At 72.3% G+C, this 114,197-nt stretch carries 105 protein-coding genes and 1 tRNA gene (2 of these 106 only partly in view); 63 read left to right on the forward strand and 43 right to left on the reverse strand.

Annotated features, from left to right (window positions below):
• Positions 1–315, reverse strand: the start of a protein-coding gene (locus tag FBY23_RS11175; RefSeq protein ID WP_141798212.1) for a TetR/AcrR family transcriptional regulator. The gene continues 357 nt to the left of window position 1, outside the view; 315 of the gene's 672 nt are visible here — the first part of the coding sequence; its start codon is at positions 313–315; the stop codon falls past the left edge of the window.
• An 81-nt stretch (positions 316–396) separates the two neighbouring features.
• On the opposite strand from FBY23_RS11175, the gene FBY23_RS11180 reads away from it, so the two are divergent.
• On the forward strand, positions 397–2,502 hold the full coding sequence (locus FBY23_RS11180) for an MMPL family transporter (protein WP_141798213.1): 2,106 nt from the start codon (positions 397–399) through the stop codon (positions 2,500–2,502).
• A gap of 98 nt (positions 2,503–2,600) precedes the next feature.
• Here the strand turns inward: FBY23_RS11180 and FBY23_RS26195 are convergent, their stop codons facing one another.
• The 4 genes from FBY23_RS26195 to FBY23_RS11195 all read right to left on the reverse strand — a co-directional run bounded on the left by FBY23_RS26195 (position 2,601) and on the right by FBY23_RS11195 (position 7,272).
• Positions 2,601–2,777: a DUF6104 family protein gene (locus FBY23_RS26195; protein WP_164483660.1), complete on the reverse strand. Its 177-nt coding sequence runs from the start codon at positions 2,775–2,777 to the stop codon at positions 2,601–2,603.
• A complete protein-coding gene (locus FBY23_RS11185; protein ID WP_396954513.1) occupies positions 2,777–6,457 on the reverse strand; it encodes a multifunctional oxoglutarate decarboxylase/oxoglutarate dehydrogenase thiamine pyrophosphate-binding subunit/dihydrolipoyllysine-residue succinyltransferase subunit in 3,681 nt (1,226 codons plus the stop codon). Before FBY23_RS11185 ends, FBY23_RS26195 begins: the two co-directional genes overlap by 1 nt.
• A 276-nt stretch (positions 6,458–6,733) precedes the next feature.
• Positions 6,734–7,195, reverse strand: a complete 462-nt coding sequence (gene rnhA, locus FBY23_RS11190) for a ribonuclease HI (protein ID WP_141798215.1) — start codon at positions 7,193–7,195, stop codon at positions 6,734–6,736.
• 4 nt (positions 7,196–7,199) lie between these two features.
• Positions 7,200–7,272 (reverse strand) — tRNA-Arg (locus tag FBY23_RS11195).
• Positions 7,273–7,366: 94 nt separating this feature from the next.
• Between FBY23_RS11195 and argS the strand changes: the two genes are divergently transcribed.
• Both argS and lysA read left to right on the forward strand, forming a co-directional pair.
• Positions 7,367–9,043, forward strand: coding sequence for an arginine--tRNA ligase (argS, locus tag FBY23_RS11200; RefSeq protein ID WP_141798216.1), 1,677 nt, complete (start codon positions 7,367–7,369; stop codon positions 9,041–9,043).
• Positions 9,043–10,425 carry a diaminopimelate decarboxylase gene (gene lysA, locus FBY23_RS11205; RefSeq protein WP_141798217.1) on the forward strand — a complete coding sequence of 461 codons (1,383 nt, stop codon included), beginning with the start codon at positions 9,043–9,045 and terminating at the stop codon, positions 10,423–10,425. Before argS ends, lysA begins: the two co-directional genes overlap by 1 nt.
• Here the strand turns inward: lysA and soxR are convergent, their stop codons facing one another.
• A complete protein-coding gene (soxR, locus tag FBY23_RS11210; RefSeq protein WP_141798218.1) occupies positions 10,426–10,890 on the reverse strand; it encodes a redox-sensitive transcriptional activator SoxR in 465 nt (154 codons plus the stop codon). It lies immediately after the preceding gene.
• A gap of 36 nt (positions 10,891–10,926) precedes the next feature.
• On the opposite strand from soxR, the gene FBY23_RS11215 reads away from it, so the two are divergent.
• Both FBY23_RS11215 and FBY23_RS11220 read left to right on the forward strand, forming a co-directional pair.
• Positions 10,927–11,886, forward strand: coding sequence for an alcohol dehydrogenase catalytic domain-containing protein (locus FBY23_RS11215; protein WP_141798219.1), 960 nt, complete (start codon positions 10,927–10,929; stop codon positions 11,884–11,886).
• Positions 11,883–13,232 carry an MFS transporter gene (locus tag FBY23_RS11220; RefSeq protein WP_141798220.1) on the forward strand — a complete coding sequence of 450 codons (1,350 nt, stop codon included), beginning with the start codon at positions 11,883–11,885 and terminating at the stop codon, positions 13,230–13,232. The genes FBY23_RS11215 and FBY23_RS11220 overlap by 4 nt, the downstream gene beginning before the upstream one ends.
• Here the strand turns inward: FBY23_RS11220 and FBY23_RS11225 are convergent.
• Positions 13,229–14,179, reverse strand: coding sequence for a GlxA family transcriptional regulator (locus FBY23_RS11225; protein WP_141798221.1), 951 nt, complete (start codon positions 14,177–14,179; stop codon positions 13,229–13,231). The genes FBY23_RS11220 and FBY23_RS11225 overlap by 4 nt on opposite strands.
• A 102-nt stretch (positions 14,180–14,281) precedes the next feature.
• Between FBY23_RS11225 and FBY23_RS11230 the strand changes: the two genes are divergently transcribed.
• The 22 genes from FBY23_RS11230 to FBY23_RS11335 all read left to right on the forward strand — a co-directional run bounded on the left by FBY23_RS11230 (position 14,282) and on the right by FBY23_RS11335 (position 34,948).
• Entirely contained in the window at positions 14,282–15,223 is a 942-nt protein-coding gene (locus FBY23_RS11230) for an NADP-dependent oxidoreductase (RefSeq protein ID WP_160158221.1), read from the forward strand.
• A gap of 103 nt (positions 15,224–15,326) precedes the next feature.
• The gene (locus FBY23_RS11235; RefSeq protein WP_141798223.1) at positions 15,327–16,631 is read left to right on the forward strand and encodes a homoserine dehydrogenase; all 1,305 of its coding nucleotides are present in this window, start codon (positions 15,327–15,329) and stop codon (positions 16,629–16,631) included.
• A gap of 2 nt (positions 16,632–16,633) precedes the next feature.
• Positions 16,634–17,725, forward strand: coding sequence for a threonine synthase (gene thrC, locus FBY23_RS11240; RefSeq protein WP_141798224.1), 1,092 nt, complete (start codon positions 16,634–16,636; stop codon positions 17,723–17,725).
• On the forward strand, positions 17,722–18,645 hold the full coding sequence (gene thrB, locus FBY23_RS11245; protein ID WP_141798225.1) for a homoserine kinase: 924 nt from the start codon (positions 17,722–17,724) through the stop codon (positions 18,643–18,645). Before thrC ends, thrB begins: the two co-directional genes overlap by 4 nt.
• Positions 18,646–18,827: 182 nt before the next feature.
• Positions 18,828–20,702 carry a transcription termination factor Rho gene (rho, locus tag FBY23_RS11250; protein WP_186348226.1) on the forward strand — a complete coding sequence of 625 codons (1,875 nt, stop codon included), beginning with the start codon at positions 18,828–18,830 and terminating at the stop codon, positions 20,700–20,702.
• Between the two features lie 123 nt (positions 20,703–20,825).
• Positions 20,826–21,041, forward strand: coding sequence for a 50S ribosomal protein L31 (rpmE, locus tag FBY23_RS11255; RefSeq protein WP_141798226.1), 216 nt, complete (start codon positions 20,826–20,828; stop codon positions 21,039–21,041).
• 157 nt (positions 21,042–21,198) lie between these two features.
• Positions 21,199–22,272 carry a peptide chain release factor 1 gene (prfA, locus tag FBY23_RS11260; RefSeq protein ID WP_141798227.1) on the forward strand — a complete coding sequence of 358 codons (1,074 nt, stop codon included), beginning with the start codon at positions 21,199–21,201 and terminating at the stop codon, positions 22,270–22,272.
• A complete protein-coding gene (gene prmC / locus FBY23_RS11265; protein WP_141798228.1) occupies positions 22,272–23,159 on the forward strand; it encodes a peptide chain release factor N(5)-glutamine methyltransferase in 888 nt (295 codons plus the stop codon). The genes prfA and prmC overlap by 1 nt, the downstream gene beginning before the upstream one ends.
• A complete protein-coding gene (locus FBY23_RS11270; protein ID WP_260805906.1) occupies positions 23,156–23,860 on the forward strand; it encodes an L-threonylcarbamoyladenylate synthase in 705 nt (234 codons plus the stop codon). Before prmC ends, FBY23_RS11270 begins: the two co-directional genes overlap by 4 nt.
• A complete protein-coding gene (locus tag FBY23_RS11275; protein WP_141798230.1) occupies positions 23,853–25,022 on the forward strand; it encodes a glycosyltransferase family 4 protein in 1,170 nt (389 codons plus the stop codon). Before FBY23_RS11270 ends, FBY23_RS11275 begins: the two co-directional genes overlap by 8 nt.
• A 70-nt stretch (positions 25,023–25,092) precedes the next feature.
• Positions 25,093–25,539 (forward strand): hypothetical protein, encoded by a 447-nt coding sequence (locus tag FBY23_RS11280; RefSeq protein WP_141798231.1) that lies wholly within the window; start codon positions 25,093–25,095, stop codon positions 25,537–25,539.
• Between the two features lie 30 nt (positions 25,540–25,569).
• Positions 25,570–25,833, forward strand: a complete 264-nt coding sequence (locus FBY23_RS11285) for an AtpZ/AtpI family protein (RefSeq protein WP_141798232.1) — start codon at positions 25,570–25,572, stop codon at positions 25,831–25,833.
• A 16-nt stretch (positions 25,834–25,849) separates the two neighbouring features.
• Positions 25,850–26,647: a F0F1 ATP synthase subunit A gene (gene atpB, locus FBY23_RS11290; protein ID WP_260805907.1), complete on the forward strand. Its 798-nt coding sequence runs from the start codon at positions 25,850–25,852 to the stop codon at positions 26,645–26,647.
• Positions 26,648–26,712: 65 nt separating this feature from the next.
• Positions 26,713–26,931 (forward strand): ATP synthase F0 subunit C, encoded by a 219-nt coding sequence (gene atpE, locus FBY23_RS11295; RefSeq protein WP_036542107.1) that lies wholly within the window; start codon positions 26,713–26,715, stop codon positions 26,929–26,931.
• Positions 26,932–26,976: 45 nt separating this feature from the next.
• Entirely contained in the window at positions 26,977–27,540 is a 564-nt protein-coding gene (locus FBY23_RS11300) for a F0F1 ATP synthase subunit B (protein WP_141798233.1), read from the forward strand.
• Complete coding sequence (locus FBY23_RS11305; RefSeq protein WP_260805908.1) at positions 27,540–28,346, forward strand: F0F1 ATP synthase subunit delta; 807 nt, start codon at positions 27,540–27,542, stop codon at positions 28,344–28,346. The genes FBY23_RS11300 and FBY23_RS11305 overlap by 1 nt, the downstream gene beginning before the upstream one ends.
• A gap of 62 nt (positions 28,347–28,408) precedes the next feature.
• On the forward strand, positions 28,409–30,046 hold the full coding sequence (atpA, locus tag FBY23_RS11310; RefSeq protein WP_141798234.1) for a F0F1 ATP synthase subunit alpha: 1,638 nt from the start codon (positions 28,409–28,411) through the stop codon (positions 30,044–30,046).
• Between the two features lie 3 nt (positions 30,047–30,049).
• Positions 30,050–30,964 carry a F0F1 ATP synthase subunit gamma gene (locus tag FBY23_RS11315; RefSeq protein WP_141798235.1) on the forward strand — a complete coding sequence of 305 codons (915 nt, stop codon included), beginning with the start codon at positions 30,050–30,052 and terminating at the stop codon, positions 30,962–30,964.
• 32 nt (positions 30,965–30,996) lie between these two features.
• Positions 30,997–32,451: a F0F1 ATP synthase subunit beta gene (gene atpD, locus FBY23_RS11320; protein WP_141798236.1), complete on the forward strand. Its 1,455-nt coding sequence runs from the start codon at positions 30,997–30,999 to the stop codon at positions 32,449–32,451.
• Between the two features lie 2 nt (positions 32,452–32,453).
• Entirely contained in the window at positions 32,454–32,861 is a 408-nt protein-coding gene (locus tag FBY23_RS11325) for a F0F1 ATP synthase subunit epsilon (RefSeq protein WP_141798237.1), read from the forward strand.
• Positions 32,862–32,879: 18 nt separating this feature from the next.
• The gene (locus tag FBY23_RS11330; protein ID WP_141798238.1) at positions 32,880–33,329 is read left to right on the forward strand and encodes a DUF2550 domain-containing protein; all 450 of its coding nucleotides are present in this window, start codon (positions 32,880–32,882) and stop codon (positions 33,327–33,329) included.
• Positions 33,326–34,948, forward strand: a complete 1,623-nt coding sequence (locus tag FBY23_RS11335; RefSeq protein ID WP_141798239.1) for a serine/threonine-protein kinase — start codon at positions 33,326–33,328, stop codon at positions 34,946–34,948. The genes FBY23_RS11330 and FBY23_RS11335 overlap by 4 nt, the downstream gene beginning before the upstream one ends.
• Before the next feature lie 24 nt (positions 34,949–34,972).
• Here the strand turns inward: FBY23_RS11335 and FBY23_RS11340 are convergent, their stop codons facing one another.
• The 9 genes from FBY23_RS11340 to FBY23_RS11380 all read right to left on the reverse strand — a co-directional run bounded on the left by FBY23_RS11340 (position 34,973) and on the right by FBY23_RS11380 (position 49,671).
• Positions 34,973–37,060 (reverse strand): transglutaminaseTgpA domain-containing protein, encoded by a 2,088-nt coding sequence (locus FBY23_RS11340; RefSeq protein ID WP_141798240.1) that lies wholly within the window; start codon positions 37,058–37,060, stop codon positions 34,973–34,975.
• Positions 37,057–38,241, reverse strand: coding sequence for a DUF58 domain-containing protein (locus FBY23_RS11345; protein WP_141798241.1), 1,185 nt, complete (start codon positions 38,239–38,241; stop codon positions 37,057–37,059). Before FBY23_RS11345 ends, FBY23_RS11340 begins: the two co-directional genes overlap by 4 nt.
• A 17-nt stretch (positions 38,242–38,258) precedes the next feature.
• Positions 38,259–39,245: a MoxR family ATPase gene (locus FBY23_RS11350; RefSeq protein WP_141798242.1), complete on the reverse strand. Its 987-nt coding sequence runs from the start codon at positions 39,243–39,245 to the stop codon at positions 38,259–38,261.
• A gap of 51 nt (positions 39,246–39,296) precedes the next feature.
• Complete coding sequence (locus tag FBY23_RS26835) at positions 39,297–41,864, reverse strand: fibronectin type III domain-containing protein (RefSeq protein ID WP_141798243.1); 2,568 nt, start codon at positions 41,862–41,864, stop codon at positions 39,297–39,299.
• A gap of 136 nt (positions 41,865–42,000) precedes the next feature.
• Positions 42,001–46,263, reverse strand: a complete 4,263-nt coding sequence (locus FBY23_RS11360) for an FtsK/SpoIIIE domain-containing protein (RefSeq protein ID WP_141798244.1) — start codon at positions 46,261–46,263, stop codon at positions 42,001–42,003.
• A 98-nt stretch (positions 46,264–46,361) separates the two neighbouring features.
• Positions 46,362–46,625: a hypothetical protein gene (locus FBY23_RS11365; RefSeq protein ID WP_141798245.1), complete on the reverse strand. Its 264-nt coding sequence runs from the start codon at positions 46,623–46,625 to the stop codon at positions 46,362–46,364.
• Positions 46,626–46,695: 70 nt separating this feature from the next.
• A complete protein-coding gene (locus FBY23_RS11370; protein ID WP_141798246.1) occupies positions 46,696–48,288 on the reverse strand; it encodes a peptidoglycan-binding protein in 1,593 nt (530 codons plus the stop codon).
• Positions 48,289–48,481: 193 nt separating this feature from the next.
• Positions 48,482–48,751, reverse strand: a complete 270-nt coding sequence (locus FBY23_RS11375; RefSeq protein WP_141798247.1) for a hypothetical protein — start codon at positions 48,749–48,751, stop codon at positions 48,482–48,484.
• An 80-nt stretch (positions 48,752–48,831) separates the two neighbouring features.
• The gene (locus FBY23_RS11380; protein WP_141798248.1) at positions 48,832–49,671 is read right to left on the reverse strand and encodes a hypothetical protein; all 840 of its coding nucleotides are present in this window, start codon (positions 49,669–49,671) and stop codon (positions 48,832–48,834) included.
• Positions 49,672–49,726: 55 nt separating this feature from the next.
• Here FBY23_RS11380 and FBY23_RS11385 point away from each other — a divergent pair, with 55 nt between their 5' ends.
• Entirely contained in the window at positions 49,727–51,142 is a 1,416-nt protein-coding gene (locus FBY23_RS11385; protein WP_260805909.1) for an MFS transporter, read from the forward strand.
• Between the two features lie 12 nt (positions 51,143–51,154).
• Here FBY23_RS11385 and FBY23_RS11390 read toward each other — a convergent pair whose 3' ends face one another.
• The 3 genes from FBY23_RS11390 to FBY23_RS11400 are packed head-to-tail and all read right to left on the reverse strand — an operon-like array spanning position 51,155 to position 55,585.
• On the reverse strand, positions 51,155–54,337 hold the full coding sequence (locus FBY23_RS11390; protein ID WP_141798250.1) for a DEAD/DEAH box helicase: 3,183 nt from the start codon (positions 54,335–54,337) through the stop codon (positions 51,155–51,157).
• Positions 54,338–54,394: 57 nt separating this feature from the next.
• Positions 54,395–54,928, reverse strand: a complete 534-nt coding sequence (locus FBY23_RS11395; protein WP_222117797.1) for a hypothetical protein — start codon at positions 54,926–54,928, stop codon at positions 54,395–54,397.
• 54 nt (positions 54,929–54,982) lie between these two features.
• A complete protein-coding gene (locus FBY23_RS11400) occupies positions 54,983–55,585 on the reverse strand; it encodes a cob(I)yrinic acid a,c-diamide adenosyltransferase (protein ID WP_141798251.1) in 603 nt (200 codons plus the stop codon).
• Positions 55,586–55,748: 163 nt separating this feature from the next.
• Here FBY23_RS11400 and FBY23_RS11405 point away from each other — a divergent pair, with 163 nt between their 5' ends.
• Complete coding sequence (locus FBY23_RS11405) at positions 55,749–56,081, forward strand: STAS domain-containing protein (protein WP_260805910.1); 333 nt, start codon at positions 55,749–55,751, stop codon at positions 56,079–56,081.
• 109 nt (positions 56,082–56,190) lie between these two features.
• The gene (locus FBY23_RS11410; RefSeq protein ID WP_141798253.1) at positions 56,191–58,230 is read left to right on the forward strand and encodes a protein meaA; all 2,040 of its coding nucleotides are present in this window, start codon (positions 56,191–56,193) and stop codon (positions 58,228–58,230) included.
• A gap of 104 nt (positions 58,231–58,334) precedes the next feature.
• Here FBY23_RS11410 and FBY23_RS11415 read toward each other — a convergent pair whose 3' ends face one another.
• The gene (locus FBY23_RS11415; RefSeq protein ID WP_260805911.1) at positions 58,335–58,694 is read right to left on the reverse strand and encodes an ArsC/Spx/MgsR family protein; all 360 of its coding nucleotides are present in this window, start codon (positions 58,692–58,694) and stop codon (positions 58,335–58,337) included.
• Positions 58,695–58,779: 85 nt separating this feature from the next.
• Here FBY23_RS11415 and FBY23_RS11420 point away from each other — a divergent pair, with 85 nt between their 5' ends.
• Together FBY23_RS11420 and FBY23_RS11425 are read left to right on the forward strand one after the other, a co-directional pair.
• Positions 58,780–58,986 (forward strand): hypothetical protein, encoded by a 207-nt coding sequence (locus tag FBY23_RS11420; protein ID WP_174245202.1) that lies wholly within the window; start codon positions 58,780–58,782, stop codon positions 58,984–58,986.
• Positions 58,987–59,019: 33 nt separating this feature from the next.
• Positions 59,020–59,544: a ferritin gene (locus FBY23_RS11425; RefSeq protein ID WP_141798255.1), complete on the forward strand. Its 525-nt coding sequence runs from the start codon at positions 59,020–59,022 to the stop codon at positions 59,542–59,544.
• A gap of 3 nt (positions 59,545–59,547) precedes the next feature.
• Here the strand turns inward: FBY23_RS11425 and FBY23_RS26415 are convergent, their stop codons facing one another.
• Positions 59,548–60,171: a DUF952 domain-containing protein gene (locus FBY23_RS26415; protein WP_222117798.1), complete on the reverse strand. Its 624-nt coding sequence runs from the start codon at positions 60,169–60,171 to the stop codon at positions 59,548–59,550.
• 11 nt (positions 60,172–60,182) lie between these two features.
• Positions 60,183–60,881: an endonuclease NucS gene (gene nucS, locus FBY23_RS11435; protein ID WP_141798256.1), complete on the reverse strand. Its 699-nt coding sequence runs from the start codon at positions 60,879–60,881 to the stop codon at positions 60,183–60,185.
• Between the two features lie 25 nt (positions 60,882–60,906).
• On the opposite strand from nucS, the gene FBY23_RS11440 reads away from it, so the two are divergent.
• From FBY23_RS11440 to FBY23_RS11450, 3 genes are all read left to right on the forward strand, one after another.
• Positions 60,907–61,218 carry a DUF167 domain-containing protein gene (locus FBY23_RS11440; RefSeq protein WP_222117799.1) on the forward strand — a complete coding sequence of 104 codons (312 nt, stop codon included), beginning with the start codon at positions 60,907–60,909 and terminating at the stop codon, positions 61,216–61,218.
• A gap of 68 nt (positions 61,219–61,286) precedes the next feature.
• A complete protein-coding gene (locus FBY23_RS11445; RefSeq protein WP_141798257.1) occupies positions 61,287–62,456 on the forward strand; it encodes a 3-hydroxyacyl-CoA dehydrogenase NAD-binding domain-containing protein in 1,170 nt (389 codons plus the stop codon).
• A 54-nt stretch (positions 62,457–62,510) separates the two neighbouring features.
• The gene (locus tag FBY23_RS11450; protein WP_260805913.1) at positions 62,511–63,254 is read left to right on the forward strand and encodes an alpha/beta fold hydrolase; all 744 of its coding nucleotides are present in this window, start codon (positions 62,511–62,513) and stop codon (positions 63,252–63,254) included.
• On the opposite strand, the gene FBY23_RS11455 is transcribed toward FBY23_RS11450, so the two are convergent.
• Both FBY23_RS11455 and FBY23_RS11460 read right to left on the reverse strand, forming a co-directional pair.
• Positions 63,255–64,424, reverse strand: coding sequence for an endonuclease (locus tag FBY23_RS11455; protein WP_141798259.1), 1,170 nt, complete (start codon positions 64,422–64,424; stop codon positions 63,255–63,257).
• A 63-nt stretch (positions 64,425–64,487) separates the two neighbouring features.
• Positions 64,488–65,027, reverse strand: coding sequence for a CGNR zinc finger domain-containing protein (locus FBY23_RS11460; RefSeq protein WP_141798260.1), 540 nt, complete (start codon positions 65,025–65,027; stop codon positions 64,488–64,490).
• A gap of 39 nt (positions 65,028–65,066) precedes the next feature.
• Between FBY23_RS11460 and FBY23_RS11465 the strand changes: the two genes are divergently transcribed.
• Positions 65,067–66,080 (forward strand): DMT family transporter, encoded by a 1,014-nt coding sequence (locus FBY23_RS11465; RefSeq protein ID WP_260805914.1) that lies wholly within the window; start codon positions 65,067–65,069, stop codon positions 66,078–66,080.
• On the opposite strand, the gene FBY23_RS11470 is transcribed toward FBY23_RS11465, so the two are convergent.
• The 3 genes from FBY23_RS11470 to ccrA form a co-directional block, all read right to left on the reverse strand.
• On the reverse strand, positions 66,058–67,200 hold the full coding sequence (locus tag FBY23_RS11470) for an AI-2E family transporter (protein WP_141798261.1): 1,143 nt from the start codon (positions 67,198–67,200) through the stop codon (positions 66,058–66,060). The two genes, FBY23_RS11465 and FBY23_RS11470, sit on opposite strands and share 23 nt — an antisense overlap.
• Positions 67,197–68,435: a hypothetical protein gene (locus FBY23_RS11475; protein ID WP_141798262.1), complete on the reverse strand. Its 1,239-nt coding sequence runs from the start codon at positions 68,433–68,435 to the stop codon at positions 67,197–67,199. The genes FBY23_RS11470 and FBY23_RS11475 overlap by 4 nt, the downstream gene beginning before the upstream one ends.
• Before the next feature lie 202 nt (positions 68,436–68,637).
• The gene (ccrA, locus tag FBY23_RS11480) at positions 68,638–69,975 is read right to left on the reverse strand and encodes a crotonyl-CoA carboxylase/reductase (protein WP_141798263.1); all 1,338 of its coding nucleotides are present in this window, start codon (positions 69,973–69,975) and stop codon (positions 68,638–68,640) included.
• Positions 69,976–70,209: 234 nt separating this feature from the next.
• Here ccrA and FBY23_RS11485 point away from each other — a divergent pair, with 234 nt between their 5' ends.
• Positions 70,210–70,935: a 5-oxoprolinase subunit PxpA gene (locus tag FBY23_RS11485; protein WP_222117992.1), complete on the forward strand. Its 726-nt coding sequence runs from the start codon at positions 70,210–70,212 to the stop codon at positions 70,933–70,935.
• 134 nt (positions 70,936–71,069) lie between these two features.
• Here the strand turns inward: FBY23_RS11485 and mce are convergent, their stop codons facing one another.
• Positions 71,070–71,519 carry a methylmalonyl-CoA epimerase gene (gene mce / locus FBY23_RS11490; RefSeq protein ID WP_141798265.1) on the reverse strand — a complete coding sequence of 150 codons (450 nt, stop codon included), beginning with the start codon at positions 71,517–71,519 and terminating at the stop codon, positions 71,070–71,072.
• Positions 71,520–71,658: 139 nt separating this feature from the next.
• Between mce and FBY23_RS11495 the strand changes: the two genes are divergently transcribed.
• Both FBY23_RS11495 and meaB read left to right on the forward strand, forming a co-directional pair.
• The gene (locus FBY23_RS11495; protein WP_141798266.1) at positions 71,659–72,858 is read left to right on the forward strand and encodes an acetyl-CoA C-acetyltransferase; all 1,200 of its coding nucleotides are present in this window, start codon (positions 71,659–71,661) and stop codon (positions 72,856–72,858) included.
• A gap of 57 nt (positions 72,859–72,915) precedes the next feature.
• The gene (gene meaB / locus FBY23_RS11500) at positions 72,916–73,863 is read left to right on the forward strand and encodes a methylmalonyl Co-A mutase-associated GTPase MeaB (RefSeq protein ID WP_141800998.1); all 948 of its coding nucleotides are present in this window, start codon (positions 72,916–72,918) and stop codon (positions 73,861–73,863) included.
• Positions 73,864–73,948: 85 nt separating this feature from the next.
• Here the strand turns inward: meaB and FBY23_RS11505 are convergent, their stop codons facing one another.
• Entirely contained in the window at positions 73,949–75,016 is a 1,068-nt protein-coding gene (locus FBY23_RS11505; protein ID WP_160158222.1) for a polysaccharide deacetylase family protein, read from the reverse strand.
• Between the two features lie 85 nt (positions 75,017–75,101).
• Here FBY23_RS11505 and dxr point away from each other — a divergent pair, with 85 nt between their 5' ends.
• From dxr to FBY23_RS11525, 4 genes are read left to right on the forward strand one after another with little or no spacing between them, the layout of a single operon-like run.
• On the forward strand, positions 75,102–76,205 hold the full coding sequence (dxr, locus tag FBY23_RS11510; protein ID WP_141798268.1) for a 1-deoxy-D-xylulose-5-phosphate reductoisomerase: 1,104 nt from the start codon (positions 75,102–75,104) through the stop codon (positions 76,203–76,205).
• Positions 76,202–77,557: an RIP metalloprotease gene (locus FBY23_RS11515; RefSeq protein WP_141798269.1), complete on the forward strand. Its 1,356-nt coding sequence runs from the start codon at positions 76,202–76,204 to the stop codon at positions 77,555–77,557. Before dxr ends, FBY23_RS11515 begins: the two co-directional genes overlap by 4 nt.
• A gap of 31 nt (positions 77,558–77,588) precedes the next feature.
• Positions 77,589–78,740, forward strand: a complete 1,152-nt coding sequence (gene ispG, locus FBY23_RS11520; RefSeq protein WP_141798270.1) for a flavodoxin-dependent (E)-4-hydroxy-3-methylbut-2-enyl-diphosphate synthase — start codon at positions 77,589–77,591, stop codon at positions 78,738–78,740.
• A 35-nt stretch (positions 78,741–78,775) separates the two neighbouring features.
• Entirely contained in the window at positions 78,776–79,621 is an 846-nt protein-coding gene (locus tag FBY23_RS11525; protein ID WP_141798271.1) for a GNAT family N-acetyltransferase, read from the forward strand.
• On the opposite strand, the gene FBY23_RS11530 is transcribed toward FBY23_RS11525, so the two are convergent.
• On the reverse strand, positions 79,611–80,237 hold the full coding sequence (locus FBY23_RS11530) for a TetR/AcrR family transcriptional regulator (RefSeq protein ID WP_141798272.1): 627 nt from the start codon (positions 80,235–80,237) through the stop codon (positions 79,611–79,613). The genes FBY23_RS11525 and FBY23_RS11530 overlap by 11 nt on opposite strands.
• A gap of 144 nt (positions 80,238–80,381) precedes the next feature.
• On the opposite strand from FBY23_RS11530, the gene FBY23_RS11535 reads away from it, so the two are divergent.
• Genes FBY23_RS11535 through FBY23_RS11550 form a run of 4 tightly spaced genes read left to right on the forward strand, consistent with a single transcriptional unit; the run spans position 80,382 to position 85,066 of the window.
• The gene (locus FBY23_RS11535) at positions 80,382–82,130 is read left to right on the forward strand and encodes an FAD-dependent oxidoreductase (protein ID WP_141798273.1); all 1,749 of its coding nucleotides are present in this window, start codon (positions 80,382–80,384) and stop codon (positions 82,128–82,130) included.
• 24 nt (positions 82,131–82,154) lie between these two features.
• Positions 82,155–82,523 (forward strand): DoxX family protein, encoded by a 369-nt coding sequence (locus tag FBY23_RS11540; RefSeq protein WP_141798274.1) that lies wholly within the window; start codon positions 82,155–82,157, stop codon positions 82,521–82,523.
• Positions 82,524–82,571: 48 nt separating this feature from the next.
• Positions 82,572–84,350: a proline--tRNA ligase gene (locus tag FBY23_RS11545; protein WP_141798275.1), complete on the forward strand. Its 1,779-nt coding sequence runs from the start codon at positions 82,572–82,574 to the stop codon at positions 84,348–84,350.
• Between the two features lie 5 nt (positions 84,351–84,355).
• A complete protein-coding gene (locus FBY23_RS11550) occupies positions 84,356–85,066 on the forward strand; it encodes an HAD family hydrolase (RefSeq protein WP_141798276.1) in 711 nt (236 codons plus the stop codon).
• 248 nt (positions 85,067–85,314) lie between these two features.
• On the opposite strand, the gene FBY23_RS11555 is transcribed toward FBY23_RS11550, so the two are convergent.
• The gene (locus tag FBY23_RS11555; RefSeq protein ID WP_141798277.1) at positions 85,315–86,271 is read right to left on the reverse strand and encodes a ferritin-like domain-containing protein; all 957 of its coding nucleotides are present in this window, start codon (positions 86,269–86,271) and stop codon (positions 85,315–85,317) included.
• A gap of 78 nt (positions 86,272–86,349) precedes the next feature.
• Between FBY23_RS11555 and rimP the strand changes: the two genes are divergently transcribed.
• The 10 genes from rimP to FBY23_RS11605 all read left to right on the forward strand — a co-directional run bounded on the left by rimP (position 86,350) and on the right by FBY23_RS11605 (position 96,751).
• Positions 86,350–86,886, forward strand: coding sequence for a ribosome maturation factor RimP (gene rimP, locus FBY23_RS11560; RefSeq protein WP_141798278.1), 537 nt, complete (start codon positions 86,350–86,352; stop codon positions 86,884–86,886).
• On the forward strand, positions 86,886–87,866 hold the full coding sequence (gene nusA, locus FBY23_RS11565; RefSeq protein ID WP_141798279.1) for a transcription termination factor NusA: 981 nt from the start codon (positions 86,886–86,888) through the stop codon (positions 87,864–87,866). Before rimP ends, nusA begins: the two co-directional genes overlap by 1 nt.
• A 137-nt stretch (positions 87,867–88,003) precedes the next feature.
• Positions 88,004–88,372 (forward strand): YlxR family protein, encoded by a 369-nt coding sequence (locus tag FBY23_RS11570; RefSeq protein WP_260805915.1) that lies wholly within the window; start codon positions 88,004–88,006, stop codon positions 88,370–88,372.
• A gap of 95 nt (positions 88,373–88,467) precedes the next feature.
• Positions 88,468–91,362, forward strand: coding sequence for a translation initiation factor IF-2 (gene infB, locus FBY23_RS11575; RefSeq protein WP_141798280.1), 2,895 nt, complete (start codon positions 88,468–88,470; stop codon positions 91,360–91,362).
• 83 nt (positions 91,363–91,445) lie between these two features.
• On the forward strand, positions 91,446–91,892 hold the full coding sequence (rbfA, locus tag FBY23_RS11580) for a 30S ribosome-binding factor RbfA (protein WP_141798281.1): 447 nt from the start codon (positions 91,446–91,448) through the stop codon (positions 91,890–91,892).
• Positions 91,892–92,764 carry a tRNA pseudouridine(55) synthase TruB gene (truB, locus tag FBY23_RS11585; RefSeq protein WP_222117801.1) on the forward strand — a complete coding sequence of 291 codons (873 nt, stop codon included), beginning with the start codon at positions 91,892–91,894 and terminating at the stop codon, positions 92,762–92,764. The genes rbfA and truB overlap by 1 nt, the downstream gene beginning before the upstream one ends.
• Positions 92,765–92,789: 25 nt before the next feature.
• Positions 92,790–93,737, forward strand: coding sequence for a bifunctional riboflavin kinase/FAD synthetase (locus tag FBY23_RS11590; RefSeq protein WP_141798282.1), 948 nt, complete (start codon positions 92,790–92,792; stop codon positions 93,735–93,737).
• A 10-nt stretch (positions 93,738–93,747) separates the two neighbouring features.
• Positions 93,748–94,755, forward strand: a complete 1,008-nt coding sequence (locus FBY23_RS11595; RefSeq protein ID WP_141798283.1) for a hypothetical protein — start codon at positions 93,748–93,750, stop codon at positions 94,753–94,755.
• Positions 94,752–95,534: a nucleoside hydrolase gene (locus tag FBY23_RS11600; RefSeq protein WP_141798284.1), complete on the forward strand. Its 783-nt coding sequence runs from the start codon at positions 94,752–94,754 to the stop codon at positions 95,532–95,534. The genes FBY23_RS11595 and FBY23_RS11600 overlap by 4 nt, the downstream gene beginning before the upstream one ends.
• 32 nt (positions 95,535–95,566) lie before the next feature.
• Positions 95,567–96,751 carry a molybdopterin-dependent oxidoreductase gene (locus tag FBY23_RS11605; RefSeq protein WP_141798285.1) on the forward strand — a complete coding sequence of 395 codons (1,185 nt, stop codon included), beginning with the start codon at positions 95,567–95,569 and terminating at the stop codon, positions 96,749–96,751.
• Here the strand turns inward: FBY23_RS11605 and arfB are convergent.
• Both arfB and FBY23_RS11615 read right to left on the reverse strand, forming a co-directional pair.
• Positions 96,748–97,179: an alternative ribosome rescue aminoacyl-tRNA hydrolase ArfB gene (gene arfB / locus FBY23_RS11610; protein ID WP_222117802.1), complete on the reverse strand. Its 432-nt coding sequence runs from the start codon at positions 97,177–97,179 to the stop codon at positions 96,748–96,750. The genes FBY23_RS11605 and arfB overlap by 4 nt on opposite strands.
• Before the next feature lie 21 nt (positions 97,180–97,200).
• Positions 97,201–99,309, reverse strand: coding sequence for a molybdopterin-dependent oxidoreductase (locus tag FBY23_RS11615; protein ID WP_141798286.1), 2,109 nt, complete (start codon positions 99,307–99,309; stop codon positions 97,201–97,203).
• Positions 99,310–99,450: 141 nt separating this feature from the next.
• Between FBY23_RS11615 and rpsO the strand changes: the two genes are divergently transcribed.
• The 3 genes from rpsO to FBY23_RS11630 all read left to right on the forward strand — a co-directional run bounded on the left by rpsO (position 99,451) and on the right by FBY23_RS11630 (position 103,480).
• Positions 99,451–99,726 carry a 30S ribosomal protein S15 gene (rpsO, locus tag FBY23_RS11620; protein WP_036542197.1) on the forward strand — a complete coding sequence of 92 codons (276 nt, stop codon included), beginning with the start codon at positions 99,451–99,453 and terminating at the stop codon, positions 99,724–99,726.
• A gap of 149 nt (positions 99,727–99,875) precedes the next feature.
• Positions 99,876–102,104, forward strand: coding sequence for a polyribonucleotide nucleotidyltransferase (locus tag FBY23_RS11625; protein ID WP_141798287.1), 2,229 nt, complete (start codon positions 99,876–99,878; stop codon positions 102,102–102,104).
• Entirely contained in the window at positions 102,101–103,480 is a 1,380-nt protein-coding gene (locus tag FBY23_RS11630) for a pitrilysin family protein (protein ID WP_141798288.1), read from the forward strand. The genes FBY23_RS11625 and FBY23_RS11630 overlap by 4 nt, the downstream gene beginning before the upstream one ends.
• Positions 103,481–103,611: 131 nt before the next feature.
• On the opposite strand, the gene FBY23_RS11635 is transcribed toward FBY23_RS11630, so the two are convergent.
• Together FBY23_RS11635 and FBY23_RS11640 are read right to left on the reverse strand one after the other, a co-directional pair.
• Positions 103,612–105,378, reverse strand: coding sequence for a BCCT family transporter (locus FBY23_RS11635; protein WP_141798289.1), 1,767 nt, complete (start codon positions 105,376–105,378; stop codon positions 103,612–103,614).
• A 170-nt stretch (positions 105,379–105,548) separates the two neighbouring features.
• Complete coding sequence (locus FBY23_RS11640; protein WP_141798290.1) at positions 105,549–106,064, reverse strand: trans-aconitate 2-methyltransferase; 516 nt, start codon at positions 106,062–106,064, stop codon at positions 105,549–105,551.
• 51 nt (positions 106,065–106,115) lie between these two features.
• On the opposite strand from FBY23_RS11640, the gene dapB reads away from it, so the two are divergent.
• Complete coding sequence (gene dapB / locus FBY23_RS11645) at positions 106,116–106,898, forward strand: 4-hydroxy-tetrahydrodipicolinate reductase (RefSeq protein ID WP_141798291.1); 783 nt, start codon at positions 106,116–106,118, stop codon at positions 106,896–106,898.
• Positions 106,899–106,910: 12 nt separating this feature from the next.
• Here the strand turns inward: dapB and FBY23_RS11650 are convergent, their stop codons facing one another.
• The 3 genes from FBY23_RS11650 to FBY23_RS11660 are packed head-to-tail and all read right to left on the reverse strand — an operon-like array spanning position 106,911 to position 108,397.
• A complete protein-coding gene (locus FBY23_RS11650) occupies positions 106,911–107,213 on the reverse strand; it encodes an AzlD domain-containing protein (protein ID WP_141801002.1) in 303 nt (100 codons plus the stop codon).
• A complete protein-coding gene (locus FBY23_RS11655) occupies positions 107,213–107,875 on the reverse strand; it encodes an AzlC family ABC transporter permease (RefSeq protein WP_141798292.1) in 663 nt (220 codons plus the stop codon). The genes FBY23_RS11650 and FBY23_RS11655 overlap by 1 nt, the downstream gene beginning before the upstream one ends.
• Positions 107,876–107,878: 3 nt before the next feature.
• Positions 107,879–108,397 carry a GNAT family N-acetyltransferase gene (locus tag FBY23_RS11660; protein WP_141798293.1) on the reverse strand — a complete coding sequence of 173 codons (519 nt, stop codon included), beginning with the start codon at positions 108,395–108,397 and terminating at the stop codon, positions 107,879–107,881.
• Between the two features lie 214 nt (positions 108,398–108,611).
• Between FBY23_RS11660 and FBY23_RS11665 the strand changes: the two genes are divergently transcribed.
• Positions 108,612–109,622 (forward strand): aldo/keto reductase family protein, encoded by a 1,011-nt coding sequence (locus FBY23_RS11665; RefSeq protein ID WP_141798294.1) that lies wholly within the window; start codon positions 108,612–108,614, stop codon positions 109,620–109,622.
• A 178-nt stretch (positions 109,623–109,800) separates the two neighbouring features.
• On the opposite strand, the gene FBY23_RS11670 is transcribed toward FBY23_RS11665, so the two are convergent.
• The 4 genes from FBY23_RS11670 to nadA are packed head-to-tail and all read right to left on the reverse strand — an operon-like array spanning position 109,801 to position 112,618.
• A complete protein-coding gene (locus tag FBY23_RS11670; protein WP_141798295.1) occupies positions 109,801–110,457 on the reverse strand; it encodes a hypothetical protein in 657 nt (218 codons plus the stop codon).
• Between the two features lie 28 nt (positions 110,458–110,485).
• Positions 110,486–111,079 carry a DUF3043 domain-containing protein gene (locus FBY23_RS11675; protein WP_141798296.1) on the reverse strand — a complete coding sequence of 198 codons (594 nt, stop codon included), beginning with the start codon at positions 111,077–111,079 and terminating at the stop codon, positions 110,486–110,488.
• Between the two features lie 2 nt (positions 111,080–111,081).
• Positions 111,082–111,450 (reverse strand): zinc ribbon domain-containing protein YjdM, encoded by a 369-nt coding sequence (locus FBY23_RS11680; RefSeq protein WP_141798297.1) that lies wholly within the window; start codon positions 111,448–111,450, stop codon positions 111,082–111,084.
• Entirely contained in the window at positions 111,443–112,618 is a 1,176-nt protein-coding gene (nadA, locus tag FBY23_RS11685; protein WP_141798298.1) for a quinolinate synthase NadA, read from the reverse strand. The genes FBY23_RS11680 and nadA overlap by 8 nt, the downstream gene beginning before the upstream one ends.
• 142 nt (positions 112,619–112,760) lie before the next feature.
• Between nadA and FBY23_RS11690 the strand changes: the two genes are divergently transcribed.
• A complete protein-coding gene (locus FBY23_RS11690; protein WP_141798299.1) occupies positions 112,761–113,969 on the forward strand; it encodes a globin domain-containing protein in 1,209 nt (402 codons plus the stop codon).
• A gap of 12 nt (positions 113,970–113,981) precedes the next feature.
• Here FBY23_RS11690 and FBY23_RS11695 read toward each other — a convergent pair whose 3' ends face one another.
• Positions 113,982–114,197, reverse strand: the final stretch of a protein-coding gene (locus FBY23_RS11695; protein WP_141798300.1) for a helix-turn-helix domain-containing protein. The gene runs 423 nt beyond the window's last position; 216 of the gene's 639 nt are visible here — the last part of the coding sequence; its start codon lies off the right edge, out of view — the gene reads right to left on this strand; it ends in the stop codon at positions 113,982–113,984.

Raw genomic sequence — 114,197 nt, forward strand, 5'->3', positions numbered from 1 at the left:
CCGGATGTAGCCGCGCCCGGTCGAGCGCAGCCGCTCGACGGCCCGCGCGACCGGGTCGCCGTCGGTCGGGACCTGGGCGAGGTAGTCGGCCATCGCGGCGACCATCCCGTCCATCGCGAGCGCGCGGGCGGCCTCGAGCAGGTCGGCCTGGTTCTCGAAGTGCCGGTACGCAGCGGTCGGGGTCACGCCGACCTCGCGGGCGGCGCCGCGGATGGTCACGGCGTCCGGGCCGCCGCTCGCGGCGAGATGGGCCGCCGCCCGGGCGAGGGCGTTGCGCAGGTCGCCGTGGTGGTAGCTCCGCTTCGAGGTCGTCACGGAGAACATGTTGACACCCGTACACATCCATGCCAAGTTAACACCACCAAAGTTTACGGGCGCACACATTGGAGGAGCGCGATGTTCAGCTGGATCGGTGGACTGGTGACGAGGCGGGCCCGCACGGTGCTCGCGCTCGGACTGCTGGGAGTGGTGGTCGCCGCGGTCGTCGGCGTGGGCGCCTTCTCCAAGCTGCAGACGGAGGGCTTCGACGACCCCGAATCCGAGAGCAGCCGCGCCGCGGCCCTGCTCGAGGAGCGGTTCGCCGGAGGCTCCGACTACGTGTTCGTCGTCGAGGCCACCGACGGCGACGTCGACGCCCCGGCGGCGAGCGAAGCCGGCGCCGCGTTGACCGAGCGGCTGCGCTCGGACCCGGCGCTGGCCGACGTGGCGTCGTACTTCGACACCCGGGCCGGCCCGATGCGCTCGACCGACGGCCGCTACGCGCTGGTCACCGCGTCGGTCGCGCCCGGCGAGGAGGCGGACCCGGGTGCCGTGCTCGACGAGTACGGCGGTGCCGCCGGCCCGCTGAAGGTCGACGTCGCGGGCGGCGAGGTCGTCGGTGAGGAGATCGGCGCCCAGATCGGCAAGGACCTCGGCCTGGCCGAGAGCATCGCGATCCCGCTGATCCTGGTCCTGCTCGTGCTGGCGTTCGGCAACGTCGTCGGCGCGCTGGTCACCCTCGGGGTCGGCGTCGCCGCCATCTTCGGCACCTTCGCCGAGCTCTCCATCCTCGGCTCGGCGACCGACGTGTCGATCTACTCGGTCAACCTCACCACCGGCCTCGGGCTCGGCCTCGCCGTCGACTACGGGCTGCTGATGGTGGCCCGGGTGCGCGAGGAGCGGGCCGCGGGACGCGCCCACCAGGACGCCGTACGACGGGCGGTCGAGACCGCGGGCCGGACCATCGCCTTCAGCGCGACCACGGTCGCCGTGGCGCTGGCGGCGCTGCTCGTCTTCCCGATGTACTTCCTGCGCTCCTTCGCCTACGCCGGCATCGGCGTCATGCTGATCACCGCCTTCGCCGCGGTCGTCGTGCTGCCGGCGGGGATCAGCCTGCTCGGCGACCGGATCGACGCCTGGCCGGTGCCGCGGGTGCGCGGCATCCGCGGCGAGGAGGCGCCCGCCTGGGCGCGGCTGGCGCGGTTCGTCGCCCGGCGCCCCCTGCTCAGCGCCCTGCCCGTGCTCGCCGGCCTGCTGGTGATGGCGGTCCCGCTCGCCGGTATCGAGCTCGGCACGCCGGACGACCGGGTGCTGCCCACCAGTGCGTCGAGCCGGCAGGCCGGTGACGTCCTGCGCTCGTCCTTCGCCGGCGACGGCACCCACCCGATCCAGGTGGTCACCACCTCGACGGTGCCCGAGGCCGAGCTGTCGTCGTACGCAACGCGGTTGGGGGAGCTGCCCGGCGTGGTCCGGGTCGACCCGCGGGCCGGTCGCGACGCCGACCTGGTCTCGGTGGTCACCGACCTCGACCCGATGTCCGCCGACGCGCGGGCCCTGGTCGACGACGTCCGCGACATCCCCGCGCCCGCCGGCACCGAGGCCTTGGTGGGCGGAGCGAGCGCGGAGCTGCACGACCAGATGACCGGGATCGGCGACCGGCTGCCGCTGGTCGCCGGCTGGCTGGTGCTCACCACGGCGGTGATCCTGTTCCTGTTCACCGGCAGCGTGGTGCAGCCGCTGCGAGCCCTCGTGCTCAACGCGGTCGGCCTCGGCGCGACCCTCGGCGCGATGGTCTGGGTGTTCCAGGACGGCCACCTGTCCGGGGCATTGGGTTTCACCCCGCAGCCGATGGACAGCTCGATGATGGTGCTGCTGTTCTGCGTCGCCTTCGGCCTGTCGATGGACTACGAGGTCTTCGTGATGAGCCGGATCAAGGAGATGCGCGACCGCGGCATGGCCAACGACGAGGCGATGGTGCACGGCCTGGCCCACACCGGCCGGATCGTCAGCACCGCGGCGGCGCTGATCGCGATCAGCTTCTTCGCCTTCCTGGTGAGCTCGGTGAGCTTCATCCAGTTCTTCGGGCTCGGCACCGGGCTGGCGATCCTGATCGACGCGACCCTGGTTCGCGGCGTACTCCTCCCGGCCAGCATCCGGCTGCTGGGGGAGCGGTCCTGGTGGGCGCCCCGTCCGCTGCGGGCCCTGCACCGCCGGGTCGGGCTCTCCGAGGCCGCGCCCGCCTGACCCGCGACCCGGCAGAAGCTGGCCCGAAAAACGCGCCGACCCGGCAGAAAGTTCTGCCGGGTCGGCGCGATCCTGGCGCTACTTCGCGCCGGGTCGGCCTAGTCCTCGGGGTCGTCGAGCCGGGCCAGCCAGGTGGCGAACCGCTCGACGGCCGTCTCGAACTCGGGATGGGTGTCGACGAACTCCTGCAGCCGCTCGCCGAGCCAGGCCAAGGTGACCTCCTCGTCGCCCCGGCGCTGCTCGAGCTCCTCGATCCCGCGGTCGGTGAAGTACATCAGTCGCCGAACGCCTCGCCGATGAGGACCTTGGCCTCCTCCTGGTGGCGCTTGGCCGTGCCGACCGCCGTGGTCGAGGACGCGGCCCGGGTGACGGGCTGGATCGCCCGGCCCAGCTGCGGGACGACGTTCAGGTAGAACGACGGCCACGGGCCCTGGTTGTAGGGCTCGTCCTGGACCCACTTGACGGTGGCGTTGGGGTACTTGTCGAGCTCGGCCTTCAGCTGCTCGGTCGGCCACGGGTAGAGCTGCTCGACGCGCACGATCGCCACGTCGTCGCGCTCGGCCTTCTGGCGCTCGACCATCAGGTCCCAGGTCAGCCGGCCCGAGACGAGCAGCACGGTCCTCACCTTGGCCGGGTCGGCGCTCGCGTCGCCGATCACCGGGCGGAACTCGCCGGAGGTGAAGTCGGCCGGCATGGAGGCGGCCTCCTTGCGGCGCAGCATCGACTTCGGCGTGAACACGATGAGCGGCTTGTGCTCCTCGCCGAGGGAGTGCCGGCGCAGCAGGTGGAAGTACGACGCGGGCGTGGACGGCTGCGCGACGACCATGGAGTCCTCGGCGCACAGGGTCAGGAACCGCTCGATGCGGGCCGAGGAGTGGTCCGCGCCCTGGCCCTCGTAGCCGTGCGGCAGCAGCAGCACGACGCCGGAGTCCTGGCCCCACTTGGTCTTGCCGGCCGAGATGTACTCGTCGATGACCGACTGGGCGCCGTTGACGAAGTCGCCGAACTGGGCCTCCCACAGGACCAGCGCGTCGGGCCGGGCCACCGAGTAGCCGTACTCGAAGCCGAGCGCGGCGTACTCCGACAGCAGGCTGTCGTAGACGAAGAACTTCGCCTGGTCCTCGGTCAGGTTGGCCAGCGGCGTCCACTCGTCGGCGTTGACCCGGTCGATCATCGTCGCGAACCGCTGCACGAAGGTGCCGCGGCGCGAGTCCTGGCCGGCCAGGCGGACCGGACGGCCCTCCATGAGCAGCGAGCCGAACGCGAGCATCTCGCCGGTGCCCCAGTCGATCGGGCCGTCGGCGATCGCGCCGGCGCGGCGCTGGAGCTGGGGCATCACCTTCGGGTGGACGGTGAAGCCGTCGGGCGGGGTGACGTAGGCGTCGGCGATCCGCTTGAGGACCTCCGGCGTCACCGCGGTCTGGGTCTCGCCGACCGACTTGTCCGGGTAGTCCGGCACGGTGGTCCACTCCGACGGCGCGGCGCTGGCCTCGCGCACCTCGGTGAACACGCGCTCCAGCTGCTGCTGGTAGTCGCGCAGCACCTGCTCGGCCTCCTCGATCGTGATGTCGCCACGACCGATGAGGGACTCCGTGTAGAGCTTGCGGACCGAGCGCTTCTGCTCGATGAGGTCGTACATGAGCGGCTGGGTGAACGACGGGTCGTCGCCCTCGTTGTGACCGCGGCGGCGGTAGCAGACGAGGTCGATGACGACGTCGCTGTTGAACGCCTGGCGGTACTCGAACGCGAGCCGCGCGACACGGATGCACGCCTCCGGGTCGTCGCCGTTGACGTGGAAGATCGGCGCCTGCACCATCCGGGCCACGTCGGTGCAGTAGAGCGTCGAGCGCGAGGAGCCGGGCGAGGTGGTGAACCCGACCTGGTTGTTGATGACCACGTGGATCGTGCCGCCGGTGCGGTAGCCGCGCAGCTGCGAGAGGTTGAGCGTCTCAGCCACGACACCCTGGCCGGCGAAGGCCGCGTCGCCGTGGATGAGCATCGGCAGCACCGGGAACTCGGCGCCGCGGTCGAGCACGTCCTGCTTGGCGCGGGCGATGCCCTCGAGGACCGGGTCGACGGTCTCGAGGTGCGAGGGGTTGGCGGCGATCGACACGGCGATGGTCTCGCCGGTGCCGGCCACGAAGGTGCCCTCGGCGCCCAGGTGGTACTTGACGTCGCCGGAGCCCTGGACCGTGCGCGGGTCGATGTTGCCCTCGAACTCGCGGAAGATCTGGTTGTAGGACTTGCCGACGATGTTGGCCAGCATGTTGAGCCGGCCGCGGTGGGCCATGCCGATCGCGACCTCGACCAGGCCGGCCTGCGCGGCCGCCTCCGCGATCTCGTCGACGACGGGGACGGTGGTCTCGCCGCCCTCGAGCGAGAACCTCTTCTGGCCGACGAACTTGGTCTGCAGGAAGGTCTCGAAGGCCTCGGCCTGGTTGAGCTTCAGCAGGATCCGCAGCTGCTCCTCGCGCGGCGGCTTGCTGTGCGGCTGCTCGACGCGCTCCTGGATCCACGCACGCTGCTCGGGATCCATGATGTGCATGTACTCGATGCCGGTGGTGCGGCAGTAGGAGTCACGCAGGATGCCGAGGATGTCGCGCAGCTTCATGAAGCGGCGGTCGCGCCCACCGAACGAGCCGGTCGGGAACTCGCGCTCGAGGTCCCACAGGGTCAGGCCGTGCGACTCGATGCGCAGGTCCGGGTGGCTGCGCTGCTTGTACTCCAGCGGGTCGGTGTCGGCCATCAGGTGGCCGCGCACGCGGTAGGCGTGGATCAGCTCGAGGATCCGGGCCTGCTTGTCGATCTGGTCGTCGTGGGACGTCGCGATGTCGGCGTTCCAGCGGATCGGCTCGTAGGGGATCCGCAGCGCGCGGAAGATCTCGTCGTAGAAGCCGTCCTGGCCGAGCAGGTACTTGTGCACCTGGCCGAGGAACTCTCCCGACTGTGCGCCCTGGATGACGCGGTGGTCGTAGGTCGAGGTCATCGTCATGATCCGCGAGATCGCGTTGCGGGCGATCGTGTCCTCGGAGGCACCCTGGAACTCCGGCGGGTAGTCCATCGAGCCGACGCCGATGATCGCGGCCTGGCCCTGCATCAGGCGCGGCACCGAGTTGTTGGTGCCGAGGCCGCCGACGTTGGTGAGGCTGACCGTCGTACCGGAGTAGTCCTCCATGGTCAGCTTGTTGTCCTTGGCCTTGCGCACGATCTCCTCGTACGCCGTCCAGAACTGCGCGAAGTCCATCGACTCGCACGCCTTGATGCTGGGCGCGACCAGCTGGCGGGTGCCGTCCTTCTTCTGCTGGTCGATCGCCAGGCCCAGGTTGATGTGGGCCGGCGTCACCATGGTCGGCTTGCCGTCGATCTCGTCGTAGGTGTTGTTCATCGCCGGCAGCGCCTTGATCGCCTTGACGATCGCGTAGCCGATGAGGTGGGTGAAGGAGACCTTGCCGCCGCGGGCGCGCTTGAGGTGGCTGTTGATGACGATGCGGTTGTCCCACAGCAGCTTGACCGGGATGTTGCGCACCGAGGTCGCCGTCGGCACGGACAGCGAGATGTCCATGTTCTTGGCGGTCGCGGCCGGGATGCCGCGCAGCACCGTCAGGGTCGGCTCGTCGCTGGCCGTGACCGGCGCCGGGCGCGGGGCGTCCTTCGGGGTCGGGGCGGGGGAGTCGGCCTTCGGCGGCGTCGGCGTCGTCGAGGAGGCGGGGCTCACCTGCGGGGCAGGGGTGGCCTTCGGGGTCGGCGCGGTGGTGGCGGCCGGGGCTGCGGGGGCCGCGGCGGCGGGCGTGGCCGGCGCGGTCGGTGCTGCCGGTGCTGCCGGTGCTGCCGGGGCGGCAGGCGCGGCAGCGGGAGCGGCGACGGCGGTCGTCGTACCGTTGCTGCTGCCGTTCTTGAAGAACGTCGCCCACGCGGGATCGACGCTGCTCGGATCGGCCTCGAACCGTTCCTTCATCTCCTCCACGAGCCACTCGTTGGCCCCGAAGTCCTCAGGAACGGGAGATCCGGTGGACTGGTCTGACGACTGCGTCACGACGTGCTTCGCCTCTTCCGATGAGCTGGACGCACCCGCCGCCGATAGCGGGTGGCTGTCGACCGCCAAGGCTAGTCCCCCGGGGAAGCAAATACCGCCCTGTGGTCACCCAATGCCGCCAGGTGTTGCGCATCAGACACCGAGGCGTCGTTCCCCGCTCGTGGAACGTGTTCTCGTCCTGCGCTGGTCAGGCGGGGGTCAGGCGGGTACGACGCCGTCGCGGGCCTCGCGCGCGCCCCGGCCCGCGAGGGCGTCCGCGCGCTCGTTGCCGGGGTCCCCGGCATGCCCCTTGACCCAGTGCCACTCGATGTCGTGGGCGGTCGCCGCGAGGTCCAGGCGGCGCCACAGGTCGTCGTTCTTGACCGGCGCCTTGGCCGACGTGCGCCAGCCGTTGGCCTTCCACTTCGCGACCCACGACAGGATCCCGTTGCGGACGTAGCTGCTGTCGGTGTAGAGATCGACGGTCGAGGGCCGGTTGAGGAACTCCAGGGCGCGGATGGCCGCCATCAGCTCCATCCGGTTGTTGGTGGTCGCCGGCTCGCCGCCGTACAGCTCCTTCTCGTGCTGTCCGTAGCGCAGCAGCGCACCCCAGCCGCCGGGGCCGGGATTGCCGAGACACGCGCCGTCGGTGTGGATCGTGACGCGCGAGGGTGTGTCCATGGGGCGCCTCCGGCAGGATTCGAACCTGCGACACCTGGTACCGGAAACCAGTGCTCTATCCCCTGAGCTACGGAGGCATGCGCCCGGAGGGTGAGGTCCGTGGCGCGATGAGGAACCCTACCGGGCGATATCCGTGCAAAGGAAACCGGTGCCCCTCGATACGCTGGGCCGGTGACTCCAGCGCAGCTCTCCACCACGATCGTCGACGCCCTCTCGACGCTCGTCGACCAGGGTGATCTCGCCCTGCCCGACGGCGTCCCCAGCGAGGTGACGGTGGAGCGACCGCGGCAGAAGGGGCACGGGGACTACGCGACCAACGTCGCGCTGCAGCTGGCCAAGAAGGCTGGGACCAACCCGCGGGCGCTGGGGGAGCTGCTGGCCGCGCGGCTCAAGGAGGCCGACGGGATCGCGGACGTCGAGCTGGCCGGGCCGGGCTTCCTCAACATCACCGTCGAGGCCGGTGCCCAGGGACAGGTGGCGGCGGAGGTCGTGGCCGCCGGGGCGTCGTACGGACGCAGCGATGTCCTCGCCGGCCAGAAGATCAACGTCGAGTTCATCTCCGCCAACCCGACCGGCCCGCTGCACCTGGGCCACACCCGGTGGGCGGTGCTCGGCGACGCGATCGGGCGAGTGCTGGCGGCGGCGGGCGCCGACGTGACGCGGGAGTTCTACATCAACGACCGTGGCGTGCAGATGAACCACTTCGCCGACTCGATCATCGCCTCGGCGTTGGGCGAGCCCAAGCCCGAGGGCGGGTACGCCGGCGAGTACATCGACGACCTCGCCAAGGCGGTGGAGGCGGCCAGCCCCGGGATCTTCCAGCTGGAGGGCGAGGAGCGGCGCGCCGCCGTACGGGCCAAGGGCTACCAGATCCAGCTCAAGGAGCAGCAGGACCAGCTCGACGGGTTCAACACCCACTTCGACGTCTGGTTCTCCGAGCTCTCGCTCCACGACTCGGGCTCGGTGCCCGAGACGCTCGCGCGGCTCAAGGAGCTCGGCCACGTCTTCGAGCAGGACGGCGCGCTGTGGATGCGCACGACCGACTTCGGCGACGACAAGGACCGGGTGCTCATCAAGTCCGACGGCGAGCTCACCTACTTCGCCTCCGACACTGCCTATTACCTCAACAAGCGGGCGCGCGGGTTCGACCACTGCATCTACCTGCTCGGCGCCGACCACCACGGGTACGTCGGCCGGTTGCGGGCGATGGCGGCCTGCGTCGGCGACGACCCCGACCAGACGCTCGATGTGATGATCGGCCAGCTGGTCAAGATCCTCAAGGACGGCCAGGAGCTCAAGCTCTCGAAGCGGGCCGGCAACATCATCACCCTGGACGACCTCGCGAGCGAGATCGGCGTCGACGCGCTGCGCTACTCGCTGGCGCGCTACCCGGCCGACTCGCCGCTGACCCTCGACGTCGCCGAGATCACCAAGGCGTCCAACGACAACCCGGTCTACTACGTGCAGTACGCCCACGCACGGACCTGCCGGATGCTCGCCAACGCCGCCGACCTCGGCATGACGCTGCCGGACCTCGCGACCGAGTTCGACCCGAGCCTGCTCGCCCACGAGCGCGACGGCGAGCTGCTGCGGGCGCTGGCGGAGTACCCGCGGGTCGTGGCCAGCGCCGCCGAGCTGCGCGAGCCGCACCGGGTCGCGCGCTACCTGGAGGACACCGCGTCGGTGTTCAACAAGTGGTACGACACCAAGGAGTGCCGGATGCTGCCGCAGGGCGACGAGCCCGTTGGCCCGGCCAACCTCGCGCGCCTGGTGCTCGTGGTCGCCACGCAGACCGTGATCGCGGGCGGCCTCGACCTGCTCGGCGTCTCCGCGCCGGAGCGCATGTGATGGGACGCGTCCCGCCCGGCGACTACGCCGGTACGTCGCCCGTGTGGCTGCGCGAGCCCGCCGACGTCAACGCACTGGTCCCCGAGCTGTGGTCCTCGTCGGCCCGCAAGGAGGGCGGCGTGCTGGCGATCGGCGGCCTGCCGGTCCCGGACCTGGTCGCCGACGTGAACACGCCCGCCTACGTCCTCGACGAGGACGACTTCCGCTCGCGGGCGCGCGCCTTCCGGGACGGCTTCGCCGGCTACGACGTCTACTACGCGGGCAAGGCGTTCCTGTGCACCGCCGTCGCCCGGTGGGTGGCGGAGGAGGGGCTGTGCCTCGACGTGTGCAGCGACGGCGAGCTGAGTGTCGCGCTGCGCGCGGGCACCGATCCCGCGCGGATCGGCTACCACGGCAACAACAAGACGGCGATGGAGCTGCGACGCGCGGTCGACGCGGGCGTCGGCCGGATCATCGTCGACTCGTTCCACGAGATCGAGCGGGTCGCCGACGTGGCCCGCCAGCTCGGCGTACGCCAGGGCGTGATGGTGCGGGTGACCGCCGGCGTCGAGGCCCACACCCACGAGTTCATCGCGACCGCGCACGAGGACCAGAAGTTCGGCTTCTCGATCTCCTCGGGCGACGCGTTCGAGGCGGCGTCGCGGGTCGTGGCCTCCGAGGGGCTGGAGCTGCGCGGCCTGCACAGCCACATCGGCTCGCAGATCTTCGACACCTCCGGCTGGGAGGTCGCCGCGCGCCGCGTGCTCGCCCTGCACGCCCGCATCGCCACCGAGCTGGCCCTCGTCATGCCCGAGCTCGACCTCGGCGGCGGCTTCGGCATCGCCTACACGACCCAGGACGACCCTGCCGACCCCGCGGTGCTGGCCGAGCAGATCACGAAGATCGTGACGGGCGAGTGCGCCGCGCTCGGCATCGCCGTACCGCACCTGTCGATCGAGCCCGGCCGCGCCATCGTCGGCCCGGCCATGTGCACCGTCTACACGGTCGGCACCGTCAAGCAGGTCGCCCTCGACGGCGGCGCCACGCGCACCTACGTCTCCGTCGACGGCGGAATGAGCGACAACATCCGCACGGCGCTGTACGACGCCGACTACTCCTGCACGCTCGCCTCCCGTGCCTCGGACGCCACGCCGGTCCTGGCGCGGGTCGTCGGCAAGCACTGCGAGTCCGGCGACATCGTGGTCAAGGACGAGTTCCTGCCCGGCGACATCGCCCCCGGCGACCTGGTCGCCGTCCCCGCGACGGGTGCGTACGGCCGCTCGATGGCGTCCAACTACAACCACGCCCTCCGCCCGCCGGTGGTCGCGGTCAAGGACGGCCGGGCCCGGGTCGTCGTGCGCCGGGAGACGGTCGACGACCTGCTCGCCACCGACCTCGGCTGACTACCGGGAGCGTCCCACCAGCCGCACCGGCCCGTCGCCGTACTCCTGCAGCACGTCGCCGGGGTTGGCCAGCGAGCACGACTTGAGCGACAGGCACCCACACCCGATGCAGTCATCGAGGGTGTCGCGCAGCCGCTCGAGCCGGTCGATCCGCTCGTCGAGCGTGCTGCGCCAGGCGCGAGAGAGCCGCGCCCAGTCGGCCTTGGTGGGCGTGCGGCCCTCGGGCAGGGTGGCGAGCGCGTCGCGGATCTCGGCGAGGGAGACCCCGACGCCCTGCGAGACCCGGATGAACGCGACCCGGCGCAACACGTCGCGGTGGTAGCGGCGCTGGTTGCCGGCCGTGCGGATGCTGGTGATCAGCCCCTCGCGCTCGTAGTAGTGCAGGGCGGAGATGGCGACGCCCGAGCGGTGGGCGACGTCGCCGGGCGTCAGGTCGTGGCTGCGGAGGGCGCGGTTGAGGTCCATTGACCTCAACCTTAGTTCAGGTTGTCGAATGCCGTCATGCACGCGATCCGACACCACGCCTTCGGGCCCGCCGACCTCCTCCGTCTCGAGCAGCTGCCCGACCTCGACCCCGCCCCCGGCCAGCTCCGGATCGCGGTCGAGGTCGCCGGCGTCCACCTGCTCGACACCTCGATCCGGGCCGGCGAGTCCTTCGGCCCGAGCCAGGCGCCGGACCTGCCGGTGGTCCCGGGACGCGAGGTCGCCGGAACCGTCGACCGGGTCGGCGAGGGCGTCGATCCCGCCTGGCTGGGCCGTCGCGTGGTGGCGCACCTGGGCTTCGCCGGTGGCGGGTACGCCGACCAGGCGGTCGTCGACGCGGCCCGGGCCCACGCCCTGCCGGACCACCTCGACGCCGCCACCGCGGTCGCCGCCATCGGCACCGGCCGCACGGCCGCCGCGATCCTCGAGCTCTCCCGCCTCGCCGCCGCCGACGTCGTCGCCGTCACGTCCGCGGCCGGCGGCCTCGGCACCCTGCTGCTGCAGGGCGCGCGCAACCTCGGTGCGACCGCGATCGGCGTCGCGGGCGGGCCCGACAAGGTCGCCGTCGCCGCCAGGCACGGCGCCGACCCGGCCCTGGACCGGCGTACCCCCGGCTGGGCCGACAGCGTCCCGGGCCCGCTCACCCTGGTCCTCGACGGCGTGGGTGGTGTGGTCGGGCAGGCGCTCTACGACCGGCTCGCTCCTGGTGGCCGTCTGGTCCGCTACGGCTGGGCCTCCGGCATCCAGAACGCGTACGACGACCCGGCCCGGCCCGTCGTCGACGTCCTCGGCCCGCCGATCATGAGCCGACTGGCCGAGTTCGAGCGACTGGCCCTCGACGCGGCCGCCGACGGCTCCCGAGTGCCTTACGTCGGTTCCGCCTTCCCGCTCGCCGACGCGGCCGGCGCCCACCGCGCGCTCGAGGCGGGCGCGACCGCAGGCAAGGTCGTCCTCGTGGTCGAGCGGTCGCCGCGGTGACCGCGCTCGTCGAGCCCACGGCGACCTCGCCGTGGCGAGGCAGGCACGGCCGGACCACGGTCGGCGTCTTCTCGTTGGCCTTCCTGTTCGCCTTCGAGGCGCTCGCCGTCGCCACGGTGATGCCCGACGTGGCCGACGACCTCGACGGCCTGCGCTGGTACGCCGTCGCCTTCGCGGCCCCCCTCGCCGCGTCCGTCGTCGCCCTCGCGGCTGCCGGCGCGGAGGTCGACCGCCGCGGCCCCGGTCCGGCGCTGCGCCGGGGACTCCTCATCTTCTGTGCCGGCGTCGTGATCGCCGGTCTCGCGCCCTCGATGCCTGTGTTCCTGCTGGGCCGCCTCGTCCACGGGTACGGCGGCGGCGTGCTCGGCGTCGCGCTCTACGTTGTCATCGCGCAGGCCTACCCGGAGGACCTGCGACCGCGCGTGTTCGCCGTACTGACCACGGCCTGGGTGCTCCCCGCGCTGGTCGGACCGGTACTCGCGGCGCAGGTGGCCGCGGTCCTCGGCTGGCGTTGGGTGTTCCTCGGTGTCCCGGTCGTCGCGGTCGCTGCCTGGCTGCTGGTCGCCGACGCGCCGTCACGACCCGGCGTCGACCGCTCCGAGCCCGGCCGGCTCCCGGTGGCGCTGCTCGCCGCCGGTGGGGTGCTGCTCGTCAGCCTGGCCGGCCAGCGCACCCTCCCCGCCTGGCCCGTCCTCGTGGTCGCCGGCCTGGCCGCCATCGCAGCCGGCGCCCGCCGGCTGCTGCCGCCCGGCACCTGGCGGATGGGTCCCGGACTGCCGGCCGTCCTGGGCTCGCGCGCCGCGATCGGCACCGCCTTCGCCGCAGCCGAGGTCTACGTCCCGCTGCTGCTCACCCTGCAGCGCGACCTCTCCCTGGCCCAGGCCGGCTGGGTGCTCACCACCGGTGCCGTCACCTGGTCCGCCGGTGCCGTCCTCGCCGCCCGCTGGCGGCTGCTCGCCGACCAGCCCACCCGGGTCCGGCTCGGCGCGGTGCTGCTCGGCGGCGGGATCGGAGTGTTCGCGCTGGTCGCCGCGCCCGGGGTGCCGCTCGTCGTACCCGTCCTCGGGTGGGCCGCCGCCGGCCTCGGCATCGGCATGGCCTTCTCGACCCTCTCCGTGCTCGCCCTCGCCACCGCGCGGGCAGGCGAGGAGGGTCGCACCTCCTCGGCGCTGCAGCTCAACGACTACCTCGCCAACAGCGCCGGGCTCGCCCTCGGCGGCGTGGTCTTCGCCGGGTTCGCGGTGACGGCGCCGGTCGCCGCGGCCACCGGGCTGGTGCTCGCCGCCGCTGTCACCGGGGCGCTCGCGCTGGTCCCGGCGACCCGGCTCGGCCGGGCCGGCGGCTAGGACGCGCGCAGCGAGAAGCGGGCGCGGTACTGCTGCGGCGAGAGGCCGACCCGGTCGCGGAAGTGCTTGCGCAACGCCGCGGCGGTGGCGAAGCCGGCCCGCTCCGCCACCACGTCCACGACGGCGTCGCTGGTCTCCAGCAGCTCCTTGGCGCGCTCGACCCGGGCCTGGACCAGCCAGTTGCCCAGGGTGAGGCCGGTCTCGTCACGGAACTTCCTCGTCAGCGTCCGCACGCTCAGCCCGAACGCCGCGGCGACCTCGTCGAGGCTGACCGGACGGTCGAGGCGGTCCAGCAGCCAGGCGCGGACGTCGGCGGTGGTGCCCGGGCCCCCTGCCACGACCGGACGGGCCACGAACTGTGACTGCCCCCCGCCGCGGTGCGGGGGGGCGAGGGTCGCCCGCGACACGTCGCCGGCCACGGCGGCGCCGAGGTCCTTGGCGATGATGTGCAATGTCAGGTCGATCGCGGCCGACGCGCCGGCCGCGGTCAGGACGTCGCCCTCGTCGACGAAGAGAGCGTCCGGCCGGAAGTCGACCTGCGGGAAGGCGATGCGGAACTGCTGGGCCTTGCGCCAGTGGGTCGTCGCGGCCCGGCCGTCCAGCAGGCCGGACGCGGCGACCGTGAAGGCGCCGGTGCAGTACGACACGACGCGCCGCGCGGCATGGTCGGTGAGGCCGATCGGGTCGGTGCCGTCGAGGGCCGTGTCCCACGGGGGTACGACGATCGTGTCGACCTCGTCCAGAACCGAGCGGTCCGCGCCCACCGCGACCGAGAAGTCGGCGGACGTCGCCACCGGCCGACCGTCCAGGCTGCACGTGACGACCTCGTAGGCGGGCCGGCCGTCGACCTCGGCGGCGCCGAAGAACCGCGAGGCGATGCCGAGCTCGTAGGCGTAGACGCCCGGAAGGGCGACGACGCCGATGCGGTGCGGACGTGTCGAGGTCATGGCCAGATCATGACACATGTCGTCTATCTGGCCACTGGTGAGCGCGGGCGGCGGCCGGGAGGCTGGAGGCTCCGCAGGACACACGAACGAGAAGGAGCAGTCATGCGTGCAGTGCGCTACACCGCGGCCGGCGCCGCAGCCGACGTCATCGAGCTGGTGGAGGTCGCCGATCCGGTCCCCGCGGACGACGAGGTGCTCGTCCGGGTCGGGGCCGTCGGGCTGAACCCGGTCGACGTCAAGATCCGCGCGGCGGGCAGCGACTTCGGGCCGATCGAGTACTCGCCGCTCCCCGGCTGGGACGTCGCCGGTGAGGTGGCGGCCGTCGGTGCTGCGGTGACGTCGTTGGAGGTCGGCGACGCCGTGTTCGGCCTGGCCCGCTTCCCGCACGCGGCACACACGCTCGCCGAGCTGGCCGTCGTACCCGCGGCGGACCTCGCGAAGGCACCCACGTCCTGGAAGGTCGAGCAGCAGGGCGCTGCTCCGCTGGCCGTCCTCACCGCGTGGCACGCCTTCGAGGCGGCCGGTCTCGTCGGCGACGCGACCGGCCGGCGGGTGCTGGTCCTCGGAGGCGCCGGCGGCGTGGGCCACCTCGCCATCCAGGTCGCGAAGGCCCGCGGGGCACACGTGATCGCCACGGCCAGCCCCGCCAAGCACGCGGTCCTGGCCGGCCTCGGCGCCGACGAGCTGGTCGACTACCGCGATGCCGAGGCGCTTGCCGCCGTCGAACCCGTCGACGTCGTCCTCTCGACGGTGAGTGACGGCGTCCCGCCGCTGGGCGCGGTCCGGCAGGGCACCGCGGTCGTCACGATCACGGCGTTCCCCGACGGCGCGGTCGAGGCACTGCGTGCGGCCGGGGCGACGGGGCTCGAGCGGATCATGGTCACGGCCGACGGAGCCGCCCTCGCCGAGGTCGCCGCCCTGGCCGACGCCGACCGGCTCACCGTCCTCGTCGACGGAGCCTTCCCGCTCGACCAGGTCGTCGCCGCACAGGAGCGGCTGGAGACCGGGCGGGTGACGGGCAAGGTCGTCGTCACGGTGCCCTGAACCGAGTCCCGACCGGAGTCCCGACCCGGGCCGGAGCACCGCAAGGTGTCCGCGTTCTGCCGTCCCTGACGGGAGGGTCGACTGTCGCCGATACGATCAGCGGGTGAACAGTCCTCTCAAGGTTGCCGTGCTCGGCTGCGGTTCCGTGGGGTCGCAGGTGGTGCGGCTCCTCGGCGAGCAGGCCGACGACCTTGCGGCCCGGGTCGGGGCCCCCGTGGAGCTGGTCGGCGTCGCCGTACGTCGCCTCGACAGCCCGCGCGAGGTCGAGGTGCCGGCCGGGCTGCTCACGACGGACGCCGCGGCGCTGGTCGCCCGCGACGACGTCGACGTGGTGGTCGAGGTGATCGGCGGCATCGAGCCGGCGCGGTCCCTGATCCTGTCGGCGCTCGAGCACGGCGCGTCGGTCGTCACCGCCAACAAGGCGCTGTTGGCCGAGGACGGGGCGACGCTCTTCGAGGCCGCCGAGAAGGCCGGGCGCGACCTCTACTACGAGGCCGCCGTCGCCGGTGCCATCCCGATCCTGCGGCCGCTGCGCGAGTCGCTCGCCGGCGACAAGGTGACCAGGGTGCTCGGCATCGTCAACGGCACCACCAACTTCATCCTCGACAAGATGGACACCTCGGGTGCGGGCTTCGGCGACGCGCTGGAGGAGGCCCAGGCTCTCGGGTACGCCGAGGCGGACCCGACCGCCGACGTCGAGGGCTTCGACGCCGCGGCGAAGGCCGCGATCCTCGCGAGCCTGGCGTTCCACTCGCGGGTTACCGCCAACGACGTGCACCGCGAGGGCATCACCGACGTCAGCGCCGGCGACGTCCGCTCGGCGCGCGACATGGACAGCGTCGTCAAGCTGCTCGCGATCGCCGAGCTGCTCGCCGACGAGAACGGCGAGGAGGCGGTCAGCGTCCGCGTGCACCCGGCGATGATCCCGAGGTCGCACCCGCTGGCCAGTGTCCGCGAGGCCTACAACGCGGTCTTCGTCGAGTCCGAGGCCGCCGGCCAGCTGATGTTCTACGGCCCCGGCGCCGGTGGCTCCCCGACCGCGAGCGCCGTCCTCGGCGACCTCGTCACGGTCGCGCGCAACCACCGCCAGGGCACTCGCGGCGTCGGTGAGTCGGCGTACGCCGACCGGGCGGTGCTGCCGATGGGGGAGACCCGCACGCGCTACCACGTCGCCATCGACGTCGACGACAAGGCGGGCGTGCTGGCGGCGGTCGCCCTGGCGTTCGCCGAGCACGGGGTGTCGATCCAGACCGTTCGTCAGGAGGGGCGGGGCGACGACGCCCAGCTCGTCGTCGTCTCGCACGAGGCCACGGACGCGGCGCTCGCCGCGACCGTCGACCACCTGCGTGACATGGACATCGTGCGCGAGGTCACCTCGGTGATGCGCGTCGAGGGAACCGAAGAGTGAGCATGAGCACGAGGCCTACCGACCGGGCAAGCGGGCAGTGGCGCGGCGTCATCGAGGAGTACCGCGAGCTTCTCGACATCCCCCAGGACACCCCGGCGGTGACGCTGCGTGAGGGCGGCACCCCGCTGGTCCACTCCGAGTGGCTCTCCGGTTTGACCGGTGCCCAGGTCTGGCTCAAGGTCGAGGGCAACAACCCGACCGGCTCGTTCAAGGACCGCGGCATGACCACGGCCCTGTCGGTCGCCGTCCACGAGGGCGCCAAGGCCGTCGTGTGCGCGTCGACCGGCAACACGTCCGCGTCGATGGCCGCGTACGCCGCCAAGGCCCGTGTCACGCCGATCGTGCTGGTGCCCGAGGGCAAGATCGCCGCCGGCAAGATGGCGCAGGCCGTGCTTCACGGCTCGCAGGTCATCCAGGTGCGCGGCAACTTCGACGACTGCCTGCGGATGGCCCGCGAGATGGCGTGGAAGTACCCCGTCGCCCTGGTCAACTCGGTCAACCCGGCCCGCCTCGAGGGCCAGAAGACGGCGGCGTTCGAGATCGTCGACTTCCTCGGCGACGCCCCCGACTACCACCTGCTGCCGGTCGGCAACGCCGGCAACATCTCGGCGTACTGGCTCGGCTACACGCAGTACGCCGGCCTCGGCCGTGCCACCAAGAAGCCCGTCATGCGTGGCTTCCAGGCCGAGGGCGCGGCCCCGCTGGTGACCGGCGAGCCGTTCCCCGACCCCGAGACCCGCGCGACCGCGATCCGGATCGGCAACCCCGCGTCCTGGAAGCTCGCCGAGGCGGCCCGCGACGAGTCCGGCGGCCGGTTCGCCGCCGTCTCCGACGGGCAGATCCTCGCCGCGCAGAAGGCGCTCGCCGCCAACGACGGCGTCTTCGTCGAGCCCGCCTCGGCCGCCGGCATCGCCGGCCTGCTCGCCGAGCTCGAGGCGGGGGAGTCCTACACCGGAACCACCGTCGCGATCACCGTCACCGGCCACGGCCTCAAGGACATCGCCACCGCCCTCGACGGCCTGGTGCTGCCCGACGTCGTGGTCGACGCGGACGTCGACGCCGCCGCAGCGGCCGCGGGCCTCTGGCACCGATGACCTTCGTGGAGGGCCCGGTCCGGGTCCGGGTGCCCGCGACGTCGGCCAACCTCGGCCCCGGCTTCGACACCCTCGGCCTCGCCCTCGACCTGCACGACCGCCTCGAGGCCGAGGTGCTGCCCGGCGGGCTCGTCGTCGAGGTGAGGGGGTACGGCGAGGGCCAGGTCCCGCTCGACGAGAGGCACCTCGTGGTCCGGGCGATGCGCGCGACCTTCGACCGCCTCGGCACGCAGCCCACCGGTCTGCGGCTGTCCTGCACCAACGTCATCCCGCACGCCCGCGGGCTCGGCTCGTCGTCGGCCGCGATCGTCGCCGGCGTGTGGCTGGCCCGCGAGCTGGTCGCCGGCGGACGGCTGCTGCTCGACGACGCCGCGCTGCTCGACCTCGCCGCCCGGCTCGAGGGCCACCCCGACAACGTCGCCCCGGCGTTGCTGGGCGGCTTCGTGATCTCCGGCCAGGACGCCGACGGCTCCTTCTGGGCTGTCCCCGGCAGCGTCGACCCTCGGGTGGGCGCGGTCGTGTTCGTGCCGACCACCCCGGTCGAGACCGAGGCCGCGCGTGGGCTGCTGCCGGCCGCCGTACCCCATGCCGACGCGGCGGCCAACGCCGGTCGTGCCGCCCTCCTCGTCGCCGCCCTGTCGGGACACCCCGAGGAGCTGCTGCGGGCGACCGAGGACCGGCTGCACCAGGAGTACCGACGCCCCGCGATGCCCGAGAGCCTCGCCCTCGTCGAGGCGCTGCGTGCCGACGGCATCCCGGCCGTCATCTCCGGGGCCGGCCCGACCGTGTTGGCCTTCACCGACGGTCCCGGCTCGATTGCCACCGAGGAGCTCCTCGCCCGTTGCCCGCAGGGGTGGGGCGGGCACGCACTGGCCGTGGCCGGCACCGGCGCCGCGCCGGACGAGCCCGGAGCCCGGTGATCTCCGCCACCGTGGTGGTACATTGACGCAGCGCCGCAGTTCTCGGCGCCCCGGCGGGCTCGATCCGCCCCTCTTCCAGGATCGACTGGCCAACGGCCGGACGTTCCTTCGTAGAACCAGACCAGTGCGTGTTCCGCCGTCGTTGGATCGCGGAACCCACGAGATACGTGGGAAGGACTCACGTGACCGAAACTCCCGACTCCACCGCGCCTGCCGCCACCGCGGCCCCGAAGAAGCGCACGGGTGGGCTCAACGCCATGCTCCTCGCCGACCTCAAGGCGATGGCGAGCGGCATGGGCATCCGCGGCGCCGGCTCGATGAAGAAGGCCGCCCTCGTCGAGGCGATCAAGGCCACCCAGGCCGGAGCGGCCACGCAGCGCAGCGCGCCGGCCGAGAAGCCCGAGTCGGCCCCCAAGTCGGAGGCGCCGAAGGCCGAGGCGCCCAAGGCCGAGGCGCCCAGGACCGACGCCCCGAAGGCGGAGGCGCCGCGGGCGGAGAAGACCGAGCCGCGGACGGAGCCCAAGGCCGAGCAGCCGAAGGGCCAGCAGCCGAAGGTTGAGCAGCCCAAGGCCGAGCAGTCCAAGGCCGAGCAGCCCAAGGCCGAGCGGCCCAAGGCCGAGCAGCAGGAGCCCAAGGCCCAGCAGCAGAAGCAGCAGCAGGGCCAGCGCCAGCAGAAGCAGAACCAGCAGGGCGGCCAGAACCAACAGAAGCAGGGCGGCCAGCAGAACAAGCAGGACCAGCCCCAGCAGAACAAGCAGGGCCAGAACCAGCAGCAGGACCAGGCCCGTCCCGCGGCCGCCGCCCCCGGTGGTGACCACGACGACGCCGACGACGACGGTGACGGCGAGGGCGGCAGCCGCCGCAACCGGCGCCGCCGGGGTCGTGACCGCGACCGCACGAACCGTGCCGGTCGCGAGCCCGACACCGAGGTGCGCGAGGACGACGTCCTGGTCCCGGCCGCCGGCATCCTCGACGTCCTCGACAACTACGCGTTCGTGCGCACCGGTGGCTACCTCGCCGGCCCCGACGACGTCTACCTGTCGCTCTCGATGGTCCGCAAGTACGGCCTGCGCCGTGGTGACGCGATCGCCGGCCAGGTCCGCCAGCCGCGCGACGGCGAGCGCCGCGAGAAGTTCAACCCGATGGTCCGCATCGAGTCGGTCAACGGCGTCGACCCCGAGCAGGCGAAGAACCGGGTCGAGTACACCCAGCTCACCCCGGTCTCGCCGACCGAGCGGCTGCGCCTCGAGACCGGCCAGGACGACCTGACCGGCCGGCTCATCGACATGGCGGCGCCGGTCGGCAAGGGCCAGCGCGGCCTGATCGTCTCGCCCGCCCGGGCCGGCAAGACCACGCTGCTGCAGTCGATCGCCAACGCGATCACGGCCAACAACCCCGAGTGCCACCTCATGGTCGTCCTCGTCGACGAGCGTCCCGAGGAGGTCACCGACTTCGAGCGCTCGATCAAGGGCGAGGTCATCGCGAGCACCTTCGACCGCCCGGCGATCGACCACACCACGGTCGCCGAGCTGGCCGTCGAGCGGGCCAAGCGCCTGGTCGAGCTGGGCCACGACGTCGTCATCCTGCTCGACGGGCTGACCCGGCTGGGCCGCGCGTACAACCTGGCGGCCCCCGCCAGCGGCCGGATCCTGTCCGGCGGCGTAGACTCCTCGGCGCTGTTCCCGCCGAAGCGGTTCTTCGGCGCGGCCCGCAACATCGAGAACGGCGGCTCGCTGACCATCCTCGCCACCGTGGTCGTCGACTCCGGCTCCCGCGTCGACGAGGTGATCTTCGAGGAGCTGCGCGGCACCGAGAACCTCGAGCTGCGCCTGCGCAGCGACTTCGCCGAGAAGCGGTTGTTCCCGGCGATCGACGTGGTCGCCTCGGGAACCCGGCGCGAGGAGCTCCTGCTCGGCAAGGAGGAGCTCGAGATCGTCTGGAAGCTGCGCCGCGAGCTGGCCGACGGCGACCGCGCCGAGTCGCACGCCGCCCTCCTGCAGCGGCTGCGGAACTCGCGTACCAACTACGAGTTCCTGCTCCGCGTCCAGCGCGACTGACCTGGGGCCGGGCACGGCCGCCCGGCATTTGGGTGGCGGGGACGTCGCCCGTAGAATCGACTGTTGGCTCCGGTTCACGCTCCACAACCCGTGCTGCGACCCGGACCCCCGTGAGAGGACACCATGAAGAAGGACATCCACCCCGAGTACGTCGTGACCCAGGTGACCTGCACCTGTGGCGCCTCGTTCACCACCCGCAGCACCGCGACGTCCGGCACGATCCACGCCGACGTGTGCTCGCAGTGCCACCCGTTCTACACCGGCAAGCAGAAGATCCTCGACACCGGCGGCCGCGTGGCCCGCTTCGAGGCCCGCTACGCCAACGTCGGCAAGAAGTAGCCGTCTCCGAGCGCCGGTCGTCCGCCCCGTGCGGATGGCCGGCGCTTGTCGTTCCCCGGCACTTGTCGGGGTTCTCATGCACTTGTCAGGCGTTGCAACCCCCAACAAGTGCATGAATCCCCGGCCGGCCGGGGATTCATGCAGCCGAGGAGACCAGGTGTTCGAAGCCGTCGAGGGCATGCTCGCCGAGCACGCCGAGCTCGAGTCGAGGCTGGCGCTGCCCGAGACCCACGCCGACGCCCGGCTGGCCCGCACCCTCAACCGGCGCTACGCCGAGCTCAACGCGGTGATCGCGGCCTGGCGCGAGTGGCAGCGGTACGGCGACGACGCGGACGCCGCGCGTGAGCTGGCCGCCGACGACCCCGCGTTCGCCGAGGAGGTCGAGACCCTCCTCGTCCAGCGCGAGGACGCGGCCGAGCGGCTGCGCCGGCTCCTGGTTCCCCGCGATCCCGCCGACGACAAGGACGTGCTGCTCGAGGTGAAGTCGGGGGAGGGCGGCGAGGAGAGCGCGCTGTTCGCCGGCGACCTGCTTCGCATGTACGCGAGGTACGCCGAGCGCCGCGGCTGGAAGACCGAGGTCCTCGACGCGACCGAGTCCGACCTGGGCGGCTACAAGTCCGTCACCGTGGCGGTCAAGAGCACCGGGAGCGCCGAGCCCGGACAGACGCCGTACGCCCTGCTCAAGTTCGAGGGCGGGGTGCACCGGGTGCAGCGGGTACCCGTCACCGAGTCGCAGGGCCGGATCCACACCAGCGCCGCCGGCGTGCTCGTGATGCCGGAGGCCGAGCAGGTCGACGTCGAGGTCAACGAGAACGACCTGCGCATCGACGTCTTCCGCTCCTCGGGCCCCGGTGGCCAGAGCGTCAACACGACCGACTCGGCGGTGCGGATCACCCACCTCCCGACCGGCATCGTGGTCAGCTGCCAGAACGAGAAGTCGCAGCTGCAGAACAAGGAGCAGGCGATGCGCATCCTGCGGGCCCGGCTGCTCCAGGCCGCGCAGGAGGCCGCCGACGCCGAGGCCAGCGACGCCCGCCGCAGCCAGGTCCGCACCGTCGACCGGTCGGAGCGGATCCGCACCTACAACTTCCCGGAGAACCGGATCTCCGACCACCGCACCGGCTACAAGGCCTACAACCTCGACCAGGTGCTCGACGGCGACCTCCAGCCCGTCCTCGACTCCTGCGTCGAGGCCGACATGGCCGCCCGCCTGGCCGCCCTCGAGGACTGATGGGCACGACCAGGGAGCTGCTCCGCGACGCCGCCGACCGGCTCCGGGCAGCCGGGGTCGCGAGCCCCGAGCACGACGCCGGCGAGCTGCTCGCCCACGTCCTCGGCACCACCCGCGGTCAGCTCCTCCTCGCCCCCGAGCCCAGCTCCGCCCACGCCCAGCGGTACGACGACCTGCTGGCCCGCCGCGCCGCCCGGGAGCCACTGCAGCACCTCCTCGGAGCGGCCTGGTTCCGGCACGTCGAGGTCGCGGTCGGGCCGGGCGTGTTCGTCCCGCGACCCGAGACCGAGCTGCTCGCCGGCTGGGCGATCGAGCACGCCGCCGCCATCGCGGCGACCGGGGTGCAGCCGGTCGTCGTCGACCTGTGCACCGGCTCCGGGGTGATCGCGAAGAGCATCGCTGATGAGGTTCCGTCGGCGCGGGTGCACGCCGTCGAGCTGGACCCGCCCGCCCACGCCTGGGCCGAGCGCAACCTCGCCGGCACCGGCGTCGAGCTGCGCATCGGCGACCTCGCCACCGCCTTCGACGACCTCGCCGGCCGGGTCGACGTCCTGGTCAGCAACCCGCCCTACGTGCCGCTGGAGGCGTGGGAGTCGGTGGCCGTCGAGGCCCGCGACCACGACCCGCACCTCGCGCTGTTCTCCGGTGACGACGGGCTCGACGCGATCCGCGTCATCGCCACCCGCGGCCTGGTGCTGCTCAAGCCCGGCGGGGTCGTCGGCGTGGAGCACGCCGACGTCCAGGGCGAGTCCGCGCCGGCCGTGTTCAGCAGGGGCGCGCGCTGGGAGGAGGTCCGCGACCACCGCGACCTCGCCGGCCGGCCGCGGTTCACCACGGCACGCCGCCCACGCCACGACCACGACGCAGTGGAAGGATGGAGCGCGTGAGTGCCGAGCGGTTCCCGACCGAGACCGACGAGGAGCGCGAGGCGGCGCTGGACGCGGCGAGTCGCGCCGTCCGGCTGGGCCGCCTGGTCGTGCTCCCCACCGACACCGTCTACGGCGTCGGCGCCGACGCCTTCGACCCCGACGCCGTCGCGCGGCTGCTGGCCGCCAAGGGGCGGGGCCGCGAGATGCCGCCGCCGGTCCTGGTCGGCACGAAGGGCACCCTCGAGGCGCTCGCGACCCGGGTGCCGTCGTACGTCGCCCCGCTGGTCGAGCGGTTCTGGCCCGGTGCCCTGACCCTCGTGTGCCACCAGCAGCCGTCGCTGCAGTGGGACCTGGGGGAGACCCGCGGCACGGTCGCGATCCGGATGCCCGACCACGCCGTCGCCCGCGAGCTGCTCGACCGCACCGGTCCGCTCGCGGTGAGCTCGGCCAACCTCTCCGGCAGCCCGGCGGCCCTCGACGCCGACGGCGCGATCGCGATGCTGGGGGAGTCGGTCGCGGTCGTCGTCGACGCGGGCGCCTCGCCCGGCGGCGTGGCATCCACCATCGTCGACGCCACCGGCGAGCGGCCTCGCCTGTTGCGCCTGGGCGCGATCCCCGTCGCCGACCTCGACGCCGCCCTCGCCGACCTCGGCGTCACCGTCCAGGTCGAGCCCGACGACCAGCCGGACGCTCAGGAGGCCGCGCCCACCGATGCGTGAGTACCTCGTCGTCTTCCTCGTCGCCGCGATCGTCACCTACCTGCTGACGGTCGTCGCCCGGGAGATCGCGCTGCGCACGGGTGCGGTCGCGAAGGTGCGCGACCGCGACGTCCACGCCGAGCCGATCCCGTACCTCGGGGGACTGGCGATGCTCGGCGGCCTGTGGGCGGCGTACCTCGTCGCCCAGCAGCTGCCGTTCCTGAGCACCCGCAACCCGTTCTCGGACGACGCGCTCTCGGTGCTGGTGGCCGGCACCCTGGTCTGCGCGGTCGGCGTGGTCGACGACATCTTCGACCTCGACGCGCTCACCAAGTTCGGTGGCCAGGTGCTGGCGGTGGGGGTGCTGGTCTATGCCGGCATCCAGTTCAAGTACTTCTACCAGGCCACCGGCGAGGTCTTCTCCCTCGACCTGGCCCAGGGGGCACTGCTCACCGCCTTCGTCGTCCTGGCCACGGTCAACGCGGTCAACTTCATCGACGGACTCGACGGCCTGGCCGCCGGCGTCATCGGCATCAGCGCGTCGGCCTTCTTCCTGTTCTGCTACGCCCTCTCGGTCCTCAACGACGTCAGCCGGGCGACCACCGGGGCGTTGCTGTCGGCCGCGCTGGCCGGCGCGTGCGTCGGCTTCCTGGTCCACAACTTCCACCCGGCCCGGCTGTTCATGGGCGACAGCGGGTCGATGTTGATCGGCCTGGTCCTCTCGGCCACCGCGATCACGATCACCACCCAGTTCGCGCCCGGCGACCTCGCCCAGGGCGCCGACGGCACCCGGTCGAGCCTGCTGCCGGTGCTGCTGCCGTTCGCGCTGCCGATCCTGATCCTGATCGTGCCGCTGGGCGACCTGGTGCTGGCCGTCGTACGACGCACGCGGGCCGGGCGCTCGCCGTTCGCCCCCGACAAGCAGCACCTCCACCACCGCCTGCTCGAGATCGGCCACTCCCACCGCCGCGCGGTGATCATCATGTGGCTGTGGGCCGGGCTGATCGCCTTCGGCGTGGTCCTGGCCAGCGTCTTCACCGGCCCCGCGGTGTGGGCCGCACTGGGCGTGAGCCTGGTCGTGACCCTCGTCCTCACCTTCGCGCTGCCCCACGTGCACGACCCGGCGGAGGCCGCCAAGGAGCTCGATCCGACCCCCGATTCGGAGCCTTCCGGGACTTTGTGATAACTTTCACGAACTCCCGGAGAGCAATCTCCGAGACCGCCCAGGACGCACCCGAGCAGAACGGCCGCCGATGCTGACGACCGAGACCCGGACACACCGCATGGTGTTGCGTGCGGCCCTGGTGGCCGCCGCGGCCGCGGTGCTCCTCATCGCGGTCGCCGCTCTCGTCGCCGGCTCGTCCGCAGCGCTCGGCGCCGCCGTCGGGGGAGTGATCGCCGTGGGCGTCTTCGCCTTCGGTTCCTTCGCCGTCGAGCTCGTCTCGCGGCTGATGCCGACCGCCTCGCTGCTCTTCGCGATGCTCACCTACACCTTCCAGGTGGTGGCCATGGCGCTGGTGTTCGTCGCGCTCAACGAGTCCGGCCTCCTGGACGACGAGCTCGACAGCACCTGGGTCGGCATCGCCATCATCCTCGGCGCCCTCGTGTGGATGACGGTGCAGATCGTGGTCGCCACGACGGCCCGGATCCCGGCCTTCGAGCCGCGTCCCGGTGCCCCGGTCGAGGGCGGTGCGCGATGACCCGGAGCTGCTGCTATTGTCCGGGGCGCAATGAGTCAGCCCGAGGAGAAGCCCCAGGGCGACCCGTGGCATGCGTTCGGCTACGTCGTGGCCGGGGTCGCGTTCTACGGCTTCCTCGGGTGGCTCGCAGACCGCTGGCTGGGCACCACGTTCCTCGTTGCGGTGGGCATTCTCGCGGGTGCCGCGCTGGGGATCTTCATGACAGCCAGGCGGTTCCGCACGATGCCTCTTGCAGCACCCGAAGCACCGGCTCCACCCGACAGCCCGAAGCCCGACAGTTCCGACGAGCAGTGACCGTAGAGGAGACCTGGTGATCACCGCAGCCAGCGCCACCATCGCCGCCGAGGGTGGAGAGGGCTTCCACGCCCCCGGCCCCAGCCTGTTCGACCTGCCCGGCATCGCCGGCACCGAGGTCACCAAGCCGATGGTCCAGCTGTTCCTCGCCGCGATCCTCGTGTTCGGCTTCTTCTTCCTGGCCGCCCGCAAGCGTGCGCTGGTCCCCGGCAAGCTCCAGTTCGCCGGCGAGGGCGCCTACGGCTTCGTCCGCAACAGCGTCGCCCGCGACATCATCGGCAGCCACGACTTCCAGAAGTTCGTGCCGTACCTCGTCACGGTCTTCTTCTTCATCCTGGTCAACAACCTGTTCGCGACCATCCCGTTCATCCAGTTCCCGACGTTCAGCCGCGCCGGCATGGCCTACGCGCTGGCCGGCCTGTCCTGGGTCGTCTACAACGGCGTCGGCATCGCGAAGCACGGCTTCCTGGGCTACCTCAAGCTGCAGAGCGTGCCGTCGGGCGTCAGCCCCGCGATGTACCCGCTGCTGGTCCCGCTGGAGTTCTTCTCCAACATCCTGGTCCGCCCGGTCACGCTGGCCCTGCGTCTGTTCTGCAACATGTTCGCCGGCCACATCCTGCTGGCGCTGTTCGCGACCGGTGGTCTCTACCTCATCGAGCACGTCGGCGGGATCGGCTACGTCGCCGGCCCCCTGGCCTGGGTGCTCGCGATCCTGGTGAGCTTCCTGGAGATCCTGGTCCAGTTCCTGCAGGCCTACGTGTTCGTCCTGCTGAACGCCATGTACATCCAGGGCGCGCTCGCCGACGAGCACTGACGCTCCGCTCCGACCACAACCCCACAGTTCTCACCAAGAGAAAACAACCCGAAAGGAAAGTAGCCATGGGTGGCTCTCTCAACATGATCGGTTACGGCCTGGCTGCCATCGGCCCGGGTATCGGCATCGGTCTCATCTTCGCCGCGTACATCAACGGCGTTGCCCGCCAGCCCGAGGCGCAGAGCCGCCTCCAGTCGATCGCGATCCTCGGCTTCGCGCTCGCCGAGGCCCTCGCCATCATCGGCATCGCGCTCGCGTTCGTCCTCAAGGCCAGCAACACCTGAGCCGAACCGGCCGCCTCCTGTCAGCTCGAGATCTAGGTCAGGTCCATGAAGTCACTTTTGGTCATCGCCGCCGCTGAGGCCGAGGAGCACAACCCCCTCGTCCCCGAGTGGATCGAGGTCGTGCTCGCCCTCGTCGTGTTCGCGATCCTGTTCTTCGCCATCAAGAAGTTCGTCGTCCCGAACTTCGAGAAGACGTTCGCCGAGCGCTCGCAGGCGATCGAGGGCGGCATCGCCGCGGCTGCGACCAAGCAGGCCGAGGCGGACGCCAAGCTGGCCGAGCTCGAGCAGCAGCTGGCCGACGCCCGTCACGAGGCCGCGCGCATCCGCGAGGAGGCGCGCGAGCAGGGTGCCGCGATCGTGGCCGAGATGCGGGAGCAGGCCCAGGCCGAGTCCACCCGCATCCTCGAGCACGGCAAGGCGCAGATCGAGGCCGAGCGCCAGCAGGCGGTCACCTCGCTCCGTGCCGAGGTGGGCTCTCTCGCCACCGGTCTCGCCGGTCGCATCGTGGGTGAGTCGCTGGAGGACGACGAGCGCCAGGCTCGCGTCGTCGAGCGGTTCCTCGCCGAGCTCGAGACGGCCGAGGCCGCCGACGCGGGCAAGGACGCCTGATGGTGTCCTTCCGCGGCGCCTCGGCAGACGCCATGGCCGCCCTCACCGACCAGGTCGGTGGGGTGGCCGAGGCGTCGGCCTCGACGGTCGCCGGCGACCTGTTCGCCGCGGCCCGCACCGTGCGGGCCGAGGCGGCGCTGCGTCGGGTCGTCACCGACCAGTCGGTCCCGGCCGAGGCCCGTGCGGGTCTGGTCGGCGACCTGTTCGCCGGCAAGGTCGACGCGGCCACGACCGGTCTGCTGCGTGACGCGGCCGCCCGGCGCTGGACCCGCCCCCGCGACCTCGCCGACGCCCTCGAGCAGCTCGGCGTGATCGCCGCCGTCCGGTCCGTCGGCCTCCAGGCCGGCACGCTGGTCGACGAGCTGTTCGCCGTGCGTCAGCTCGTCAACGGGGACCACGGCCTGCGCGACGCGCTGTCCGACCCGGTCCGCTCCGCGGTCGACAAGGGCGCGCTCGTCGAGACCCTGCTCACCGGCAAGGTGCTCCCGACGACCGTGCAGCTGGTCAAGCAGGCCCTGTCCGGCTCCTACCGCACCGTCGTCGCCGCGCTCGAGGACTACGAGCGCACCGCGGCCCAGGTGCAGGGCGAGGGCGTCGCCACGGTGTACGTCGCCCGCCCGCTCACCGAGGCCGACCAGCGGCGCCTCGCCGCCGCACTGACGCGCCAGTACGGCCGTCCGGTGCACCTCAACATCGTCGTCGACGCCGGCGTGCTCGGCGGCATGAAGGTGGAGATCGGGGACGACGTCATCGACGGAACCGTCCTGGCCCGCCTCGACGACGCTCGCCGCAAGATCGCCGGCTGACCCCGCCGATCGCCGTACCACCCACGACTTCACAGCTGTAGACAAGAGAGAAGGCACCAGAGATGACGGAACTCTCCATCCGTCCGGACGAGATCCGCGACGCCCTCGCCAAGTATGTCGCCGACTTCCAGCCCGCGGCCGCGAGCAAGGAAGAGGTCGGCACCGTCGCCTCCGCCGCGGACGGCATCGCCCGCGTGTCGGGCCTCCCGTCGGCGATGGCGAACGAGCTCCTCGAGTTCGAGGACGGCACGCTCGGCCTCGCGCTGAACCTCGAGGACCGCGAGATCGGTGTCGTCATCCTCGGTGACTTCGACAAGATCGAGGAGGGCCAGACGGTCCGCCGCACCGGCGAGATCCTCTCGGTCCCCGTGGGCGAGGGCTACCTCGGCCGCGTGGTCGACCCGCTCGGCAAGCCGATCGACGGCCTCGGCGAGATCGCCACCGAGGGTCGTCGCGCCCTCGAGCTCCAGGCTCCCGGCGTGATGATGCGCAAGTCGGTCCACGAGCCGCTCGCCACCGGCATCAAGGCCATCGACTCGATGACCCCGATCGGCCGCGGCCAGCGCCAGCTGATCATCGGCGACCGCGCCACCGGCAAGACCACGGTCGCGATCGATACGATCATCAACCAGAAGCAGAACTGGGAGTCGGGCGACCCGACCAAGCAGGTCCGCTGCATCTATGTCGCCATCGGCCAGAAGGGCTCGACCATCGCCTCCGTGCGTGGCGCCCTCGAGGAGGCCGGCGCCCTGGAGTACACCACGATCGTGGCGGCTCCGGCGTCCGACAGCGCGGGCTTCAAGTACCTCGCCCCCTACACCGGCTCGGCCATCGGCCAGCACTGGATGTACGACGGCAAGCACGTCCTCATCGTGTTCGACGACCTGACCAAGCAGGCCGAGGCCTACCGCGCCGTGTCGCTGCTGCTGCGCCGCCCGCCGGGCCGTGAGGCCTACCCGGGTGACGTCTTCTACCTGCACTCCCGCCTGCTGGAGCGCTGCGCGAAGCTGTCCGACGAGCTCGGCGCGGGCTCGATGACCGGCCTGCCGATCATCGAGACCAAGGCCAACGACGTCTCGGCGTTCATCCCGACCAACGTCATCTCGATCACCGACGGCCAGATCTTCCTGCAGTCGGACCTGTTCGCGGCCAACCAGCGCCCGGCCATCGACGTCGGCATCTCGGTCTCCCGCGTCGGCGGCGCGGCGATGACCAAGGCGATGAAGGCCGTCACCGGCTCGCTCAAGGTCGACCTCGCGCAGTACCGCGCGATGGAGGCCTTCGCGATGTTCGCCTCGGACCTCGACGCCGCGTCGAAGCAGCAGCTGGCCCGCGGCCAGCGGCTGATGGCGCTGCTCAAGCAGCCGGCCTACTCGCCGTACCCGCTGGCCGACATGACCGTCTCGCTGTGGCTCGGCACCTCGGGTCGCCTCGACGTCGTCGACACCGGCGACGTGCTGCGCTTCGAGCGCGAGTTCCTCGACTACCTGCACCGCTCGCACGACGGCATCCTGGCCGCCATCCGCGAGACGCAGAAGTTCGAGGACGAGGACGGCCTCGCGGCGGCGTACGACTCCTTCCTGACCCAGTTCGAGACCTCCGAGGGCGGCAGCATCAAGGTCGGGCACGAGCCCGAGGCCGAGGCGCTCGCCGACGACGAGCTCGAGCAGGAGCAGATCGTCAAGCAGAAGCGGGGCTGACGCATGGCCGTATCGCTGCGTGAGTACCGCGCGCGGATCAAGTCGACGGAGTCGATGAAGAAGATCACGCGCGCCATGGAGCTCATCGCTGCGTCCCGGATCATCAAGGCGCAGCAGCGGGCGCAGGCGGCAGCGCCGTACGCCCGGGAGCTGACCCGTGCCGTGTCCGCGGTGGCGACGTTCTCGAACGTCGACCACCCGCTGACGCGGGAGGAGGAGAACCCGAAGCGCGCGGCGGTCCTGGTCATCACCAGCGACCGTGGTCTCGCGGGGGCCTACTCCTCGAGCGTCATCAAGGAGACCGAGCGGCTCGCCGAGCGTCTCCGGTCCGAGGGCAAGGAGCTCGACTTCTACCTCGCCGGACGCAAGGCCGAGGCGTACTTCAAGTTCCGCGGTCGTCCCTACATCCAGGCCTGGACCGGCTTCTCCGACCAGCCGACCTACGACAAGGCGGCTGAGATCGGCGCGGCGCTGATCGAGGCCTTCCTCAAGGAGCAGGGCGAGGACGGCGACGTGGACGAGGTCCACGTGGTCTACACCCGGTTCCGCTCGATGCTCACCCAGGAGCCGACCGCGATCCGGCTGCTGCCGCTCGAGGTCGTCGAGGGCGAGGAGGCCCCCGAGGCCGACGAGCTGCTGCCGCTCTACGAGTTCGAGCCGTCGGCGGCCCAGGTGCTCGACGGACTGCTGCCGCAGTACGTCCAGAGCCGGATCTTCTACGCTCTCCTGCAGGCGGCGGCCTCCGAGCTCGCCGCCCGCCAGAAGGCGATGAAGTCGGCGACCGACAACGCCGAGGAGCTGATCAAGAAGCTCACCCGGATCGCCAACCAGGCGCGCCAGGCGGGCATCACCCAGGAGATCAGCGAGATCGTCGGTGGCGTGAACGCGCTCGCCGACGCCCAGGCTGCGAACGACTGACCCACCAGAGAAAACACCAAACGGAGTAAGACATGACTGCAACGGTTGAAGAGACCACCGCCAGCGGTGCGGCCTCGGTGGGTCGGATCGCTCGGGTCATCGGCCCGGTCGTGGACATCGAGTTCCCGACCGACGCGATGCCCGAGATCTACAACAAGCTCGAGGCCGAGATCACCCTCGACGGCGAGACCTCGGTCCTGCCGCTCGAGGTGGCCCAGCACATCGGCGACGGCATGGTCCGCGCCATCTCCCTGAAGCCGACCGACGGCCTGGTCCGCGGCCAGACCGTGACCGACACGGGCAGCCCGATCAGCGTCCCCGTCGGCGACGTCACCCTCGGCAAGGTGTTCAACGCCACCGGCGACTTCCTCAACCTCGAGCCGGGTGAGACCGTCGAGGTGACCGAGCGGTGGGGCATCCACCGCAAGGCGCCGGCCTTCGACCAGCTCGAGTCGAAGACCCAGATGTTCGAGACCGGCATCAAGGTCATCGACCTGCTCGCGCCGTACGTCACCGGTGGAAAGATCGGCCTGTTCGGTGGTGCCGGTGTCGGCAAGACCGTGCTCATCCAGGAGATGATCGCGCGCGTCGCCAAGAACCACGGTGGTGTGTCGGTGTTCGCCGGTGTGGGCGAGCGCACCCGTGAGGGCAACGACCTGATCGTGGAGATGCAGGAGGCCGGCGTCTTCGACAAGGTCGCCCTGGTCTTCGGCCAGATGGACGAGCCGCCGGGCACGCGTCTTCGCGTCGCCCTGTCCGCGCTGACGATGGCGGAGTACTTCCGCGACGTGCAGGGCCAGGACGTGCTGCTGTTCATCGACAACATCTTCCGGTTCACCCAGGCCGGCTCCGAGGTGTCCACCCTGCTCGGCCGCATGCCGTCCGCGGTGGGCTACCAGCCCAACCTGGCCGACGAGATGGGCACGCTGCAGGAGCGGATCACCTCGACCCGCGGTCGCTCGATCACCTCGATGCAGGCGATCTACGTCCCCGCGGACGACTACACCGACCCGGCTCCGGCGGCGACCTTCGCCCACCTCGACGCGACGACCGAGCTCTCCCGTGAGATCGCGTCGCTGGGTATCTACCCGGCCGTCGACCCGCTGACCTCGACCTCGCGGATCCTCGACCCGCAGTACATCGGTCAGGCGCACTACGACTGCGCGATCCGCATCAAGCAGATCCTGCAGCGCAACAAGGAGCTCCAGGACATCATCGCGATCCTCGGTGTCGACGAGCTCTCCGAAGAGGACAAGATCATCGTGTCCCGCGCGCGTCGTATCCAGCGGTTCCTGTCGCAGAACACCTACGTCGCCAAGCAGTTCACCGGCATCGAGGGCTCGACCGTGCCCGTGGCCGAGACCATCGAGGCGTTCAACAAGATCGCCGACGGTGAGTACGACCACGTCGCCGAGCAGGCCTTCTTCATGTGCGGTGGACTCGACGACGTCGAGCGCAACTGGGCCGAGATCCAGAAGAGCCTCTGATCATGGCTGACACGACGGTCGAGCACCTGCACGTCGAGCTCGTCGCTGCGGACCGGACCGTGTGGTCCGGTGACGCGGCGATGATCATTGCGCGCACGCTCGACGGAGACATCGGCGTGCTGCGCGGCCACGCGCCCACGCTGTCGCTGCTCTCCGCCTCGGTGGTGGAGATCCAGGTCGCGAACTCCAACCAGCTCGTGGTCGTCGCCGTGGACGGTGGCTTCCTGTCGGTGGCCAACGACCGCGTGTCGATCCTGGCCGAGCGGGTCGAGCTGGCCGAGGACATCGAGGTGTCCCAGGCGCGCATCGACCTCGAGGAGGCCAAGCGGCTGCTCGACTCGAGCAACGAGGCGGAGCAGCGCGTCCGTCACGCCGAGGCGCGGATCCGCGCCGCGGAGAAGGTCTCGTAGAAGGTCACTGATACGCAGATGGCATGGTGGGAGTGGCTGCTCGACATCTGTGGCGCGCTCCTGCTCCTGTGTGTGCTGTACGGCGCCGGACTCATCGTCCGGCGCCGTACGCTCTCCCGGCACGGTGGCACCTTCGAGTTGAGCCACCGGCTGCGGACCGGGACGTCCGGGCGGGGCTGGGTCCTCGGCCTCGGGCGCTACTCGGGGGAGACCCTGGAGTGGTTCCGCATCTTCACCCTCTCGCCGCGACCGAAGCGGGCCTGGCGCCGTGACGAGCTCGAGTACGACGGACGCCGCGAGCCGGTCGGCACCGAGCAGGCCTCGCTGTACCCCGACCACCTCGTCATCCGCTGCCACTCGTCGCAGGGCGAGGTCGAGCTCGCGATGAGCGTCTCGTCGCTGACCGGGTTCCAGTCCTGGCTCGAGGCGATGCCGCCCGGCACGGACTGGAACCGCGCCCGGTCATGAGCGACGACATCTCGGACAGCGCCTGGCGACCGCCGGACCATCCCGCCGACCCGGTGGAGGCGCTGGACGGCTACACCGGCCTGGTCGCGATCGGCCGGGGCGGCGACTCCGTGGTCTATCGGGCCCGCGAGGCCGCGCTGGGCCGTGACGTCGCGATCAAGGTGCTGCTCGTCGACGACGAGAAGCGGTTCGCCCGGTTCGCCCGCGAGGTCCAGATCAGCGTCGACCTCGGCCGCCAGCACCCCAACATCGTCACGATCCTCGCGACCGGCACCACCGCCTCGGGCCGGCCCGCGATCGTGATGGACCTTGCCGAGGGCGGCACCTTGCACGACCGGCTCGTGTCCCACGGTCCGCTGCCGGCCGAGGAGGTGGGCCGGATCGGCGAGGTGCTCGCCGACGCACTGGCCTTCGCCCACGCCCGGGGCGTCCTGCACCGCGACGTGAAGCCGCAGAACGTGCTCGTGCTGCCGACGTCGTGGGTGCTCACCGACTTCGGCATCGCCCGGCTGGCCGGCTCCGAGCACACCGACTCCGCCGAGCACTTCACCTACCGGCACGCGGCGCCGCAGATCCTCGACGGGCACCCGCCGACCGCCGCCGACGACATCTGGTCGCTCGGCTCCACGCTCTACACGCTGCTCGACGGGCGGCCGCCGTTCGCGAGCGACGACGTCGACGAGGACTCCGCGCTGGCCTACCTGCGCCGCGCCCGCACCGAGCCCTACCGCCCGCTCACCACACCGGGCTCCGAGCGGATCGCGCCGATCATCGACCGCTGCCTGGCCAAGGACGTCGCCGAGCGGTGGTCGTCCGCCGAGGCGCTGCGCGACGCCCTCGCGGGCCTGCGCAGCTCGGCTTGGGCACCCCGGGCGACGACCGCGACCGTGGCGCCCGGAGCGCCGGCCGAGCCCGACCGCACGCCGACCGCACCCCGCTCCGCGACGCCCGCGCCCGCTCCTTCCGCGCCCGCCGTGCCTGCCGCGGTACCGTCGTCGCCGCCCGTCGCGCTCTCGGTCGCCGCGCACGCCCCGGTCGAGCGCGACGACGCCCCCACGGGGGTGGGGCGACCCGACCAGGACGCCACGGGCGCACCCCCGTCCGGTCCGGAGGCGCCCGCGCCCGCCGGTGCCGGGGACACGCGGGGACCCTCGCAGCGTCGCACCGCACTCGTGCTCGGCGGCATCGCCCTGGTCGTGGGCCTGGCCCTCGGCGTGGGCGGCGCGATCCTGCGCAACGACGACCCGGAGACCACGCCGAAGGACACGCCCGCCCCGACCGGCGCCGACATCCCGTCCCTGTCGACCTCGCCGACCTCGGTGCCGACGTTCAGCGGTGACCCGAACCCCGAGCTCGCGGTCGTGCTGACCCGTCTCGATGCCGAGGGCGCTTCGGGTCTCGACCTGGCCTGGACCGACCCCAGCAAGGGGGAGGGCACCTTCGTGCTCCACCAGGTCGCGCCGGACGCGGACCTGGTCGCGACCTTCCCCGCGGGCAGCACCCGGGGCGAGACGGTGCACGCGCTCCCGGCGGGGCGCAGCTGCTACTTCCTCACGGTGCACCTGGTCGACGGCGACTTCGGCGTCTCCAACCGCCGCTGCGTCGACCGCGAGTCCTGACCGGACCCGACTCCGGCGAAGTGATCAGCGGCGCCAGACCCTCGGATCCAGGTGCCACCACCAGCGCCGCCACCGCGGCCGGACCCGTCGTACGGCGCGGCGCACCTCCCGCACCGCTGCCGGGACCTCCGCCGGGACCTCCTTGCGGGCGTCGCCGGCCGGGACCGGCGCGTAGGCGGCCCGCTCCGCGGCGCGCGCCACGACCCGCGTCGTGGTCGTGCCGAGCCGGGTGTCGACGTCGTGGGCGATCTCGCTGGCGGGCTGACCCGCCGGCGGGCGGATCCCGGAGAGCCGCAGCGCATCGGTCACCTCGGTCCATGCGCCGATCGCGCCGCGCCGACGGTGCCGCGCGGAGCGGACCCGCCGGGCGACCAGCAGCAGGAGAGGGACGGCGAGGACGACGCCACCCAGCGTCCCCAGCAACCAGGGCGAGCCGGCACTGACGGCGGGGTCGGTGTGGTCCGGGTCGGGCGCGGCGTCCTTCGGCCCCTTGGGCGCGTCGGCCGGCGGCGTCGGGTCGTCCTCGGGACGGCGCTCCTTGGTCTCGACCGGCTGCGGCGGCGGGTCGTGGCTGAACGTGTCGTCGTCGGGCAGCGGGGAGAACGGCAGCCAGCCGTGGCCCTCGAAGTAGACCTCGGGCCACGCGAACGCGTCCTTGCCGGTGACCAGCCGCGAGCCGTCGGGCTGGTCGGTGCCCGGGCGGAAGCCGACCACGACCCGGGACGGCAGGCCCAGACAGCGGGCGACGACCGCGAACGCGCTGGCGAACTGCTCCGAGGTGCCTTCGCGAGCACCGCTGCGCCCCTCACGGCCGACCAGGAACGCGTCGAGGCGCCACAGCGCCGAGCCCGAGATCGCGTCGTACGACAGCCGGCTGCCGGTGCGGATGGTGTCCTCGATGGTCAGGGCCAGCTGGTAGGGCGTGCTGGCGGTGCCGGCGATCTGGCTGCAGTACTGCCGGATCCCCGCGGGCAGCGGAGGCAGCCGCGTGTAGCGTAGCGCGGCAGCGTCCTGGGGCACCGCGGCCGCGACCAGGACGGCCTCGTCGGGGGCGTCGATGCTCCCGGTGACGGCGTACTCCTTCGCGTCGTGGCCCTCGGGCCGCGCGAGCGTTCCCGTGGGTACGTCGACGAGGATCGCGGGGTCGCTGACCGTCGAGGGCTGTCCGGGCGTGGGGAGCCACGGACCCCGCAGGCCGGTGATGCGCACCTGCTGCGAGGCGGAGCGCTCGACCCGGCCGCGCGGCAACGGTGTCGTGCCGCCCGTGTCGAACGGCTGGTAGCGGGTGGCGGCGGTCCACTGCGTGCCGTCGTAGTCGTCGAGGACGACCAGCCGCAGCGGCACCCGGTCGCCGCGCACCTGCAGCAGCGACTCGTCGGGATGGGCCGCCCAGGCGCCGAGCTGGGTGAGCGGGTTGCTGGCCGCGACCTCGACGATCGGCGGGTCGACCAGGTCGCGCGGCTCGAACGGGTCGTCGACGGCGACCAGGGCCGAGGCGGCGAGCGCGACCACGCCGAGCGCGGCCAACGGGGCACCGACCCGGACCCGGGGGCGGACCGGCTCGCCTTGGTCGTCGACCACGGTCCAGCCGAGCACCGCGGTGACCAGCAGCGCGGCGGCCACGAGCCCCCACCGGTCGGCCGTCCCGCCGGTGAGGAGCAGGCCGGCGAGGTAGAGCACCGCGGCACCGACCAGCGGCTCGACGCGGAGCCGGCTGCGGGCGCGCAGCCCGACCAGCAGGGAGACCAGGCCGGTCAGCAGCATCGGCCCGACGAGCAGGTCGCCGCGCAGGGCGTAGGGGCGCGGCGAGGTCAGCAGCCGCGGCACCAGGTCGCGCAGCATCTCGCGGAACGACAGGTCGGCGCCCGCGGTGAGGACGTAGGCCGCCAGCAGCATGAGGAGCACGAGGACCGTCGCGGCGGCCCACCGCGACACCCCGACGCCGACCACCGCGCGCAGCAATGCGTACGGAAGCACCGCCGCGAGGGCGAGAAGAGGGAAGGCGAGGACCCCCTGCCAGGCGGTGGCGAGGGTGAGCGTGCCCAGCACCAGCAGCACCACGGGCAGCACGCCCTCGACGAGGGGGGTGCGGAAGCCGCGCGGACCGGTCATCGGGCCGCCACCCGGTCCCAGGCGGCCGCCAGGCCGGTGGAGTCGGTGCTGCGCACGACCAGCAGGCCGCCGTACTGCTCCACCGCGACGACCGGGGCAGGGTCGACGGCGGCGACGATGCGGGTGGGGGCGACGCCCAGCGCGAGCGACAGCTCGGCCAGGTCGGACCCGGCGCCGGTCACGACGACGGCGAGGTCGAGGTCGGCGTGCTCGATGTCGACCCGCAGGTCGTCGGCGGTCGTGTCGATCTCCGCGAACAGCAGCTCCAGCTCCTGCCCCTCGGGCCGTGGGTGGCGGGTCGCGGAGCCCGGCACCGTCACCGAGACCCGGCGGCTGGCGACCTGGAACCGGAGCGGGTGCCCGGCTTCGATGGTGAGCCGGCACAGGGCCGCCGCCAGCTCCACCGCGTCCTCGAACGGCTCGCCGGGCCCGGACCCGGGATAGCTCGCGGCGCGGTCGTCGAGGACCACGCACACGTGCGGCTCGGACGGCTCGGCGTCCTCGCGCACCATCAGGGTGCCGGTGCGGGCGCTGGTCGCCCAGTGCAGTCGGCGCAGGTCGTCGCCGATCGTGTACTCGTGCAGGCCGACCAGGTCGGTGCCGCCCAGCTCGGTGCTGTCGTCGCCGCCCGTCACCGCGCGACGGTGCCCGGCCGGCAACGTGGTCACCGGGACCCGGCGGGGGAGCACCCGGACGTGGTCGACGCTGCCGGTGCCGGCCGTGTGGGCCGCCATCCCGGTCAGCCCGACCGCACGCACCCGGACCGGACCGACGGCGACCAGGCCGCGGCGCGGGGTGGGGACCGGGTAGTCGAGGGTCGTGGTCGTGCGTCGCGCCTCCGGCGAGGAGCCCGCATCGGGCAGGTTCACGACCACCGGCTCACCGTCGACCAGGTCCACGGCGTCGACCCGCACCAGGGCGCGGCGCCGGGCGCCGTCGATGTGGAGCCGGGCCCGGCACTCGCCGTGGCGCACGACGACCCGCGGGCTCACCTCCCGGGTGGTGGTCACCGTCGTACGTCCCAGCACGCTGGCGAGCTCGGCGGCGACGAGGCCGAGGAGCAGCGCGCCGAGGACCGCCACCACCGGGTAGCGGCAGCCCAGCCCGGCGCCGAGCAGGACCAGGCCGAGCGCGGCGGTGCCGCGTCCGCGCCCGGTGAGTGTCCGCCACAGCGTCGCCATCGGTCGGTGGGCCAGGCTCAGGCGTCGTCGGGGCGCGGTGCCGGGACGGTGTCGAGCACGTCCTGCACGATCGACGCCGAGGTGTGCCCGGCCAGCAGCGCGTCGCGGGCCAGCACGACGCGGTGCGCGAGCACCGGCTCGGCGAGCCGTTGCACGTCGGCGGGCACGACGTAGTGGCGGCCGCGGGCAGCGGCGTGCACCTGCAGGCAGCGGACCAGCGCACGCAGCCCGCGGGTGCTGGCACCGATCCGGACCCGCTCGTCCTCGCGCAGCGCGACCCCGATCGCCCGCACGTAGCGCAGGATCGGCTCCGCCACGTGGAGATGGCGCAGCTGGGCGGACATCGCCGCGACCCGGTCGGGCGTGGTGACCGGCTTGACGTCCTCGACCCGCCCGGCGCTGCTCCCGGGCCGCAGCACCTCGATCTCGTGCTCCGCACCCGGGTAGCCGATCGCCGTACGCACCAGGAACCGGTCGAGCTGCGCCTCGGGCAGGCGGTAGGTGCCGTCCTGGTCGAGCGGGTTCTGGGTGGCGATGACCACGAACGGGCTCGGTACGTCGTGCGGGGTGCCGTCGACCGTGACGGTGTGCTCCTGCATCACCTCGAGCAGCGCGGACTGGGTCTTCGCGGCCGCCCGGTTGATCTCGTCGGCGAGCAGCACGTGGGTGAACACCGGGCCGCGGCGGAAGCGGATCTGGCCGTCGCGCGGGTCGAACACGGTGGTACCGGTGACGTCGCTGGGCAGCAGGTCGGGCGTGAACTGGATCCGGCTGACCTGGCCGCCGAGGGCGTGCGCGACGGCGCGCGCGAGGGTCGTCTTGCCCGTGCCGGGGACGTCCTCGAGCAGCACGTGTCCCTCGGCGAAGGTCGCGACGAGCACCAGGTCGATGACCGCGCGCTTGCCGTGCACGGCGATCTCGACGGCATCGCCGAGCTGCTCGTGCAGGGAGCGGAAGTCGGCGATGTCCTCCTCGGTGAGGGGACGGGGCGGTGCTGTGGTCACGGGGGCTCGCTTCCGGTGTTCGGGGGTCAGGGAGGCGGTCGGGTGCGGCGGTCAGGGGACCTGGCAGCCCTCGCACAGCGTGTCTTGGCGGGTGGTCCAGGTGTAGCGGGCGCTGTCGACGGTGCCGGACCCGTTGCTGGCCGTGAACGTGATCGAGTGGCCGACGTTGCCGGAGTTCGGCTGCCAGATGTAGCCGTTGTCGATCGGGACGGTCAGCGTGGTCGCGTCGCACGGGAGGGTGCCGGAGCGGTCACCGTTGCGGTTGCCGGAGTGGGTCCAGGTGCAGGTGCCGCCGAAGGTCTTCCAGCTGTCGGGCGGGTTCAGGGTCAGCACCGTGTCGCCGAAGCCCTCGACCCAGATCGGGTCGGTCTTCTCGGCGGTGACGTGCTGCTGGCCGCCGGCCGGCAGCGGCGGAGGGGGCAGCGGCGGTGCGTTCGCCGCGTCGGTCGCCGCCGGGCCGGTGCCGATGGCGTTGGTCGCGGTGATGCGGACGCTGAAGTCGCCGACGATGCCACCGCACTCGGCCCCGCCGTCGGGGTTGTAGCAGGACCAGGTGAAGCTCGCCGAGCGTACGTCGCCCGCCACGTTGCGGACCTGGTCGCCGTCGGGCGAGGACACCGAGACGGTGTAGCCGGTGACCGGCGAGCCGTTGTCGGGTGCCGCGTCCCAGGTGACGGTGCCGACGTACCGCTCGATCTTCCAGTTCCCGCGCCACTCGCCGGTGGCGGTCACGTTGGCCGGGGCGCCGGGGGCGCCGGTCGTGGAGACCGTGTTGGACGCGGCCGAGCGGGCCCGGTCGGAACCGGAGACCGCGCTGACGGTGAACGAGGCGGAGCTGCCGGCGGCGATGGTGACCATGGCCTGGCGGCTGCTGCCGTCGACCGTGGTCAGGTCGCCGCCGCCGACGAGGGAGACGACGAACGACGTCGCGGTCGGCCCGCCGTGGCTCCAGCTGACCGTGACCCGGCCGTCGGCGCCCGCGACCGCGGACACGCCGGTGGGTGCCTGAAGCGGTTCCGCCGGGGTGGTGGGCGTCGTGGGCGTCGTGGGTGTGGTCGGCGGTGGGGTCGGGTTCGTGGGTGTGGTGGATGTCGGGTCGGTGGGCAGGGTGCCCGCGTCGGTGGGGCTGCTGGTGCCCTCGCCGGGGCCGGTCGAGCCGCCCGGGTCCCGGGGCCCGCCGGTCGGGCCGCCGGTCGGGTCGCCCGTCGGGACACCGGTCGGCTTGCCGCCCGGGTGGTCGCTCCGGTCGTCGCTCGGGTCGTCGCTCGGGTCGTCGCTCGGGTCGTCGCTCGGGTCGTCGGTCGGCTTGTCCTCGCCGCGGCCCTGGTTCGGGTTCTTGGCGCCGGGCACCTGCGGCTGCAGGGCGGTGCAGTCCACGACCGGGCACTTGTCGCGCCCGTCGTCGTTGCGGCTGCCGCCGTTGTCGTCCGGCACGAACGGGGCCGTGTCGTTGGCGGTCTTGCTCGGCGTCTCGATCGGCAGCTGGTCGTCGTCGCGCTGGATCGTGTCGAGGCTGCCGTCGGGGTTGACCACGGTCGCGTGAGTGGTGCCGGGGGCGTTGATGATCAGCCGGCCGTCGTCACGCACCAGCTCGGGGGTCTGCGCGCCGGGCGTGGGGATGTCCTCCCCGGCCCGCTTGCCGTCGGCGCGCAGCCGGAGCACCTTGCCGACGCCCTGGCAGGGCACGTAGACGACCGACTCGTACTCCTCGGGCGTGCCCGGCTTCGCGCAGTCGACCTCGGCCACGTTGACCTCGTTGACCTTCTCGGGCGTGACGATCACGACCGTGCCGGTGTCGGGTGCCGAGACCGGCACCAGGTCCTCGGGGGCCGACTCCGGCGCGACCAGCCGGCCGGAGAGCCGCGGCGCGTCGGCGGAGAAGTCCGCGTCGGTGCCCGCGCGTACGACGATGCCGTGGTCCGCGCCGAACACGGTCGCGCCCAGTGCGTGGGTGACCAGCACCGACTGCGGCCCGGACTGGTCGATCGCCTCGGAGGAACGGGTCGTGAACTCCTGCTGCTCGGGCGACCAGGTGAGCTCGTGCAGCGTGCCGTCGTCCTCGAGGGCCCAGACGGTGCCGGCGTCGTCGATGCCCACGTCGGCGAGGCCGGCGGGGGAGGCCCAGATGGTGCCGATCGCCTCCGTCGAGACGGGGTCGATCGCTGCGATGGTGGAGGCCTTGTCGTCGACCAGGAACAGCTGGTCGCCGTGATGCAGGGTGTGGACCACGCCGCCCTGGGTGATGCTGCGCTGCCCGGAGATCAGGATGCTGGTGAGGTCGAAGGCCATCAGCTGGCCGGTCGTGTGGTTGAGGACGTAGAGCTGGCCGTCGTACTGGACGATCTCGAGGTCGTCTCCGGGCGCGCCCACCTTGAGCGCGAGCTCCGGGCGCCCGGTCGACGGGTTCACCTGGATCACCCGGCCGCTGGGATCGTCGGAGAGCCAGGTGAGGCCGTCGGCGACGTTGACCCCGGTGCTGGAGATGCCGTTGCCGACGAAGACACCGGCGACGAGCGAGAAGGAGACCACGACGACCGCGATCTCGGCCGATCCCTTCGTGTTGTGCCGCCGGCCGCGGCGGCGCGCGAAGGCCACCAGCCTGCGCAGGCTCCCGATCACCGTACGTCTCCCTCGTCCCTGCCTCGATCAAGGTGCGGACGGGCATCGTCCGCGGGTCGTGCTCCGGAGTCAAGCAGACCGGGGCCATCCGCAACATGCCCCGCGGGACCAGGACGGAACCTTCCGGCTCGCCGCCTCACCCGGCACCTGCCGCCGCCACGGGGTCGGCGCCGACGAGCTGGGCGACCCACGTGGCCCCGCCGTCGCACCACAGCCCGCGTCCCGGACCGCTGAGCGGCTCGGAGGTCTTGGTCGGCACGGTGACGCCGAGGACGTCGCCGTCGCCCCACTCGGGCTGGAGCAGGAAGCCGCGTCGCTGGGCCCGGGCGAGCTCGACCAGTCCCGGTCCGGTGCCGCGCTGGCGGGCCGCCGCGACGTCGGCGGTCAGCACCAGGGCGACCCGGCCGCGGTGCTCCTCGAGCAGCCCCAGCAGGCGGTCACGGGCCTCGCCGGCGGGCGGCCAGGCGTCCACGTCGTCGGCGAGCAGCAGGCACCAGGACTCCGCGGCGGGTGCGGCGGGCGCGGCGAGCCACCCCTCGACGCCGGCCAGGGCGTCGTCGTACGACCTCGCGCGGACGATCCGGGGCGCGTCCTCGCCCCCACGGACGAGCTGCGCCAGGCCCTCGAGCGCCGACGTACGGCCGCTGCGGGCCCGCCCGGCGACCAGGACCGGTCCGGCGAGCAGGTCGACGTCGAGCACGGACACGGCGTCGGCGTCGACCGCGATGGTCACCCTCGCGCCGGCCGGTGCGGGCAGCGCGGCGGGTTCGAGGCGGGCGGGCATCGGCGGCACGGGGGCCCGGCCGCGGTCGCGGACCCGGTCGGCGAGACGCTCGGCGAGCCGGCGCAGGTGCTCGGCCTGGCGCGGGCTGCCGGCGCCGCCGGTGGTGCCGACCTGCACCTGGCGACCCTCGAGGAGGCCGCTGCCGGCGGGGCTGTCGGCGTCGAGGACGTTGCCGGGTACGCCGAGCAGCAGGTAGTCGTCGGCCGTGGTCATCCGCAGCACCAGCCGGCGCCCGAAGCTCGCCGCGACGGCGGTCGGCACGCCGGTCCGCCCGGGGGCCGTGGCGACGACATGGATGCCGACGCGGCGCCCGACCTGCAGCACCGTGCGCAGCTGCTCGGCGTGGGCCGGCGCCACGCCCCCGCCGCCCTCGAGGCCCTCGACCAGGCTGGGCAGGTTGTCGACGAGGACGTAGACCCGGGGGAGGTGGACGCCGAGGGCGGCCAGGTCGTCGAGGTCGGCGCAGCCGCGGTCGGCGAGCAGCTGGGTCCGCTCCTCCGCCGTACGGCGCAGCAGGCGGATCAGGCGCAGCACCCGCCCGGTCTGGGTACCCGGGATGACCGCCTCCACGGTCGGCAGCTCGGACAGCACCGCCAGCCCGCCACCGGCGTGGTCGATCGCGTAGAGGTACGGCGGCGTTCCCGACTCGCCGGTCGCGTCACCGAGCGAGGCGGCCGCGGCGACCGTGCGCAGCAGCTCGGTCTTGCCCGAGCCGGAGGCACCGTGGACGAGCAGGTGGCCCACCGTGGCGAGGTCGAGGAGCAGCTCGGGTTGGGCCTGCCGGTCCGGCTCGTCGACCCGGCCGACGACCAGGCGGCCGGAGCGTCGCCCGGTCCCGGCCACCGCCAGGTCGTCGAGGACCAGCTCCTCCGGCAGGGTCGGCAGCCAGGGCCGCTTCGGTGTGGCCGCGCCGGACTGCGCGAACGCGCGCCGGATCGTGGCGACGCAGCGCTCGAGGTCGGTCCGCGGGTCGAGGCGCCCCTCCCCGGCGGCGGCCGTGGCGGGCTGGTCCTCCGCGGAGAAGGCGTGCACCAGCACCGGCGGCTCGTCGTCGCGCAACCGGGCGCGGGCACCTGTCCAGGCGCTCTGGACCAGCTCGGCGGTGCCGTGCCCGGTACGCCGGATCCAGGCCCGGCCGGGCGTGCGCCGGGAGATCCGGGCGGCCTCGGGGGTGTCGATGACGTCGCGGGAGTCGTCGGCCGAGGAGACGCGCAGCGAGATCCGCAGGTCGGAGTTGGCGCGGATGTTGCCGGTCACCACGCCGGCCGGTCGTTGGGTGGCGAGCAGCAGGTGCATGCCGAGCGAGCGGCCGCGCTGGGCGATGTTGACCATGCCGTCGACGAACTCGGGCACCTCGGCGGTCAGCGCGGCGAACTCGTCGACGCAGATGAGCAGGCTGGGCGGCGCCACCTCGGGATGCTCGGCCTCGAGCTGCACGAGGTCCTTGACGCCGTACTCCGCCAGCAGGTGCTCACGGGCGGTGATCTCGGCGCCGAGCGAGGTCAGGCCGCGCGCCACGAGGGCGGGGGTGAGGTCGGTGATGTAGCCGACCGTGTGCGGCAGCTCCGCGCACTCACGGAACGCGGCGCCGCCCTTGTAGTCGACGAGCAGGAAGTTGATCCGCGACGGCGCGTTGTTGAGCGCCAGACTGCAGATGAGCGACTGCAGCAGCTCGCTCTTGCCGGAGCCGGTGGTGCCGGCGACCAGGCCGTGCGGGCCGTCGTCGCGCAGGTCGAGGGTGACCACGCCGTCGACGCCGGTGCCGATCTGGGCGCGCAGGCCGCGCGCCTGCTGCCAGCGGCGCAGCACCGCGGTGGTCTCGTCGAGGTCCTCGAAGTCGCTGCTGAGGTCGGGCAGGCGGACCACCGACGGGATGGCGGTGCTGGGAGGCAGCACGGCCGCCTCGTCGACGTACCCGGTCATGGTGCGTGCCGACTGCCAGGCCTGGTGCAGCGAGACGTCGTCGGGTACGTCGAGCCCGGCGACGCCGGTGCGGTCGGCCGAGGCGACCTGCTGTTGGTCGAGGTCGACGAGCAGGCTGGTCGCGGCCGGCACCTCGTCGCGGGTGCGGCCGAGCCAGACCAGGTGCAGCTGCCGGGCGCCCGCCTCGGCCGCCACCGCCTCGACGGTGCGGCGGGGGACACCGGCGTCCTCGTCGACCAGGCAGATCGTGTGGCCGCGCTGGCCGTCCTCGCTGACCAGCCGGTCGAGCAGGGCGGTCGAGGCCTGCGGCCCGATCGCGACCGGGGCCTCGCCGCCGATCCGGGCGGTCACGTGCGGGAGCCAGCGCAGCCATGCCTCGTGGCCGGCCCGGCCGCGACCGAGGCAGGCAGCGACCGACAGGTCGGCCGGGGAGTGGTCGAAGGCGAGGCGGAGCAGGGCGGCGCGGACCAGCGCGTCCACCGGTGCGGGGGCGCCGGTCACCGCGACGAGCGGGTGCGCCGCGAGGTCGGCCACGACGGGCAGGCCGGCGAGGTGGTCGCGCCGTGCCAGCTCGGCGACGACGCCGCGACGTGCCGTGCGATCGCCGCCGTCGCCGATCGATCCGGTCAGCAGCGCCGGCACCGTCCCGGTCCCGAGCCGGGTGGTCAAGAAGCCCTCCCGCTCGGCGGCCCGCGCCCACAGGTACCGGTCGCGGGCGGCCGCCCGCTGCCTGACGACGTCGGTGGCCGGGTAGTCGTCCTCGAGCCGCTGCCGTTGCCGGGCCGCGGCGTCGTCGATCGTGGTGAGCAGGCCGTCGACGTCGGTGCGCCAGTCGGCGAGCTCCTCCTGGAACTGCCGCTCCGCGGCCCGGCGCTGCTGGCGCCAGCCGAGATAGCCCATCAGCGGCCAGGCCAGCATGTAGATCAGCGCGAAGGCCGTGCGGGTGCGGCTGAACAGCGCGAGCCCCATCACCATCGGCAGCGCGAGCATCGCCCAGGGCAGCGGCGTCGGCCGGACCTTCGCCGGCGGCGACGGCAGCTCGAGGACGCCCTCGGCCAGCGGGTCGCCGAACCGGGGCGGACGGAACACCGCCACCGCCGGCTGCTCGGCGGGGGAGTCGCCGCGGTCGACGACCAGCGTGGTGGCGCCGATCCGGACCGGCACACCCCAGTCGAACTCCCGGCCGGCGACCACGCGCTCGCCGGCGACCGTCGTACCGTTGGCCGAGCCCTCGTCGTGCACCGTCGGCCGGACGCCGAGGTCGATCCGGGCGTGCCGCTGGGAGACCAGCGGGTCGGTGAGCCGCACGGTGCAGTGCTGGCCGCGGCCCAGGGTGAGCGAGCTGCCGCGGACATGGGTCCGGTGCCCGCGGTCGGGACCGGCGACCACCCGCACCACCGCCCGCGGCCGGCGCAGCGCGCCGCTGCGCTCGCGCCACGCCGACCCGGCGACCACGACGTCGACGAGGTCGCCGGTGTTGAGGCCGCACTCCGCGAGCGGACGGTCCGGCGGCCAGGGCTGGTCGCCCTCGAGTGGGACCACCTGGAGCTGGTGCTGCTCGGGCGCCAGGTGCCGTCCCAGCTGGTCGGCGAGGTCCGCTACGGTCGCGTCCTCGCGGGCCCGGACCACGACGTCGACCGACGGCAGCCCGCTCTCAGGGGCGGTGCGCAGGGAGAGGGTCCAGGTCGGCATCGGTGGCTCCTTCGTCCGGGCTTGCTGGGAGCTCGTCGAGCAGCCACGGAGCGAGGAACTCGCCAGCGCTCGCGGCTACTCGACGAACTCGGCGGTCGTCAGTGGGAGACCTGCTCCTGCTCCTGGGCCTGGTTGTTGATCAGCGAGCCGAACTCCTGCATGGACTGGCTGACCTTGCCGAGCATGGGGACGTACTCCGACTTCCACGAGTCGCGGGTGCGCTCGGCGTCGGGGCCGACCCACTCGAAGCCGTCGATCACCTGGGTCATCCGCGCGGTGAGCGCGTCCAGCTCCTGCGAGCCCTGCGAGACCTGCTGCGACGCCTGGCGACCGGCCTCGACGTCCATTCCCTTCATGGCCATGGTGGTTCTCCTGTTCTGCAGCGGGTGCTGCGGTTGCTACGGGTGGATGGGGTGGTCCTGAGCCGGTTGCTCAGTGGCCGGTGCCGAGTCGGCTCCGGACGTGTGCGGTGGCCTCCGCGGCCGTGACGACGCCGTTGCGGTCGATGTCGAGCTCGCGGTTCTGGTGGTAGGCCGTGGTGCCCTGGGTGAACAGGGCGTCGTCGCCGGACGCGGGGTGGCCGGCCAGGATCGAGGTGTAGAGGCTGTCCAGGTCGCCCACCCGGCCACGGTGGCCCTCGAAGTAGCGCTCGACGTAGGTCAGCTGCTCGGTGGGCGTCATCCGCGACAGCGCGTCGGTGCTGGTGCCGAGCCCGGTGGCGGTGCGGTCCATGAACTGGATCAGCCCGGTCGCGCCGCTGCGTGGGTTCTCGACGGACGGCGAGAAGGTGCCGCCGGTCTCGAAGCTCATCGCTGCCAGCAGGTGCTCGGGCTGGGCGCCGATGCGCTGCGCCACGCCCTCGACCTCCCGCAGGAACTCCGGCGTCACGTTCGCGTTGCCGCGCAGCCCGGCGATCTGCTCGTAGTCGAAGCCGTCGGGCGAGCTGTAGCCGGAGCCGTGCCGGATCTCGAGCGGGTGCGCGGCCCGGTAGGCGTCGTAGGCACGCTCGGTGTCGCGGCCCCAGACCCCGTCGACGCCCTGGGTGTCGTAGCCCGCGTCGGTCAGCAGCTGCTGGACCCGGCGCACCTCCTCGCCACGCGACCCGCGGCCGTTGCGGGAGCCGAGGTCGTCGATCTCCTTGTTCGTGGACCCGGAGCGCCCGGCCAGCGCCGCGCCGCCCAGGCCGGCCGCGGCCGCCCCGCCGCCGATCGCCGCCGCGGCGCCGTACGACGACTGCTCGCTCGCCCTCGGCTGCGCGGTGCCGCCGAACCCGGCGTCCTTCGCGTCCCTGGTCGCCTCCGCCCCCGGGGTGGCCCCGCCGAGCCCGCCGTCGGCCGGCTGGGTCGCCGTGCCGTGAGGGCTGAGGGGGCCCGTGCCGGTGCCGGTGCCACCGTCGACCGAGCCGGTGCCGAGCCCGGGCGCGCCTGCGCTGCCGGCACCGCCGCCCGCGGGCACACTGCCGGCGCCGCTGCCGGCGCCCCCGTCGATGCCGCCGTCGATGCCGCCGCCGGTCGTGCTCACCAGGACCGGCTCACCCGCCGTACGGGTGGGCACGGGCTGGGCGACGGCGTGCCCCTGGCCGTCGATCCCTCCGCCGACGGGGGCCGACGTGCCGTGGCCCGGGGTGCCGGAGACCGGCATGGTGCCGGGCGCGCCGCCACCGATGATGTCGCCGCCGGCGTACGGCTGCGACGACGGCGGCAGGACCGGCGTCTGGTAGATCGGGAGCGAGCCGAGGTCGACGGTGGCGCCGTTGCTGACCTCGTCCTGGGCGTCGGCGTTGGCCAGCAGCACCTGCGCGAAGGCCTTGAGCGCCATCGAGATCCGCTGGAGCCACGGCAGGACCGTGGTCTCGAGGTACTGCGCGTAGGCCAGGCTCGCGCCACCGCTGAAGAAGGCCGCCGCGCGGAGGACCATGATCAGCGCCCGGACGAACGCGATGATCTGGTCGATCGTCTCCGCGCCCTCCTGGAACTCCTGCCCCACCTCGCGGAGCTCGTCGGTGTCTGCGCCGAGGAACGCCATGGTGATCTCCCTTTCGTCGGAGGGTCTGGTGCCGGTCGCCGGACCGGACGCCGTGGACGCTAGGCAGCCGCATGCCCGCCGGTCGAGGGATCCAGGGGCGGAAGGTTCCGCCTTGTCGCCGCGCTCCTGGGCGGGCCTGGACGCACGAGAGGGCCGCCGGCAGTGCCGGCGGCCCTCTCGGGTGGGGTGCGGGTCAGGCGCTCGCGGCGTCCTGCCGGTCGGCGTGGGCGGCGAGCACCCGCGCCTGGTCGCGCAGCGTCTCGGCGGCGTTGGTCGACTCCGGCACGAAGGACGACGCCATGTCCTCCATCATCCGGTCCATGTCCGGCCCGACCCAGTTGGTCGCGCCCAGGCGGGCGTACAGCCCGCTGCACACGCCCGAGGCCTGGCTGGCGTGGCTGTCCATCCGCGCGGACGTCTCCCGCGCGTGCTCGGTGTCCATGCCCTGCATGCTGCTGCTCATCGTGGTCTCCTTCGCTCGTGACGTGGCCCGATCGGTCGTTGTCGCGAAACGGTAGGGACGCGCCGGGCGCGGCACCAGCGTCAGGCGGGCGGAAGGTTCCGCGCCGTCGCGGCCCTCTCGACCGCGTCGAGGTCGTCGGCGGTGACCAACCGGACCTCCGCGGTACGACGGCCGATCGCGAACCGCACGTTCTGCGCGCGCCCCTTCGTGCGGCACGGGTCGTCCTTGGGCCCGAAGGCGAGCATCGACACAGAGCGGATCGCGTCGTCGACCCGCTGCGCGCGGTCGAGGTTCCACGCGTAGCCGTGCCAGTGCAGCACCCGCTCGTAGATCTCCCGGTTGGACGGGGGGCGCGGGTAGTCGTCGGTGCCGGTGAGCCACGGCTCGGCGAGCGCGAGTGCGACGTACCACTCCCGCGACAGGCGGGGCAGGCTGGGCGCGGGGGCGGTCGCCGTACCGTCGACGTCGGTGTCGGGCGCTTCGGCGACCGGCCGGCGGGGGGCGGCCGGCGCGGAGGCCTGGACATCGACGACGATGGTCAGGTCGTCGTAGGTCCCCGTCGTGGTCTCGCGGCCGCGGAGCACGACCAGCTGGTTCTCGCCCTCGTCGAGCAGGAGCGACATGCCCTCCACCAGCGTGACCCGCCGCGCGCCGCCCGGGGCGTCGAACAGGCTCGCCACCTGGGTCTCACCAGCGCCGTGCCAGCGCAGCCGGGCGATCTCCTCACCCACGACGAGCTCACCGAGCAGGCGGGAGACGTGCGGGGCGCAGCGCGGCAGCGCGATTGCCGTCGTGCGCAGTGCGTCGTCCGGGCTGTCGAGCGGTACGGCGTGGTGCGGCGAGCGCCCGAACAGCAGCGTCTCGCCCGAACCGAGCGTCACGGTCGGCAGGCCGGCACACCTCAGTCCCACCCTCAGCATGGCGGCATCCAATCACAGCCCCCTCACCAACTCCCGTCTCCACTACGCTCGGCAAGTGGATCCGACCTGCGCCGAGGTCACCGTCGGGTCGCGGACCGGTCGCACGGTCCTCGCCGCGGCGATCCTGGGCTCCTCGCTGGCGCTGCTCGACAGCACCGTCGTCAACGTCGCCCTGCACCGGATCGGGGAGGACCTCGAGGCCAGTCTCGGCGAGCTGCAGTGGGTCTCGAACGGCTACCTGCTCAGCCTCGCCTCGCTCACCCTGCTCGGCGGCTCGCTCGGCGACCGGTTCGGGCGACGCCGGATCTTCATGACCGGCGTGCTCGGCTTCGCCCTCACCTCGGTCGCGTGCGGTCTCGCCCCGACTGCGGAGGTCCTGATCCTCGCCCGGATCGCACAGGGCGTCGCCGCCGCATTGCTCGTGCCGGGCAGTCTCGCCATGATCCAGGGCTCGTTCGCGCCCTCCGACCGGTCCCGAGCGATCGGCACCTGGTCCGGGCTCGGCGGCGTCGCTACCGCGATCGGCCCCTTCCTCGGCGGCTGGCTGGTCCAGTCGGTGAGCTGGCGCTGGGTGTTCCTCATCAACCTGCCCGTCGCCCTGTTCACCCTGGCCGTCGCCCGCCGAGTCCCCGAGACCCGCGACCCGTCGGCGGTGCGGGGCTTCGACCTCTCTGGCGCGGCGCTGTGCACCCTCGCGCTGGGCGGTCTCACCTATGCGCTGATCGAGTGGCGGACCGAGCCGACGGTCGCCGTCGTCGCGCTCGTGGTCGGCCTCGTGGCCGGGGTCGCCTTCTGGTTCGACGAGCGCCGCTCGCACGCGCCGCTGCTGCCGCCGGGGTTGTTCGCCTCACGTCAGTTCAGCGCCGCGAACGCGATGACCCTGCTGACCTACGCCGCGCTCGGCGGCGTCCTCTTCTTCCTCGTCCTGCAGCTGCAGACCGTCGCCGGCCTCGGCCCGCTCGAGGCCGGCCTGTCCACGCTGCCGATCACGATCGTCATGCTGCTGCTCGCCGGTCGCGGGGGCGCCCTCGCCGGCCGGATCGGTCCGCGCCTGCCGATGACCGTCGGCCCGCTGCTGTGCGCGGTCGGCGCCCTGCTGCTGAGCCGGATCGACGCCGAGCTCGACTACTGGACCGAGGTCGCCCTGCCGCTGACCGTGTTCGGGCTGGGGCTCGCCTCGCTCGTGGCCCCGTTGACCGCGGCCGTGCTGGCCGCCGTACCCGACGAGCACGCCGGTGTCGCCTCGGGCGTCAACAACGCCGTCGCCCGCGCCGGCTCGCTGCTCGCGGTCGCCGCCCTGCCGCTCGTGGTGGGGCTCGCGGGCGCCGACTACCAGCGCCCGGAGGTCTTCGATGCCGGTTACCGCACGGCGATGCTGTGCTGTGCCGGCCTGCTGGTCGCCGGCGGTGCGCTGTCGTGGCTGCTGATCCGCAACCCGGCGTCCGAGGTCAGCGCCGCTCCGGCGCCCTGACCGGCACCGACGTCACTCCTCGAACAGACCGCGGATGTCCTCGGCCCCGATCGACGTGCTCATCGCTCCGTCGCCGTCGATGACCTGTGCGAACAGCTCGGCCTTGCGGGCCTTGAGCTCCATCACCTTCTCCTCGATGGTGTCGGTCGCGACCAGCCGGTAGACGTGGACGTGGCGCGTCTGGCCGATCCGGTGGGCGCGGTCGACGGCCTGCGCCTCGGCGGCGGGGTTCCACCACGGGTCGAGCACGAAGACGTAGTCGGCCTCGGTGAGGGTCAGGCCGGTGCCGCCGGCCTTGAGGGAGATGAGGAAGACGGGGGAGGCACCGGAGCGGAACCTGTCGATGACGCCCGCGCGGTCGCGGGTCGTGCCGTCGAGGTAGGTCGTCGCGATCCCCACGTCGTCGAGGCGCGAGCGGACCCGGGTGAGGAAGGACGTGAACTGGCTGAACACCAGAGCCCGGTGGCCCTCGGCCGTGATCTCGGCGAGGTGCTCGACGAGCACGTCGAGCTTGGCGGAGCCGACGCTCTCGTGCTCGTCGTCGACGAGCGCGGGGTCGAGGGCGAGCTGTCGCAGCTTGGTCAGCGCGCTGAAGATGGCGACCCGGTTGCGGTCGAAGTCCTCGACCAGGCCGAGGATCCGCTGCCGCTCCTTGGCCAGGTGGGTGTCGTAGATCCTGCGGTGCGCGGCGTCGAGGTCGACCTGGAGGACCTGCTCCTGCTTGGGCGGCAGGTCGTCGGCGACCAGCTCCTTGGTGCGCCGCAGCAGGAACGGCCTGATCCGCGCTCGGAACCGGTCGAGCACGACCTGGTCGCCGTCGCGCTCGACCGGCCGCACGACCTTGTCCTGGAACGTGCGCGGCCAGGGGTACAGGCCGGGCACCGTGATCGAGAGCAGCGACCACAGCTCCATCAGCCGGTTCTCGAACGGCGTGCCGGTGACGGCGAGGCGGAACGGCGCGTCGATGGTGCGGATCGCCTGGTAGGTCTTGCTCTGGTGGTTCTTGGCCTGCTGCGCCTCGTCGAGCACCAGCCCGGACCAGGCCAGGTCGGCGTACTCCTCGTGGGCCAGCCGGAGCAGGGTGTACGTCGTGACGACCACGTCGTGGTCGCGGGCCAGCGCCGCCACGTCGTCGGTACGACGCGAGGCCACCGCGACGCGCAGGCCCGGCGCGTGCCGGGCGGTCTCGGTGGCCCAGGCGGTGACGACGCTGGTCGGGGCGACGACGAGGAAGGGCGCGTCGAGAGGACGTTGGGCGCGGGCGTGGGTGATGAGGGCGAGCACCTGGAGCGTCTTGCCGAGACCCATGTCGTCGGCGAGCACACCGCCGAGGCCGTGCTGCCACAGGAATGCCAGCCACCAGAAGCCCTCGCGCTGGTAGCTGCGCAGGTCGGTGACCAGGCCGCGCGGCTCGGGTCGCGGGATGTCGGTGAGGTCCCGCAGCGCCCGGGCCCGCTCGACCCACGCGGCGACCTGGGCGTCGACGAGACCGGTCTCGGCGAGCTGGGCCCACAGGCCGAGGTCGTGGTGGCCGATGCCGATCCGGTCGCCCTCGCGCTCGCGCAGCTCGGCGGCCGCGGTGACCACCTCGCGCAGCCGGTCGAACTCGGGGCGGTCGGTGGTCACGTAGAGCCCGCTCGGCAGCACGAGGAACTCCAGGTCGAGGGTGAGGGCGGCGAGGACGTCGGGCAGCGGGATCTGCTCGCCGTCGACGCTGACGGTCACGGCCAGGTCGAGCCAGTCGGTCGTGCTGGACGTCGTGCTGGAGTCGGGCTCGACCAGGTCGAACCGGATCTCGGGCGCCACGTCGGCCTCGCGGAAGTCGGGCCGCTCCTCCTCGACGACCCGCACGCCCTCCGTCTCGCGCAGGTGCGGCAGGTCGTGGATGGCCAGGGTGAGGGCGTCGCCGTCGATGAGCGTCGAGACCTGCAGCAGCGCCGGCGGCACGGTCGCGAGCAGTGCCTGCTCCGCGGCACGGTCCCTGACCCCGCCGAGGGAGTCGCTGCTGGTGAGCGGGCGGCTGCGCTCCGGGTCGGCGCCGTACTGCCAGTGCCACGCCAGGCCCGCCTTGGTCGAGGTGTGCCACGAGACGGTCAGCACCAGTGTCGGCGCCAGCGGCTCGGGCAGCTCGACCGACGACGCGTCCGCGCGCACCGGCACCAGCCGCATCAGCCCGGGCAGCGTCTCGCGGAAGTCGGCCAGGTCGGCGGGCGGGACCAGGATCGGCGGGCCGTCGACCAGGTGGCGCAGCGCGGGCGGCACCGGGGTCGTGGTCGCGGCGATGAGGAGGTGGCCGCTGTCGTCGAGCAGGCCGACGACCGACGCGGGGGAGCCGACCAGCACCACGGACTCGTCGCGCCAGGTCCGCTCGGCGAGGGTGACGACCGCGCGCATCGTCGTACCGCCGTCGACGTCGCCGAGCTCGGCGACCACCTCGGCCGGCTCGTCGGCGACCTCGACGGAGACCAGTGGCCGGGCGGCCAGCAGGGTGACGCCGGCGTCGCGGGCGTTGCGCAGGGCGCGGACCACCTGGTCGCCGAACTCGTCGAGCGCGGGGGAGACCCCGGCGGAGTAGTAGCCGCGGTGGCCGGCCCACTGGGTGTGCAGCGCGGCGAGCGCGTCGGCCTGCCGCTGCACGAAGCCGCGCGGGCTGCCGGCGACGTCATTCCACTCGGCGCCGCTCTTGATCCACGGCTTGCTCTTGCCCTGCCGCAGTGGCCGGACCCGCAGCGTCGGGCCGGCGGCGCGGTAGCTGCCGCGACCGCGGTCGAGGGTCACCTCCAGCGCGAGCGGCACCTCCTCGCGCACCGACGGCTGCTGGCGCGCCAGCTCGCCGACCAGCCGCTCCACCGAGCGTCGCCACGCGGCCTCGCCGGCCGGCTGGGTGAAGGTCTGGCGCAGGCTCAGCGCCAGCGCGGCGCCGTGCTTGCACACCGAGCGCACCGGGCAGGTGCACACCGTGAACACCCAGCCGGCGTAGCTCGCGTTGGGTGCCTCGACGTGCAGCTGGACCTGGTACGGCGCCTCCCGGCTCCCGAGGACCTCCGCCGTCGCCGTGACCGACGCCGCCGAGCGCATCCCGATCTCGGGACGCCGGACGCCGCCCGCAGCGACGATCGAGCGGGCACGCTCCAGCGTCCCGGCGTCGAAGTGGCGCGCCAGGAAGTCGTCGGTCAGCTCGGCGAGGACGTCCACGGTTCCCTCATCGTGGCACGCACCTGCGACGAAGGCCGGATCGCGGCGGGACGAGCCTCACCGACCGGTGCGACGGCGCTTCCCGGTGCCCTCGGGGAACGGCCAGGGCAGCGTGATCGAGCCGCCGACCGGCAGCCCCGACCAGCGGGCGGCGAACTCGTCGTACCGCGCGAACAGCCGCTCCAGCAGCGCCGGGTCGACCTCGCTGTCCTCGACCCGCCCCGGCCATGCCGGGTCCGGGCGCCGCCGCCCGCGCCCGACCTCCCACAGCGCCACCGTGAGGGACGCGAGCCGCTCCGAGCGCGCCATGTCGGCCGACTCCTCGGGGGTCGGCTCGCGTCGCCTCCTCGACGAGGCGCGGCGCGCGGCCGGGTCGGCCGGCCAGAACAGCCCGTCGTCGCCGTCGGCCGCCGCGAGCCGGCCGTAGACGCCGCCGCGGATGCCGTCCTCGACCTCCACCAGCAGATGCGCGACGTCGTGGGGCACGGCGTCGCTGTGGCCCGGTCCGTTGCGCGGCGCGAGAGCCGCGCCGACCGAGCGGTCGACGGCGATCTCGTAGCGCCCGGCGAGCTTCGTGAAGGTCACGTCCACCGCTGCATCGTCGGCAGTGCGGACCGCCGGGTGCAACGGGTTATCCGCGGCGCCTCAGCTGGTCTGCTCGCGCTCGTCGGAGTAGCCGCGGTCGCCGCCGGGCACCCACAGCACGTCGCCGACCTCGCGGTTGGCGTGCCGGGCCAGGATGAACAGCAGGTCGCTGAGCCGGTTGAGGTAGGTGATGGCGAGCGGGTTCATCGTCTCGCCGTGCACGGCGTTGGCCGCCCACGCGGCCCGCTCGGCACGTCGTACGACGGTGCGCGCGACGTGCAGCTGCGCCGCCGCCGGGGTGCCGCCGTTGAGGATGAAGGACCGCAGCTTCTCGAGGTCCTCGTTGAAGTGGTCGCACCACCTCTCGAGCCGGTCGATCGAGGGCTGCTCGATCCGCAGCGGCGGGTACTCCGGGTCGGCCACCACCGGGTTGCACAGGTCGGCGCCCACGTCGAACATCTCGTTCTGGACGTGCGTGAGCACGGCGACGACGTGGTCGCTGAGCCCGCCGGTCGCCACGGCCACCGCGATCTGGGCGTTGGCCTCGTCGACGGTCGCGTAGGCCTCGAGCCGCAGGTCGGTCTTCGACGTCACGCTCATGTCGCCCAGGCGGGTCTCACCGGCGTCGCCGGTGCGCGTGTAGATGCGGGTGAGGTTGACCATGGCTCGCAGGGTAGCCGGGGCTGCGGCACGAAAAAGTTCGGCCCGGCATGCAACCGATCGGACTGCCGGAGCGTCATGGTGGGTAACAGGCGTGTGGGGCGCCTGCCCAGGACGATCTCGGGAGGGAACCATGGCAGCACGACAGCTCACGCACCCTTCCGTCGTGCGCAGTTCCGTCGAGCATGTCCTCGGCGAGCCCGTCCTGGTCCTGGCCGGCGACCTCGACGTCCGCAGCACGGGCGAGCTGCGCGCCGCCGTCCACGACCACATCCACGCCTGCGGCACCGACCTGATCAGCCCGGTCGTCATCGACATCAGCGCTGTCCGCTCGGTCGACGCGACCGCGCTCAAGGTGATCGCCGCCGCGAGCCGACAGGCCCAGCGCTACGGCGTGCGCGTGGTCCTGCGCGGCGCCCGGCCTGCTGTCCGGCGGATGCTCCACCTCACCCACCTGATCCGGCTGATCGAGCTCGAGCGGGAGCCGATCCCCGCCTGAGCGCGGGCCCGGTCGCCGTGTCAACGCCGCCTGCTCGGGGGCGGCGTTGTGGAGAACCCCACACGGACGGCGGTTACCAACAGGTAGGGATCGGCCTACGCTTCGGCGTATGAGCACCTCGCCCGACGCAGCCGGCCCCGCCGGGAAGGCATCGCACGCCAAGGACCGCCCCTGGGTGATGCGGACCTACGCCGGTCACTCGACCGCCGAGGCGTCCAACGCCCTGTACCGGACCAACCTGGCCAAGGGCCAGACCGGCCTGTCGGTGGCCTTCGACCTGCCCACCCAGACCGGCTACGACCCCGACAGCCCACTGTCGCGCGGTGAGGTCGGCAAGGTCGGCGTACCGGTGCCGCACCTGGGCGAGATGCGCAAGCTCTTCGACCAGATCCCCCTCACCGAGATGAACACCTCGATGACGATCAATGCGACCGCCATGTGGCTGCTCGCGATGTACCAGGTCGCTGCGGAGGAGCAGAACCCCGACTCCTCGCCGTCCGAGGTCGCCCACCAGCTCGCGGGCACGACGCAGAACGACATCATCAAGGAGTACCTCTCGCGCGGGACCTACGTGTTCCCGCCCGAGCACTCCCTGCGCCTGATCGGCGACATGATCGCCTACACGGTCCACGAGATCCCGAAGTGGAACCCGATCAACATCTGCAGCTACCACCTGCAGGAGGCCGGCGCGACGCCGGTGCAGGAGATCGCGTACGCCATGTGCACCGCGATCGCCGTCCTCGACCAGGTGAAGAACTCCGGACAGGTCTCCGACGACGACTTCGAGAAGGTCGTCGGCCGGATCTCCTTCTTCGTCAACGCGGGCGTGCGCTTCGTCGAGGAGATGTGCAAGATGCGCGCCTTCGTCGACCTGTGGGACGAGATCACCCGGGAGCGCTACGGCGTCACCGACGAGAAGATGCGCCGCTTCCGCTACGGCGTCCAGGTCAACAGCCTGGGCCTCACGGAGGCGCAGCCCGAGAACAACGTCCAGCGCATCGTGCTCGAGATGCTCGCCGTGACGCTGTCGAAGAAGGCCCGCGCCCGCGCCGTCCAGCTCCCCGCGTGGAACGAGGCCCTCGGCCTCCCGCGCCCCTGGGACCAGCAGTGGTCGCTGCGCCTGCAGCAGGTCCTCGCCTTCGAGTCCGACCTGCTGGAGTACGACGACATCTTCGACGGCTCGCCCGTCGTCGAGGCCAAGGTGCAGGAGCTGATCGCCGGCGCCAAGGCCGAGATCGACCGGGTCCAGGCGATGGGCGGCGCGATCGCCGCCGTCGACTCCGGCTACATGAAGCAGGAGCTGGTCTCCTCCCACGCCCGCCGCCGGGCGGCCATCGAGGCCGGCGAGGAGATCATCGTCGGCGTCAACAAGTTCGACACCACCGAGCAGAGCCCGCTCACCGCGGACCTCGACGGCGCGATCATGGTCGCCGACCCGGAGGCCGAGAAGTCGGCCCTCGCCTCGGTCGAGGCGTGGAAGGCCCAGCGCGACGCCGGCGAGGTCGAGGCCGCTCTCGCCCGGCTCGCCGAGGACGCCAAGTCCGGCACCAACCTGATGGCCGCCACCCTCGCCGCCGCCCGTGCGGGCGCGACCACGGGGGAGTGGGCCGGCGTCCTGCGTGAGGTCTTCGGCGAGTTCCGCGCCCCCACCGGCGTCGCCGGTGCGGTCGGCGTCGCCGAGGCCGGTGCCGAGCTGACCGCCGTCCGCGAGGCCGTGCGCGCCACGGGCGAGGAGCTCGGGGGCCGCCTGCGCCTGCTGGTCGGCAAGCCGGGCCTCGACGGCCACTCGAACGGCGCCGAGCAGGTCGCCGTACGCGCCCGCGACGCGGGCTTCGAGGTGATCTACCAGGGCATCCGGCTGACCCCGGAGCAGATCGTCGCCGCCGCGGTCGCCGAGGACGTCCACTGCGTCGGCCTCTCGATCCTGTCCGGCTCCCACATGGAGCTGGTGCCCGCCGTCCTCGATGGTCTGCGCGCGGCCGGGATGGGCGAGGTCCCCGTCATCGTCGGCGGGATCATCCCCGAGTCCGACGGGAAGGCGCTGATCGAGCAGGGCGTCGCCGCGGTCTACACGCCCAAGGACTTCGGGCTGACCGAGATCATGGGCGGCATCGTCAACGTTATCCGCAGGGCCAACGGCCTGGGGTGAGACCGCCGCTCACTTGTAACTAAGTGTTACAGCACTGATTTGGTGCCTGTGGGGCCAGAGTGGTGGATATCTGTGCTGTAACACTTAGTTACATGACCCGTCGGTCACTCGGCCGCGATCACCCGGGACAACGACTCGGGGTCGCGACCGACGACCGTCGTACCGTCCGAGGCGGTGAGGATCGGGCGCTGGATGAGGCGCGGGTGCGCGGCCATCAGGTCGAGCCATGCCGCGCGCTGCTCGGCCGCCCGGGCGGGCAGCGTGACGCCCAGCTTGCCGGCGTCCGCCGTACGCGCGATGTCCCAGGGCTCGAGGCCGAGGCGGGCGAGCACGTCCTCGAGCTCGGTGATGGTCGGCGGCTCGTCGAGGTAGCGGCGGACGGTGTAGTCGACGCCGGCGGCCCGGAGTTCGCTCTCGGCGGTGCGGCACTTGGAGCAGGCGGGGTTCAGCCAGATCTCGATCACGACCGGAACCCTAGTAGTCCGCGGCACATGTGAGCCGCGTCACGTCGGTTAGGTCTGCCTACCCTCAATCGCTTACCCTCGTCGTGTGGGCAAGGACAAGAAGAAGTCGAAGGGGAAGGTGCGCAAGCTCCCCAAGACGAAGTGCTGCGTGTCGAAGTCGCGCTGCGGTCGCTGCCCCCTGCGGATGCTCAAGGAGGGCACCCTCCCCGAGGGCTACACCGTCAAGAAGCGCGTGCTGGTGCGCTCCGACGGCAAGAAGGTCACCAAGAAGAGCCTGCAGAAGGCCGCCTGAGGCTCGCTCACGCCGCCGACTAGGCTGGCGCCCATGGCCGCACCCCGCTTCACCGACCAGCTCAATGTCCAGATCGGCAACGAGTTCGCCGCGCACAACCAGTACCTCGCGTGCGCCGTGCACTACGACGCGCTGACGATGCCCCAGCTGGCGGCCTTCTTCTACGCCCAGGCGCTCGAGGAGCGCCTGCACGCCATGATGATGGTGCAGTACCTCCTCGACACCGACGCTCCCGTGAAGATCCCGGGCGTCGAGGCGCCGGTCGCCGTCTTCGACGACGTCGTCGCGCCGATCGAGCTGGCCCTGGAGCAGGAGAAGCGGGTCACCGAGCAGATCAACGGCCTGCTGCGCATCGCCCGCGACGAGTACGACTTCGCCTCCGAGCAGTTCATGCAGTGGTTCATCAAGGAGCAGGTCGAGGAGGTCGCGACCATGAACGACCTGCTCGCGGTGGTCACCCGCAGCAAGGACGACATCAACGCGATCGAGGACTGGGTCGCCCGGGAGCAGGGCGCCGGCGACACCGACCCGACCGCTCCGCCGGCCGCCGGCGCCTGACGCTCAGCGTCCGGCGCGCGGGTGCCGCAGCCGGTAGACCCCTACTGCCAGCACCACGCCGAGCGCGATGCCCAGCAACCCGCCGAGCGCCGTACCCGCGGCGATCGGCAGCGTGCTGCCGAGGGCCGTGCCCGCCACAGCGACCAGCAGCACGATGCTGAGGACGGCGACGTTGAAGAACACCTCGCGGAAGTAGACGCGGGAGAAGCTCTCGGTCGGGCGGTCCGGAACGTCCGGGCGGTCCGGGCGGTCCGCGACGGGTGCGGGCTCCGGGGCCGGCGTCGGCGCGGGCTCGGTGGATCGCTGCGCCGCGAGCGGGATCGCCTTGACCACCGCCGTCACCGGCAGCGGTCCGTAGATGTGGGGGAAGGTCTCGCCCGCGCCCGGGAACGGCTCCTCGTCGACCACGGGTACGTCGAGCACTCCCGGGTCGATCTGCAGCAGCACCATCGGGTCGGTGACCTCGCCGTAGAACCGGTCGCGCACGCCGGTCCACTGATCGGCCCGGCTGGCGTGGATGAAGCCCTCCTCGGCAAGGCTGCGACCGAGCGTGGAGGTCGTGTAGGAGCCCGCGCGCTGAGCCTCCTCCCAGTCGCGGAGCAGGGCGAGGTGGAAGATCGGCGTCATGGCGCGGCGGCTCAGAAGAGCCGGTCCTCGGCGTTGTCGAGACCACGCAGCGCGTCGTAGTCGACCACGGCGCAGGCGATGCCGCGGTCCTCGGCGAGCACGCGAGCCTGCGGCTTGATCTCCTGGGCGGCGAAGATGCCGCGCACCGCGCCCTTGCCGGTCAGCAGCGGGTCGCGGTTGAGCAGGTCGAGGTAGCGGGTGAGCTGCTCGACGCCGTCGATCTCCCCGCGGCGCTTGATCTCGACCGCGACCGAGAGGCCCTCGCCGTCGCGGCACATGAGGTCGACCGGGCCGATGGCGGTGGGGAACTCGCGCCGGACGAGGGTCAGGCCGGCGGACAGCGTTCCGGGGTGCTCGGCGAGCAGCTCCTGGAGGTGCTTCTCGACGCCGTCCTTCTGCAGCCCGGGGTCGATGCCGAGGTCGTGCTTCGTGTCGTGGTGAATCTCGTCGATAAGGATCCGCAGCGTGTCGGGCGTCTGGCCTTTCGGCGCCTTCGCGGTGACGGTCCACTCGACCCGGCCGTCCTCGGCCTCGCCCTCGCGGACCGTGCACGGCGGCGACATCCAGTTCAGCGGCTTGTAGGAGCCGCCGTCGGAGTGCACGAGCACCGAGCCGTCGGCCTTGAGCATGAGCACCCGGGTCGCCATCGGGAGGTGCGCGGTCAATCGGCCTGCGTAGTCCACCTGGCAACGCGCAACGACGAGTCTCACGGGCGACGAATCTACAGTCTGCGTCGTGGAGATCGACGATCAGCCGTGGTGGCGCCCCGAGCACGTCGACGAGCAGGGCCGTACGACGACCTGGCTGCTCGCCGTACGTGTCCAGCCGGGCGCCTCTCGCACGGGCCCGGCGGGCGCGACGGGCGTGGACGGAGCCGAGCTCAAGATCCGGCTCGCCTCGCCGCCCGTCGACGGTCGAGCCAACGACGAGCTGGTGCGCTGGCTGGCCAAGGAGCTCGGCGTCCCCCGCTCTGCGGTGAGCCTGGTGCGCGGCCAGGCCTCGCGGTCCAAGCTGGTCCGCGTCGACGTGACCGCCCGCCGGATGTGACGTCTGTCTCTGTCCACATGGTTACCGACTGGTAGTCAGTGGGCCGGACGGATGCCACACTGCCAGCCATGACTTCGAGCGAGCAGATCTTCAACACGCTGGTGCTGCCGTACCTCAACCACGCGGTGCGCACCTACGAGTCGGGCTACGCCTCGGTGACCGACATCGACGCCGCCATGCGCTTCGGCTGCGGCTACCCGAAGGGCCCGCTGACCGTCGTCGACGAGATCGGCGCCGCCCAGGTCCGTGACCTGCTCGCCGCCCGGTACGCCGAGACCGGCGACCACCTGCACGAGCCGGCGGGCCTGCTCGACAAGCTCGTCGCCGAGGGCCGCACCTTCGCCGACGAGGCTGCTGCCGCGGGCGAGGCCGCCGCGCCGCAGTTCAAGCACGACATCACCAAGGTCGGCGTCGTCGGCACCGGCACCATGGCCTCCGGCATCGTCCAGGTCTTCGCACAGGCCGGCTACGAGGTCATCTACGTCGGCCGCAGCCAGGAGAAGCTCGACGGCGTCGTCGGCTACATCACCAAGAACCTCGACCGCGCCATCGCCAAGGGCAAGGGCACCGAGGGCGACAAGGACGCGCTGCTGGGCCGCCTCACCGGCTCGACCGAGCGCGAGGCGCTGGGCGGCGTGGACATCGTCGTCGAGGCCATCGCGGAGGACCTCGAGCTCAAGCTCGAGCTGTTCCGCGACCTCGACCGGATCTGCAAGCCGGGCGCCATCCTCGCGACCACTACCTCGTCGCTCCCGATCACCAAGCTGGGCGAGGCAACCGGCCGCCCGCAGGACGTGATCGGCATGCACTTCTTCAACCCGGCCCCGGTCATGAAGCTGGTCGAGATCATCACGACCCCGGCCACCGCCGCCGACGTCGACGAGACCGTGCGGGCGCTGACCGCCAACGTCGGCAAGGTCGGCGTCTCCGCCGGCGACCGCTCGGGCTTCATCGTCAACCTGCTGCTCTTCCCCTACCTCAACGACGCGATCAAGCTCGCCGAGGGCGGCGAGGAGCTCACGACCATCGACGCCGCGATCAAGGAGACCGCCGCGTTCCCGATGGGCCCGTTCGAGCTGCTCGACGTGGTCGGCAACGACGTGTCGCTGGCCATCCAGAAGGAGCTGTACGCCGAGTTCGGCGAGCCGGGCTTCGAGCCGGCCGGCACCCTCGTCGCCAAGGTCGACGCCGGCGAGCTCGGCCGCAAGACCGGCAAGGGCTTCCACGACTACGCCTGACACAATGGCGGAGTGACGCTTCACCACACGGCTCTCGGTTCCACCGGGAGCCGTGTGGTCTTTCTCCACGGGCTCTTCGGCCAGGGCAAGAACTGGACCGGGATCGCCAAGCAGCTCGCCGGCAGGCACCGGGTGCTGCTCGTCGACCTGCCCCACCACGGGCGCTCCGCGTGGCCCGACCGCTTCGACTTCGCCGAGACGGCGGCGCTCGTCGCGGACGTCATCCCGGCCGACGAGCCGGTCGCGCTGGTCGGTCACTCGCTCGGCGGCAAGGTCGCCATGGTGCTCTCCTTGCTCCACCCCGATCGGGTGGAGCGCCTGTGCGTCGCCGACATCTCACCCGTGAGCTATCCCGAGGGCCGCGAGTTCCAGGGCTACATCTCCGCGATGCGCGCGATGGACCTGACGCAGGTGGTCCGCCGGGAGGACGCCGAGCGACTGCTGGAGCCCGCGGTACCCGACCCGACGGTGCGCTCGTTCCTGCTGCAGAACCTGCGGCGCGACCCCACCGCGCCCGGCGGCTGGAGCTGGCAGGCCAACCTCGATGTGCTCGGCCGCGACCTCGGCGCCATCAGCGGCTGGCCCGAGGCGGAGCTGGCCCACGTGGCGCCGTACGACGGACCGGTGCTGTGGCTCGCCGGCGGCCGGTCGAGCTACGTCCAGCCCGCCTACGACGCCGCGATGGACCGCTGGTTCCCGCGCAACCGCAAGGTGACGATGAAGGACACCGGGCACTGGCTGCACTCCGAGCGCCCGGAGGTCTTCCTCGAGATCCTGCAGCGGTTCCTGGGGGACTGACTACCAGATCGCCTCGGCGTACTCCGGGTGGTCGACGAACGGGTTCCGGTTGCCCTGGTAGTCGCGGTAGATCCGGTCGTTGCGGGCCCGCTCCGCGGCCGTCGGCGGGTCAGCGGCGCTCCAGGCGAGCAACACCGAGATCTTGCCGAGGTACGGCGTAGTGCCGTTGATGCTGTCGTTGAGCTCGAGGTCCGCGAAGCCGTCGCCGCCCTCGTAGCGCACGGCCATGTACATCAGCCCGCGAGCCACGTCGCCCTTGACCGAGTCGCGGGGCTCGAAGGAGTCGGCGTCGGAGAAGCAGTCGGGGCACTGAGCGACTGCGGAGCCGCCGTTGTCGAAGTCCTTGTTGCCGCGGGTGGAGTTGACGGTGACGTCCTCGGGACGTAGGTGGTGCAGGTCGGTGCCCGGACCGGCGCTGGTGCCGAAGTCGCCATGGCTCTGCGGCCACGTGTGCTCGCGGTTCCAGTCGTCGGCATCACCGCCGTTGGTCGACTTCGGGACGGAGCGGCCGGAGTAGAACTCGATCACGTTGTTGCTGTTGGCGGGATCGGCGTCGGTGACCTTGAGCGCGTCCCAGACCTGCGTGTAGCTCAGCGTCCGGTTGCCGTCGATGATGCCGTGCAGTGCCGCCGCGAGCGCGGCGCCGGTCTTGCCCGCCGCGGGGTCGTAGTAGCCGGCCGGGATGCTCGGGTCGGTACCGCCACCGCCGTCCCCACCTCCGTCCCCACCTCCGGAGCCGGTGAGCGCGAAGTCGGTGCCGTCCTTGAGGCCGGGGTGGGAGAAGTACGCCGTGAGGGTGCCTGTGACGTCGACCTGCTTGCCCATCAGCGACGGGTTCGACCTCAGGCCGAAGGACGCGCGGAACGCGGTGGGCACCTGCACGTAGACCATCTGGCTGGTCGCGGAGGTGCCCGGTGCGTCGGCGAGGGCGATGGCGTAGTCGTTGGGGAACCCGCTGGTCACCACGGTCGAGGTCGCGGTCGGCTGCCCGACCACGTACCCGCGCACGGTGGCGGTCGAGGAGTTCTGGGTGGCGATCGCCTGCGCGACGGTGAGCGGGGCTGCTGCGGCCGCGGGCCCCGGGCGAGGCACGAGGAGGGCGGTGGCGGCCAGCAGGGACAGGAGGACGGCGTGGAGCGCGCGACGGCGCAGCCCGAGCGTGCGTGTCATGCCGGGATCCTCGTCCTCTGCAAGGCTTGGCGCTAGGGGCGCGGCGGAGTCGTCACGCCGAGGTCACTCCTCGTTCGCCTGGCGGGCGCGGTACGCCGCCACGGCGTTGCGGTTGCCGCAGGTGACCGAGCAGAACCGCTTGGACCGGTTGCGGGACAGGTCGAGGACGATGCCCTCGCAGGTGTCGTCGGCGCACACCGAGAGCCGCGACATCTCGTCGGCGCGGATCACGTCGATCATCGCCATGGCGGTCTCGACCACGATCCGCTCGGCGAACGGGGCCTGGTTGTCGACGGCGTGCAGGTGCCAGTCGTGACCGTCGTGGCGGCGCAGCTGGGGGAGGGCGGAGGCGTCGCGGAGCATGGCGTTGACGATGTCGGCGGCGTCGTCGCGGTCGGCGGTCAGCAGGGCGCGGAGCCGGGGTGCGATCGCCAGCACGGCGTCCACCTCGGCTTGGTCGCCGTCGTGACGCCCGGTGTAGGCGAAGTCGGCGAAGAAGGCGTCGAGCTCGTCGGGCGTGCTGATCGTCACCGGCTCCAGGCTGCCGTTGACCAGTGCCACGGCCGCCTGCAGGGACAACGATGTGTCATGGGCGAAAACCACTTTGACAGGTTACTGCATCGAGGCCTAGTGTCATGAGTCATGACGATGTTGACTCGTGACGCATCGCGGGACGCCACCCGGACCGGCGTACTCCTCGCGCTCACCTCGGCGATCACGTTCGCGCTCTCCGGCGCCCTCGCGCGGCCGATGCTCGACAGCGGCTGGACCGCCGGCAGCATCGTGCTGCTGCGGATCGCGATCGGCGCGCTCGTCGTCCTGCCCTTCGGCCTGGTCGCGCTGCGCGGCCGCTGGGCCCTGCTGCGCCGTGCCGCTCCCACGGTCCTCCTGTACGGCGGCCTGGCGGTCGCCGGTGCCCAGTACTGCTACTTCTCGGCCGTGCGGACCATGGAGGTCGGCCCGGCCCTGCTCATCGAGTACACCGCGCCCGCGGCGGTGGTCGTGTGGATGTGGCTCGCCCACGGCCAGCGTCCCGGCCGGCTCACCGTGGCCGGGGCCGTCGTCGCGGCCCTCGGCCTGGTGCTCGTCCTCGATCTGTTCGCCGGCGCCGACGTCGACGTCCGCGGCACCGCGTGGGCGCTCGCCGCGATGGTCGGTGCGGCGACCTACTTCGTCATCTCGGCCGACGAGCGCAGCGGCATCCCGCCGATGGCGCTGGCCGCGGGCGGCCTGGTCGTCGGCGGCTTGCTGCTCGGCATCCTGGGACTGACCGGCCTGATGCCGATGGCGGCCTCGTCGAGCACCGTGGCCTACGCCGGTGTCGACGTCGCCCCGTGGACGGTGCTGCTCGCCCTGGGCCTGGTCACCGCCGCCCTCGCCTACACCACCGGCATCGCCGCCAGCCGCCGCCTCGGCTCGCGGCTGGCCTCCTTCGTCGCACTCAGCGAGGTCGTGGCCGCCGTCGCGTGGGCCTGGCTGCTCCTCGACCAGCTCCCCGCTCCCGTCCAGTTCGTCGGCGGGGCACTCATCCTCGCCGGCGTGATCGGGGTCAAGCTGGGGGAGCGCAGCGTCGTGGTCGGAACCGATCCGCTGCCGGTCGTGCCGGCCGAGCCCGCTGAAGCGAGCGAGAGGCTCAGCGCAGGTCCTGCTGCTTGACCACGACCTCGCGCACGACCAGCAGGATCGCGGCTGCCACCGGGATGGCGAGGAGTGCACCGACCACGCCGAGCAGTGCGGTGCCGACCAGGGCGGCGATCACGATGACCGCGCCGGGCAGGTCGACGGACTTGCTCATCACCCGCGGGTAGACGACGTAGTTCTCGAACTGCTGGTAGATCACGTAGAACACCACGCAGGCGATACCGGTCTTGACGTCGGTCGCGAAGGCGATCGCCGAGACGATCACCGCGCCGAGGGTGGCGCCGATCATCGGGATGACGTCGAGGACGGCGACGACGAAGGCCAGCGCGACGGCGTACTCGCTGATCGGGGTCAGTGACAGGAACACCAGCGAGCTCAGGCCGGCGCAGAGGGCGACCAGGAAGGCGCCGGAGACATATCCGCCGATGTTGGCGATCACCTTGTCGCCGAGCTTGGCGACGCGCTCGCGTCGTGAGGCCGGGGCGAGCTTGTAGAGGGCGCCGGTGGTGGTCTTCAGCGAGGCGAGGAAGTAGAGCGTCAGCACGACGATCACGAACAGGTTGAACAGCGCCGAGACGATCTTGAGGCCGAAGCCGAGCGCGCCTCCGAAGAGGGCCGAGAGGAAGTTCTCGTCGGTGATCTTGGCCTGGAGCTTGTCGATGATGTCGTACTCGTCGTTGAGCTGCTGGATGCGCTTGTTGCGCTGGAGCTCGTCGAGCCAGCCCGGCGCGTTCTTGGTGATCGCGGTGATCTGGTCGGTGATGACCGGGACGATCGCCACGAGGAACAGCGCGACGGTCCCGAGGGCGAGAACGATCACGACCGTGACCGCCCACGAGCGACGCAGGCCGTGGCGCTCGAGGAAGCTCACCGCCGGGTTGAGGCCCGCGGCGAGGAAGAAGGACACCACGACCAGCATCAGCACCGAGCCGATGCCGATGACCGCCTGGAAGAGCCAGAACGCGGTCAGCGCGCCGAGGGCACCGATGAAGCCGTAGTAGAACGGCGAGCGTCGGTCGAACGGCTTCCCGAGCCGGCCGTACGGCGCGTCCTCGGCGTCGACAGGCGCCGCCGGGTCGATCCCGGCGTGCTCGGTGACGCCGTCGGTCGCGGCTGCCTCGGCGGCGCCGCTCAACTCTCGTCCTCGCCGAAGCCGGCGACGAGGTCGGCGAGCGAGGACAGCTGGGCGGTGATGGCGGCCCGGCGCTTGGTGAGCCGGTCGAGCTCGGAGCGGCGTACGGCGATCTCGCGCTCGAGCTCCGCGTCGCCACTTGCAGCGATCGCCTCGGCCTGCGTGCGGGCCGAGGCGACGACCTGCTCGGCCTCGCGACGAGCCCGGCTCAGCACGCCCTCGGCCTCGGTCTGCGCGGCGGCCCGGTTGGCGGCGGCCTTCTTACTGGCCTCGGCGGCGCGGGCCTCGGCGGCGCTCGCGCGCTGCTCGGCCTCCTCGACCAGGCGGCGGGTCTCGGCGACCGCGGTGTTGTGGTGGTCGGTGGCCTCGCGGGCGAGGCGCTCCTTCTCCATGGCCAGCGCGCGCCGCGCCTCCTGGACCTCGCGGTCGACGGCAGCGCGGGCCTGCTCGACCTCGCGCTGGGCCTGGCTGCGCTGCTCGGTCGTCTCCTGCTGGGTCGCGAGCCGGAGCTGGTCGGACTCGCGCCGGGCGGCGGCCAGCATGTCGGCGGCCTCGGTCTCGGCGAGGGAGCGCTCCTGCTCGGCGTCGGTCAGCAGACGGGTGCGGTTCTCCTCGAGCTCGCGCAGCTGGACCGCGCGCATGTCGTCGGCCTCGCGGGCGGCCTCGGCCCGGATCGCCTTCGCGTCGCGGGCGGCCTGCTCGCGGATCTCTCGGGCGTCGGACTCGGCGGTGGCCCGGATCTCCGCGGCCTCCTCCTCGGCCAGGCGAAGCATGGCGCTCGCGCGGCCGCCGAGACCGGCGTACGACGGGTTGTCGGTCTCGGCCAGCTCGGCGCGTGCCTTGGCGAGCTCCTGCTCGAGGTCGATGACCCGCTGCTCGGACTCGTTGAGGCTGGCGCCCAGCGTGGCCTTCTCGCTGGAGAGCTGACGGATCTGGGCGTCGACGGCGTCGCGGTCGTAGCCACCCTTGCGCACGATCGGAAGGCCGCCGGTGGCGCCGGGGGCGTTGAAGCCGACGGGGCGGGCGGCGGTGCCGGTGCTCGTGGCGGACGGCGCGGCGGCGGGCCGGGGGGCCGCGGCTGTGGGGGCGGCCGGCGGGGCGGCCGGCGTCTGGGCCGTCTTCACGGCCGGGATCACCTGGGTGGACTGGTCGTCGGTGGCCTTGGTGGTCACGGGCGTGGACTCCTTGGTGGGGGTGGGCTCGTCGTCGTCGAAGATGGACAGACCCTCGTCGCTCATGTGAACTGAGCCTCCCTGGCTCTCGCTGCGGTCATGGGGGGATGTGCGCGTGCACGAACCCGCCCATGATCCCTGATCGCCCCAGCGATTCCCACCCCGGCGCGCGGGACCGGACCGCGTCGCTACGCGGATCCGGCCGCAGATGCGAACCGGGCGGGCCCGTGCTCGCGCACGGACCCGCCCGGTTCGTCGTACCGCAGGCTCAGATGCCGCGGAACAGGTTGATCTTGTCGAGGTGCTTCTCGCGGAGCTCCTCGTTCTTGACGCCGAGGCCCTCCTCGGGGGAGAGGCACAGGACGCCGACCTTGCCCTGGTGCTTGTTGTGGTGCACGTCGAGGGCGGCCTGGCCGGTGTCCTCGAGCTTGTAGGTGCGCGACAGGGTGGGGTGGATCTTGCCCTGGGCGATGAGGCGGTTGGCCTCCCACGACTCGCGGTAGTTGGCGAAGTGGCTGGAGATGATCTTCTTGAGGTTCATCCACAGGTAGCGGTTGTCGTACTCGTGCATGTAGCCCGAGGTGGACGCGCAGGTGGTGATGGTGCCCCCCTTGCGGGTGACGTAGACGCTCGCGCCGAAGGTCTCGCGGCCCGGGTGCTCGAAGACGATGTCGATGTCCTCGCCGCCGGTGAGCTCGCGGATGGCCTTGCCGAATCGCTGCCACTCCTTCGGGTTCTGCTTGGTGCCGTCCTCGTTCCAGAACTTCGGGGCGAGCTCGGAGCGGTTGATGACCATCTCGGCGCCCATGTTGCGCACGATCTGGGCCTTCTCCTCGTTGGAGACCACGCAGATCGGGTTGGCGCCGCCGTTGAGGGCGTACTGCGTCGCGAAGCCGCCGAGGCCGCCGGAGGCGCCCCAGATCAGGACGTTGTCGCCCTGCTTCATGTTGCCGCCGTTGGCGGAGACGAGCTGGCGGTACGCCGTGCAGTTGACCAGGCCGGGGGAGGCGGCCTCCTCCCAGGTGAGGTGCTCGGGCTTCGGCATCAGCTGGTTGGCCTTGACCATGGCGACGTCGGCGAGGCCACCGAAGTTGGTCTCGAAGCCCCAGATGCGCTGGGAGGGGTCCATCATCGTGTCGTTGTGGCCGTCGGGGGCCTCGAGCTCGACGCTCAGGCAGTGCGCGACGACGCGGTCGCCCGGCTTCCACTTGGTGACGCCCGCGCCGACGGCCAGCACGACGCCGGACAGGTCGGAGCCGACGATGTGGTACGGCAGGTTGTGCCGCGCGCCGAGGTCGGACTCACGTCCGTAGCGCTCCAGGAAGCCGAAGGTGGAGACCGGCTCGAAGATCGAGGTCCACACGGTGTTGTAGTTGATCGCGGAGGCCATGACCGCCACGAACGCCTCGCCCGGCCCGAGCTCGGGGAGGGCGACCTGGTCGACGTGGAGGGACTTGCGGGGGTCCTTGTCGCGAGAGTCGATGCCCTCGAACATGTCGACCTCGTCCTTGTGGACCGTGACGGCCCGGTAGGACTCGGGAAGGTCGAGGTTGGCGAAGTCCTCCGCGGAGGCCTCCGCCTGGATGGCGTCGAGGATGTGCTGCACGGTCGTCGTCTCCCTGGGATTCGTTGCGAGCCAGATGGGCCCAGATGGGCTGGGTGGCAATACGGCCGCCGCGAAGATACCCGTCGGTAACCGCTCGGTGACGGGTTCGTGACACTCGTCTCATCGGACCAGTGCCGCGGGCGGCTGCACCGTCCTGGGCTCGGCGGCGCATCGATGGGCCACGATAGGGCCATGACGTTGCATCCGGGTTCGGCGTCCACGCCGGACGGCCCGATCGGGGTGTTCGACCTCAACGCGGACGTCGGCGAGTCCTTCGGGCGCTGGCAGCTCGGCGACGACGACGCGCTGCTGCCGCACCTGACCAGCGCCAACGTGGCGTGTGGCTTCCATGCCGGGGACCCGCTGACGCTGCGCCGTACGTGCGACCTCGCGGTGTCCCTCGGCGTGTCGATCGGCGCCCAGGTGGGCTATCGCGACCTGGCCGGCTTCGGGCGCCGCTTCGTCGACGTACCGACCGACGAGCTGGCCGCCGACGTGCTCTACCAGCTCGGCGCCCTCGACGGCATCGCCCGCGCGGCCGGCGGCCGGCTGTCCTATGTCAAGCCGCACGGCGCGCTCTACCACGCGGTCTCGCGTCACCCGGAGCAGGCTCTCGCCGTCATCGACGCGGTTCGCGCGTACGGCGGCCTGCCGGTCCTCGGCCTCGCCGGCTCGGCCTTCCTGGCGGCCGTGGCCGAGGCCGGTCTGGAGGCGGTCGGCGAGGGCTTCGCCGACCGCGCCTACCTGCCCGACGGGGGACTGGTGCCGCGCTCTGCGCCAGGCGCGGTGCTGACCGACCCGGTCGCGGTCGCCGCCCAGGCGGTCGAGCTGGCCCGGTCGGGCGACGTGCGCTCGCTGTGCGTCCACGGCGACTCGCCCGGTGCACCGGCGCTGGCCGCTGCGGTGCGGGCCGCGCTGGACGCTGCGGGACTGCCCGTCGGCGCCTTCGCGACCCCATGAGGCCGCTGCCGTATGGCGACCGTGACGTCGCATCTGACGAATGGGCTGTGAAATGGCCTCGGCGGCAGCCCATTCGTCAGATGCGACGGGAAGACCCGCTGGGCCTGAGCCCGGCTGACGGCGGGTGCTGAGGATCAGTGACCGTCGGCTGCCGGCTCGACCAGCTCGACCAGGACACCGCCGACGTCCTTGGGGTGCACGAAGTTGATCCGGCTGTTCGCCGTACCGCGCCGGGCCTCGGGGTAGAGCAGGCGCAGTCCGCGCTCGCGCAGGATCGCGGAGACCTGGTCGAGATCGGTGACCCGGTAGGCGAGCTGCTGCAGGCCCGGGCCGCTGCGGTCGATGAACTTCGCGATGGTCGACTCGGCGTTGAGCGGGGCGAGCAGCTGGATCTTGGAGTCGGTGTCGCCGACGGCGACCATCGCCTCGCGCACGCCCTGCTCCTCGTTGGTCTCTTCGTGCGCGACGTGCATGCCGAAGTTGTCGCGGTAGAACGCGATCGCCTCGTCGAGGTCGGGGACCGCGATGCCGACGTGGTCGATCGCAGTGAACAGGTGGGTGGGGACGCCTTCAGTGATGCTCATGCGCGTCATTGTGCCGTCGCCCGCTACCCGGAGTGGTGTGACGAGTGCCTCACCGACCGCACGATGGACCCCTCGCCGGGTCCCGCTACCCACGAGTACGCTCGAAAGAGTTCCGACCACACGTCTGCACGGAGGAAACATGTCCGACAACCCCAGCGTCATCGTCGCCGGCGCCCGTACGCCGATCGGTCGCCACCTCGGCGCCCTCAAGACCCTGTCGGCCGCGGACCTCGCCGGTGTCGCGATCAAGGGCGCGCTGGAGAAGGCCGGCGTCTCCGGCGACCAGGTCGACTACCTGATCCTGGGCCAGGTGCTCCAGGCCGGTGCCGGTCAGAACCCCGCGCGTACCGCGGGTCTCGCCGCCGGCCTGCCGCCGCAGGTTCCCTCCATCACCGTCAACAAGGTGTGCCTGTCGGGCATCAACGCCATCGCCCAGGCCGACCAGCTGATCCGTGCCGGCGAGGCCGACATCGTGGTCGCCGGTGGCACCGAGTCGATGACCCAGGCCCCCCACCTTCTCCCGAAGAGCCGCGAGGGCTTCAAGTACGGCGACACCGCGCTCGTCGACTCGCTCGCCTACGACGCGCTCTTCGACCAGGCCACCCAGCAGGGCATGGGCAACCTGACCGAGGCGACCAACGCGTGCCGCGAGACCCCGCTGACCCGTGAGGAGCAGGACGCCGTCGCGGCCCGCTCGCACCAGCTCGCCGCCGCCGCGCAGAAGAACGGCGTCTTCGACGACGAGATCGTCCCGGTGTCGATCCCGCAGCGCAAGGGCGACCCGGTCGTCGTCAGCCAGGACGAGGGTGTCCGTGGCGACACCACCGCCGAGGGCCTCGCGGGCCTGCGCCCGGCGTTCGCCAAGGACGGCACGATCACCGCTGCCTCGTCCTCGCAGATCTCCGACGGCGCCGCCGCGGTCGTGGTGACCAGCAAGAAGAAGGCCGAGGAGCTCGGTCTCCCGATCCTCGCCGAGATCGTCAGCCACGGGCAGGTCGCCGGCCCGGACTCCACCCTGCAGCTGCAGCCGGCCAACGCCACCAAGAAGGCCCTCGACAAGGCGGGCCTGACCGCCGCCGACCTCGACCTGGTCGAGTTCAACGAGGCCTTCGCCGCCGTCGGCATCGAGTCGGCCCGCGCCCTCGGCATCGACGAGGACAAGGTCAACGTCAACGGTGGCGCCATCGCCATCGGTCACCCGCTCGGTGCCTCCGGTGCGCGGATCACGCTGCACCTCGCGCTCGAGCTCAAGCGTCGCGGCGGTGGCCTCGGTGCCGCCGCCCTGTGCGGCGGTGGCGGCCAGGGTGACGCGCTGGTCCTGCGGGTTCCGGCCAGCTGATCGGCCGAGCGGACAGCGTTGCCTGACGCGAGCAACATCCAGGGCGGCCGTCGCGGGATCACCGCGGCGGCCGTTCCTGCATGGGTCGAGAAGGCCCGCGAGGGCGACCCGCGCGCGGTCGGGCGGCTGGTGTCGCTCGTCGAGGACGAGTCGCCGCTGCTGCCCGAGTTGATGCGGGCGCTGGCGCCGCACGCCGGTCACGCCCACGTCATCGGGCTCACCGGCTCCCCGGGCGTCGGCAAGTCGACGTCCACCAACGCGCTGATCGGCGAGCTGCGCCGGCGCGGGCGCCGGGTCGCCGTCCTCGCCGTCGACCCGTCCTCGCCGTTCTCCGGCGGCGCCCTGCTGGGCGACCGGATCCGGATGGGTGACCACGTCCTCGACCCCGGCGTCTTCATCCGCTCGATGGCCGCCCGCGGCCACCTCGGCGGCCTGGCCTGGACCACGCCGCAGGCGCTGCGGGTGCTCGACGGCGCCGGCTTCGACGTCGTCCTGGTCGAGACCGTCGGCGTCGGCCAGAGCGAGGTCGAGGTGGCCGGCCAGGCCGACACGACGATCGTGCTGCTCGCGCCCGGGATGGGCGACGGGATCCAGGCCGCTAAGGCCGGCATCCTCGAGATCGGCGACCTCTACGTCGTCAACAAGTCCGACCGCGAGGGCGCCGACAAGGTACGCCGCGACCTGCGGTCCATGCTCGGCCTCGCCGAGCGGCGCGACGGCGCCTGGCGGCCCCCGGTCCTCAAGACCACCGCGTCCAACGGCGACGGCGTGACCGACGTCGTCGACGCGATCGACGAGCACGCAGCCTGGCTGCGCGACAGTGGCGAGCTCGGCCGCCGCCGGGTCCGCCGCGCCCGCGACGAGATCGAGACCCTCGCGCTCACCGCGCTCCGCAAGCGCTGGGGCAGCGTCGGCGAGGGAGACCGGCTCGACGAGCTCGCCGCCGCGGTGGTCGCGGGCGAGGTCGACCCGCACACCGCGGCGACTCAGCTGACCGCCGGCTGACTCCCCCTAATCGTTCGATCGAACGGTTAGGGGGATTTCCGGGCGCCCAAGTCCCTCGAACCATTCGATCGAACGATTCGGAGACTCAGCTGAACGTCGGTCCCAGCGGCAGGAACGGCGGGCCCGGCAGGTCGATGCGCGGCGCGTTCGCGGCGTCGATCACGGTGACCGTCGTTGGCTGGCCGACCCGCACGCCCTCGGGGTCGCGGAGCACGACCGAGAACGTCTCGGCCGGCTCCAGGACGGCGTCGGTGGCGACCGGGATCCGCACCGTGACCCGGACCTTGCCGGCCGGGATCTCCACCCGGGCCTGGAGGGCGGGCAGGTCGGAGCCGACGAGCGCCGTACCGGAGGCGGCCTCGACGACCACCGCTGTGGCGCGGCCGGCGGGCTGGGCGAGCTCGAGGGTGACGACCGCGTCGGTGCCTTCGACGGCGTCCTTCGCGACCGCGGTGACCAGTGGCGTCGGGAACCCGGGACGGCCGTTCTCGTCGAGTGCGGTGAAGCAGTAGCCGCGCCGCTTCGCGACGCGGATCACCCGCTCCACGGCGCCGACTGAGATCGGCGAGCGGTTGACGCCGTCGTGCTGGAGCACGATGTTGCGGCCAGGGTGCAGGCCCGCGAGGATCCGGCGCGCGATCTGCTGCGAGCTGCCCGACTTCCAGTCGAGCGAGTCGTCGGTCCACAGGACGGGGACGTAGCCGGAGGCCCGGATCGCCCGGCGTGCGGGCTTCGCGAGGGCGCCGTACGGCGGGCGCATCAGGTCGGTCGGGTGCAGCCCGGCGGCCTTCATCGCGCGTCGCGTCGCGCGCAGTGAGCGCCGCACGTCGCGGTAGGACTGGCGGCTCATGTCGCGGTGCGCCCAGCTGTGGTTGGCCACCAGGTTCCCGGCCTGCTCGACCTCGAGCGCGGCCGCCGGGCTGGCCGCGACCCGCTGCCCGACCATGAAGAACGTCGCCGGGACCTGGTTGCGGCGCAGCACCTGGACCAGCCGGTGCGTCGTACCGCGGGCCGGACCGTCGTCGAAGGTGAGCGCCACCTTGCCCGTGCAGCCCTTCGCGACCTCGGGCGGCATCGCCTCGGCCGGCGACGCGAGCGTCACCCCGCCGAGGGTCAGCAGGACGACCAGGAGCGCGGGGACAGGACGGAGCACCGCCACAGCATGAAGGGTCCGGGCGCCCCGAACCGGCATTTCGGCGGATTCCGGACTGTGACGTCGCTCCTGCGAGGATGACCACGTGAAGGACGTCGTCATCCTCGGCTCGACCGGCTCGATCGGGACCCAGGCGCTCGACCTGGTGCGGGCCAACCGCGACCGGTTCCGGGTGGTGGGCCTGACCGCCGGCGGCGGCAACCCTGACCTCTTCGCCCAGCAGGTCGCGGAGTTCGCGCCCCGGTTCCACGGGCTCGGCGAGCAGGCCAGCGTCGAGGCCGCCCAGCAGGAGTGCGACGTCGTCCTCAACGGCATCACCGGCGCCGTGGGACTGCTCCCGACCCTGGCCGCGCTCGAGGCAGGCACCACGCTGGCGCTGGCCAACAAGGAGTCGCTCGTCATGGGCGGCCCGCTCGTGCTCGACAAGGCGAGGCCCGGCCAGATCGTGCCCGTCGACTCCGAGCACAGCGCGCTCGCGCAGTGCCTGCGCGGCGGCACCCCCGACGAGGTACGACGACTGGTGCTGACCGCGAGCGGCGGACCCTTCCGCGGCCGCAGCCGCGCGGAGCTCGCCGACGTCACGCCCGAGCAGGCGGGCAACCACCCCACCTGGGACATGGGCCCGGTGATCACGATCAACTCCGCGACCCTGGTCAACAAGGGCCTCGAGGTGATCGAGGCGCACCTGCTCTTCGGGATCCCGTTCGACCGGATCGAGGTCGTGGTGCACCCGACGAGCGTCGTGCACTCGATGGTCGAGTTCGTCGACGGCTCCACGCTGGTGCAGGCCAGCCCGCCGACCATGCTGATCCCGATCGCCCTCGGCCTGGCCTGGCCCGACCGGGTCCCGGACGCCGCGCCCGCCGTGGACTGGACCCGCGCCGAGACCTGGGAGTTCCTGCCCCTCGACGACGAGGCCTTCCCTGCCGTCGCGCTCGCCCGCGAGGCGGGGGAGAAGGGCAGCACCGCCCCGGCGGTCTACAACGCCGCCAACGAGGTCGCGGTGGAGGCCTTCCGCACCGGTCGCCTCGGATTCCCCGGGATCGTCGACGTGGTCGCCAGCGCGCTAGCCGCCCACGACGTACCCTCGAAGGGGCAGCTCTCCCTCGACGACGTCCTCGGCGCGGACGCGTGGGCGCGGGAGGCGGCCACCCAGCTCATCGACTCGAGGACCGCAACCCGCCCATGACCGCTCTGCTCTACCTGCTCGGTGTCGTCGTCTTCGCGGCGGCGATCCTGGCGTCGATCGGGCTCCACGAGCTCGGCCACATGATCCCGGCGAAGCGGTTCGGCGGGAAGGTCACGCAGTACTTCATCGGCTTCGGCCCCACCGTGTGGAGCAAGCAGGTCGGTGAGACGGAGTACGGCGTCAAGGCGATCCCCCTCGGCGGCTACGTCAAGATCGTCGGGATGCTCCCGCCGGACGCGGTCGCGCTGGCCGACCGGGTCGAGCTCGACGCCGACGGCAACCAGGTGGTCCGGGTCCGCAAGTCCAACACCGGGATGTTCACCCAGCTGATCTCGGACGCCCGCGCGGCGGAGTGGGAGACGATCCGCCCCGAGGACGCCGACCGCCTCTTCTACAAGTTCCCGTGGTGGCAGAAGGTCATCGTGATGGGCGGCGGCCCGACGGTGAACATCGCCATCGCCTTCCTCCTGTTCGCGGGTGTGTTCGCGACCTACGGCAACCCGGGCGACCAGACCGTCGAGACGACCATCGCCGAGGTCAACGCCTGCGTGCTCCCGGCCGAGGAGTCCGGCCGGGTGTGCACCCCCGAGGAGCTCGCGCAGAGTCCCACGCCCGCCCACGCGGCCGGGATCGAGGCCGGCGACCGGATCGTGTCGTTCAACGGCACCGAGGTCACCAGCTGGTCGCAGGTCCAGCGGCTGGTCAAGGCCAATGGCACCGGGCAGGCCGAGGTCGTCGTCGAGCGCGACGGCAAGGAGCAGACCTTCCGCACCCAGACCGTGGTCAAGCCGCCGCTCAAGGCCGGCGACAAGGTCGACAAGACGGTGGGCTTCCTCGGCGTCGTCCCCCGCTCGCACCCCACCACCGGCGGCGTCGTCTACACCGTCGACCAGATGGGCTCGATGACCGTCGAGGTGGTGAAGTCCCTCGCCACGCTGCCGGCCAAGGTCTGGGGCGTCGCCAAGGCGATCGTCGGCGCCGAGAAACGCGACCCGATGGGCCCGGTCAGCATCGTCGGCGGCGGCCGGCTGGCCGGCGAGACCGCCTCGCACACCGAGATCCCGGTGAAGGCGAAGCTGGTCTCCCTGCTGATGCTGGTCGCCGGCTTCAACTTCTTCATCGGCATGTTCAACTTCGTGCCGCTCCTGCCGCTCGACGGCGGCCACATCGCCGGTGCCCTGTGGGAGGCCGTGCGCCGTGGCTGGGCCCGGCTGCGTCGCCGCCCCGACCCCGGCTACGTCGACGTGGCCAAGCTGCTGCCGATCGCGTACGTCGTCGGCCTGGCGATCCTCGTCATGGGCATCGTGCTCATCGTCGGCGACATCGTCGTACCGGTTCACCTCGAATCCTGATCCACCCGCTGCGGAAAGTAGTCTTGACGCCATGACGTCCATCAGCCTGGGCATGCCCGAGGCGCCCCCGCCGGTGCTCGCTCCCCGCCGCCGGACCCGCCAGATCCGGGTCGGCAAGGTCGGGGTCGGCAGCGACCACCCGATCTCGGTGCAGTCGATGACCACGACGCTCACCTCCGACGTCAACACCACGCTCCAGCAGATCGCCGAGTTGACCGCCGCGGGCTGCGACATCGTCCGCGTGGCCTGCCCGAGCCAGGACGACGCCGACGCACTGCCGGAGATCGCGAAGCACAGCCAGATCCCGGTGATCGCCGACATCCACTTCCAGCCGAAGTACGTCTTCGCGGCGATCGAGGCCGGCTGCGCCGCCGTCCGGGTCAACCCGGGCAACATCAAGAAGTTCGACGACCAGGTCAAGGAGATCGCGAAGGCGGCCCAGGAGCACGGCACCTCGATCCGGATCGGCGTCAACGCCGGCTCGCTCGACAAGCGGCTGCTGGAGAAGTACGGCAAGGCCACCCCGGAGGCGCTCGTCGAGTCCGCCGTATGGGAGGCGAGCCTGTTCGAGGAGCACGGCTTCCGCGACTTCAAGATCTCGGTCAAGCACAACGACCCGGTCGTGATGGTCCGTGCCTACGAGCTGCTCGCCGAGCAGGGCGACTGGCCGCTGCACCTCGGCGTCACCGAGGCCGGCCCCGCGTTCCAGGGCACGATCAAGTCCGCCACTGCCTTCGGTGCGCTGCTCTCGCGCGGGATCGGCGACACGATCCGGGTCTCGCTCTCGGCGCCGCCGGTCGAGGAGGTCAAGGTCGGCATCCAGATCCTGCAGTCGCTCAACCTGCGCCCACGCAAGCTCGAGATCGTCTCCTGCCCGTCCTGCGGCCGGGCCCAGGTCGACGTCTACACGCTCGCCGAGCGGGTCACGGCCGGCCTCGACGGGCTCGAGGTCCCGCTCCGCGTCGCGGTCATGGGCTGTGTCGTCAACGGCCCGGGCGAGGCGCGCGAGGCCGACCTCGGCGTCGCCTCCGGCAACGGCAAGGGCCAGATCTTCGTCAAGGGCGAGGTCATCAAGACCGTCCCCGAGGCCGAGATCGTCGAGACCCTGATCGAGGAGGCGATGAAGATCGCCGAGTCGATGGAGCCGGTCGAGGGCGCGGAGGCCACGGTCTCGGTCTCCTGAGGACCTGGGTGCCCCATCGCCACTAGTGTGGTCGCGTGTTGACCACCCGGCACGGCGTGCGCGTCCTCGCGCAGGCAGACCTTCCCGCCTTCGTGGCCCTCGCCGGCCGCGACCCCGTGGTCAACGTGTTCGCGATCCACCGCGCCCACACCACGAACCTCGAGCCGCGCTGGCTCGGGGGTGAGATGTGGGGCCGGTTCGACGGCGGTCACCTGGTCGCGGCGTGCCACGTCGCCGCCAACCTGGTGCCGGTGCAGGCCACGCCCGAGGACGCGGAGGTGTTCGCGGGACGTGCGCTGGCCCGGCGTCGTACCGCCTCGACGATCGTGGGGCCGCAGGACGCCGTCCGCGCGTTCTGGGGCCACGTCGGCCGGGAGTGGGGGCAGCCGCGCGACGTTCGTTGGGACCAGCGCCACCTCGTCATCGACGCCGAACCACTGGTCGCGCCCGACCACGGGGTGCGACACGGCACGCCCGAGGACGTCCCCACGCTCTACCCGGCGTGCGTGGCGATGTACACCGAGGAGGTCGGGGTCTCGCCCGAGCTCGGCGGGGGAGGCGACCTCTACCGCGCCCGGGTGGCCCAGCTGGTCAGCCGGGCCTGGTCCTTCGTCCGGTACGACGGCGACGAGCTGGTCTTCAAGGCCGAGGTGGCCTGCGCCACCCCGGACGCCGCCCAGATCCAGGGGGTGTGGGTGCCACCACACCGGCGCGGCGAGGGGATCGCCACCGCCGGCATGGCCGCGGTCGTGCGGCACGTGCGGGCCCGCATCGCGCCCTCGGTGTCGCTCTACGTCAACGACTGGAACCACGCGGCCCGCAAGGCCTACGAGCGGGTCGGGTTCACCGAGACCGCGCGCTTCGCGACCGTCATGTTCTGACCTCGCCGAGGTGGGGCAGCCCGGCCCACAGGAGTCGCGCGGCGACGTCGGTCACCTCGTCCAGGCTCGCCGCCGGGTGCTCCTGCCACCAGCGGGCGACGCCGTCGACGCCGGTGATGAGGAGCTCGACGACCACCTCGGCCGCGGTCGAGCCGTGGGGGAGGCCCGCGCGGTCGAGGTCGGGTCCGAGCATGGTGGCGACCGCCTGGGTGCGGGCGGTGCGGAAGGTCCGCAGCGCCCGGTCCAGCTCGGGGTCGCCGGTCGGGATCGGGTCGACCAGGATCCGGCGGGCGGCGGGACGCTGCCGCGCGAAGGAGAGGTACGCCGCCACGGTCGCCCGCATCCGGTCCCGGCCCGCCCCCGCCCCAGTGATGCCGGCACCCACCTCGGCCAGCATGGCGGCGTTCTGGGTGTCCAGGACGTGGAGGTAGAGGTCGCGCTTGGAGCGGAAGTGGTCGTAGAGCACGGTCCTGCTGACGCCGGCAGCACCCGCGATCTCGCCGACCGACGCGGCGTCGTACCCACGGGCGGCGAACACCTCGACCGCCGCGGCCTCGATCCGCTCGCGGCGAGCCGATGCGCTGAGCCGCCGGCGGAGGCCCTCGGTGGTGCTCACGACGCCTCCTCGCTGCGGTCGCCCGGACCGACAGGAACGTCGGTTGCGGGCGTCTCTCTTGACCGGATGTGGTTCAGGTCACGATACTCGCTGTCAACGACTAACCGACACCAGTGTCGGTTGGAGATCATGGGGTGATCGCCGATGGCGCAGCTGGACCGTCGTACCTTGCTCACGTCCGCGGGTGCCGTCGGCGCCGGCGCGGTCCTCGCCGGCACCGGGCTGGCCCCGGCGTTCGCGGCCACTCCCGGCAAGCGGGTCGCCGTCCTCGGTGGCGGCATGGCCGGACTGACCGCCGCGCACGAGCTCGTCGAGCGGGGCTTCGAGGTGACCGTCTTCGAGCCGTCCGCCTGGGGCGGCAAGGCCCGCAGCATCCCGGTCGCCGGCACCGCCGCGGGTGGTCGCGCCGACCTGCCGGGCGAGCACGGCTTCCGGTTCTTCCCCGGCTTCTACCACCACGTCCCGGAGACGATGCGACGGATCCCGTTCGGGAACGGGACCGTCGGCGACAACCTGGTCGCCGCCAGCGGCGGCAAGTTCCTGCGCTCCGGCGACCACGCCGACGCCTTCGTGTTCGGCATCGGGCCGGACCCGCAGCAGGTCCTCACGGTCGACGGCCTGCGCCGGTTCCTGCGCGACACGCTCGGCGGTTCCGCCGTGCCTCCACACGAGTTCACCTACTTCGTCGAGCGGCTGCTCGTCTTCCTCACCAGCTGCGACGAGCGCCGTCTCGGGCAGTGGGAGAAGGTCAGCTGGTGGGACTTCGTCGGCGCGGCGAAGCGGTCCACGCCGTACCAGAAGATCCTCGCCGCCGGCCTCACCCGCAACCTGGTCGCGGCCAAGGAGACCATCGCCAGCACCCGCACCATCGGCAACATGGGCGAGGCCTTCGTCTACAACATGATGGGTCGGGGCAACGACGGCGCGCTCGACCGGGTGCTCGACCTGCCGACCAACGAGGCCTGGATCGACCCGTGGCTGACCTACCTGCGCGGGCGCGGCGTCCGCTTCGTCGCCGGCCAAGGGCTGGTCCGCTACGAGACCGCGGGCGGGCGGATCACCGCTGCCGTCCTCGCCGACGCCGCCGGCGCGACGAGCCGCGTCGAGGCGGACTGGTTCGTCAGCGCGATGCCGGTCGAGCGGGTGGTCCCGACCCTGACTCCGGACGTCCTCGCCCTCGACCCCGGCCTGCAGCGGCTCTCGGCGCTCAAGACCGACTGGATGGTGGGCATCCAGTTCTTCCTGCGCGCACCGGTGCCGATCACCAAGGGGCACATCACCTTCATCGACTCTCCGTGGGCGCTCACCGCGCTGACCCAGGGCCAGTTCTGGGCGGACCGCGTGGTCTCCCGCGACTACGGCGACGGGGAGGTGGTCGACATCCTCTCCGTCGACGTCTCCAACTGGGACGCGCCCGGGATCCTGTACGGCAAGCCGGCCAAGGAGTGCACCCGCCAGGAGATCGCCGATGAGGTGCTCGCCCAGATCCGCGACCACCACACCGCCGGCGACCTGCTGCCCGAGGGGATCATCCATTCGTGGTTCCTCGACCCCGGCGTCCAGTGGAACGCCGCGGCCGGCCGCAACACCAACGAGACGCCGCTGCTGGTCAACACCGTCGACTCCTGGTCCAGCCGGCCGACCGCCCGCACCCGGATCCCCAACCTGCTGCTCAGCGGCGACTTCGTGCAGACCGACATCGACCTGGCCACGATGGAGGGGGCCAACGAGTCGGCCCGGCACGCCGTCAACGCGCTCCTCGACGAGGCCGATTCGCCGGCGGCGCGGGCCAAGACCTTCACGCTCTACGACCCGCCCGAGTTCGCCCTGCTCAAGCAGGCCGACAAGGTGCTCTACAAGCTCGGCCGGCGCAACCTGCTCGACCTCGGCTGACAGGTCGGCTGACAGAGTGGGGACATGACCGTCCCCCTCACGGCCAAGGCCGTCACCGGAGCCTTCGTCGCCAGCGGCGTCGTGCACCTCGTCCGCCCGCAGGTGTTCGAGCCGTTGGTTCCCGAGCAGCTGCCCGGCGGCCCACGGCCGTGGGTGACGTGGAGCGGTGTCGCCGAGCTGGCCTGCGCCGCCGGCATGCTGCACCCGCGCACCCGCCGGGTCGCGGCGTACGCCGGCGCGGCGCTGTTGGCCGGCGTGCTCCCGGGGAACGTGAAGATGGCGCTCGACGCCCAGCGCGGCGACAACGCGGTGCTCAAGGCCGGCACGCTGGCCCGGCTGCCGCTCCAGGTGCCGATGATCCGCGCGATGCTGAAGGCGGCACGCGCGGCCTGAGCGTTACTGGTTCGCTGCGCCGCGGGGCCCGGCCGTAGGCTTCGGCCCGTGCTGATGCGGATGTCGACCCTGTTCGTTCGGACCCTGCGCGAGGACCCCTCGGACGCGGAGGTCCCGAGCCACCGGCTGCTCGTGCGCGCCGGCTACATCCGCCGCGCCGCGCCGGGCATCTACACCTGGCTGCCGCTGGGCCTGGCCGTGCTGCGCAAGATCGAGGGCATCATCCGCGAAGAGATGAACGGGATCGGCGCGCAGGAGGTGTCCTTCCCCGCGCTGCTGCCGCGCGAGCCCTACGAGGCGACCAACCGCTGGACCGAGTACGGCGAGGGCATCTTCCGGCTCAAGGACCGCAAGGACGCCGACTACCTCCTCGGTCCCACGCACGAGGAGATGTTCACCCTCCTCGTCAAGGACATGTACAGCTCCTACAAGGACCTGCCGCTGAGCCTCTACCAGATCCAGACCAAGTACCGCGACGAGGCGCGGCCCCGCGCAGGCCTGCTGCGTGGGCGCGAGTTCACGATGAAGGACTCCTACTCCTTCGACGTCAGCGACGCGGGCCTCGAGGTGTCCTACCAGAACCACCGCGACGCCTACGTCCGGATCTTCGACCGGCTCGGCTTCGACTACGCCATCGTCAAGGCCACCGCCGGCGCGATGGGCGGCTCGAAGTCGGAGGAGTTCCTCGCCAAGGCCGAGGTCGGCGAGGACACCTACGTCCGCTGCACCCACTGCGACTACGCCGCCAACGTCGAGGCCGTGCAGGTCCGCCCGCCCGCGCCCACGTCGTACGACGCACTGCCGGCCGCCCACGCCGAGCCGACCCCCGACACCCCGACCATCGACACGCTGGTCGCCCACCTCAACGCGGCCTATCCCCGCGAGGACCGTCCGTGGGTGGCCGGTGACACGCTCAAGAACGTCGTCGTCGTGCTGAAGCACCCCGACGGTACCCGCGAGCCCCTCGCCATCGGCCTACCCGGCGACCGTGAGGTCGACCAGAAGCGGCTCGAGGGCCAGCTCGAGCCGATCGAGGTCGAGCCCATGGACGAGGCCGAGTTCGCCAAGCACCCCGCGCTGGTCAAGGGCTACATCGGGCCCGGAGCGCTCGGCGAGGAGAGCAAGTCCGGTATCCGCTTCCTCCTCGACCCCCGGGTCGCCGACGGCACCCGCTGGGTGACCGGCGCCGACGTCCACGGCTCCCACGTCATCGACCTCGTGGCCGGCCGCGACTTCACCGCTGACGGCACCATCGAGGCCGCCGAGGTCCGCGACGGCGACGCCTGCCCCAACTGCACCGAGGGCACGCTCGAGACCGCCCGCGGCATCGAGATGGGCCACGTCTTCCAGCTCGGCCGCAAGTACGCCGACGCGCTCGACCTCAAGGTGCTCGACGAGAACGGCAAGCTGGTCACCGTCACGATGGGCTCCTACGGCATCGGCGTCACGCGCGCGGTGGCCGCGATCGCCGAGGACACCCTCGACGAGATCGGCCTGTGTTGGCCGCGCCACGTCGCGCCCGCCGACGTCCACGTCGTCGCTGCCGGCAAGGACGAGGCCGTGTTCGCCGCGGCGGACGAGCTCGTCGCGGGGCTCACCGCCGCCGGCCTCGACGTCATCTACGACGACCGCGCCGGCAAGATCAGCCCCGGGGTGAAGTTCAAGGACGCCGAGCTGATCGGCGTACCGACCATCGTCACCGTCGGGCGCGGCGTGGCCGATCCCGACAACAAGGTCATCGAGATCAAGGACCGGCGCAGCGGGGAGCGGCAGGAGGTCGCCCTCGGCGACGCCGTCGCCGCGCTGACGGCGATCGTCCGGGGCTGATCCCGGTGGCGGTCGACGCGGTCATCTTCGACTGGGGCGGCACGCTGACCGCCTGGCACGACATCGACTTCCACGCGGAGTCGCTCGCCCTCGCGCAGGCCGTGCGAACAACGCCGGACACGTCCGACGACCACCACGCGCACGCCGTCCGCCTGCACGAGGCCGGCAGCGTGGTCTGGGGCCGCAGCCGCGACCACCAGCGCAGCGCCACCATCGGCGACCTGTTCGACGCGGCCGGCCTCGACCACGACCCGGACCTGCTCGACGCCTACTACGCGTTCTGGGAGCCGCACACCCTCACTGACCCCGAGGTCGGCCCGCTGTGGCGGTGGCTGCGCAGCGAGGGGATCAAGGTCGGCGTCCTGTCCAACACGATCTGGCCGCGCGCCTGGCACCGCGGGTACTTCGAGCGCGACGGCGTCCTCGACCTCCTCGACGGCGACGTCTACACGAGCGAGGTCCCGTGGACGAAGCCCTCGCCCGAGGCCTTCCGCGCGGCCATGGACGCCGTCGGCGTGACCGACCCCGCCGCCTGTGTGTACGTCGGCGACCGGCTCTTCGACGACGTCTGGGGCGCGCAGAACGCGGGGATGCGGGCCGTGCACGTCCCGCACAGCACCATCCCGGCCGACCAGGTGGGCCACACCGAGGGCGAGCCCGACGCCGTCGCGCACCGCCTCTCCGAGCTGCCCGGACTGCTCGCTCCCTGGCGCTGATCGGACTCAGGTGAGGGTTCCCTCATCTGCAGGTTTGTGCAGTGCACATTTATGAGGATCGCAACCGCGGGCCCTCGGACGCGTTCTGTTGCATGATTGTGCACACGGCGGACGGTGAGCCCCACCTCTCCCGGTCGCCTGATGACCGTTGTCCCCGGTCACCATCGGTTCGCGACCCCGGCTTCGGGGGACGTCTCGGGAGTTCCCCGGATGTCGGAGGTCGCGAACCGGTGGCGTTTTTGGGGCGTTCAGAGGCCGGGCAGCCGGTCCGGCCGGCCACCGAAGGCGGTGCTGCGCACCGCGGCGTCGACGAGCGCGTCGACAGCCCAGGCGCGTGCCTCGCCGGTCGTGCTGGCGACGAGGTAGGCGTAGGTCTGCGTCGCTGACTCCTCGAGCGCGCGGGCACGGTCGGTGACCGCCGCGGGCGTGCCGAGGTCCGCCGGCAGGCCGTAGCCCGGCTCGGCGGCGACCGGCTCGGCGCCGGCGGCCCGCAGCCGGGCCATCAGGTCGTCGCGGCGCGTCCGGTGGGTCCTGTACGCCGAGGTGAGGGCGGCGTACAGCGCGGCGGAGCCGGACTGCGAGGTCTGGCCGCCGAGGACGCCGTACACGAAGACGGCGGCGTGCTCGGCGGCGAGCGTGGTCTGCAGGGCCTCGACGGCGGGCGGGGGGTCGCCGGCCGCGGCGGGCAGCGTGGCGGGGGGCCGGCTGGCGGGGCCGACGAGGACCTGGGCGAGGGCGGCGGCCATCGAGGCCAGCACCTGGGCGAGACCGCCGCTGTGCGCCTCGCGGGCAGCGCCGACGAGCCGGTCGCGCAGCGCGGTCTCGGCGGTGACCAGGGCGGCGCGTGCCGCCGGGCGGTCCGCGGCGACCTCCGATGCGGTCGCGGTGACAGAGCCGCCGAGCTCGGCGGCGTGGGCGTCGTGGACCCGGGCGAGGCGGGCGGCGACCTTGAGGCCGGGCAGTGCGTCCGCGGTCGCCGCGGCCAGCGCGCCGGTGGTCGAGACGGCGGCCAGGACGGTCTCGACGAGGGTGCTGTCGGCGTCGGCCGCGGGCGCCGTGGGCGTCACCGCGCCCGACACGCCCGGGTCGTCGCCCGAGCCGAGGACGTCGTCGATCGCGTCGCATCCGGTCAGCACCAGCGTCGTTGCGCCGATCCCGCCGAGGAGGACGAGCCGTCGGGGGACGGGGCGGGGACCTGCAGGCACCCGGCGACCCTATCGGGCAGGGGGCGGCCGGGTATCGTGTGCCTCGCACAGCCACAACAGGACACGGGGAGACTCACCATGGGTACTCATTCCGCTCAGGGAGCGACAGCAGAGCGGATCGAGCACGTCCTCGTCGCTCCGCTCGCCGAGCTGGGCCTCGACCTCGAGGCCGTGGAGCTCACCCCCGCCGGGAAGCGTCGCGTGCTGCGGATCGCCGTCGACACCGACGGCGGGCTCACCCTCGATGACGTCGCGTCGGCGACCAAGGTGATCGACCGGGTCCTGGAGGACGACGGCCCCGACGGGGGAGCCAAGGCCCTCGGCGAGCTGCCGTACACGCTGGAGGTCACCTCCCGCGGCGTGGACCGGCCGCTCACCCTGCCGCGCCACTGGCGCCGCAACGAGGGGCGCCTGGTGAAGGTGTCGCTCGCCGACGACGCGACCGTGACCGGCCGGATCGGCACCAGCGACGACGAGGGCGTCGATCTCGCCGTCGACGGCGGCGAGCGCCGGGTCGCCTACAGCGAGGTGCGCAAGGCTTTGGTGCAGATCGAGTTCAACCGCAAAGACATGAAGAACGACACGAACGACGAGAACGACAAGGACGCCGACTGATGGACATCGACCTCAGCATCCTCCGGACGCTGGAGCGCGAGAAGGAGATCAAGTTCGACGTCCTCGTCGAGGCGATCGAGCAGGCGCTGCTCACGGCGTACCACAAGACCGAGGGCTCGGTCTCGCAGGCGCGGGTCGAGCTCAACCGCAAGACCGGGCACGTCACGGTGCTGGCCGCCGAGCTCGACGCCGAGGGCAACAAGGTCGGCGAGTACGACGACACCCCGGACGGCTTCGGCCGCATCGCCGCGACGACCGCGAAGCAGATCATGCTGCAGCGGCTGCGCGACGCCGAGGACGAGATCAAGTTCGGCGAGTTCTCCGGCAAGGAGGGCGACATCATCTCCGGCGTCATCCAGCAGGGCCGCAACCCCGACGACGTGCTCGTCGACCTCGGCCGGATCGAGGCCCACCTGCCCGCCAGCGAGCGCGTCCCCGGCGAGGACTACCGCCACGGCACCCGGATCAAGTGCCTGGTGGTCTCCGTCCGCAAGGGCATGCGCGGCCCGCAGGTCACCCTGTCCCGTTCCCACCCGAGCCTGGTCAAGAAGCTCTTCGCACTCGAGGTCCCCGAGATCGCCGACGGCACCGTCGAGATCGCCGCCATCGCCCGCGAGGCCGGCCACCGCACCAAGATCGCGGTGAAGTCGACCGTCTCGGGCGTCAACGCCAAGGGTGCCTGCATCGGCCCGATGGGCCAGCGGGTGCGCAACGTGATGGCCGAGCTCGGCGGCGAGAAGATCGACATCGTCGACTGGTCCGACGACCCGGCCCGGCTCGTGGCCAACGCCCTGTCCCCGGCCCAGGTCCAGTCGGTGACCGTGGTCGACGCGGCCGCCCGCTCGGCCCGCGTCGTCGTCCCCGACTTCCAGCTGTCGCTGGCCATCGGCAAGGAGGGCCAGAACGCCCGCCTCGCTGCTCGCCTGACCGGCTGGCGCATCGACATCCACTCGGATGAGGAGGCCGGCGCAGCCGGCTGACGAGTCCGAGGGGATGCAGCCGACCCGGCGGAAACGCACCGGGGGAGCGAAGCGGAGGAGGGCGGATTGCGCCGGGTCGGCGTCACGCACCTCCCGGTTCGTGAACTCGGCACCCCAACCGGTAGAGTTGGTTCTCGGTGGCACACCGACCGAATTCCCCTGCACGCCCTGACGCCGTCCCGATCCCGGGGCCCGTCCGGACCTGCATCGGATGCCGGGCACGCGCCACCAAGAGCGAGTTGTTGCGGGTGACCGCCGGCTCGGGACCCGACGGCCAGCCGGCCGTCGTCCCGGATCCTGGTGGCACCGCGCCGGGCCGTGGAGCGCACCTGCACCCCACGACCGGCTGCTACGACCTCGCGGTACGGCGGAAGGCCTTCTCCCGTGCGCTCCGGATCGCTCCGGGCGCGGGTGGGCACTCCAGCGTGCCGGTGGGGGAGTACGTCGCCCAGGCGGCCGCAGCTCGGACCGATCCGACCGACAGAGACTGGAGCAACAGCTCATGAGCACTCGATGAGTACCTCGCGATGAGCCAGTTCGTTCTGCACCACCCACCAACGGTCTAGAGATCCAACCCGGGTCTTGGGCCAGAAGGAGAACCGTGGCCAAGACCCGAGTTTCCGAACTCGCGAAGCAGTACGGCATCAAGAGCGCCGACGCGCTCAAGATGCTCAGTGACATTGGCGAGTTCGCCAAGACGGCGTCGTCGAGCATCGAGCTCCCCGCCGTGAAGAAGTTCGAGGCGACCTACGGAGCCGAGCTCCTCGCCAAGATGAAGCCTGCCGGCGAGTCCGCCGGTGAGGCCGCCAAGCCGGCCCCGAAGGCTCCGGCCAAGAAGGCCGCTGCCGCGCCCGAGGCGCCCGCCGCCGAGGCTCCTGCTGCCGAGGCCCCCGCTGCTGAGGCCCCCGCGGCCGAGGCGCCGGCTGCTGCCGCGCCCAAGCCCGGCGGTCCCCGCCCGGGCCCGCGGCCCGGTCCGAAGGCTGCCGCCGCTCCCGAGGCGCCGGCCGTCGAGGAGCAGCCCGCCGCTGCCGCGGCCCCGGCTGCGCCCGAGGCCCCTGAGGCTCCGGCCGCTCCCGCCGCCCCGGCTGCCAAGCCCGGTGCGCCGAAGCCCCCGACGCCCAAGGCGCCGGCCCCGGCTCCGCGTCCGGTCGGCAAGCCCGGTGGCACCCCGCGTCCGGGCAACAACCCGTTCGCACCCAGCCAGGGCATGGGGCGTCGTCCCGCTCCGCCGCCGCGCGAGGGTGAGGCCGGTCCGGCCGGCCCGCGGCCGCCGGCCGGTGCCGGCGGCGGCGCTGGCCGTCCCGGCATGCCGCGTCCCAACCCGGCGATGATGCCGAAGTCCGCCGGTTCCTTCGGGCAGGGCGGCCCCGGCGGCGGTCGTGGCCCGGGTGGCCCCGGTCGCCCCGGTCCCGGTGGTCGTGGTCCGGGTGGTCCCGGTCGCGCTGGTGCCCCGGGTCGTCCCGGTGCCGGTGCCGGTGCGGGAGCTCCCGGCGGTCGCGGTCCCGGTGGCTTCGGCCCCGGTGGCGGCGGTCGTCCCGGTGGCGGCGGTCGTCCCGGCCAGCGCGGCCAGACCCAGGGTGCCTTCGGTCGCCCGGGTGGTCCCGCGCGCCGCGGTCGCAAGTCGAAGCGGGCGCGTCGCCAGGAGTTCGAGGCCATGGAGGCCCCGACGATCGGCGGCATGCGGGTCCGCAAGGGCAACGGCGAGACGGTCCGTCTCGCCCGGGGCTCCTCGCTGACCGACTTCGCCGAGAAGATCGGCGTCGACGCCGCCTCGCTGGTGCAGATGCTCTTCCACCTCGGCGAGATGGTCACGGCCACCCAGTCGGTGGGCGACGAGACGCTGGAGCTGCTCGGTGACGAGCTCAACTACGTCGTCGAGGTCGTCTCCCCGGAGGACGAGGACCGCGAGCTGCTCGGGACGTTCGACCTCGAGTTCGGCGCCGACGAGGGCAGCGAGGACGACCTGGTCGTCCGCCCGCCGGTCGTCACCGTCATGGGTCACGTCGACCACGGAAAGACCAAGCTCCTCGACGCGCTGCGCGACGCCAACGTCGTCGCGGGTGAGGCCGGCGGCATCACCCAGCACATCGGTGCCTACCAGGTCCACACCGAGGTCGACGGCACTGACCGCCGGATCACCTTCATCGACACCCCGGGTCACGAGGCGTTCACCTCGATGCGTGCCCGTGGCGCCCAGGCGACCGACATCGCGGTGCTGGTGGTCGCGGCCGACGACGGCGTCATGCCGCAGACGGTCGAGGCGCTCAACCACGCCAAGGCCGCCAACGTGCCGATCGTGGTCGCGGTCAACAAGATCGACAAGGAGAGCGCGGACCCGACCAAGGTCCGTGGCCAGCTCTCCGAGTACGGCCTGGTGCCCGAGGAGTACGGCGGCGACGCGATGTTCGTCGACGTCTCGGCCAAGGCCGGGCTCAACCTCGACAAGCTGCTCGAGGCCGTCGTGCTCACCGCCGACGCGTCCCTCGACCTGCGGGCCAACCCGGTGCAGGACGCCCAGGGCCTGGTCATCGAGGCGCACCTCGACCGCGGTCGCGGTCCGGTCGCGACCGTCCTGGTCCAGCGCGGCACGCTGCGGGTCGGCGACTCGATCGTCGCCGGTCCGGCCCACGGCCGCGTCCGCGCCATGCTCGACGAGCACGGCAACGAGCTGACCGAGGCCGACCCGGCCCGTCCGGCGATGGTCCTCGGCCTCTCGTCCGTCCCGGGCGCCGGCCAGAACTTCCTCGTGGTCGAGGACGACCGGATGGCACGCCAGATCGCCGAGAAGCGTGAGGCGCGGGAGCGGGCGGCCCTACAGGCCAAGCGCCGCGTGCGTCGTACCCTCGAGGACTTCATGGCCTCCATGGAGAAGGGCGAGAGCCAGGAGCTCAACCTCATCCTCAAGGGCGACGTGTCCGGTTCGGTCGAGGCTCTCGAGGACGCCCTCGCCCAGATCGACGTGGGCGAGGAGGTCAGCCTGCGGGTCATCGACCGCGGTGTCGGTGCGATCACCGAGACCAACGTCGACCTCGCCGCCGCCTCCGACGCGATCATCATCGGCTTCAACGTCCGCCCGCAGGGCAAGGCGGGTCAGATGGCCGAGAAGGAGGGCGTCGAGATCCGCTACTACTCGGTCATCTACCAGGCGATCGAGGAGATCGAGGCGGCCCTCAAGGGCATGCTCAAGCCGGAGTACGAGGAGCACGCTCTCGGTCAGGCGGAGATCCGTGCGATCTTCCGCTCGTCCAAGATCGGCAACATCGCCGGCTGCATGGTCACCAGTGGTGTCATCCGCCGCAACGCCAAGGTCCGCGTCCTGCGCGACGGCGCCGTGGTGGCCGACAACCTCGACCTCGCCTCGCTCAAGCGTGAGAAGGACGACGCGGCCGAGGTCCGGGAAGGCTTCGAGTGCGGTCTCGTGCTCAAGAACTTCCAGGACATCAAGGAGGGCGACATCGTCGAGGCCTTCGAGATGCGGGAGATCCCGCGCGGCTGACGCACGCCGGCAACACCTCGTGGTGCCGCCCGTCCCTGCACAGGGGCGGGCGGCGCCGCCGTTCTAGTGATAGGAAACAGACCATGGCCAGCCCGCGGGTACGCAAGATCGCCGACCGGATCCAGGTGATCGTCGCCGAGATGCTCGAGCGCCGGATCAAGGACCCGCGCCTCGGCTTCGTCACCGTCACCGAGGTCCGCCTCACCGGCGACGCGCAGAACGCGACCGTCTACTACACGGTGCTCGGCGAGGACGCCGACCAGCAGGCCACCGCGACCGCGCTGGAGTCCGCCAAGGGCCTCCTGCGCTCCGAGGTCGGCAAGCAGCTCGGCATGCGCCACGTCCCGTCGCTCGCCTTCGAGTTCGACGGCGTCCCCGAGACCGCCCGCCACCTCGACGAGGTGCTGGCCCGGGCCCGCGAGGCCGACGCGGCCGTCGCCGCGGCCCGCGAGGGCGCGCAGCCGGCCGGCGAGGCCGACCCCTACAAGAAGCCGCGCGAGGTCGTCGACGAAGAGGCCGAGGACGACTAGTGGTGGCCAAGCCCGCCGTGCCGTCGGGCCTGGTCGTCGTCGACAAGCCCGCCGGCATGACCTCGCACGCCGTCGTGTCCCGCGTGCGCCGGGCGGTCGGCACCCGCAAGGTCGGCCACGCCGGTACCCTCGACCCGATGGCGACGGGGGTGCTGGTGCTCGGCGTCGAGCGCGCCACCCGGCTGCTCGGGCACCTCATGCTCACCGAGAAGGCGTACGACGCCACGGTGCGGCTCGGCGCCTCGACCACCACCGACGACGCCGAGGGTGAGCTCGTCACCGCGACGCCGACGGGTCACCTCGAGCTCGCGGCCGTCCGCGCCCAGTTCGCGACCCAGGTCGGCGAGATCCTCCAGGTGCCGACGGCCGTCAGCGCGATCAAGGTCGATGGCAAGCGCGCCTACCAGCGGGTCCGCGACGGCGAGGAGGTCGAGCTCGACGCGCGGCCGGTGACCGTCCACGAGCTGACCGTCCACGACCAGCGGGTCGTGGGGGACTACCTCGACGTCGACATCACGGTCCGCTGCTCGAGCGGCACCTACATCCGCGCGATCGCGCGTGACGTCGGCGCCGCGCTCGGCGTGGGCGGTCACCTGACCGCGCTGCGTCGTACCGCCGTCGGGCCGTTCACCCTCGACGGCGCGGTCACCGACCTCGACGACGTCACCGTGACCCCGCTCGCCGACGCGGCGCGCGCGAGCTTCCCCGCGCTCGACCTCGACGCCGGCCAGGCGCAGGCGGTCCGCTACGGCCGGCCACTGCCGCTCGCCATCGACGCGCTCACCGGGGTGTTCGCCCCCGACGGCGAGTTCCTCGCGCTCTACCGTCCCGAGGGCGGCGCGGCGCGCCCGGCGGCCGTCTTCGTCGGCTGAGTGACCATGTGGGAGAGTTGCGGCCGTGCGAGTGTGGCGTGACTTCTCCGACGTGCCCGGCGACCTCGGTCGCACGGTCGCGACGATCGGGAACTTCGACGGCATGCACCTGGGCCACCAGCACGTCGTACGACGGGCGCGGGAGGTGGCCGCCGAGGTCGGCGTCGACCACGTGGTCGCGGTGACCTTCGACCCGCACCCGATCGCCGTGCTGCGCCCCGAGCACGCCCCACCGACGCTCACCACGATCGACCAGCGGCTGCGCCTGCTCGGCGAGACCGGTGTCGATGACGTCCTCGTCATCCCCTTCACCCGCGACATCGCGGCCTGGACGCCGGAGGAGTTCATCGACCGGATCCTGGTCGACACCCTGCACGTCAGGGCCGTGGTCGTCGGGGCGAACTTCCGCTTCGGCAACCGGGCCGCCGGGGACTGCAACCTGCTGCGCAGCGCCGGCCTCGAGCACGACTTCGTCCTCGAGGAGGTCAGCCTCGACGGCGGACCCCAGGTCTGGTCGTCCACCTACGTGCGCACCTGCCTCGCGGCCGGCGACGTCACCGGCGCCGCCGAGGCGCTCGGCCGGGTCTTCACCGTCACCGGCACGGTCGTCGAGGGCGACAAGCGCGGGCGCGAGCTGGGCTTCCCGACCGCCAACGTGCCGGTGCGTCCGGGCGCCGCGGCCCCGGCGGACGGTGTGTACGCCGGCCGGTTGACGGTGCACGACGGCCCCGACGCCGGTACGTCGTACCCGGCCGCGATCAGTGTCGGCACCAACCCGACCTTCGCCGGCGAGCGCGAGCGGCGGGTCGAGTCCTACGTGCTCGACCGCACCGACCTCGACCTCTACGGCCTCGAGGTCGAGGTCGCCTTCGTCGAGCGGCTGCGCGGCATGGTCCGGTTCGACTCGATCGAGGAGCTGCTCACCGCCATGGCCGACGACGTCGACCGGGCCCGGGCGATCCTCGCCGACTGACGGGGCTGCGATGACCGGGGCGCGGGACGACCTCGCCGCCGCCGAGCGGTGGTTCGTCGAGCACGGGCTGCCCTACTTCGTCGACGGCTACCGCGCCGCGGTCGCCCGAGGGCTGCGCCGCGCGCGCCTGGTCCCTGCCCTGGCGGTGGCCGGCGTGCTGGCCGTCGTGGCCGGCCTCGTGACCGGGCCGTGGCTCGGTGTGGCCTCCGCGCTCGGCGCCGCGCTGACCGCGTTCGGCGTCGTGCTCGCGATGTACGCCGTCGCCGTGCTGCGTGCGTGGCTGATCGTGGGCTGGGCGATCCGGCGTACCTTCCGCTCGATGGGGCTGATGCTCCCGCTCGTGACGCGCGCCCTGCCGCTGCTGCTGCTGTTCATCACCTTCCTGTTCATCAACACCGAGGTCTGGCAGGTCGCGGCGAGCCTGGACGGCGGGGTGCTGTGGGTGGCGGTGCTGCTGTTCGCGGCCATCGCCGTGGGCTTCCTGCTCACCCGGCTGCCCGAGGAGCTCGACAGCGTCGACGACGAGGTCGAGTCGGCGCAGCTGATCGAGGCCTGCACCGGCACCCCGCTCGAGCCCGCGGCCCGGCGGATCGCCGCCCGCGTCGACCGGGTGGGCGCGGTCGACGCCGAGGTCAGCGGGCTGCAGAAGGCCAACCTGGTGCTGGTCCTGCTCGTCACGCAGACGGTCCAGGTGCTGCTGCTCGCCCTCGCGGTCTTCGCCTTCTTCATCGTCTTCGGCCTGGTCGCGATGGAGCCGGAGGTGCTCGAGCTGTGGCTCGCCCACCCGGTGCACGCGCTGGACGGCCCGGTCGGGCACCTGTTCGGCGAGCGGCTCAGCCTCGAGCTGCTGCGGGTCTCGACCTTCCTCGCCGCCTTCAGCGGCCTCTACTTCACGGTGTACGCCGTCACCGACGAGCTCTACCGCCGGCAGTTCTTCTCCGTGGTGATCCGCGAGCTCGAGCGGGCGGTGAGCGCCCGGGTGGCCTACCGCTCGCTGCGCGACGAGGATCTGGCGTGACCCCGGTCCCGCTGGTCCTCGATTGCGACGCCGGGACCGACGACGCCATCGCGATCCTGCTCGCCGTCCTCCATCCGGGCCTCGACCTGCTCGGCGTGTCCACGGCGAGCGAGGAGGAGGCAGCCTCCGTGCGAGGCATGGTCGAGCGGGGCGGTGTCGAGGTCGACGTGCGCCCCGGCACGTCCTGGCTGCTCTCGACGCTGGCCGGAGCTGCCGCGCCGGTGACCCTGGTGACTACCGGGCCGCTGACGAACCTGGCCGCGGCGCTGGCGGCCGACCGCTCGCTGACCGGCGCCGTGGCCCGGCTGGTGGTGCTCGGTGGCACGCACCGCGAGCCCGGGGTGACGCCGTACGCCGACCGCAACGTCTGGTCCGACCCGGATGCCGCCGCCACCGTGCTCGCGGCGCCGTTCCGCGAGGTGCTGCTGGTGACGGCCGACGCAACGGCGTCCGCGGCGCTGAGCAGTGCGGACCTGGACCGGTGGCGTGCTCTCGGGACCCCGGCCGCCCGTGCCGCCGCGGACCTCGCCGCGAGCCGGCTCGACCGCGGAGCGCGGGTGCACGACCCCCTGGCCGTCGCCGCGCTGGTCGAGCCCGGGCTGCTCACCACCCTGCGCGCGGCGGTGCGGGTCGAGCGCACCGACCCGACGACGTACGGCGCCACGCGCTTCGCCGCCGAGGTCGACGAGGCCCGGGGGCGGGTGACGGTGGCGGTCCGCGCCGACCGCGAGCGGTACGTCGACCTGCTCTGCGCGACACTCGGCCGCCAACCACACTAATTACACTGAATAACTCGTGTTAACGTCGGTGCATGACCCCGCACAGCCTTCGCCGCCGCTCGGTGCTCGCCCTGCCCGCCGCCGGCCTGGCCGGCGCCACGCTCACCCAGCTCGGGCCGCTGGCCTCCCGAGCCGGCGCCGGCGCGCCCGCGATCCTCAAGCCGCTCCCGGCTGAGGAATTCGTCGACTACGGGACCAACGCGGAGATGCGCTGGGAGTCGGTCGACCCGCACCGCCAGCAGACCCCGCAGTCCCGGCTGTTCGTGCGCAACCACACGCGCACGCCGCGGCTCGACGCGTCGTCCTACCGGCTGCGGGTGCACGGTGACGGCCTGCGCGACGCCGCGGGCGTGACGCTCGGCCTGGACGAGCTGAGGCGGCGGTTCCCGGCCGTCGAGGTCACCTCGGTCCACGAGTGCACCGGCAACGGCCGCAGCCTCTTCGACACCCAGCAGGGCACCAGGGCCGCCGGCACGCCCTGGACGCTCGGCGCGGTCGGCGCCGTGACCTGGCAGGGCGTCCGGCTGCGCGACGTGCTGCGGTGGGCGGGGCAGCGTCCCGACGCGGTCTGCGTGCAGGGCGTCGGCCTCGACGACGAGTACGTCGACAAGGGCGAGAACCTCGGCCACGTGCGGCGCCCGTTCCCGATCGCCAAGGCGCTCGACGACGCGCTTCTCGCGTGGGGCGTGAACGGCGAGCCGCTGCTGCCCGACCACGGCTTCCCGCTGCGGCTGGTGCTGCCGGGCTGGGTCGGCATCGCGAGCATCAAGTGGCTCGGCGAGCTGGAGGTGTCGGCCTCCGAGCTGACCTCGCCGTGGAACACCCGCTGGTACAACATCGGCGGCCCGCTCGGCGCCAACCCCGTCCGCTCGGCCTGGGAGCTGCCTCGCGACGCGGCCCTCCCGGCGGGGCGGACCCTCCGGCTGACCGGGCGGTCCTGGTCCGGCGCGGCGCCGATCGCCCGGGTGGAGGTCAGTACCGACGCAGGTACGACGTGGACCGCAGCCCGCCTGGGCCGCCCGCCCGGGCGCCGTACCGAGGGGCACGGCTGGACCCGCTGGTCGCACACCTGGCACGCGCCGCCGGCGGGGCGGCACGAGCTCCTCGCCCGGGCGACCGACCTGCACGGGCGCACCCAGCCGGACGTGGCGGCCTACAACCCGAACGGGTACTTCTTCGACGCCGTCGTCCGGCACCCCGTGGTGGTGGGGGCCTAGTCGTCGACCCGGCCGCGCAGCTGCTTGGTCCGCCCGCGCTGCCGCTTGGCCTCCAGCCGCCGCTCCTTGGAGCCGCGGGTCGGCTTGGTGGCCCGTCGGGCCGGCGGCGGGGGAGCGAGCAGCTCGCGGACCCGGGCGGCGAGCCGTTCCCGGGCGGCGACCCGGTTGCGGTGCTGGGAGCGGTGCTCGTGGGCGACGACGCCGATCGGGCCGTCGGCGCGGGCGATCAGCCGGCTGCGCTGGGCGTCGGTGAGCACGCTCGACGCCGCCGGGTCCCAGACCAGCTCGACCCGGCTGTCGGTGGTGTTGACCGACTGGCCACCGGGGCCGGGGGAGCGGGAGAATCGCTCGACCAGCTCGGTGTCGGGGATGACCAGCCCGCCGGGCAGGCCCGGGCCGGGAGGGACGGTGAGATCGTTCAGCGCCATCTCACGCGAGACCGAGAACTCTCACGTGACGGTGACCGGTACGCCGGACAGCGCCGCGTTGCCCGACACGTCGAGCCGATCGGGGTCGGTCAGGTCGTTGATCGACACTCCCGCGACGCCGGCCGCGACGCCGAGCCGGGCGCCGGTGCGGCCGTGCCCGTAGCCGTGGGGGAGCGAGACGACGCCGGGCATCACGTCCTCGGTCGAGGCCACCTCGACCTTCACCTCGCCGACGCGGGAGCGGACGGTGACGACCGCGCCGTCCGCGAGGCCGCGCGAGGCCAGGTCGCTCGGGTTCATGAGCAGCTGGTGCCGCGCCTTGCCGCGGGTGAGCCGTTCGGTGTTGTGCATCCACGAGTTGCAGTCGCGCTGGTGACGGCGGCCGATGAGCAGCAGCTCGCCGTCGGTGGGCAGCGCGTGCTCACGCAGCCGCTCGATGTCGGCGGCCACCAGGTCCGGCACCGCGTCGATCCGGCCGCCCCGCGTCCGCAGCCGGCCGGGCAGCTGACCGGCACGCAGCGCACCGAGGTCCACACCCTCGGGGTGCTTGCGCAGCTCGGTCAGCGTCGTCCTAGAGCCGCCGGAGCGCAGCAGCATCCCGATCAGGAAGGTCGGGCTCATCCGCATCCGCGCCTCGGCGACGACCCGGCGCCTGAGCGGCGGCTTGCGGCGGCGGCGACGGGTCACCCGCAGGTAGAGGTCGCGGAAGATCTCCCAGTCATGCCGCTGGTCGCGGCCCTTCGCGAACACCGCGGGTGTGAACCGGGCCGTGTTGCGCACCGCCAGCAGGTGGAAGACCAGGTCGTAGTGGTCGCGCTCGAGCAGGGTCGTCGGCGGGAGCACGACGTCGGCGTGCCGGGTCGTCTCGTTGAGGTAGATGTCGACCGCGGCGTAGAAGTCGAGGCCCGCGATCGCCCGGTCGAGCGCGGCGCCGTCCGGGGTGGACAGCACCGGGTTGCCCGCGACGGTGAGCAGTGCTCGCACCTGGCCCTCGCCGGGCGTCTCGATCTCCTCCCGCAGCACCGCGACGGGCAGCTCGCCGCCGAACTCGGGAGCCTGCCGGACCCGCGAGCGGTAGCGGTCGTGGTGGCCGCGCCCGATCAGCCCCCGGCCGATCGCGTCGATCGCCGGGCTCGTGAACAGCACCCCACCCTCGCGGTCCAGGTTGCCGGTGACCAGGTTGATCACCTGGACCGCCCACTGGCAGACCGTCCCGAACTCCTGGGTCGACACCCCGATCCGGCCGTACGCCGCCGCTCCGTCGGCGGCCGCGAAGTCCCGCGCGATCCGGCGGATCTCCCCGGCCGGCACCCCGCTCGCCTGCTCGGCGAGCTCGGGGGTGAAGGGCGCGACCAGCGCCTCGACGCCCGCCAGCCCGTCGACGTACGCCGGCGGGGTGGTCAGCCCCTCGGCGAACAGCACCTGCAGCAGGGCCAGCAGCACCCACGCGTCGGTGCCGGGGCGGACGAAGTGGTGCTCGTCGGCGACCTTCGCGGTCTCGGTGCGCCGCGGGTCCAGCACGACCATCCGGCCGCCGCGGGCGCGCAGCTCACGCAGCCTGCCGGGGAAGTCGGGCACCGTCATGAGCGAGCCGTTGGACGCCATCGGGTTCGCGCCGAGCACGAGGAAGTAGGACGTGCGGTCGATGTCGGGCACGGGCAGCAGCAGCTGGTGGCCGTAGAGGAGGTGTCCGACGACCTGGTGGGGGAGCTGGTCGACCGAGGTCGCGCTGAACTTGTTGCGGGTGCGGAACGACTGCGCCAGCGCGACACCGTGGGTCATCGAGCCGAGGCTGTGCACGTTGGGGTTGCCGAGGTAGATCGCCAGTGCGTCCTCGCCGTGCTCGTTGACGGCCCGCGCGAGCCCGTCGGCCACCAGGTCGAGCGCCTCGTCCCAGCCGATCTCCTCCCAGCGTGCGTCGTCGCCGCGCCCGATGCGTCGTACCGGACGGCGCAGGCGGTCCGGGTCGGCGTGGACGTCGCCGATCGCCACGCCCTTGGGGCAGATGTGGCCGCGTGAGAGCGGGTCGTCGGGGTTGCCCCGCACGCCGGTCACGGCGCCGTCCTCGATGCTCAGCAGCAGGCCACAGGTGGCCTCGCACAGGTTGCACACGCCGGTCCGCGTCTCCACGTGGGCATCGTCGCACAGCGATTCGGTCGCGCGTGACCCCCGCTGTTAGCCTTGTGCGGTTGCCGTCAGGACGGCCGCGGATCAAGAGAGCTCCAGGATTTCAGGCTGGGGCGCCGCGCAACGAGCGAACAAGGAGTTCACATGGCAGTCGGTACCGACGCTGAGACCAAGAAGAAGATCATCGCTGAGTACGCCACGACCGAGGGTGACACCGGTTCGCCCGAGGTGCAGATCGCGCTGCTCTCGCACCGCATCAGCCACCTGACCGAGCACCTCAAGCAGCACAAGCACGACCACCACAGCCGTCGTGGCCTGCTCCTGCTCGTCGGCCAGCGCCGCCGTCTCCTCAACTACCTGAAGAAGACCGAGATCGAGCGCTACCGCTCCATCGTCGAGCGCCTCGGCCTGCGTCGTTGATCTCGACGCGCTGATGAACTTCCAGAACGGGTGACCCGCACCGGGTCGCCCGTTCTGCAATTTCCCTGCCGGTCGATAAAGTGGCAGGCGTCATTCAAGTCCGATTCCGCGGGGCAGCGCGTCCCGCACCGCACGAACAAGAGAAAACATTGACTGAACCCGTCATCTCCGAGGTCGAGACCGTTCTCGACAACGGCAAGTTCGGCACTCGCACCATCAAGTTCGAGACGGGCGTCCTCGCCCGCCAGGCCGCCGGTTCGGTGAGCGCCTTCCTCGACGGCGACACCATGCTGCTGTCGGCCACCACGGCCGGCAAGCACCCGAAGGACCACTTCGACTTCTTCCCGCTGACCATCGACGTCGAGGAGCGGATGTACGCCGCGGGCCGCATCCCCGGCTCGTTCTTCCGTTCCGAGGGCCGCCCGGGCGAGGACGCGATCCTGGCCTGCCGCCTCATCGACCGCCCGCTGCGCCCGACCTTCAAGAAGGGCCTGCGCAACGAGGTCCAGGTCGTCATCACCGTCATGGCGCTCAACCCCGACACGCCGTACGACGTGCTCGCGATCAACGCCGCGTCGCTTTCGACCCAGCTCTCCGGCCTGCCGTTCAGCGGCCCGGTCGGCGCCACCCGCGTCGCCCTCATCGAGGGCCAGTGGGTCGCGTTCCCGACCCACAGCCAGCTGGAGAAGGCCGTGTTCGACATGGTCGTCGCCGGCCGGGTCACCGAGACCGGTGACGTCGCGATCATGATGGTCGAGGCCGAGGCGACCGAGGAGACCATCGAGCTGGTCCGCGGCGGCGCCCAGGCGCCGACCGAGGAGGTCGTGGCCGGTGGCCTCGAGGCCGCCAAGCCGTTCATCAAGCAGCTGGTCGAGGCCCAGGTCGAACTCGCCAACGTGGCCGCCAAGCCGGTCCAGGAGTTCCCGATCTTCCTCGACTACGAGGACGACGTCTACGCCGCCGTCGAGGCCGCCGCGAAGGACGACCTCGTCGCCGCGATGACCATCGGCGACAAGCAGGAGCGCGAGGCGCGCACCGACGAGCTCAAGGCCGGGCTGCTGGAGAAGCTCGCCGGACAGTTCGAGGGTCGCGAGAAGGAGATCGGCGCGGCCTTCCGCTCGGTCAACAAGCAGGTCGTGCGCGAGCGCGTGCTGCGCGACAAGGTCCGCATCGACGGCCGCGGCCTCGCCGACATCCGTCCGCTGCACGCCGAGGTCGACGTGATCCCGCGGGTCCACGGCTCCGCGCTGTTCGAGCGTGGCGAGACCCAGATCCTGGGCGTCACCACCCTCGACATGCTCAAGATGGAGCAGCAGATCGACACCCTGTCGCCGGAGACCCACCGGCGCTACATGCACAAGTACATCTTCCCGCCGTTCTCCACCGGTGAGACCGGTCGCGTCGGCTCGCCGAAGCGCCGCGAGGTCGGCCACGGCGCCCTTGCGCGTCGTGCGCTGCTGCCGGTGCTCCCGAACCGCGAGGAGTTCCCGTACGCCATCCGCCAGCTCTCCGAGGCCATGGGCTCCAACGGCTCCACCTCGATGGGCTCGGTCTGCGCCTCGACCCTGTCGCTGCTGCAGGCCGGTGTGCCCCTGAAGGCGCCGGTCGCCGGCATCGCCATGGGCCTCATCTCGGGTGAGATCGACGGCAAGACCGAGTACGTCGCGCTGACCGACATCCTCGGTGCCGAGGACGCGTTCGGCGACATGGACTTCAAGGTCGCCGGTACCAAGGAGTTCGTCACCGCGCTCCAGCTCGACACCAAGCTCGACGGCATCCCGGCCGAGGTCCTCGCCGCGGCGCTGACCCAGGCCCGCGACGCCCGCCTGACGATCCTCGAGGTCATGGGCGAGGCGATCGACGCTCCCGAGGAGATGTCGGTCCACGCCCCGCGGATCATCACCGTCAAGGTGCCCGTGGACAAGATCGGCGAGGTCATCGGGCCCAAGGGCAAGGTCATCAACCAGCTGCAGGACGACACCGGCGCCTCGATCTCCATCGAGGACGACGGCACGGTCTACATCGGTGCGACCAACGGCGAGGCCGCCGAGGCGGCCCGGTCCGCGATCAACGCGATCGCGAACCCGACCATGCCCGAGGTCGGCGAGCGCTACCTCGGCACGGTCGTCAAGACGACCAACTTCGGTGCGTTCATCGCGCTCATGCCGGGCAAGGACGGCCTGCTGCACATCAGCAAGCTGCGTGGCCTCGCCGGTGGCAAGCGCGTGGAGAACGTCGAGGACGTCGTCTCCGTGGGCCAGAAGCTGCAGGTCGAGATCGCCGAGATCGATGACCGCGGCAAGCTGTCCCTCATCCCGGTGGTCGAGGAGGCGGACGCCGCCGAGACCGCCGAGGGCGAGGAGTCTGACTCCGAGTGAGCACCACCAGCTCCACGACGGCCGGCCAGCGCTCTGCTGGCCGGCCGTCGGCCGTTTCCCGCGCCGGGGCGTCCACCCGGACCCTCGAGACCGTGCGCGACCAGGCCGGTCAGGTGACCTCGCTCGTACGACGCACGCAGCTGCCGTCCGGGCTGCGGATCGTCACCGAGCAGATGGCCGGCGCCCGCTCCGCGTCCGTCGGTGTCTGGGTCGGCGTCGGCTCGCGCGACGAGACCGCCACGACCCACGGCGCCTCGCACTTCCTCGAGCACCTGCTGTTCAAGGGCACCACCGAGCGCTCCGCGCTCGACATCTCCATCGAGCTCGACGCCGTGGGCGGTGAGTTCAACGCCTTCACCGCCAAGGAGTACACCTGCTTCCACGCGCGGGTGCTCTCCGACGACCTGCCGCTGGCCGTCGACGTGCTCGGTGACATGATCACCGGCTCGCTCATCGCGACCCACGACGTCGACGCCGAGCGCGACGTCATCCTCGACGAGATCGCGATGCACGACGACGACCCCGACGACGTCGTCCAGAACCTGCTCGCCGAGCTCGCCTGGGGCGCCGAGTCGGCCCTCGGGCGCCCGATCGCCGGCACCACCGGTTCGATCGAGGCGATGACCCCGGCACAGATCAAGCGCTTCTACCGGCGCCACTACGCCCCGGCCAACACCGTCATCTCGGTCGCCGGCGCGCTCGACCACGCGGCTGTCGTACGCTCCGTGAAGAAGGCGTTCGGCCGCCACGGCTGGCTCGACGCGCTGGCCGCTCCCGCCGCCCCGCGGACCACGTCGACCCGGCGCCGTCCCAAGGTCGCCGCCGGCGACGGCCGGGTCGACCGGCCCTTCGAGCAGGTCAACCTGGTCCTGGGCCGCGAGGGACTGACCCGCGACGACGATCGGCGCTACGCGCTCGGCGTGCTCAACACCGCGCTCGGTGGCGGCACGTCCAGCCGGCTGTTCCAGGAGGTCCGCGAGGTGCGCGGGCTGGCGTACTCGGTCTACTCCTTCGCCAGCCACTACGCCGACTCCGGGATCGTCGGGGTCGCCGTCGGCTGCCTGCCCGACCGCACCGACGAGGTGCTGGCCGTGGTCCGCGAGCAGCTGCGGCTGATCGCGGAGGAGGGGATCACCGAGGACGAGCTGGTCCGCGGCAAGGGTCAGCTGGTCGGCGGGATGATCCTCGGCCTCGAGGACTCCGGCTCGCGGATGATGCGGCTGGGCAAGAACGAGCTGGTCAACGGCGAGGTTCTCGGCATCGACGAGGTGATCGCGCGGATCGAGGCGGTCACGCTCGACGAGGTGCGTGAGGTCGCCGCCGAGGTCTTCGGCCGGCCCGAGCTGCTCGCTCTCGTGGGGCCCGGCTCGGCGTGAGCCGACGGCGCGAGCAATCCCTCAGATCGTTCGATCGAACGATCTGAGGGATTCCTTCGCGCGTCATCCCCTCGAACCGTTCGATCGAACGACTCGAGGGCGACGGGCGTGAGTCCGGCCGGACTGATCCGTCAGGATTCCCGGACGACGTCGGCCTCGACCGGCTCGGGCTCGGGGTCGACCGGCTCGATCGACAGCACGAAGTCGTCGCCGTGTTCGGTCACACCGGCGATGACGGCCTGCTCGACCGCCTCCTCGCCGTAGCGGCGGCGCACGACCATCGGGTCGGTGCGCAGCTCGCGGACGAGGGCGGCCGCGAGGCCGATCATGATCACCACGAACGGCAGAGCCGCGACGATGGTGATCGTCTGCAGGCCGGTCAGGGCGTTCTCGCCGCCCGCCAGCAGCATCACCGCGGCCACGGCGCCGGTGGCGACGCCCCAGAAGATGACGGTGCTGCGCCGCGGCTCCGTCGTACCGCGCTCCGAGAGGCTGCCCATCACGATCGAGGCCGCGTCGGCGCCGGACACGAAGAAGATCGCGACCAGCACCATCACCAGGATGCTGGCGACGGTGGCGAGGGGGAGCGCGTCGAGGGTGCCGAAGAGCTGGGCCTCGAGGCCGCCGGCGTTCGCGATGTCGGTGCCGGTGCGCTGGAGGTCGATCGCGGTGCCGCCGAGGATGCAGAACCAGATCACGCTGACCACGCTCGGAACCAGCAGCACGCCGGTGACGAACTGGCGGATGGTGCGCCCGCGCGAGATGCGTGCGATGAACATGCCGACGAACGGCGTCCAGGACAGCCACCACGCCCAGTAGAAGACGGTCCAGCCGCTCAGCCACGCCTCGGTGTCGGCACCCTCGGCGCCGGTGCGCGCGGCCATCATCGCCAGGTCCTGCACATAGCTGCCGAGCGAGGTCGGCACCAGGTTGAGGATGAAGACGGTCGGGCCGACCACGAACAGGAACAGCGCCAGGACGACGGCCAGCACCATGTTGATGTTGGACAGCCACTGGATGCCCTTGGCGACGCCGGAGACGGCCGAGAGCACGAATGCGACGGTCAGCACGCTGATGATGCCGACGAGGACGCCGTTGCCGAGCGGGCCGATGTCGCCCACGATCTCGAGGCCGCTGCTGATCTGCAGGGCACCCAGGCCCAGCGAGGTCGCCGAGCCGAACAGCGTCGCGAAGATCGCGAACATGTCGATCACCTTGCCGGCGCCGCCGGTGGCCCGCTCACCGAGCAGCGGCGCGAACGCCGCGGAGATCAGCTGCACGCGGCCCTTGCGGTAGACGCCGTAGGCGATCGCGAGCCCGACGACGGCGTAGATCGCCCACGGGTGCAGGGTCCAGTGGAACATCGTGGTCGCCATCGCGGTCTGCGCCGCGGCGTCCTGCTCGCCGCTGGTGCCGGGAGGCGGGTCCACGAAGTGCGAGAGCGGCTCGCTGACGCCGTAGAACATCAGCCCGATGCCCATGCCGGCGCTGAACATCATCGCGATCCACGACGTCGTGCGGAACTCCGGCTCCTCGTCGTCGCGGCCCAGCGGGATGGTGCCGTACTTGCTCATCGCCAGCCAGATGACGAACACGACGAAGCCGCTGGAGGTCAGCACGAACAGCCAGCCGGTGTTGGTCATCACCCAGTCCAGCGCCTTGCCGGAGGCGGTGCCGAGCGAGCTGGTGCTCGCCAGGCCCCACACCACGAAGGCGATGCTCACGACGGCCGCGACGCCGAAGACGACGGGGTCGAGACCGCGGCGTGCGGGCGCGTCGACCTCGACGGCCTGGTCCAGCGCCGGGTGCGGTACGACGTCCGCGGCGGGGGTGCTCAGCGCGTCGGCCAGGTCGGCGGCTCGGGTCTTGCTCGGGGCACTACGGTCGGTCTGGGTCACGTCTCTCCAGGGTCTCGCCGATCAGGACGAGCACGCGCGCCGAGGCGGTGAGAGAGGTCCGATATTGAGGTCAGGCCAGCCCCGAGACGGGCGTACTGCTCCCGCACGTTAACAAGGAGTGACCCCGCCGCGTCGAATCGGGGGCGGCCCCGGGAGGGCCTCGGGACGGGTCAGCGGCGGCCGATGATGCCGATGACCGGCGGCATCTTGGAGTCCACGATGTAGACGCGGAAGCCGCCGTCGCGCAGCTGCTCGGACGCCTTCGCGAGGATGTCGGGCACCTGCTCGGGGCGGGTGGTGTCGAAGAAGAGGTTCACCGAGCCCCCGGGCATCAGCCGCTCGTGGAGCAGTGCGATCTCCTCGCTCGCGTCGCGCACCCAGAACAGGTTGACGTCGAACGCGAAGACCTTCGTGAGGCGCTTGACCGGCACCCGCAGCGTGGCGAGGTCGATCTGGCGCACCGTGAGCCGGCCGGCGGCGATGTGCTCGGCGCAGCGGGCCTTGGTGCGGTCCACGCCGGCCTCGGACCGGTCGATCGCGAACATCTTGCCCTTGCCCTCGAGGCGTCGGCAGATGAGGTCGGCGGCCGCGCCATTTCCGCAGCCGATCTCCAGCACGTGGTCGTTGGGCTGGACGTCCATGAAGTCCACCGCCCACCGGATCCGGGCCGGGATCTTGTTCACCATGGGGGTCAGCCTGCCAGAACGCGAGCCGGGGTGACGCACTACCTTGGTGGCGTGAGTTCACGTGTCGCGGATCAGGGTGCTGCTGAGCGCCTCCAGGTGGGCGTCCTCGGTGCCCGGGGCAAGGTGGGCGCGGAGGTCGTCAAGGCCGTCGAGAGTGCCGACGACCTCGACTTCACCGTCGGGATCGACCAGGGCGACGCGGTCGCCTCGCTGGTCGACAGCGGCACCCGGGTGGTCGTCGACTTCACCCATCCCGACGTGGTGATGGACAACCTGCGCTTCTGCATCGAGAACGGCATCCACGCCGTCGTCGGTACGACGGGCTTCGACGACACGCGCCTCGAGACGCTGCGCGGCTGGCTCGCGGACAGCCCCGGCACCGGCGTCCTCATCGCCCCCAACTTCTCCATCGGTGCGATCCTCATGATGCGCTTCGCCGCGGTCGCCGCGCCCTTCTTCGAGTCGGTCGAGGTCGTCGAGCTGCACCACCCGACCAAGGCCGACGCCCCCAGCGGCACGGCCGGCCGCACGGCCGAGCTGATCGCCGCCGCCCGCCGCGAGGCCGGCAGCGCGCCGATCCCCGACGCGACCAGCACCGGGCTCGAGGGCGCGCGGGGCGCCGAAGTCGACGGCGTACGCGTCCACAGCGTGCGGGTGCGGGGACTGGTCGCCCACCAGGAGGTCATCCTCGGCGGGCTGGGGGAGACCCTGACCATCCGCCACGACTCACTCGACCGGGTCTCGTTCACGCCCGGCGTGCTGACCGGCGTACGCCGGATCGGGTCGTTCCCGGGCCTGACGGTGGGCCTGGAGCACTTCCTCGACCTCGGCTAGCCTCCCCGGCGCTCAGAGCAGCCGGACCAGCGCGGCGGCCGCGGCCGAGCCGAACACGACGACCAGGAACGGCGCCCGTGCGAGGAGGAGCAGCACGGCCACGCCCAGCGCCAGCACCCGTGCATCGAGCACCAGCGCGCGGCCCTCGGGCGCGGCGAGCACCTGCACCGTCACCAGGGCGGCCAGCAGGGCGACCGGGATCAGGTCCGCGATCCGGGCCACCAGCGGGTTGCCGAGCACCCGTGCGGGCACGGAGAGCCCGGCCAGCTTGAGCAGGTAGCAGCCGACGCCGGCGCTGAGCACCGCCCACCACATCACCGGGTCAGCGCTCCCACGAGCACGGCGACGCCGGCCGCCACCAGCACGGGTACGCCGGCCGGGGTCACCGTCACCGCGCCCGCCGCCACCAGTGCAGCCAGGGCCGCGGTCGCCTTCAGCACCGGCGTGGTCAGCCGTGGCCACAGCAGCGCGAGGAAGGCTGCGCCCACGGCTGCGTCCAGGCCGAGGTCGCGCGGGTCGCCGAGCTGCTCGCCGGCCACCGCACCGGCGAACGTGGTGAGGTTCCACAGCACGAAGATCGTCACCCCGGTGGTGAGGAACCCCGTGCGCGCCAGGTCTCGGTCGGGACGGGTCACCGCCATCGCGGTCGACTCGTCGATGAGGACCTGTGCCGCGGCTGCCCGGCGCCAGCCTCGATAGCCGAGCAGGGGAGCCAGGCGCAGGCCGTAGAGGGCGTTGCGGGTGCCGAGCAGCATCGCCGTCAGCGCCCCCGCGATCGGCGTTCCACCCGACCCCAGGACGCCCACCAGCGCGAACTGCGAGGCGCCGGTGAACATGACCAGCGAGAGCGCGCAGGTCTGGGCCAGGCTCAGCCCGGACGCGACGCCGACCGCGCCGAAGCTCAGGCCGTAGGTGCCGGTCGCGATCGCGACGCCGAGGCTGTCGCGGATCACGGTCCGCCTGGTCGGCTCGGCCACGGGCTATGCGAGACCGGTGTGCAGCCGGACCTGCTTGAGCGTCGTACCGGACTCGTCGGCGAGCTCGCGGCTCGCGCCGTCCGCCTCCCAGCCGGCACTGGTCAAGAAGGCCCGCAGCACGTCGTCGGTCGCGTCCAGCCAGCACACGGCACGTGCGAAGCCGTCGGCGGCCAGGGTGTCGGCGCAGGCCTGCAGCAGTCGCGAGCCGTGCCCGGCGCGGGTGGCGTCCGGACTCACGGTGAACTCGGCCATCTCACCGTCGGCGGCCGGATCGGCGTCGGGATCGGCGTTCGGGCCGGTCAGCGCGAACCCGACGACCTGGTCGCCGGCGAGCGCCACGAGGGCGCGGTGCCGGGCCTCCGGGGGCCGGGAGAGGGACTGGCGCCACGCCTCGGTGAGGGTGGGGACGTCGAGGGCCGGGCCGGCGTCGTACCGCTCCTGCCAGGCGCGCAGCTGGACCGCCGCGATCCCGGTGGCGTCGGCCGGCCAGGCGACCCGTACGGAGACGTCAGCAACGACCATGCCGGCCATCCTGTCAGGGCGGGGGTGTGGCATCGGCGACTAGGGTGTGGCTCCTTGTCCCGCGCCGTCGCGAGCGGGCTCTCGGGCCGATCTGGCAAGGCGGCGGAGCGTTGACGTGCTGGATCGCCCTTCGAGCGACGCCAACGCAGCCAGATCGAGTCCGAAAGTCCGCGCAGCAGGCGCGGGATGAGGAGCCGCGCCCTATGGTCGGGGCATGGAGATTCGCAACCTCGGGGCGAGTGGCCTCCGCATCTCGGCCATCGCCTACGGCAACTGGATCACCCACGGCTCCCAGGTCGAGGAGGACGGCGCGCTGGCCTGCGTGCGCCGCGCGCTCGACGAGGGGATCACCACCTTCGACACCGCCGACGTCTACGCCAACACCGCCGCCGAGACCGTGCTCGGCCGGGCGCTGGCCGGCGAGCGGCGCGAGGGCCTGGAGATCTTCACCAAGGTCTTCTGGCCGACCGGGCCCGGCAAGCACAACGACCACGGGCTGTCCCGCAAGCACATCCTGGAGTCGATCGACGGCTCGCTGCGCCGGCTCGGCACCGACTACGTCGACCTCTACCAGGCCCACCGCTACGACCACGAGACGCCGCTCGAGGAGACCATGGTGGCGTTCGCGGACGTCGTACGGTCGGGCAAGGCGCTCTACATCGGCGTATCGGAGTGGCGGGCCGAGGAGATCCGGTCGGCCGCCGAGCTGGCCCGCGAGCTGCGGGTGCCGCTGGTCTCCAACCAGCCGCAGTACTCCATGCTCTGGCGGGTCATCGAGAGCGAGGTCGTCCCGACCTGCCGCGAGCTCGGCATCGGCCAGATCGTCTGGTCGCCCATCGCCCAGGGCGTGCTGACCGGCAAGTACCGTCCCGGCCAGGCGCCTCCCGCCGGCTCCCGGGCCACCGACGAGAAGGGCGGCGCCAACGACATCAGCCGCTGGCTGCGTGACGACGTGCTCGAGCGGGTCCAGCTGCTGCAGCCGATCGCCGACGCCGCCGGCCTGTCCCTGGCCCAGCTCGCCGTCGCCTGGGTGCTGCAGAACGACAACGTCTCGGCCGCGATCATCGGCGCCAGCCGGCCCGAGCAGGTCACCGAGAACGTCAAGGCCGCCGGGATCACGCTCGACGCCGACACCCTGGCAGCGATCGACGGGGCGCTCGACGGCGTCGTCACCTCCGACCCGGCGCTGACCCGCTCGCCGCGGCGCTCGGAGATCCTGGGCTGAGCTGCCTGGCGCGCCTCGCGCGCATGTCGCGCCGCCTGCCAACGCCGTTTCTTCCTCCCCCGCTCGCTCGTTCCTCGCTCGCTCCTCCGTGCAGAAGCGGCGGGCGGCGCGACGACCTCCGGCTGCCGCACGGCACGCGCGGAGCGATCTCGGCCTGCCGTCAGGGATGGGGTCGTTCCTACAGCGTGAAGCGGTAGCGGCTCGTCGGCACCAGGTCGAGACCCTCGGCGGCGCCGAACCGGGCGCAGCTGTCCATCAGCGTCGTGAACCGGCGCTGGAGCTCCTCCTCGTCGCCACCGCTGCCGTAGAACGCGTGCTGGTCGGCCATCGCCGCCATGGGGAACAGCTCCTCGACGATGCCGGCCACGTCGCGTCCGCCGTCGGTGAGGTGCGCGACGACCGGGTTCTGGACGTAGCCGAAGGTGCCCTGCGTGTCGATCGCTACCTGCGTGTGGCGGTCCAGCCAGTCGGCGAGCCAGGCAGCGTGCGGCATCGCCGCCGGGCGGCGCAGGAACGCCAGGTTCGCCAGCGCGTCGGTGCGTGCGCCGTCGGCCACCGCGGGCGGGACCAGCGGCTCGCGCTCGTCCACCGACCACGCGTGCACGTCCGGGTCGTGGCGTCGTACGACGTCGAGAAGGGGCGCGGGGTCGCGGTCCGTCCACGCCGTCACCACGGCCGTGATCGGCGTACCGGGGCCGAACCTCATCGCCGGCGCGACCTCGTCGTCGTCGACGTTGACCTGCAGGCGGGTGGCGCCGGTCGCGGCGACCTCCGCGCGGAACGCGGGCTCGAGCAGGGCGGGGCCGGGGCCGTGCAGCGCGGCGATGACCTTCATGCGCCTGAAACCTAGCGCATGCTTGGTGCTACTTGTCGTAGTCCTCGGGCAGCGGCTGCCCGATCTTGACGCGGGCCTTGGGCAGGCGCATGAACTTCATCTGCATCGACCGGGTCAGCGCGTAGTAGGTCGTGCCCTTGAGCGGCTCGTCGGGGAAGCGGGTGCGCAGCTCGCGGCGCAGCCGGAAGCGGAGGACGAGCATGTCGGTCACGACGAACAGCACGGTGGCGAGCAGGACCATGCTGGAGGCCTGCACGAGCGCCGAGTTGCCGGTGTAGCCGAGCATCAGGCCGATGATCATCAACGGGATGACCATCTCGACGATGGAGAAGCGGCGGTCGACGTAGTCGCGGATGAAGCGGCGCACCCGGCCCTTGTCGCGGGGCAGGAAGTAGCGCTCGTCGCCGCTCTTCATGCCCTGGCGGATCTTGCGGCTCTCCTCGGCGCGGTACTCCCGCTGGCGACGCGAGGCGTCGCGGCGGTCGGTGGGTGCCTTGGCGCGCGCCTTGGCGGCGGCCTCGGCCTCCTTGCGCGTCGGCGTCGGGCGGCCCTTTCCGCCGACCTTGCCCTCACCGTCCGGTGCGGGCTCGGGGGCGGCGGGGGACTTGGTGCGCTTGAACACGATCAGGCCTTCCGGACCAGGCTGGACTTGAGCTGCATCGGGCCGAACCCGTCGACCTTGCAGTCGATGTCGTGGTCGCCGACCCGGATGTCGGGGGCGACGAGGCGGATGTTGCGGACCTTGGTGCCGGACTTGATCGGCTTCGGCGCGCCCTTGACCGGCAGGTCCTTGACCACGATGACGTCGTCGCCGTCGGCGAGGGCGTTCCCGTTGGCATCGCGTACGACGCCCGCGGCCGCCGCCTCGTCAGCGGCCGCCGCGGCCTCGGCGGGCGACCACTCGTGGGCGCACTCGGGGCAGACCAGCAGGTCGCCCATCTCGTAGGTGTACGCGCTCGAGCACTCCGGGCACGGCGGGAGGGCGTCAGTCACGGTGGGACTTCCCGGGCAGGTCCAGCATCCGCTGGAGGGCGGCCAGCGCGTCGGCCTCGGTCTGCGGGTCGACCTCGATCTGGTTGACGACGACGCCCTCGACGAGGTTCTCCAGCGCCCACACGAAGTGGGGCAGGTCGATCCGGTTCATCGTCGAGCAGTAGCAGACGTTGCGGTCCAGGAACATGATGTTCTTGTCCGGGTGCGCGTTGGCCAGGCGCTGCACCAGGTTGAGCTCGGTGCCGATCGCCCAGCTCGAGCCAGCGGGCGCGGCCTCGATGGTCTTGATGATGAACTCGGTCGAGCCGACCAGGTCGGCCTTGAGCACGACCTCGTGCTGGCACTCGGGGTGGACCAGGACGTTGAGGTCCGGCACCTTCGCGCGCAGCTCGTCGACCACGTCGGCGGAGAACCGGCCGTGGACCGAGCAGTGGCCCTTCCACAGGATCATCCGGGCGCCCGCGAGCTCCTCGGCGGTCAGGCCGCCGTTGGGCATCAGCGGGTTCCACACGACACACTCGTCGAGGGAGTACCCGAGCTGCAGGACCGCGGTGTTGCGGCCGAGGTGCTGGTCGGGGAGGAACAGCACCTTCGTGTCGGGGCCCTTCTGCTGGAACGCCCAGTCGAGGGCGACCTCCGCGTTCGACGAGGTGCACACGACACCGCCGTTGCGGCCGCAGAACGCCTTGATGTCGGCGCTGGAGTTCATGTAGGTGACCGGCACGACGACGTCCTGGACGCCAGCGGCGGCCAGCGCCTCCCAGGCCCGCTCGACCTGGGCGATCCGCGCCATGTCGGCCATCGAGCAGCCGGCGGCGAGGTCGGGGAGGATCACCTTCTGGTCGGGGCCGGTGAGGATGTCGGCGGACTCGGCCATGAAGTGCACGCCGCAGAAGACGATGTACTCCGCGTCGGGGCGGGCCGCCGCGTCACGGGCGAGCTTGAAGGAGTCGCCGGTGACGTCGGCGAACTGGATGACCTCGTCGCGCTGGTAGTGGTGCCCGAGCACGAACAGCCGGTCGCCGAGCTTCTCCTTGGCCGCGCGGGCGCGCGCCACCAGGTCCGGGTCGGAGGGCGCCGGCAGGTCGCCGGGGCAGTCGACGCCGCGTTCGGAGAGCGCGTCCGTGCCACGGCCCAGCGGCAGCAGCGGGAGGTCAACGGTGGTCATGGAGTCATCCTAGTTTGGCCGCGGATCCCGCCGTTCCCCGGCCAGCCCCGCGAATAGTCACGGCCGAACAGGGATCGGTGTCTCGCCGGCCGTGGACAGGATCAGGTGTTCGTCCACCACCCAGCCTCACCAAGGGGTCCCCATGAAGCTGTCCACCGAGTCCGAAGCCGTCGTCGCCGCCACCGCGGGCGTCGTGGCCGAGCACGCCGAGGCGATCACCGGCGTCTTCTACCCGGACATGTTCGCCGCCCGCCCGGAGCTGCTCGACGTGTTCAACCGGGCGAACCAGGCGGTCGGCGAGCAGCCGAAGGCGCTCGCCGCGTCGGTCGTCGCCTTCGCCGTCCATCTCATCGACCCGGACGCACCCGATTTCGGCCCGGTGCTGCGTCGCATCGCCCACAAGCACGTCTCCCTGGGCATCCATGCGGCCCAGTACACGATCGTCGGGCACCACCTGCTCAAGGCCGTCAAGACCGTGCTGGGCGAGGCGGTCACGCCGGAGGTGGCCGCCGCGTGGGACGAGGTGTACTGGCTCTTCGCCACCGCCCTGATCGCCGAGGAGGCCCGCCTGTACGCCGGCCACGGCACCGACCCGGCCCACCCGTGGCGCCCGCACCGGGTCGCCGAGCGGGTCGAGGAGTCTGAGGACGTGTTCTCGCTCGTGCTGGTCCCCCTCGACGGCGAGGTCCTCCCGCACCGCACGGGCCAGTACGTCGCGATCGCCGTGGACCTGCCGGACGGCACCCGCCAGCCGCGGCAGTACACGATCTCCTCCGGCCCCGGCAACGACTCGCTGCGGGTGACCGTCAAGCGGATGCGCGGCACCGACGGCGCCCCCGACGGCCAGGTGTCCGGCTGGCTGCACGAGCACGCAGTCCCGGGCGCCGTCCTCGACGTCTCCCAGCCGTGCGGGGACGTGGTGCTCGACGAGTCCGAGGTCCCCCTGGTGCTGGTGTCCGCGGGAATCGGCATCACGCCGGTGCTGGCGATCATGGCGGACCTGTCCCGTCGGCAGCCGGCCCGGACGGTGCGGCTGTTCCACGCCGACCGGTCCCACGACGACCACACCCTCTACGTCGAGCTGCGGCGCAGGGTGCTGGCGATGGCGGACGCCCGGGCACAGAACTGGTACGAGGAGCGCGCCGACTCCGCGCCCACGCTGCACCCAGCACGGGCGGGCCGCATGGACCTGTCGGACGTGGAGATCCCGGAGCAGGCGCAGGTGGTGATGTGCGGCCCGATCCCGTTCATGCAGGAGGCTCGCCGCACGCTGATCGGTCAGGGCGTGCAGTCGGGCAACATCCACTACGAGGTGTTCGGGCCCGACCTGTGGGTGCAGCAGCCGGCCTGACCCGCCGGGACCTCAGTCGGTGCCGGCGCTGCCGGCAGCATCGGTACGGCGCAGCCGGACCACGCACGACCGCGGCGTGACGAACGGCTGGAGCGTGCCCAGCTCCAGAGGGCCGGGGACCTGCTCGAGCATCGACTCGACCAGCCGGGTGTGGACCGAGCACACCATCGGCCGCTCCTCGGCGCTCACGTCGCCGTAGTGGCAGGGTGTCAGCCCGATCGTGAGGTC

This window comes from Nocardioides sp. SLBN-35 (genome assembly GCF_006715725.1).
In the GTDB taxonomy this organism is placed as follows: Bacteria; Actinomycetota; Actinomycetes; order Propionibacteriales; family Nocardioidaceae; genus Nocardioides.

Coding starts and splice junctions, on each gene's coding strand:
- FBY23_RS11180 (WP_141798213.1), top strand. CDS start 397: ATGTTCAGCTGGATCGGTGGACTGGTGACGAGGCGGGCCCGCACGGTG.
- FBY23_RS26195 (WP_164483660.1), bottom strand. CDS start 2,777: ATGTACTTCACCGACCGCGGGATCGAGGAGCTCGAGCAGCGCCGGGGC.
- FBY23_RS11185 (WP_396954513.1), bottom strand. CDS start 6,457: ATGAAGGAACGGTTCGAGGCCGATCCGAGCAGCGTCGATCCCGCGTGG.
- rnhA (WP_141798215.1), bottom strand. CDS start 7,195: ATGGACACACCCTCGCGCGTCACGATCCACACCGACGGCGCGTGTCTC.
- lysA (WP_141798217.1), top strand. CDS start 9,043: ATGGGACGCGTCCCGCCCGGCGACTACGCCGGTACGTCGCCCGTGTGG.
- soxR (WP_141798218.1), bottom strand. CDS start 10,890: ATGGACCTCAACCGCGCCCTCCGCAGCCACGACCTGACGCCCGGCGAC.
- FBY23_RS11215 (WP_141798219.1), top strand. CDS start 10,927: ATGCACGCGATCCGACACCACGCCTTCGGGCCCGCCGACCTCCTCCGT.
- FBY23_RS11225 (WP_141798221.1), bottom strand. CDS start 14,179: ATGACCTCGACACGTCCGCACCGCATCGGCGTCGTCGCCCTTCCGGGC.
- FBY23_RS11230 (WP_160158221.1), top strand. CDS start 14,282: ATGCGTGCAGTGCGCTACACCGCGGCCGGCGCCGCAGCCGACGTCATC.
- thrC (WP_141798224.1), top strand. CDS start 16,634: ATGAGCACGAGGCCTACCGACCGGGCAAGCGGGCAGTGGCGCGGCGTC.
- thrB (WP_141798225.1), top strand. CDS start 17,722: ATGACCTTCGTGGAGGGCCCGGTCCGGGTCCGGGTGCCCGCGACGTCG.
- rpmE (WP_141798226.1), top strand. CDS start 20,826: ATGAAGAAGGACATCCACCCCGAGTACGTCGTGACCCAGGTGACCTGC.
- prmC (WP_141798228.1), top strand. CDS start 22,272: ATGGGCACGACCAGGGAGCTGCTCCGCGACGCCGCCGACCGGCTCCGG.
- FBY23_RS11275 (WP_141798230.1), top strand. CDS start 23,853: ATGCGTGAGTACCTCGTCGTCTTCCTCGTCGCCGCGATCGTCACCTAC.
- FBY23_RS11280 (WP_141798231.1), top strand. CDS start 25,093: ATGCTGACGACCGAGACCCGGACACACCGCATGGTGTTGCGTGCGGCC.
- FBY23_RS11285 (WP_141798232.1), top strand. CDS start 25,570: ATGAGTCAGCCCGAGGAGAAGCCCCAGGGCGACCCGTGGCATGCGTTC.
- atpE (WP_036542107.1), top strand. CDS start 26,713: ATGGGTGGCTCTCTCAACATGATCGGTTACGGCCTGGCTGCCATCGGC.
- FBY23_RS11300 (WP_141798233.1), top strand. CDS start 26,977: ATGAAGTCACTTTTGGTCATCGCCGCCGCTGAGGCCGAGGAGCACAAC.
- FBY23_RS11305 (WP_260805908.1), top strand. CDS start 27,540: ATGGTGTCCTTCCGCGGCGCCTCGGCAGACGCCATGGCCGCCCTCACC.
- atpA (WP_141798234.1), top strand. CDS start 28,409: ATGACGGAACTCTCCATCCGTCCGGACGAGATCCGCGACGCCCTCGCC.
- FBY23_RS11315 (WP_141798235.1), top strand. CDS start 30,050: ATGGCCGTATCGCTGCGTGAGTACCGCGCGCGGATCAAGTCGACGGAG.
- atpD (WP_141798236.1), top strand. CDS start 30,997: ATGACTGCAACGGTTGAAGAGACCACCGCCAGCGGTGCGGCCTCGGTG.
- FBY23_RS11325 (WP_141798237.1), top strand. CDS start 32,454: ATGGCTGACACGACGGTCGAGCACCTGCACGTCGAGCTCGTCGCTGCG.
- FBY23_RS11330 (WP_141798238.1), top strand. CDS start 32,880: ATGGCATGGTGGGAGTGGCTGCTCGACATCTGTGGCGCGCTCCTGCTC.
- FBY23_RS11335 (WP_141798239.1), top strand. CDS start 33,326: ATGAGCGACGACATCTCGGACAGCGCCTGGCGACCGCCGGACCATCCC.
- FBY23_RS11340 (WP_141798240.1), bottom strand. CDS start 37,060: ATGACCGGTCCGCGCGGCTTCCGCACCCCCCTCGTCGAGGGCGTGCTG.
- FBY23_RS11345 (WP_141798241.1), bottom strand. CDS start 38,241: ATGGCGACGCTGTGGCGGACACTCACCGGGCGCGGACGCGGCACCGCC.
- FBY23_RS11360 (WP_141798244.1), bottom strand. CDS start 46,263: ATGCCGACCTGGACCCTCTCCCTGCGCACCGCCCCTGAGAGCGGGCTG.
- FBY23_RS11365 (WP_141798245.1), bottom strand. CDS start 46,625: ATGGCCATGAAGGGAATGGACGTCGAGGCCGGTCGCCAGGCGTCGCAG.
- FBY23_RS11370 (WP_141798246.1), bottom strand. CDS start 48,288: ATGGCGTTCCTCGGCGCAGACACCGACGAGCTCCGCGAGGTGGGGCAG.
- FBY23_RS11375 (WP_141798247.1), bottom strand. CDS start 48,751: ATGAGCAGCAGCATGCAGGGCATGGACACCGAGCACGCGCGGGAGACG.
- FBY23_RS11380 (WP_141798248.1), bottom strand. CDS start 49,671: ATGCTGAGGGTGGGACTGAGGTGTGCCGGCCTGCCGACCGTGACGCTC.
- FBY23_RS11400 (WP_141798251.1), bottom strand. CDS start 55,585: ATGGTCAACCTCACCCGCATCTACACGCGCACCGGCGACGCCGGTGAG.
- FBY23_RS11410 (WP_141798253.1), top strand. CDS start 56,191: ATGAGCACCTCGCCCGACGCAGCCGGCCCCGCCGGGAAGGCATCGCAC.
- FBY23_RS11425 (WP_141798255.1), top strand. CDS start 59,020: ATGGCCGCACCCCGCTTCACCGACCAGCTCAATGTCCAGATCGGCAAC.
- FBY23_RS26415 (WP_222117798.1), bottom strand. CDS start 60,171: ATGACGCCGATCTTCCACCTCGCCCTGCTCCGCGACTGGGAGGAGGCT.
- FBY23_RS11445 (WP_141798257.1), top strand. CDS start 61,287: ATGACTTCGAGCGAGCAGATCTTCAACACGCTGGTGCTGCCGTACCTC.
- FBY23_RS11455 (WP_141798259.1), bottom strand. CDS start 64,424: ATGACACGCACGCTCGGGCTGCGCCGTCGCGCGCTCCACGCCGTCCTC.
- FBY23_RS11465 (WP_260805914.1), top strand. CDS start 65,067: ATGACGATGTTGACTCGTGACGCATCGCGGGACGCCACCCGGACCGGC.
- FBY23_RS11475 (WP_141798262.1), bottom strand. CDS start 68,435: ATGAGCGACGAGGGTCTGTCCATCTTCGACGACGACGAGCCCACCCCC.
- mce (WP_141798265.1), bottom strand. CDS start 71,519: ATGAGCATCACTGAAGGCGTCCCCACCCACCTGTTCACTGCGATCGAC.
- FBY23_RS11495 (WP_141798266.1), top strand. CDS start 71,659: ATGTCCGACAACCCCAGCGTCATCGTCGCCGGCGCCCGTACGCCGATC.
- FBY23_RS11515 (WP_141798269.1), top strand. CDS start 76,202: ATGACCGCTCTGCTCTACCTGCTCGGTGTCGTCGTCTTCGCGGCGGCG.
- ispG (WP_141798270.1), top strand. CDS start 77,589: ATGACGTCCATCAGCCTGGGCATGCCCGAGGCGCCCCCGCCGGTGCTC.
- FBY23_RS11535 (WP_141798273.1), top strand. CDS start 80,382: ATGGCGCAGCTGGACCGTCGTACCTTGCTCACGTCCGCGGGTGCCGTC.
- FBY23_RS11540 (WP_141798274.1), top strand. CDS start 82,155: ATGACCGTCCCCCTCACGGCCAAGGCCGTCACCGGAGCCTTCGTCGCC.
- rimP (WP_141798278.1), top strand. CDS start 86,350: ATGGGTACTCATTCCGCTCAGGGAGCGACAGCAGAGCGGATCGAGCAC.
- nusA (WP_141798279.1), top strand. CDS start 86,886: ATGGACATCGACCTCAGCATCCTCCGGACGCTGGAGCGCGAGAAGGAG.
- rbfA (WP_141798281.1), top strand. CDS start 91,446: ATGGCCAGCCCGCGGGTACGCAAGATCGCCGACCGGATCCAGGTGATC.
- FBY23_RS11595 (WP_141798283.1), top strand. CDS start 93,748: ATGACCGGGGCGCGGGACGACCTCGCCGCCGCCGAGCGGTGGTTCGTC.
- FBY23_RS11605 (WP_141798285.1), top strand. CDS start 95,567: ATGACCCCGCACAGCCTTCGCCGCCGCTCGGTGCTCGCCCTGCCCGCC.
- arfB (WP_222117802.1), bottom strand. CDS start 97,179: ATGGCGCTGAACGATCTCACCGTCCCTCCCGGCCCGGGCCTGCCCGGC.
- rpsO (WP_036542197.1), top strand. CDS start 99,451: ATGGCAGTCGGTACCGACGCTGAGACCAAGAAGAAGATCATCGCTGAG.
- FBY23_RS11640 (WP_141798290.1), bottom strand. CDS start 106,064: ATGGTGAACAAGATCCCGGCCCGGATCCGGTGGGCGGTGGACTTCATG.
- FBY23_RS11650 (WP_141801002.1), bottom strand. CDS start 107,213: ATGTGGTGGGCGGTGCTCAGCGCCGGCGTCGGCTGCTACCTGCTCAAG.
- FBY23_RS11660 (WP_141798293.1), bottom strand. CDS start 108,397: ATGGTCGTTGCTGACGTCTCCGTACGGGTCGCCTGGCCGGCCGACGCC.
- FBY23_RS11665 (WP_141798294.1), top strand. CDS start 108,612: ATGGAGATTCGCAACCTCGGGGCGAGTGGCCTCCGCATCTCGGCCATC.
- FBY23_RS11670 (WP_141798295.1), bottom strand. CDS start 110,457: ATGAAGGTCATCGCCGCGCTGCACGGCCCCGGCCCCGCCCTGCTCGAG.
- nadA (WP_141798298.1), bottom strand. CDS start 112,618: ATGACCACCGTTGACCTCCCGCTGCTGCCGCTGGGCCGTGGCACGGAC.
- FBY23_RS11690 (WP_141798299.1), top strand. CDS start 112,761: ATGAAGCTGTCCACCGAGTCCGAAGCCGTCGTCGCCGCCACCGCGGGC.